The organism is Novosphingobium gossypii (assembly GCF_050433305.1).
Classification (GTDB): domain Bacteria; phylum Pseudomonadota; class Alphaproteobacteria; order Sphingomonadales; family Sphingomonadaceae; genus Novosphingobium; species Novosphingobium gossypii.
The window spans coordinates 1-115,343 of sequence record NZ_JBNPXM010000002.1; the positions used below are offsets into that span (position 1 = coordinate 1).

General features: G+C 64.2%; 99 protein-coding genes, 1 tRNA gene and 1 pseudogene (1 of these 101 running past the window's edge). 52 read left to right on the forward strand and 49 right to left on the reverse strand.

The annotated features are described in order from the left end of the window. Positions 1–102: 102 nt before the first annotated feature. The 3 genes and pseudogenes from GGR40_RS05635 to GGR40_RS05645 all read left to right on the forward strand — a co-directional run bounded on the left by GGR40_RS05635 (position 103) and on the right by GGR40_RS05645 (position 2,115). A tRNA-Met gene (locus GGR40_RS05635) sits at positions 103–179 on the forward strand. A 523-nt stretch (positions 180–702) separates the two neighbouring features. Next, positions 703–1,625 (forward strand): annotated as a pseudogene (locus GGR40_RS05640) (IS630 family transposase); the annotation flags it as partial. 346 nt (positions 1,626–1,971) lie between these two features. Continuing rightward, entirely contained in the window at positions 1,972–2,115 is a 144-nt protein-coding gene (locus GGR40_RS05645; RefSeq protein WP_429275598.1) for an IS66 family transposase, read from the forward strand. Positions 2,116–2,388: 273 nt separating this feature from the next. On the opposite strand, the gene GGR40_RS05650 is transcribed toward GGR40_RS05645, so the two are convergent. From GGR40_RS05650 to GGR40_RS05660, 3 genes are all read right to left on the reverse strand, one after another. Then, positions 2,389–3,321 (reverse strand): quinone oxidoreductase family protein, encoded by a 933-nt coding sequence (locus GGR40_RS05650; RefSeq protein WP_429275232.1) that lies wholly within the window; start codon positions 3,319–3,321, stop codon positions 2,389–2,391. Between the two features lie 100 nt (positions 3,322–3,421). Continuing rightward, positions 3,422–3,940 carry a TetR/AcrR family transcriptional regulator gene (locus GGR40_RS05655; RefSeq protein ID WP_429275233.1) on the reverse strand — a complete coding sequence of 173 codons (519 nt, stop codon included), beginning with the start codon at positions 3,938–3,940 and terminating at the stop codon, positions 3,422–3,424. Between the two features lie 115 nt (positions 3,941–4,055). After that, a complete protein-coding gene (locus tag GGR40_RS05660; RefSeq protein ID WP_429275234.1) occupies positions 4,056–4,964 on the reverse strand; it encodes a LysR family transcriptional regulator in 909 nt (302 codons plus the stop codon). A gap of 92 nt (positions 4,965–5,056) precedes the next feature. Here GGR40_RS05660 and GGR40_RS05665 point away from each other — a divergent pair, with 92 nt between their 5' ends. Beyond that, the gene (locus GGR40_RS05665) at positions 5,057–6,481 is read left to right on the forward strand and encodes an aldehyde dehydrogenase family protein (protein ID WP_429275235.1); all 1,425 of its coding nucleotides are present in this window, start codon (positions 5,057–5,059) and stop codon (positions 6,479–6,481) included. 85 nt (positions 6,482–6,566) lie between these two features. Here the strand turns inward: GGR40_RS05665 and GGR40_RS05670 are convergent, their stop codons facing one another. Beyond that, positions 6,567–9,395 (reverse strand): ATP-binding protein, encoded by a 2,829-nt coding sequence (locus GGR40_RS05670; protein WP_429275236.1) that lies wholly within the window; start codon positions 9,393–9,395, stop codon positions 6,567–6,569. A gap of 93 nt (positions 9,396–9,488) precedes the next feature. Further along, positions 9,489–10,580 carry a redoxin family protein gene (locus tag GGR40_RS05675; protein ID WP_429275237.1) on the reverse strand — a complete coding sequence of 364 codons (1,092 nt, stop codon included), beginning with the start codon at positions 10,578–10,580 and terminating at the stop codon, positions 9,489–9,491. Positions 10,581–10,807: 227 nt separating this feature from the next. Between GGR40_RS05675 and GGR40_RS05680 the strand changes: the two genes are divergently transcribed. From GGR40_RS05680 to GGR40_RS05690, 3 genes are read left to right on the forward strand one after another with little or no spacing between them, the layout of a single operon-like run. After that, complete coding sequence (locus GGR40_RS05680; RefSeq protein ID WP_429275238.1) at positions 10,808–12,079, forward strand: epoxide hydrolase family protein; 1,272 nt, start codon at positions 10,808–10,810, stop codon at positions 12,077–12,079. Positions 12,080–12,105: 26 nt separating this feature from the next. Further along, the gene (locus GGR40_RS05685; RefSeq protein WP_429275239.1) at positions 12,106–12,519 is read left to right on the forward strand and encodes an organic hydroperoxide resistance protein; all 414 of its coding nucleotides are present in this window, start codon (positions 12,106–12,108) and stop codon (positions 12,517–12,519) included. Positions 12,520–12,540: 21 nt separating this feature from the next. Further along, complete coding sequence (locus GGR40_RS05690) at positions 12,541–13,332, forward strand: alpha/beta fold hydrolase (protein WP_429275240.1); 792 nt, start codon at positions 12,541–12,543, stop codon at positions 13,330–13,332. 107 nt (positions 13,333–13,439) lie between these two features. Here the strand turns inward: GGR40_RS05690 and GGR40_RS05695 are convergent, their stop codons facing one another. The 3 genes from GGR40_RS05695 to GGR40_RS05705 all read right to left on the reverse strand — a co-directional run bounded on the left by GGR40_RS05695 (position 13,440) and on the right by GGR40_RS05705 (position 16,790). Then, complete coding sequence (locus tag GGR40_RS05695) at positions 13,440–13,964, reverse strand: cytochrome P460 family protein (RefSeq protein ID WP_429275241.1); 525 nt, start codon at positions 13,962–13,964, stop codon at positions 13,440–13,442. Continuing rightward, positions 13,961–14,998, reverse strand: coding sequence for an alpha/beta fold hydrolase (locus tag GGR40_RS05700; RefSeq protein ID WP_429275242.1), 1,038 nt, complete (start codon positions 14,996–14,998; stop codon positions 13,961–13,963). The genes GGR40_RS05695 and GGR40_RS05700 overlap by 4 nt, the downstream gene beginning before the upstream one ends. A 211-nt stretch (positions 14,999–15,209) precedes the next feature. Beyond that, positions 15,210–16,790, reverse strand: a complete 1,581-nt coding sequence (locus tag GGR40_RS05705; RefSeq protein WP_429275243.1) for an ABC-F family ATP-binding cassette domain-containing protein — start codon at positions 16,788–16,790, stop codon at positions 15,210–15,212. 143 nt (positions 16,791–16,933) lie between these two features. Here GGR40_RS05705 and GGR40_RS05710 point away from each other — a divergent pair, with 143 nt between their 5' ends. The 3 genes from GGR40_RS05710 to GGR40_RS05720 all read left to right on the forward strand — a co-directional run bounded on the left by GGR40_RS05710 (position 16,934) and on the right by GGR40_RS05720 (position 21,140). After that, complete coding sequence (locus GGR40_RS05710) at positions 16,934–17,479, forward strand: TetR/AcrR family transcriptional regulator (RefSeq protein ID WP_429275244.1); 546 nt, start codon at positions 16,934–16,936, stop codon at positions 17,477–17,479. 329 nt (positions 17,480–17,808) lie between these two features. After that, positions 17,809–19,935, forward strand: a complete 2,127-nt coding sequence (locus tag GGR40_RS05715) for a TonB-dependent siderophore receptor (protein ID WP_429275245.1) — start codon at positions 17,809–17,811, stop codon at positions 19,933–19,935. Positions 19,936–19,937: 2 nt separating this feature from the next. Beyond that, positions 19,938–21,140 (forward strand): PepSY-associated TM helix domain-containing protein, encoded by a 1,203-nt coding sequence (locus GGR40_RS05720; RefSeq protein WP_429275246.1) that lies wholly within the window; start codon positions 19,938–19,940, stop codon positions 21,138–21,140. Positions 21,141–21,245: 105 nt separating this feature from the next. Here GGR40_RS05720 and GGR40_RS05725 read toward each other — a convergent pair whose 3' ends face one another. The 9 genes from GGR40_RS05725 to GGR40_RS05765 all read right to left on the reverse strand — a co-directional run bounded on the left by GGR40_RS05725 (position 21,246) and on the right by GGR40_RS05765 (position 31,965). Further along, positions 21,246–21,947 (reverse strand): FadR/GntR family transcriptional regulator, encoded by a 702-nt coding sequence (locus tag GGR40_RS05725; RefSeq protein ID WP_429275247.1) that lies wholly within the window; start codon positions 21,945–21,947, stop codon positions 21,246–21,248. Continuing rightward, positions 21,944–22,723, reverse strand: a complete 780-nt coding sequence (locus GGR40_RS05730) for a helix-turn-helix domain-containing protein (protein ID WP_429275248.1) — start codon at positions 22,721–22,723, stop codon at positions 21,944–21,946. Before GGR40_RS05730 ends, GGR40_RS05725 begins: the two co-directional genes overlap by 4 nt. 68 nt (positions 22,724–22,791) lie before the next feature. After that, complete coding sequence (locus tag GGR40_RS05735; protein ID WP_429275249.1) at positions 22,792–24,102, reverse strand: MFS transporter; 1,311 nt, start codon at positions 24,100–24,102, stop codon at positions 22,792–22,794. Then, positions 24,102–25,049, reverse strand: a complete 948-nt coding sequence (locus GGR40_RS05740; RefSeq protein ID WP_429275250.1) for an alpha/beta hydrolase — start codon at positions 25,047–25,049, stop codon at positions 24,102–24,104. The genes GGR40_RS05735 and GGR40_RS05740 overlap by 1 nt, the downstream gene beginning before the upstream one ends. 3 nt (positions 25,050–25,052) lie before the next feature. Beyond that, complete coding sequence (locus GGR40_RS05745) at positions 25,053–26,462, reverse strand: FAD-binding oxidoreductase (protein WP_429275251.1); 1,410 nt, start codon at positions 26,460–26,462, stop codon at positions 25,053–25,055. 8 nt (positions 26,463–26,470) lie between these two features. Continuing rightward, complete coding sequence (locus GGR40_RS05750; RefSeq protein ID WP_429275252.1) at positions 26,471–28,615, reverse strand: TonB-dependent receptor; 2,145 nt, start codon at positions 28,613–28,615, stop codon at positions 26,471–26,473. 160 nt (positions 28,616–28,775) lie between these two features. Then, entirely contained in the window at positions 28,776–29,537 is a 762-nt protein-coding gene (locus tag GGR40_RS05755) for an SDR family NAD(P)-dependent oxidoreductase (protein ID WP_429275253.1), read from the reverse strand. A 12-nt stretch (positions 29,538–29,549) separates the two neighbouring features. Further along, positions 29,550–31,031: a carboxylesterase/lipase family protein gene (locus GGR40_RS05760; RefSeq protein ID WP_429275254.1), complete on the reverse strand. Its 1,482-nt coding sequence runs from the start codon at positions 31,029–31,031 to the stop codon at positions 29,550–29,552. Positions 31,032–31,395: 364 nt separating this feature from the next. Beyond that, the gene (locus tag GGR40_RS05765) at positions 31,396–31,965 is read right to left on the reverse strand and encodes a helix-turn-helix domain-containing protein (protein WP_429275255.1); all 570 of its coding nucleotides are present in this window, start codon (positions 31,963–31,965) and stop codon (positions 31,396–31,398) included. Between the two features lie 2 nt (positions 31,966–31,967). On the opposite strand from GGR40_RS05765, the gene GGR40_RS05770 reads away from it, so the two are divergent. Further along, positions 31,968–32,882: a DMT family transporter gene (locus GGR40_RS05770; RefSeq protein ID WP_429275256.1), complete on the forward strand. Its 915-nt coding sequence runs from the start codon at positions 31,968–31,970 to the stop codon at positions 32,880–32,882. A gap of 201 nt (positions 32,883–33,083) precedes the next feature. On the opposite strand, the gene GGR40_RS05775 is transcribed toward GGR40_RS05770, so the two are convergent. The 4 genes from GGR40_RS05775 to GGR40_RS05790 form a co-directional block, all read right to left on the reverse strand. Next, positions 33,084–34,340, reverse strand: a complete 1,257-nt coding sequence (locus GGR40_RS05775; RefSeq protein ID WP_429275257.1) for an SEL1-like repeat protein — start codon at positions 34,338–34,340, stop codon at positions 33,084–33,086. Further along, on the reverse strand, positions 34,330–35,331 hold the full coding sequence (locus GGR40_RS05780) for a tetratricopeptide repeat protein (protein WP_429275258.1): 1,002 nt from the start codon (positions 35,329–35,331) through the stop codon (positions 34,330–34,332). Before GGR40_RS05780 ends, GGR40_RS05775 begins: the two co-directional genes overlap by 11 nt. Continuing rightward, positions 35,316–36,236, reverse strand: coding sequence for a hypothetical protein (locus GGR40_RS05785; protein WP_429275259.1), 921 nt, complete (start codon positions 36,234–36,236; stop codon positions 35,316–35,318). The genes GGR40_RS05780 and GGR40_RS05785 overlap by 16 nt, the downstream gene beginning before the upstream one ends. A gap of 340 nt (positions 36,237–36,576) precedes the next feature. Then, a complete protein-coding gene (locus GGR40_RS05790; protein WP_429275260.1) occupies positions 36,577–36,750 on the reverse strand; it encodes a glycosyltransferase family protein in 174 nt (57 codons plus the stop codon). Between the two features lie 237 nt (positions 36,751–36,987). Here GGR40_RS05790 and GGR40_RS05795 point away from each other — a divergent pair, with 237 nt between their 5' ends. Then, positions 36,988–38,187 carry an MFS transporter gene (locus GGR40_RS05795; RefSeq protein ID WP_429275261.1) on the forward strand — a complete coding sequence of 400 codons (1,200 nt, stop codon included), beginning with the start codon at positions 36,988–36,990 and terminating at the stop codon, positions 38,185–38,187. A 139-nt stretch (positions 38,188–38,326) separates the two neighbouring features. Here the strand turns inward: GGR40_RS05795 and GGR40_RS05800 are convergent, their stop codons facing one another. Together GGR40_RS05800 and GGR40_RS05805 are read right to left on the reverse strand one after the other, a co-directional pair. Beyond that, positions 38,327–39,634, reverse strand: a complete 1,308-nt coding sequence (locus GGR40_RS05800) for an acetyl-CoA hydrolase/transferase family protein (protein WP_429275262.1) — start codon at positions 39,632–39,634, stop codon at positions 38,327–38,329. 280 nt (positions 39,635–39,914) lie between these two features. Then, positions 39,915–40,808, reverse strand: coding sequence for a DUF1838 family protein (locus tag GGR40_RS05805; protein ID WP_429275263.1), 894 nt, complete (start codon positions 40,806–40,808; stop codon positions 39,915–39,917). Between the two features lie 201 nt (positions 40,809–41,009). On the opposite strand from GGR40_RS05805, the gene GGR40_RS05810 reads away from it, so the two are divergent. Further along, the gene (locus GGR40_RS05810) at positions 41,010–42,623 is read left to right on the forward strand and encodes an MFS transporter (protein ID WP_429275264.1); all 1,614 of its coding nucleotides are present in this window, start codon (positions 41,010–41,012) and stop codon (positions 42,621–42,623) included. A gap of 33 nt (positions 42,624–42,656) precedes the next feature. On the opposite strand, the gene GGR40_RS05815 is transcribed toward GGR40_RS05810, so the two are convergent. Together GGR40_RS05815 and GGR40_RS05820 are read right to left on the reverse strand one after the other, a co-directional pair. Further along, on the reverse strand, positions 42,657–43,613 hold the full coding sequence (locus GGR40_RS05815; protein WP_429275265.1) for a LysR family transcriptional regulator: 957 nt from the start codon (positions 43,611–43,613) through the stop codon (positions 42,657–42,659). A 95-nt stretch (positions 43,614–43,708) separates the two neighbouring features. Further along, complete coding sequence (locus tag GGR40_RS05820) at positions 43,709–44,722, reverse strand: alpha/beta fold hydrolase (protein WP_429275266.1); 1,014 nt, start codon at positions 44,720–44,722, stop codon at positions 43,709–43,711. Positions 44,723–44,895: 173 nt separating this feature from the next. On the opposite strand from GGR40_RS05820, the gene GGR40_RS05825 reads away from it, so the two are divergent. Next, positions 44,896–45,909: a nitrilase-related carbon-nitrogen hydrolase gene (locus GGR40_RS05825; RefSeq protein WP_429275267.1), complete on the forward strand. Its 1,014-nt coding sequence runs from the start codon at positions 44,896–44,898 to the stop codon at positions 45,907–45,909. Between the two features lie 9 nt (positions 45,910–45,918). On the opposite strand, the gene GGR40_RS05830 is transcribed toward GGR40_RS05825, so the two are convergent. Continuing rightward, complete coding sequence (locus GGR40_RS05830; RefSeq protein ID WP_429275268.1) at positions 45,919–46,845, reverse strand: alpha/beta fold hydrolase; 927 nt, start codon at positions 46,843–46,845, stop codon at positions 45,919–45,921. Positions 46,846–47,126: 281 nt separating this feature from the next. Between GGR40_RS05830 and GGR40_RS05835 the strand changes: the two genes are divergently transcribed. The 3 genes from GGR40_RS05835 to GGR40_RS05845 all read left to right on the forward strand — a co-directional run bounded on the left by GGR40_RS05835 (position 47,127) and on the right by GGR40_RS05845 (position 51,797). Further along, the gene (locus GGR40_RS05835) at positions 47,127–48,206 is read left to right on the forward strand and encodes an LLM class flavin-dependent oxidoreductase (protein ID WP_429275269.1); all 1,080 of its coding nucleotides are present in this window, start codon (positions 47,127–47,129) and stop codon (positions 48,204–48,206) included. Continuing rightward, positions 48,206–49,267 (forward strand): LLM class flavin-dependent oxidoreductase, encoded by a 1,062-nt coding sequence (locus GGR40_RS05840; protein ID WP_429275270.1) that lies wholly within the window; start codon positions 48,206–48,208, stop codon positions 49,265–49,267. The genes GGR40_RS05835 and GGR40_RS05840 overlap by 1 nt, the downstream gene beginning before the upstream one ends. A gap of 298 nt (positions 49,268–49,565) precedes the next feature. Next, complete coding sequence (locus GGR40_RS05845) at positions 49,566–51,797, forward strand: TonB-dependent receptor (protein ID WP_429275271.1); 2,232 nt, start codon at positions 49,566–49,568, stop codon at positions 51,795–51,797. A gap of 76 nt (positions 51,798–51,873) precedes the next feature. Here GGR40_RS05845 and GGR40_RS05850 read toward each other — a convergent pair whose 3' ends face one another. From GGR40_RS05850 to GGR40_RS05860, 3 genes are read right to left on the reverse strand one after another with little or no spacing between them, the layout of a single operon-like run. Next, positions 51,874–52,803: a polysaccharide deacetylase family protein gene (locus tag GGR40_RS05850; protein WP_429275272.1), complete on the reverse strand. Its 930-nt coding sequence runs from the start codon at positions 52,801–52,803 to the stop codon at positions 51,874–51,876. Beyond that, on the reverse strand, positions 52,800–53,684 hold the full coding sequence (locus GGR40_RS05855) for a polysaccharide deacetylase family protein (RefSeq protein WP_429275273.1): 885 nt from the start codon (positions 53,682–53,684) through the stop codon (positions 52,800–52,802). Before GGR40_RS05855 ends, GGR40_RS05850 begins: the two co-directional genes overlap by 4 nt. Further along, positions 53,684–54,367, reverse strand: a complete 684-nt coding sequence (locus GGR40_RS05860; protein WP_429275274.1) for an isochorismatase family protein — start codon at positions 54,365–54,367, stop codon at positions 53,684–53,686. The genes GGR40_RS05855 and GGR40_RS05860 overlap by 1 nt, the downstream gene beginning before the upstream one ends. A gap of 164 nt (positions 54,368–54,531) precedes the next feature. On the opposite strand from GGR40_RS05860, the gene GGR40_RS05865 reads away from it, so the two are divergent. From GGR40_RS05865 to GGR40_RS05895, 7 genes are all read left to right on the forward strand, one after another. After that, positions 54,532–55,779 carry a CaiB/BaiF CoA transferase family protein gene (locus GGR40_RS05865; RefSeq protein WP_429275275.1) on the forward strand — a complete coding sequence of 416 codons (1,248 nt, stop codon included), beginning with the start codon at positions 54,532–54,534 and terminating at the stop codon, positions 55,777–55,779. Further along, a complete protein-coding gene (locus GGR40_RS05870) occupies positions 55,776–57,188 on the forward strand; it encodes a 3-isopropylmalate dehydratase large subunit (protein WP_429275276.1) in 1,413 nt (470 codons plus the stop codon). The genes GGR40_RS05865 and GGR40_RS05870 overlap by 4 nt, the downstream gene beginning before the upstream one ends. Continuing rightward, the gene (gene leuD / locus GGR40_RS05875) at positions 57,185–57,799 is read left to right on the forward strand and encodes a 3-isopropylmalate dehydratase small subunit (RefSeq protein WP_429275277.1); all 615 of its coding nucleotides are present in this window, start codon (positions 57,185–57,187) and stop codon (positions 57,797–57,799) included. The genes GGR40_RS05870 and leuD overlap by 4 nt, the downstream gene beginning before the upstream one ends. 91 nt (positions 57,800–57,890) lie before the next feature. Beyond that, positions 57,891–58,787 (forward strand): VOC family protein, encoded by an 897-nt coding sequence (locus GGR40_RS05880; RefSeq protein ID WP_429275278.1) that lies wholly within the window; start codon positions 57,891–57,893, stop codon positions 58,785–58,787. 23 nt (positions 58,788–58,810) lie between these two features. Continuing rightward, complete coding sequence (locus GGR40_RS05885; RefSeq protein ID WP_429275279.1) at positions 58,811–59,650, forward strand: alpha/beta fold hydrolase; 840 nt, start codon at positions 58,811–58,813, stop codon at positions 59,648–59,650. A gap of 16 nt (positions 59,651–59,666) precedes the next feature. Next, a complete protein-coding gene (locus GGR40_RS05890) occupies positions 59,667–60,326 on the forward strand; it encodes a hypothetical protein (protein ID WP_429275280.1) in 660 nt (219 codons plus the stop codon). A gap of 25 nt (positions 60,327–60,351) precedes the next feature. Next, on the forward strand, positions 60,352–61,080 hold the full coding sequence (locus GGR40_RS05895) for a DUF3108 domain-containing protein (RefSeq protein ID WP_429275281.1): 729 nt from the start codon (positions 60,352–60,354) through the stop codon (positions 61,078–61,080). Between the two features lie 33 nt (positions 61,081–61,113). Here GGR40_RS05895 and GGR40_RS05900 read toward each other — a convergent pair whose 3' ends face one another. From GGR40_RS05900 to GGR40_RS05915, 4 genes are read right to left on the reverse strand one after another with little or no spacing between them, the layout of a single operon-like run. Continuing rightward, positions 61,114–61,935, reverse strand: coding sequence for a cupin domain-containing protein (locus tag GGR40_RS05900; protein WP_429275282.1), 822 nt, complete (start codon positions 61,933–61,935; stop codon positions 61,114–61,116). A gap of 1 nt (position 61,936) precedes the next feature. Then, the gene (locus GGR40_RS05905) at positions 61,937–63,523 is read right to left on the reverse strand and encodes an FAD-binding oxidoreductase (RefSeq protein WP_429275283.1); all 1,587 of its coding nucleotides are present in this window, start codon (positions 63,521–63,523) and stop codon (positions 61,937–61,939) included. A gap of 1 nt (position 63,524) precedes the next feature. Beyond that, positions 63,525–64,853, reverse strand: coding sequence for an MFS transporter (locus GGR40_RS05910; RefSeq protein ID WP_429275284.1), 1,329 nt, complete (start codon positions 64,851–64,853; stop codon positions 63,525–63,527). After that, positions 64,850–66,526, reverse strand: a complete 1,677-nt coding sequence (locus tag GGR40_RS05915) for an alpha/beta fold hydrolase (protein ID WP_429275285.1) — start codon at positions 66,524–66,526, stop codon at positions 64,850–64,852. The genes GGR40_RS05910 and GGR40_RS05915 overlap by 4 nt, the downstream gene beginning before the upstream one ends. 92 nt (positions 66,527–66,618) lie before the next feature. Between GGR40_RS05915 and GGR40_RS05920 the strand changes: the two genes are divergently transcribed. From GGR40_RS05920 to GGR40_RS05940, 5 genes are all read left to right on the forward strand, one after another. Continuing rightward, positions 66,619–67,869, forward strand: a complete 1,251-nt coding sequence (locus GGR40_RS05920; protein WP_429275599.1) for an MFS transporter — start codon at positions 66,619–66,621, stop codon at positions 67,867–67,869. A gap of 239 nt (positions 67,870–68,108) precedes the next feature. Continuing rightward, positions 68,109–70,313: a TonB-dependent receptor gene (locus GGR40_RS05925; protein ID WP_429275286.1), complete on the forward strand. Its 2,205-nt coding sequence runs from the start codon at positions 68,109–68,111 to the stop codon at positions 70,311–70,313. A gap of 167 nt (positions 70,314–70,480) precedes the next feature. Beyond that, complete coding sequence (locus tag GGR40_RS05930; protein WP_429275287.1) at positions 70,481–71,224, forward strand: GntR family transcriptional regulator; 744 nt, start codon at positions 70,481–70,483, stop codon at positions 71,222–71,224. Between the two features lie 75 nt (positions 71,225–71,299). Further along, on the forward strand, positions 71,300–72,316 hold the full coding sequence (locus GGR40_RS05935) for a zinc-dependent alcohol dehydrogenase family protein (protein WP_429275288.1): 1,017 nt from the start codon (positions 71,300–71,302) through the stop codon (positions 72,314–72,316). Between the two features lie 10 nt (positions 72,317–72,326). Continuing rightward, positions 72,327–73,691: an MmgE/PrpD family protein gene (locus GGR40_RS05940; RefSeq protein WP_429275289.1), complete on the forward strand. Its 1,365-nt coding sequence runs from the start codon at positions 72,327–72,329 to the stop codon at positions 73,689–73,691. A gap of 52 nt (positions 73,692–73,743) precedes the next feature. Here the strand turns inward: GGR40_RS05940 and GGR40_RS05945 are convergent, their stop codons facing one another. After that, positions 73,744–74,568 (reverse strand): SDR family NAD(P)-dependent oxidoreductase, encoded by an 825-nt coding sequence (locus tag GGR40_RS05945; RefSeq protein WP_429275290.1) that lies wholly within the window; start codon positions 74,566–74,568, stop codon positions 73,744–73,746. Next, positions 74,565–74,873 (reverse strand): REDY-like protein HapK, encoded by a 309-nt coding sequence (locus GGR40_RS05950; protein WP_429275291.1) that lies wholly within the window; start codon positions 74,871–74,873, stop codon positions 74,565–74,567. Before GGR40_RS05950 ends, GGR40_RS05945 begins: the two co-directional genes overlap by 4 nt. A gap of 78 nt (positions 74,874–74,951) precedes the next feature. On the opposite strand from GGR40_RS05950, the gene GGR40_RS05955 reads away from it, so the two are divergent. The 5 genes from GGR40_RS05955 (at position 74,952) to GGR40_RS05975 (ending at position 80,622) form a co-directional block, all read left to right on the forward strand. Then, positions 74,952–76,163, forward strand: a complete 1,212-nt coding sequence (locus tag GGR40_RS05955) for a class I SAM-dependent methyltransferase (RefSeq protein ID WP_429275292.1) — start codon at positions 74,952–74,954, stop codon at positions 76,161–76,163. Then, positions 76,163–76,522, forward strand: coding sequence for a hypothetical protein (locus GGR40_RS05960; protein ID WP_429275293.1), 360 nt, complete (start codon positions 76,163–76,165; stop codon positions 76,520–76,522). The genes GGR40_RS05955 and GGR40_RS05960 overlap by 1 nt, the downstream gene beginning before the upstream one ends. Next, positions 76,519–77,907, forward strand: coding sequence for an FAD-dependent oxidoreductase (locus GGR40_RS05965; RefSeq protein ID WP_429275294.1), 1,389 nt, complete (start codon positions 76,519–76,521; stop codon positions 77,905–77,907). Before GGR40_RS05960 ends, GGR40_RS05965 begins: the two co-directional genes overlap by 4 nt. Positions 77,908–77,989: 82 nt before the next feature. Beyond that, the gene (locus GGR40_RS05970; RefSeq protein ID WP_429275295.1) at positions 77,990–79,618 is read left to right on the forward strand and encodes an FAD-binding oxidoreductase; all 1,629 of its coding nucleotides are present in this window, start codon (positions 77,990–77,992) and stop codon (positions 79,616–79,618) included. Continuing rightward, positions 79,618–80,622 (forward strand): zinc-binding dehydrogenase, encoded by a 1,005-nt coding sequence (locus GGR40_RS05975; RefSeq protein ID WP_429275296.1) that lies wholly within the window; start codon positions 79,618–79,620, stop codon positions 80,620–80,622. Before GGR40_RS05970 ends, GGR40_RS05975 begins: the two co-directional genes overlap by 1 nt. A gap of 9 nt (positions 80,623–80,631) precedes the next feature. Here GGR40_RS05975 and GGR40_RS05980 read toward each other — a convergent pair whose 3' ends face one another. From GGR40_RS05980 to GGR40_RS06000, 5 genes are all read right to left on the reverse strand, one after another. After that, positions 80,632–81,876, reverse strand: coding sequence for an MFS transporter (locus tag GGR40_RS05980; protein ID WP_429275297.1), 1,245 nt, complete (start codon positions 81,874–81,876; stop codon positions 80,632–80,634). Positions 81,877–82,017: 141 nt separating this feature from the next. Continuing rightward, positions 82,018–82,398 carry a c-type cytochrome gene (locus tag GGR40_RS05985; protein WP_429275298.1) on the reverse strand — a complete coding sequence of 127 codons (381 nt, stop codon included), beginning with the start codon at positions 82,396–82,398 and terminating at the stop codon, positions 82,018–82,020. 145 nt (positions 82,399–82,543) lie between these two features. Next, on the reverse strand, positions 82,544–82,834 hold the full coding sequence (locus GGR40_RS05990; protein WP_429275299.1) for a DUF1330 domain-containing protein: 291 nt from the start codon (positions 82,832–82,834) through the stop codon (positions 82,544–82,546). Between the two features lie 26 nt (positions 82,835–82,860). Then, complete coding sequence (locus GGR40_RS05995) at positions 82,861–83,445, reverse strand: cupin domain-containing protein (protein ID WP_429275300.1); 585 nt, start codon at positions 83,443–83,445, stop codon at positions 82,861–82,863. 8 nt (positions 83,446–83,453) lie between these two features. Continuing rightward, entirely contained in the window at positions 83,454–84,629 is a 1,176-nt protein-coding gene (locus tag GGR40_RS06000; protein ID WP_429275301.1) for an LLM class flavin-dependent oxidoreductase, read from the reverse strand. Between the two features lie 190 nt (positions 84,630–84,819). Here GGR40_RS06000 and GGR40_RS06005 point away from each other — a divergent pair, with 190 nt between their 5' ends. From GGR40_RS06005 to GGR40_RS06035, 7 genes are all read left to right on the forward strand, one after another. Then, the gene (locus GGR40_RS06005) at positions 84,820–85,746 is read left to right on the forward strand and encodes a LysR family transcriptional regulator (protein WP_429275302.1); all 927 of its coding nucleotides are present in this window, start codon (positions 84,820–84,822) and stop codon (positions 85,744–85,746) included. Between the two features lie 137 nt (positions 85,747–85,883). After that, positions 85,884–86,951: a DUF3089 domain-containing protein gene (locus GGR40_RS06010; protein WP_429275303.1), complete on the forward strand. Its 1,068-nt coding sequence runs from the start codon at positions 85,884–85,886 to the stop codon at positions 86,949–86,951. A gap of 13 nt (positions 86,952–86,964) precedes the next feature. Further along, positions 86,965–87,822 (forward strand): phytanoyl-CoA dioxygenase family protein, encoded by an 858-nt coding sequence (locus GGR40_RS06015; protein ID WP_429275304.1) that lies wholly within the window; start codon positions 86,965–86,967, stop codon positions 87,820–87,822. Positions 87,823–87,838: 16 nt separating this feature from the next. Beyond that, positions 87,839–88,423: a hypothetical protein gene (locus GGR40_RS06020; protein ID WP_429275305.1), complete on the forward strand. Its 585-nt coding sequence runs from the start codon at positions 87,839–87,841 to the stop codon at positions 88,421–88,423. A gap of 40 nt (positions 88,424–88,463) precedes the next feature. Beyond that, positions 88,464–89,831 (forward strand): MFS transporter, encoded by a 1,368-nt coding sequence (locus tag GGR40_RS06025; RefSeq protein ID WP_429275306.1) that lies wholly within the window; start codon positions 88,464–88,466, stop codon positions 89,829–89,831. An 18-nt stretch (positions 89,832–89,849) separates the two neighbouring features. Continuing rightward, entirely contained in the window at positions 89,850–90,182 is a 333-nt protein-coding gene (locus tag GGR40_RS06030) for a hypothetical protein (protein ID WP_429275307.1), read from the forward strand. Next, complete coding sequence (locus GGR40_RS06035; RefSeq protein WP_429275308.1) at positions 90,179–91,327, forward strand: class I SAM-dependent methyltransferase; 1,149 nt, start codon at positions 90,179–90,181, stop codon at positions 91,325–91,327. Before GGR40_RS06030 ends, GGR40_RS06035 begins: the two co-directional genes overlap by 4 nt. On the opposite strand, the gene GGR40_RS06040 is transcribed toward GGR40_RS06035, so the two are convergent. After that, a complete protein-coding gene (locus tag GGR40_RS06040; protein ID WP_429275309.1) occupies positions 91,313–91,747 on the reverse strand; it encodes a cupin domain-containing protein in 435 nt (144 codons plus the stop codon). The two genes, GGR40_RS06035 and GGR40_RS06040, sit on opposite strands and share 15 nt — an antisense overlap. A 90-nt stretch (positions 91,748–91,837) precedes the next feature. On the opposite strand from GGR40_RS06040, the gene GGR40_RS06045 reads away from it, so the two are divergent. Further along, positions 91,838–92,776 carry a hydroxymethylglutaryl-CoA lyase gene (locus tag GGR40_RS06045; RefSeq protein ID WP_429275310.1) on the forward strand — a complete coding sequence of 313 codons (939 nt, stop codon included), beginning with the start codon at positions 91,838–91,840 and terminating at the stop codon, positions 92,774–92,776. 114 nt (positions 92,777–92,890) lie between these two features. After that, positions 92,891–94,318, forward strand: coding sequence for an MFS transporter (locus GGR40_RS06050; RefSeq protein WP_429275311.1), 1,428 nt, complete (start codon positions 92,891–92,893; stop codon positions 94,316–94,318). A gap of 78 nt (positions 94,319–94,396) precedes the next feature. On the opposite strand, the gene GGR40_RS06055 is transcribed toward GGR40_RS06050, so the two are convergent. Together GGR40_RS06055 and GGR40_RS06060 are read right to left on the reverse strand one after the other, a co-directional pair. Next, positions 94,397–95,158 carry an SDR family NAD(P)-dependent oxidoreductase gene (locus tag GGR40_RS06055; RefSeq protein WP_429275312.1) on the reverse strand — a complete coding sequence of 254 codons (762 nt, stop codon included), beginning with the start codon at positions 95,156–95,158 and terminating at the stop codon, positions 94,397–94,399. A 2-nt stretch (positions 95,159–95,160) separates the two neighbouring features. Next, entirely contained in the window at positions 95,161–95,979 is an 819-nt protein-coding gene (locus tag GGR40_RS06060; protein ID WP_429275313.1) for an alpha/beta fold hydrolase, read from the reverse strand. Positions 95,980–96,166: 187 nt separating this feature from the next. Here GGR40_RS06060 and GGR40_RS06065 point away from each other — a divergent pair, with 187 nt between their 5' ends. The 3 genes from GGR40_RS06065 to GGR40_RS06075 are packed head-to-tail and all read left to right on the forward strand — an operon-like array spanning position 96,167 to position 100,732. Further along, entirely contained in the window at positions 96,167–98,215 is a 2,049-nt protein-coding gene (locus GGR40_RS06065; RefSeq protein ID WP_429275314.1) for a hydantoinase/oxoprolinase family protein, read from the forward strand. A 13-nt stretch (positions 98,216–98,228) separates the two neighbouring features. After that, positions 98,229–100,115 carry a hydantoinase B/oxoprolinase family protein gene (locus tag GGR40_RS06070; protein WP_429275315.1) on the forward strand — a complete coding sequence of 629 codons (1,887 nt, stop codon included), beginning with the start codon at positions 98,229–98,231 and terminating at the stop codon, positions 100,113–100,115. Beyond that, positions 100,112–100,732, forward strand: a complete 621-nt coding sequence (locus GGR40_RS06075; protein WP_429275316.1) for an isochorismatase family protein — start codon at positions 100,112–100,114, stop codon at positions 100,730–100,732. The genes GGR40_RS06070 and GGR40_RS06075 overlap by 4 nt, the downstream gene beginning before the upstream one ends. A 505-nt stretch (positions 100,733–101,237) precedes the next feature. On the opposite strand, the gene GGR40_RS06080 is transcribed toward GGR40_RS06075, so the two are convergent. The 5 genes from GGR40_RS06080 to GGR40_RS06100 form a co-directional block, all read right to left on the reverse strand. After that, positions 101,238–103,763, reverse strand: coding sequence for a TonB-dependent receptor (locus GGR40_RS06080; RefSeq protein WP_429275317.1), 2,526 nt, complete (start codon positions 103,761–103,763; stop codon positions 101,238–101,240). Between the two features lie 297 nt (positions 103,764–104,060). Further along, positions 104,061–105,035 (reverse strand): alpha/beta fold hydrolase, encoded by a 975-nt coding sequence (locus GGR40_RS06085; RefSeq protein WP_429275318.1) that lies wholly within the window; start codon positions 105,033–105,035, stop codon positions 104,061–104,063. Beyond that, positions 105,032–106,261 carry an LLM class flavin-dependent oxidoreductase gene (locus GGR40_RS06090; RefSeq protein ID WP_429275319.1) on the reverse strand — a complete coding sequence of 410 codons (1,230 nt, stop codon included), beginning with the start codon at positions 106,259–106,261 and terminating at the stop codon, positions 105,032–105,034. Before GGR40_RS06090 ends, GGR40_RS06085 begins: the two co-directional genes overlap by 4 nt. Continuing rightward, positions 106,258–107,100, reverse strand: coding sequence for an LLM class flavin-dependent oxidoreductase (locus tag GGR40_RS06095; RefSeq protein ID WP_429275320.1), 843 nt, complete (start codon positions 107,098–107,100; stop codon positions 106,258–106,260). Before GGR40_RS06095 ends, GGR40_RS06090 begins: the two co-directional genes overlap by 4 nt. Next, positions 107,097–108,398, reverse strand: a complete 1,302-nt coding sequence (locus GGR40_RS06100; protein WP_429275321.1) for a M24 family metallopeptidase — start codon at positions 108,396–108,398, stop codon at positions 107,097–107,099. The genes GGR40_RS06095 and GGR40_RS06100 overlap by 4 nt, the downstream gene beginning before the upstream one ends. A gap of 120 nt (positions 108,399–108,518) precedes the next feature. Between GGR40_RS06100 and GGR40_RS06105 the strand changes: the two genes are divergently transcribed. From GGR40_RS06105 to GGR40_RS06125, 5 genes are read left to right on the forward strand one after another with little or no spacing between them, the layout of a single operon-like run. Next, positions 108,519–109,388: an alpha/beta fold hydrolase gene (locus GGR40_RS06105; RefSeq protein WP_429275322.1), complete on the forward strand. Its 870-nt coding sequence runs from the start codon at positions 108,519–108,521 to the stop codon at positions 109,386–109,388. Continuing rightward, positions 109,385–110,779, forward strand: a complete 1,395-nt coding sequence (locus GGR40_RS06110; protein ID WP_429275323.1) for an MFS transporter — start codon at positions 109,385–109,387, stop codon at positions 110,777–110,779. The genes GGR40_RS06105 and GGR40_RS06110 overlap by 4 nt, the downstream gene beginning before the upstream one ends. Further along, positions 110,776–111,591, forward strand: coding sequence for an alpha/beta fold hydrolase (locus GGR40_RS06115; protein WP_429275324.1), 816 nt, complete (start codon positions 110,776–110,778; stop codon positions 111,589–111,591). The genes GGR40_RS06110 and GGR40_RS06115 overlap by 4 nt, the downstream gene beginning before the upstream one ends. Further along, complete coding sequence (locus tag GGR40_RS06120) at positions 111,578–112,588, forward strand: phosphotransferase enzyme family protein (RefSeq protein ID WP_429275325.1); 1,011 nt, start codon at positions 111,578–111,580, stop codon at positions 112,586–112,588. Before GGR40_RS06115 ends, GGR40_RS06120 begins: the two co-directional genes overlap by 14 nt. A gap of 2 nt (positions 112,589–112,590) precedes the next feature. Beyond that, positions 112,591–113,985, forward strand: a complete 1,395-nt coding sequence (locus tag GGR40_RS06125) for an MFS transporter (RefSeq protein ID WP_429275326.1) — start codon at positions 112,591–112,593, stop codon at positions 113,983–113,985. 64 nt (positions 113,986–114,049) lie between these two features. On the opposite strand, the gene GGR40_RS06130 is transcribed toward GGR40_RS06125, so the two are convergent. After that, a complete protein-coding gene (locus GGR40_RS06130; RefSeq protein WP_429275327.1) occupies positions 114,050–114,877 on the reverse strand; it encodes an IclR family transcriptional regulator domain-containing protein in 828 nt (275 codons plus the stop codon). A gap of 347 nt (positions 114,878–115,224) precedes the next feature. Here GGR40_RS06130 and leuC point away from each other — a divergent pair, with 347 nt between their 5' ends. Beyond that, on the forward strand, positions 115,225–115,343 hold the 5' end (the start) of the coding sequence (leuC, locus tag GGR40_RS06135) for a 3-isopropylmalate dehydratase large subunit (protein ID WP_429275328.1). It continues 1,279 nt past the right edge of the window; 119 of the gene's 1,398 nt are visible here — the first part of the coding sequence; its start codon is at positions 115,225–115,227; the stop codon falls past the right edge of the window.

Sequence of the window (115,343 nt, forward strand, 5' to 3'; positions counted from 1 at the left end):
CGACGCAGTGCGTATCGCTGAAAAAACCCATCACAATGACAAAATACATAAAGGGCCCAATCGGGCCCTTTTTGCGTCTACAACCAAGACGCAAATCAGTGACGCGGGGTGGAGCAGCCCGGTAGCTCGTCAGGCTCATAACCTGAAGGTCGTAGGTTCAAATCCTACCCCCGCAACCAATGACCATGAAACTCGATAAACGCTCGCCAAAGACAGACCTGCCGCTCAAGGCATAGGTAGCCAGATCCCTAAGCGTCCGCCGCCAGGCGTGTTGCGCCATGAGGCTCGACGCTCATGAACCTTCACTAAGGAGTCTATTTCTAAACCCCAGAACGGGCCCAAGTGAAGAATCGGGTGGAGATCATCGCGTGCACCGAACGGCGCAGGAAGCTTTCGGATGTTGGGAAGGCAGTGCTCCTCGCGGAGCCGGATGCAGACGGCGTATCGGTTTGCCGAGTTGCTGACCGACATGAGATTGCCAGAGCTTGATCTATAATTGGCGATCGGCGAGCCGGAGGCAACAGCCATCGCAGTGAGGCGCTTGAGTTCATTTCTTACGAGGCAATCATAATGACGGAGCCTGCAGCTGCACCGGCGATGCCAGGGCCTCAGACCAACCCGCGCTGAAGCTGACTCACGTTTGGGATTCCCAAATCAATGAAAGTCTGAATCAATGTCTTCCTGGATCGAGAGGACAGGCAGATGGGTCACGCAATTGCGTTGCGGAGTGATTTCGACGGGGCTGCGCTTCGGCGTCTGGCGCGATTTTCGAAGAGCGCGCCGCAGGCCCGGCGTTTGTTGGCGCTGGCGCAGATATACGATGGCGGCAGCCGCAGCGATGCGGCGCGTATCGACGGCGTCACGCTGCAGATCGTTCGCGACTGGGTGATCCGGTTCAATACCGTCGGGCCGGACGGACTGCTGGACGGCAAGGCCCCCGGCAAGCGCTCGATTCTCAATGACGACCAGCGCCGAGCTCTTGTTGAGGTGGTCGAGCGCGGGCCGATACCGGCGATCCGTGGCGTCGTGCGGTGGCGGCTGATCGACCTGGTGCAATGGCTCCACGAGGAGTTCGCGGTGTCGCTCGACGAGACGACCGTGAGCCGCGAACTAAAGAAGCTCGGCTATGTGAAGCTGACGGCCCGGCCGCGCCATCACGCGCAGAACGAACTCGCCATGGAGGCGTTCAAAAAAGGGGCTTCGCTGCCGCAGTGGCAGAGGTCCGGACGAGCCTCCCGAAGGGCACGCCCATAGAGATTTGGATTCAGGACGAGGCCCGCGTCGGGCAGAAGAACATCACCCGGCGCTGGGCCAGGCGCGGCACCCGACCTTCAGCGCCCAAGGACCAGCAGCGCGCCTCGGCCTGGCTGTTCGGCTGCCCGGCTGAAGGCAAGGCCGCCGGCATCGTCATGCCCCGCTGCAACAGCGAGGCTATGAGCATGCATCTTGAGGAAATCGCCTTCCACGTCGCGCCGGGCGCGCATGCCGTCCTGCTGCTCGATCAGGCCGGGTGGCACGGATCGGCTGAACTGATCGTGCCGCCCAACATCACCTTGATGCCGCTGCCGCCCAGGTGCCCGGAGCTCAACCCGGTCGAGAACGTCTGGCAGTTCATGCGCGACAACTGATCGATGGCTATGTGCCTAAAAGATGCCCCGCCAAGGCGACCCTCACAAGCCTCGCAGTGCTCCGCTGCTCGACCATCTTCCTTGTGACGAAGTTATACACGCGACGCCGGACGCCGAAGGCTGCTCTGGTTGAGGGGGCACGATGAGCAAGCTCGACGAGGGCGTGACCGAAGTGCTGGAATGTGTCTTGTTTGCGTCCACGTCGCGCGTCATGTCCTCCCCAAGTTTTCTGCAATCTGCTGCGACGCGACCAGCCAGGCACCGCCTCCGCGCTTCCCGCGCCGCGTGATCGTACGGTCCCGGTTTGCTGGCCCACGTCATCGTTTCCAAGTTCGGCGATCACTTGCCTCTTGACCGCCAGTCGCAGACCTACGCCTCGCAAGGTGTTGAGGTCAGCCGTTCGACGATGGCGGGCTGGCTTGGTCAAGCAAGCTGGACGCTACAGCCGCCGTCGATCGGATCGCCGATCACGCCATGCCCAGCGTGAAGCTCCAAGTCAACGATACACCCGTTCCGGATCTTGCGCCGGGCACCGAGCGTCGCAATGCGCATCCGTCGTGCAAGCTCTCGACTATGTTGCGGGCGTAGTGCCCGACTAGCGAGGGACGCTGGGCGCCCGCTACGACAAGCTTGCTATCCGCTGTCGCCGACGATCTTCCTCAATGGCAAGCGTTTCGAGGGCGGCAATAACGCAACGCACAGACCGATTTCATCTTGTTGATAGCGTGAACGTCATCAAGGGAACTGATGCCCCCAAAGATCAGGGCATCAGCAGCAGCTTGCCGGTGGTTTTCCGGCTTTCCATGTCGCGGTGCGCGCGGGCGGCATCCGCCAGCGGATAGGTGCCGCCGATCCGGACCTTGAGATCGCCGCGCAGGACCCAATCGAACAGGCGTGCAGCGTGTTTCCAAAGCAACTCTGGGGTATGAATATGGTCGGAGAAGACCGCGTAGCCGAGCTTGATGCTTCGCGGCAGGCTCATGATGTCGAGTGTGTCGGGACCGCCAAGGACGGGGCCGTACCAGCAGAGCGTCCCGTTGCGGCGCAGTGAATCGATCGATCCCTGAAACGTGGTCGGTCCGGATCCATCGTAGACCACATGCACGCCTTCGCCACCGGTCCATTCCAGCACCTGCGAGGCAAAATCGCCTTTGGCGTCGACTATGACATGGTCCGCACCCGCTTCCAGCGCGATCGCCACTTTGTCCGCGCTCGAAACGCGGCCGATGACTTTCCCGCCGCGCATCTTGATGATCTGGGTCAGCAGCAGCCCGAGCCCCCCTGCCGCCGCATGGACGAGGGCGATTTCACCTGCTTGCACAGGGTGGAAATCGGTGGCGAAGTGGCTGGCCGTAAGCCCCTGCATCATGATCGCGGCTGCGGTTCTGTCCTCCACTCCGTCAGGGATAGTCACGAGTGCCGCTGCGGGTAGCGCGATCTTTTCTGCGTAGCTGCCCGGCGCGTAGACCCAGGCGACACGCTGACCGATTGGCAGGGAAACGCCCGGTCCCACCGCGACAACGCTTCCCGCGCCTTCCACGCCGAGTATCTTGGGGTTGGGCACCTCCGTCCAGGCCATGCCCTGGCGGACGCCGATATCCATGAAATTGACGCCCGCAGCGGCGATCCGAACGAGAACTTGGCCCGGACCGGGCGCTGGATCCGGTTCAGGAACATCTGCCAGTTCAAGCACATCCGCGCTTCCCGTTCCGGTCATTACAATCGCCTGCATGTCAGCTTCCTTTGTTGAACAATCATTCCAAAACTAAGCAAATAAAAAGGCGCGCCTGCGCTTATCGCAATGCGCGCAAGGCCAGATCGCCCAGCTTGCGCAAATCTTCGTCACTTGCGCCGGCGCGTGCGGCAATCCGCAAACCCGAGAAGCTCATGACGATGAAGGAGGCTATCGTATCTGGTGCCAGGTCCGGCGCCACGTCACCCTCGGCCTGCGCCCGCGCTATGGTATCGGTCAGGACAGCGCGCATGGCACGGTCTGCCGCGTCGCGGATTGCGACCAGTTCTGGCCGCCTGAGGCCGAACTCACAAATCGAGCCGACCCCCAGACAAGCATCGCGGGCGTTGGCGACGACCCTACTGACCATCGCCTCTATTCCGTCGAGAGCACGCGGCTTGCCTTGCAGCATGGCGATGTGCTTGCCTGTTTCGTCAGCGGCGTAACGCCGTAACGCCATCTGGTAGAGCTGCCATTTGTCGCCAAATGTGTTGTAGAGACTCTGCCGCCCGATACCCATGGCTTTAACCAGCATCTCGGCCGAGGTGCCTTCGAAGCCATGTTCACGGAATACCGTCATGGCCGCGATTAGCGCGCTGTCCTGATCGAATTCCCGTGGTCTTGCCATACCGTGCGAGATAGGAATTATGGAACGACCAGTCAAGTATCGTTTTGAGGTTGCCGAAATGTCGCTTTCAGCCACGTCTCGCTTCTTGGGCATGGCTACGGACGAGGTCGATGAAAGAGCGCAGTTTGGCGGGGACTTGGCGGCGCCCCGAATAGTAGAGGCACAAGGGTGGTTCCGCCGGCATCCAGTCTTCCAGAAACCGGATCAGGCGTCCTTCCTCGACGTACGGCGCTATGGTTTGCTCCGCCAGATAGGCCAGTCCCACGCCGTTCAGCGCAGCGTTGAGCATCAGGCCGCTGTCATCGAGGACGAGGCGACCGGGCACATCCAGTTCGGTCCGCTCGCCGTCTTGCGCGAATTCCCAGTGGTAGATGCGCCCGCTCCCCAGACGGTAGCGGATGCAGTCATGCGACAGCAGGTCCAGCGGGACGAGAGGCGGCGCCCGGCCCTGAAGATAGGCCGGCGCGCCTACCACGACCAGGCGGAGGTCCGGTATGATGGGGACGGCGATCATGTCCGGCGGAATGGCATCCAGTAGCCTGATGCCTGCATCGAAGCCCTTGCCGATGACATCGACCAGAGCGGCTTCGGTGACGATCTCCACCTGCATCCTGGGGAAACGCTTCAGATATTCCCGGATCAACGGCTCAATTACGAAATGCCCCGCACCGGCCGCCATGTTCAGCCGCAGCAGACCTGACGGTTCGCCGACGTGCTCCCCGGCATTGTCGATCGCGCTGTCGATCGCAGCTAGAGCAGGGAGGATTTCCTCCAGAAACTGTGCGCCCGCCGCAGTCAGTACGACGCTGCGGGTGGTGCGGTTGAACAGCCGCACGTTCATGCGCTCTTCCAACGCGGCGATCGCGTGGCTCAGGCCGGATGAGGAAATGTTCAACTGGCGCGCGGCGGCCCGGAAGCCGCCTGTGCGCGCGACAGCGGCAAAGGCTTCCAGTTCGACAAGACTGGCTTTTGGCATTGCGCAACATCTCTCATCAGCCTGTCCCCGATTGTGCTTCTAATTGGATCATGAAGCGTGCGCCATATCGTCGATGACGAATGGAGACGACAATGCGCAACATCGACACAATCTATATCGACGGCGACTTCGTGAGGCCGCACGGCACCCGATGCCTCGACCTTTTCAATCCGGCGACGGAAGCCAGGATAGGTACCGTTCGGCTGGGCGACGCCGAGGATCTACGCATCGCAGTGGCAGCGGCGAAGCAGGCGTTTCCGGCCATGGCCCTCACGTCGAAGGCAGAGCGGATCGCCATGCTTCACCGCCTGCGCGACGTCGTGAGGGCACGCACCGCCGATCTTGCTGCCGCGATGGCCGAGGAATACGGCGCGCCATCCTATTTTACCGGCTTCTCGGTGCAGAACACTGCCTCGATCTTCGAAGTGATGGCCGCTTCGGTCGAGAGCTATGCCTTCGAGCGGACGGCAGGCTCCAGCGCGGTGACGATGCTGCCGCTGGGCGTCGTTGGCGCGATCACGCCCTGGAACAGCAACTTCGGCTTCATTGCCACCAAGCTGGCGCATGCGATCGGGTCGGGTTCGACCATTGTCATCAAGCCCGCCGAGCAGAGCGCGATCCAGACGCAGGTGCTGCTGGAATGCCTGCACGAAGCGGGGCTGCCGAGGGGCGTGCTCAATGTCGTGAACGGCACCGGGCCTGAGGTCGGCGCAGCACTGACTGCGCATCCCGACGTGGCGCTGATCTCCTTTACCGGATCGACTCCGGCGGCCAGGATCATCCAGCGCAGCGCCCTCGATACGATGAAGCGGCTGGTGCTGGAACTGGGCGGCAAGGGGCCGACCATCATACTCGACGACGCCGATCTGGACGCCGCCATCCCCGTCGCATTGATGAGCGGTTTTGCCAACAGCGGACAAGCCTGCGTTGCGGGCTCGCGCATCCTCGTGCCCCGTTCCCGGAAGGTGGAGATCATCGCAAGGCTGAAACTGGAGGCGGATCGGCTGAAGGTCGGCGTGCCTGCCGATCCGGAAGTGCGGATCGGTCCGTTGGCCAGCGCCGCGCATTGGGAGCGCGTACAGTCCTACATACGGCTTGGCCAGGAAGAAGGCGCAACGCTCCTGACCGGCGGCGAGGCACGGCCCGAAGGGCTGGACAAAGGCTGGTTCGCCAGGCCGACGATCTTCACCGACGTGACGAACACCATGCGTATCGCACGCGAAGAAATCTTCGGCCCGGTCCTGAGCGTCATCGATTATGACGACGAAGACGACGCGGTGGCAATCGCCAATGATTCCGACTTCGGATTGCAGGCCTATGTCCTCTCCTCGGACGAGCACCGCGCAATGCGGGTCGCTAGGCAGCTGGTGGCCGGCCGCGTCGTCATCAACGGCGCGCCGCACGATCCTTACGCACCTTTCGGCGGCTTCAGGCAGTCAGGGCTTGGACGCGAGATCGGAGCCTACGGCCTCGACGCTTTTCTCGAACCGCGCGCGATCCTGACACCCGCGCCATGAATGCTGCCGCATATCTTTAAGGAAATGCGCGGTGGCTGGAGGTCAGCCGCGCAACCATCTTCGGGGGGCCCGGAGGCCGACGCCGTCAGTGCTCTGTTCCCGAACCTCCCGGACTGAACGGGCAGGCAAGCATCCCGGCGCGGTCGGCAGCCACGCGCATTTCCCAGGCGCGAGCGCCCTGCGACCGGGCCAGGCCCGTGGCCTCATCCAGCAGGGCAAGCGCTTCATCCACGGCGCCGTTCGCACTGGCGATCGCGGCCTTGACCCTCATCAGTTCGGCCATGGCAACATGTTCGCCGGTGTCGATGCATCGTTCTATCGAAGTGTCCACGACCCGGCGCGCATCGGCCAGCCTGCCCACCGCAGCCAACCCCCGCGCCAGAGCAAGCGAAAACCGCGTCGTGAGCAGCTCATAACGGGCCTCGTGCAATTGCCTTAAGCTGTCCTCCAGCACTTCCACCGCCTCGGCATGTCGGCCACATTCAAGCGCCAGTTCGCCCTCGAAGCCCTGTGCGACCACGATATACGGAGCCAGAGCATTGGTCCGTGCGCAATCCCGCAGGACCGGCAAAGTTTCGCGGGCTCGTGCGAATTCGCCCATCCACAAGTCGATCGACATCGAACAGATAAGTGCGATGCAATGCGTGACCGGATGATCGAGAGCAGCCGCCTCAGCCACCGTCCTTGCCGCCAGACGCTGTGCCGCCTCCGGCTCACCCGACAGGCAGAGCACGCGGGCCAGCGCAATACTCGCGCGGTTGCGATGGTCGAAACCGTGGATGATCGAGCGGCTGCCCTGCGAGGCGCCGCCATGCTCCAGCGCCCGTTCCAGGTCGCGGCGTGCGCTGATCTGGTCACCCGCCTGGTAGTGCGAGATGCCAGAAAGCGAGTAGGCGATCGCGAGCGCCTCCGGATCGGCGAGCGCCTGTGCAACGGCGATGGCCTGACGGGCACAGGCCATCGTCTGGGCATAGGCGCCGACGTGTTCATGGAAGATGTGCAATCGCGCCAGTATGCCGAGCGTGCTGCGATGATCTTCCATAAGGGTCGCCACATCGAGCGCACGGGTCAGCGCCTTGCCTACTTCAGAGCTGTTGCTGTGCGCGAACATCAGGGCAATGCCCAGCGAAGCCTGCAATTCCAGTTCGACCGCAGTGCCGCGCTGGTTCGGCGCCAGCGCGGCGATCGCGCGGGTCGCCCAGGTGCGACATTCGACAAGGTGCGAGAGGTTGAGGAACACAGGCATGCTTGCCGCAGCAAGCCGCACCGCGACGCCGATGTCGCCATCAGGTCCGAAGCTCCAGTCCAGCGCGCTGCGGATGTTACCCAGCTGCGGCCGCAGTGCGCGAACGTCCTGAAGTGCGGCGCTGTCCTGCGCGGCGAGGGCCTCCAGTTCCGACACGAAGAACATGGCATGGCGCCGGCCCGTTGCGCGATGATCGTCGGCACCGCGTGCCGCCAGCTTCTCGCGCGCGTAGGCACGGTTCATTTCCAGTAGCCGGTACGTGCCCGCCCCGCGAACGCGGCTGGCGGAGACGAGCGATTTGGCCGCAAGCTCGTCCAGCGCGATGGCTACCTCGTCGAAGCCTGTCGCGGCGTCTGACACCACGTCCAGCGCAGCATCGACCGAAAACGGGCCGACAAAGACCGACAGCCTGTCCAGCACGACCCGCTCCTGCGGCGAGAGCAGATCGTAGCTCCAGTCCAGCGCCGCGCGCAGGGTCTGCTGGCGCGGCTGCGCGGTGCGGCGACCCGACCATGCAAGGCTGAACCGCTCACCGATTTGGCGGGCGGTGGCGGCGATGCCGTGCGTGGCAGCACGCACCGCGGCCAGTTCGATCGGCAAGGCCATGCCATCCAAGCGCTGGCATATTTCCGCGATCAGACGGGCCTCGCTCCCGTCGATCTCCCAGGCGCTATCGGCGGCGCGGGCGCGTTCGCTGAACAGCTGGACGGCAGGGTAGGCCAGCAGCTGTTCACGCGTAAGTGTCTCCCCGTCCAACGGACAATCCAGTGCGTCCAGCCGATGTACGTGCTCACCGCGGATCCTCAGCGGCTCTCGCGACGTGGCGACGATGCGGACGCGCGGGGCCCTTTCGACGATCCGCTCGGCGATCCGCGCGGCCTGGTCGATCACATGCTCGCAATTGTCGAGCAGGAGCAGGAACGGATCGCTGCCGCAATGGCCGAGAATAGCGGCGACCGGATCACCGCTCTGCACCGAGATGCCCATGGCTCCCGCGATCATCGCCGGGACGAGCGCCGGGTTTTCCAGCATGCTGAAATCGACGAAGACCGCCCGCCCGCTGAATTGGGCGGTCAGTCGGTGCCCGATCTCGATCATGAGCGAGGTCTTGCCCACTCCCGCCGGGCCGACGACGGTGAACAGCGGAATTTCGCCCACGCGGGCGGTCAGCAGATCCAGATCCCGTTCGCGGCCGATCAGGTGCGGCAGCGGCGGAGGGATGTTGGTTGTCCTGCCGATCTGCGCCTCGGGCGGCGCTGGTATGGTGGGGGCATGATCCGGCAGCGGCGGTTCGAGTCCAAGCCGCTCCACCGGAGCCACGAAGGCATAACCCACTCCCACCTGCGTGGCGATGAATCGCGCGTCTCCACCGTCCAAACCTTCGCCCAGCAGCTTGCGCAGGCCCGCCATATGGAACCGCAGGCTGCCGTCCTCCACGACAACGTCAGGCCAGACGCGCTTCAGCAGTTCGCGCTTGGACAGGACGCGGCCCGGTTGCTCGATCAGGGCCATGAGAAGATCGAACGCGCGCCCGCCGATCTCCAGCGGCTGTGAGTCCCGCGTAAGGAGGCGCTTGGCGGGGTGAACGCAGAAACGCCCGAAGGCGATCCGTTCGCCCGGTTCCAGACTTTCGAAATCCGCCACTATGCCAATCTGCCCCAATGCCATGCACCATCCTGCCGCAAGGGGGCAGGATGGTGCTACTTATACGATGGTCGCCGGGCATGGGAGGGGCAATCGCGGATCGAGAAGCAGTCCGGATCACCCGAAGGTGAGCGAATAGGCCAGCACGCCCGGCCGGGTGAACTCCACGCGCACCGTGCGATCGTTGATCGGGCCGTGCTGGCGTACCAGCTGGTAGAGGCGGTCCTCGCGGATCACGCCCCACCCCTGGGCATCGGTGTCCGTGCCGTGATCGACGCCGGGCGCCTTGCCGTCGATCGTCACCCGGAAGCGGACCGGCTGTCCATCGGCAGGTGCGCCCAGAACCGCATGGGCATCGCGTGCGTGAAAGCGGAAACGCAGGGCGCCATCCGCCTTGTCCAGTCGGGCGAATTCACGCGTCACGGTCCAGCTTCCGGCAAGATCCCAATGGTTGAGGGAAAGCGGGGATACCGGCTTATAGATGTGCAGGTCATCGCGTACAGGCCCGCCGGGAGCGGCGAAGCCCTGCGCCTTGGCGTAGCCGATATAGGCCTCGGGCGAGCGCAATTGGGACCAGTTCGCCTGTGCTTCCACCCCGATCGAAGCGATCGGGGCAAGGGGAACGGCTGACACGTCATGGCCGGCTTCGGCAAGTAGCTTGCGGATCAGGCTTTCAGCCTCGGCATAATTGCCTTCGCCGACCCTGTAGGCCCGCACCCGCCCCTTGGCATCGATGAAGTAGAAACCAGGCCAGCCTTCGTTTCCGAAAGCCTGCCAGACGGCATAGTCGTTGTCCTGAAGGTTTGGATAGTCGACACCCAATTGCTGCGTGGCCGCGCGGACTTTGGCCCGGTCGCGTTCGAAGGCGAACTCCGGTGCATGGACGCCGACGATCTGGAGTCCCTTGTCCCCGTACCTGTCATTCCACACGCGCAGATAGGGCAGCGCTCGCAGGGAATTGATGCAGGAATACGTCCAGAAGTTTACGAGAACCACTTTGCCTCGCAGCGTCGGCGTGGTTCCCGTCAGCCAAGGGGTGGCGCTTTGGAGCACCTGCAGCGCGCGAGGCGGGGCATCGGCAGGCGCGGAGCCGACGGCATCCTTGTCGGCCAGTGTCGTGCCAAAGGCTTCGTGGCAGCATGCTGCGGTGGTGCCGACGGCTGCCAGCAGGGCGGCAGCGATGAAGCCTGTGGAGCGGTTCGTAGTCATGGCGGAAGCCCTTCCGGTTCTGCGTCTTTCGAGTGCACACGGTCTATGGCCCCCTGGGCGAAGCTTCACGCCAGATGCTGACGGGCGGTGTTAGTACCTGACAGCGGCAGCGCGCTATCCGCCATCAGTGAGGCGCTAACACCGCATTACGCAAGCTAACGGGCGTCCCACAGGGATCGCGCATATCCTGCCGCCATCGGATCGGATGATCGGCGGAGGATAGACTTATGTTTGCAGGAAATTCCACATCCCGGCGCAGCTTCATTGCTGCGACCGCCGTGGCGGGAGCGATGGCCGCCGTACCCGGCATCAGCCGCGCGGCAACCGCAGGAGGCAGCGTCCGCCCGTTCCGCGTCGCGGTTGCAGACGCCGACATCGTTGCGATGAAGCGCCGTATCGCAGAGACGCGCTGGGCCGATCCTCAGCTGGTGAGCGATGACGGGCAGGGCGTGCGCCGCCAGACGCTGCAACCGCTCATGGCCTACTGGGCTAGTGCATACGACTGGCGCAAGGTCGAGGCGCGGCTCAATGCCCTGCCGATGTTCATGACCGAGATCGACGGGCAGGACATCCACTTCATCCATGTCCGCTCGCGTCATGAGAATGCCCTGCCCATGATCCTGACCCACGGCTGGCCGGGGTCGATCCTGGAATTCCTCAACGCCATAGCTCCACTCACCGACCCCACCGCACATGGCGGCAGCGCGGACGATGCGTTTCACCTCGTCATTCCCTCCATACCCGGCTTCGGCTTTTCCGCGAAACCGACGGTGCCCGGCTGGGGATCGGATCGGATCGGGCGGGCATGGTCGTCGCTGATGCTGCGGCTGGGCTACGACAGGTATGTCAGCCAGGGTGGCGATTGCGGCTCGGTGATTTCGCAGCGCATGGCCTTGCAACACGTACCGGGGCTGGTGGGCATACATCTCAACATGCCTGCCGTGGTGCCCGCCGACATCGCCCGCACCCTTGCCGCAGGTGATCCCGCGCCCGTCGGCCTTTCTGCGAAGGAGCGCGGGGCCTTCGACCAGTTGGAAGCGTTCTACCGCGACAATGCCGCTTATGCGGCGATGATGAACACGCGCCCGCAGACCATCGGTTATTCGCTGGTGGACTCGCCCGTCGGCATGGCCGCATGGATGTACGAGAAAATCGCGCAGTGGACCTATAGCGACGGACAGCCCGAACGTGTGCTTGGCCGCGATGCGATCCTCGACGACATGTCGCTCTATTGGCTGACGGGGACGGGCGCTTCGGCGGCGCGGATCTACTGGGAAGACCACTCCAACAACTTCAACGCGCGTGGGGTGATCGACCTGCCGGTGGCGGTGAGCGTGTTCCCCGGCGAGATCTTCCGCGCCCCCAGGAGCTGGGCGGAGCGCTGCTATACCAACCTGTTCTATTTCAACGAAGCGAGCGACGGCGGCCATTTCGCCGCCTGGGAACAGCCTGCGCTGTTCGCCCGCGAAGTGCGCGCTGCCTTCCGTTCCCTGCGCTGACCCTATCATTTCCAAGGAGCAGACCAATGACCGACAGCAAGACCCTCTACACCGCTTACGTCCATGTCACCGGAGGGCGCGAAGGGGCCGCGCGCAGTTCCGATGGACGGCTCGACATCGCGTTGTCCACCCCTGGGACTTCGGGTGCGGGCACCAACCCCGAACAGCTGTTCGCAGCCGGCTGGTCGGCGTGCTTCGAAGGAGCAATGGCGATCGCAGCCAAGGGCAAGGGCATCGACCTTCCCGAAGCGGTGGCGATCGACGCGCGTGTGGAGCTGCGTCATGGCGCAGACGGCTATGCGCTGGCGGCGCGTCTCGACGTTCATGTTCCCGGTATAGCCCCTGAAATCGCCCGGCAGATCATCGAGGCCGCCCATCGCACCTGCCCTTATTCCAGGGCGGTAAAAGGCAATATCGAAACCGTCGTCGCCCTCGTCTGACGCGAACAAAGGATCACACCGATGAAGAAGACCCTCATTGCGGGCGGGCTGGTGCTCGCCGCCGGACTGATCGCGCCCCATGCACAGGCAAAGCCGGCCACGCTGGCGGAAAAGCCCACCATCGTTCTCGTGCACGGCGCCTTTGCGGATTCGTCGAGCTGGAACGGCGTGATCGCCGCGCTCCAGCATGATGGCTACACCGTCGTCGCGGCGCCAGACACCTTGCGTGGTGTGCGTTCCGATGCCGACATCGTGGCGGGCGTGGTGAAAGCCATTGCCGGGCCAGTCGTGCTGGTAGGCCATTCCTACGGCGGGTCGGTGATCAGCGAGGCCGCGGAAGCGGCGGCCAATGTCACTGCACTGGTCTACGTCGCCGCTTTCGCTCCCGACGCGGGGGAGACGGCGCTTGGCCTGACCGGCAAATTCCCTGGCAGCACGCTGGGGCCGACGCTGGCCCCACCGGTGCCGCTGGCGGGCGGCGGCAATGACCTGTACATCCGGCAGGCGCTCTTCCCCGCCCAATTCGCGGCGGACGTGCCCGCCGCACAGGCGCGCCTGATGGCGGCGGGACAGCGGCCCGTGAAGGATGCGGCGCTGTCCGAAGCCTCGACCGCTCCGGCGTGGAAGCATGTGCCTTCGTGGTTCGTCTATGGCGATGCCGACCGCAACATTCCCCCTGCCGCCATGCAGTTCATGGCGCAGCGGGCAGGCGCGCGGGAGACGCTGGTGGTGAAGGGCGCCTCGCACGTCGTCATGGTCTCGCACCCGGTTCAGGTGGCCGGGTTGATCGAGCGCGCTGCTGCAGCGCGGTAACGGTTGCGCGCCGGTCCAAGCCCCCCACTCCCCGATCGGTGCGCAATCGCCCACGGCCGGCCATCGCAATGCGATGGCCGGCCGTGGGTTCTTTTTCGCTCCGGCCTTTACCTCGAATACGCAGTGAAGACCTGATCGTCGCCGGGTTCGAGCCTGGCGTGGCAGGCGGCGCACGAGCGTGTAAGAGCTTCGTCCGGGTTGGGTCGGCCATTGTCGAACTGGCCGTATCCCCATCCGCCACTTGCTGCATACCGGCGCGCATCCTTGACGCTGACCTGTACGTTGGTCGGCTCACCCGCCACGAAGGATTGCGGCGCGGGAAAAACGGCATCGTTGCGCGGGGAGGATTCGTACCGCCATGCGAGCCTGACGATCACCGCGCCATCAGGGAACGGGCGGATGCCCTTGCGGTAGGCCCGCACGGCGATGTCGTTGCCGAGGATGGCGCGGATGTCGTTGTTCTTCCCCGCCTCATGCGCGACGCTGATCAGCTTCCAGTCGCGGTATCCGGCGGGAAGCTGCACACCGTAGACCGGCGCTGCATCGGCCTCATGCCGCACCGCACCGGCCACGGCGGAGCCCCCCAGCAACGCCAGGGAGGCTCCAAGGACGCAAGTTGGCAAGCGGATCATGCGCCCATCCTCCCCGCGTCTAGCACGGCCTTTGCGAAAGCGACCGGCGCTTCCTGCGGCAGGTTATGGCCGATGCCACCGGCAATCAGGCGGTGCTCGTAAGGCCCCGAAAACTTCGCGCGATATGCGGCGGGATCGGGATGCGGCGCGCCGTTTGCATCGCCCTCCATGGTGATGGCGGGGATCGTGACGGGCGGGCCCGCAGCGAGGCGGGCTTCGGCGGCATCATACTGGCGCTCGCCCTCGGCAAGACCCAGCCGCCAGCGGTAGTTATGGATCACGATGGCCACATGATCCGGGTTGGCGAACGATGCTGCCGATGCGTCGTAAGTCGCATCGTCGAAGCCCCAGCGTGGCGAGGCCTGCTCCCAGATCAGGCGATTGAATGCCTTGGTATTCGCCGCATAGCCTTCGCGACCACGCTCGGTAGCGAAATAGAACTGATACCACCACTGCAGTTCCGCCTTGGGAGGCAACGATCTCGCATTGGCGGCCTGGCTGCCGATCAGGTAACCGCTTACCGAAACCAGCGCCTTGCAGCGCTCGGGCCAGAGTACGGCCATGATATCCGCCGTGCGTGCGCCCCAGTCGAATCCGGCGACCACCGCCTGCCGGATGCCCAGCGCATCCATCAGTGCGATCCCGTCTGCTGCCAGAGCCGCTTGTTGCCCATTGCGCGGGGTTTCGGCAGAGCGGAAAGTCGTGGTGCCGAAACCGCGAAGGTGCGGCACGATCACGCGGTATCCCTGCGCCGCCAGCAACGGAGCGACTTCGGCGAAGGCACGAATGTCATAGGGCCAGCCATGGAACAGCAGCACCGCCGGGCCGGAAGACGGACCCGTCTCGACGTAACCGATATCGAGCGGTCCAGCGGCGATCTGCCGGATCGGCCCGAACGGCCGGACATTCGATGTGCTCGCCCCCGCTGCCCTTGCCGGGGTCAGGCCTGCCATCATGGCGGACGCAAGTGTGGCCGCACCGGCGATGAACTCGCGACGGCGCGGCTGGGGGATTGCGGGTGATTGATCGGGCATGACGGGTCTCCTTGCTATGGCACGCAGGATAGCCGCTCCCTGGCAGGGCCGCCCGTTAGTTGCTGTGATCCGGTATTAGGCGCGGCACAGGGTTTGCAAGCTGCTCGACGGCCGCCGCTACCGCCTCTTGGCGGTCGTGGAGATCGACGGGGGTGGCGCCGGGGATCGTATGAAGCCGCTTGGGGCTGCCCGTTAGCGTGTGCGAACGGGGTCACGATGCCAGCACGATCCGTCGTTCCACACCGATCGCGCCGAGGAATGCCTCGTCGTGGCTGACTACCAGCAAGGCTCCGTCGAAGGCAGCCAGCGCCGCCTCGATCGCCTGGATGGAGTCGAGGTCGAGATGGTTGGTCGGTTCGTCGAGGACGAGCATCTCTGGCGGCGTATCTCCACCGAGACGACAGGCAAGGGCCGCGCGCAGCACCTGTCCTCCGCTCAGGGTGCCGACCACTTGCAGCGCACTGTCGGCCCGGAACAGGAAGCCGGCCAGCATCGCCCGGCAGGCGTTCTCGCCCTTGCCGGGGTTGAGCCGCCGGAAGTTGTCGAGAATGGTCGCCTCGCGATCAAGCAGCGCAGCGTTCTGGTCCAGAAAGGCGACCGTACCGCCGAGCGCCATGGTGCCGCCCAGCAGGGGTAGATCGCCCGCGATGGTCCGTAGCAGAGTGCTCTTGCCGCAGCCGTTCTGCCCGGTCACTGCGATCCGTTCCGGGCCAGTGATCGTCAGGTCGATACCTCGTCGGATCGGACGGGCGGGATGATGGCCGATCGCCGCGCCGTGCATCTCCAGCAGGGTGCGGCCCGAAGGAACTTTCGTCGTCGGCAGCACGATCGACAGGGATTGCAGCACTTCGATCTTCGCCTGCGCCGCTGCCACGTCCCGCGCGGCGTCATCGCCCAGCCGGGCCTTCAGCCGCTGATCGCCGCCGCCGCTGCTCTCGGCGGCATTGCGCCGCGCCCCTGCGAGGATTTTCGGCATGTCCCCGCGTGCGGCCTTGCGTGCACCGGCGGCGTCCCGGCGCTGCTTGCGCTCGTCGGCGATCCGGCTTCGTCGCGCGATTTCCGCCTGCCGCTTTCGGGCGTCGAGCAGATCCTGTTCGGCGGCCTGCAGTTCCAGCGCCTTGGCCTCGCGATAGGCGCTCCAGTTTCCGCCATATTGCGCCGCTCCAAGCGTCGTCAGTTCAACGATGGCGTCCATCTGCTCCAGCAGTTCGCGGTCATGGCTTACCACGACCAGTCCGGCCGACCATCCATCGACGAGCCGCAGCACCGCCTCTCGCCCCGCCCGGTCCAGATTGTTGGTGGGTTCGTCCAGCAGCAGGAAGTCAGGTTCTGCAAAGATCGCGGCGGCCAGCGCTGCCCGCGTGCGCTGGCCGCCCGAAAGCCCGTCCAGCGGCGTCGCTGCCGAAGCCTCCAGTCCGACGCGGGCGAGTGCGGCGTCGATGCGTTCCTCGATCGTCCAGTCGGCCTGTTCAAGATCGTCCAGAGTCGCCTCTCCAGCGGCCGCGCGTGCCAGCACATCGAGGGCGGGTCGTGCGCCGAAAAGATCGGCTATCCTGTCCGATCGCGCCGGCTGGACGACCTGATGCATCAGGTAAACGGTCCCCACCGTCGCGCATGCACCCGATGATGGCGGCAGTTGACCGGCCATGATCCGCAGCAGCGTGCTTTTCCCCACGCCATTGCGTCCGACCAGCCCCGTGCGTCGAGGGCCGAAATTGAGGTCGATCTCACGAAAGACGGGAGTCCCCGCAGGAGTAACCCAACTGACGCGCGACAACGAAATGGAAGACAAGTGCGACTCGCTTTGCTATTAACAGCACTATATCGTGTCGTTTTGTCGATGCCGGGTCAACGACTGGAATGCGGAGAAAAGTCAGAGGGATGGGGCGACCGACGAAAGCACAAGCGGAGGCATGGTCGCAGGAACTGCTGGATATGGCGCGGACCCTGTTCTGCGAGAGGGGTTATGCGGGCGCTTCGTTCGACGAATTGGCGGTGCGCCTGCGCTGCTCCAAACATTCGATCTACCGCCGCTTCGCCGACAAGGAGGCGCTATTTTGCGCGGTGGTTGATCGCGACGTCGCCGGCTTCATTTCCAAGCTCGATGCATCGGGAATCCCCGGTTCATCTCCGCAAGAAGTGTTGCGGGCCATGGCGCGGGCCTATTTCGGCTTCGGAGCGTCGCGCGACCATGCCGCATTGTACGCGGCGATGAATTTGGAAGCGGCCACTTCGCCCCGGCTGCGCAGCCTGGCGCAGCAATGGGCCACCCACGCGCTCACGCCCTTGCGAAATGCGGTCGCAGCGGCCTTCCCCGTGGCTGATCCTGGCGAGGCGTGCGAAATTCTGATCGACCTTCTGGATGGCGCTGCGAACAGGCTTAGATTGGACGAAGACATTCCGGCAATGATTGAAGCGGCTTTCGCAGTCAGGTGGGATTTCTTCGCCCGTGTGCAGGCACAAAAGAGCGAACTTTGCTGAAGCCACTTCAATCGCTGATGAAGTTCTAGGTTAAACGGCGCTCATTCAGATTTTCATCCTACTGACGGCTAATCTCCCGATAGCGAAATGGCTGCTGGATGGCGACAAAGTCGGGGTTCTCGCCTTGCGTCACGAAGGTCTTCGACGACTTCAACCGGATGCCTCGACTGATGGCTGCCGAATCGCATCCTTCCCGGTCCGGTGCACCCACAAGCAAGAGCCATATTTATGATACCAGGTCGCAATAGCGCTTGCATTGATAGCCCTGCCATTTATGGCGCGGGCCGTATTGCGATTGATTCGCATTGTGGTAACGGGGAAGATACATCTTGCAAGCTTTCAAGGCAGCGTTGATCGCGTCCATTTCGTGCATCGCCATCCCGGCTTACGCACAGGAAGCAGGCCCGGACGAAGCATCGGCCGCTGACAGTGAAATCATCGTCACCGGCCGCGCCCAACGCCTTTACCGGGTGGAGCAGGCAACCGTTGGCAAGGTTGCCGAAGACCCGATGAACATTCCGCAGGCAGTGCAGGTCATCAACGCCGAACTTTTCGCCGATCAGGGTGCGCGCGATGCTACCGACATCTATCGCAATATCTCCGGCGTCAGCTTCTTCAGCTATGCAGGCGTCACGTTCCGCGGGTTTCGGCAGGACCAGTCCTTTTACGATGGGCAGCGCGGCAATCCGTTCATCGGCTTCTCGGTGCCGCAGTTGTTCAACATCGAACGGGTCGAAGTGCTCAAGGGGCCGGCGGGTCTGTTCTTCGGCCCCGGTTCTCCGGGTGGCATCATCAACTACGTCTCGAAGACGCCGTCCGACAAGGCCGGTCTGCGTGCGGTAATTACCGGCGGCACTTACGATCGCATAGGCCTTTCGGCGGAAGCCACCGGCCCGCTCGATAGCTCCGGCGTGATTACCTACCGACTGGGTGGCTTTTATGAATCGATGGACCCCTATCGCCGCAATACCCAGAACAAGTCGCGGATCGGCGACGCCGGGATCGCCATCAAGACCAACGAAGGCGGCAAGCTGACGCTTCAGGCGACGATTTACGACAGCGAACTGCAGGCGAACCGTCTGCGTGGCGTGCTGGTCGACGATGATGGCAATTTCCTGACCAGCATCCGCTGGAATGCAAACGAGAAGACCGACTTCCTGAATTTGCGTTCGCAGGCCTATCAGGCGCGCTATGCGACGACGATCGGGGATCGCGTCACTTTCGACGCGGGCGCGCGCTATTTCAAGGCCACGGAGAAGCAGCAGTACCACGAGCCGCGGGGCCTCGATCCCGCCAATCCCGACCTGGTCCGCCGGGAGTTTCGCGACCAGATCCGTCCTGTCCACGGCCTGTCGTTCATGGCCAATCTCACGGCGCGGGTGGACGTGCTGGGCATGGAGCACAAGTTCCAGACTGGCGCGGACTGGTACGATGAAAAGAGCGTGCTGCATTCGCGAATCCTGCGCGCGGGCGTGACGTCGCTCAGCCTCAGCAATCCTGTCTACGGCAGCGGGGCGGGCGATGCGGCGCGAGCGGCGCTGCTGCCCTTCACCACCACTGACACGCGGACCAAGCGCAAGGGTGCCTATCTTCAGGATCAGATCAGCGTCACTGACGCGCTGCTGCTGGTCGCGGGCGTGCGCTATGACAAGTTCGACGACGGCGTGACTACCAGCAGCGGCGGCACCGTGTCCGGGCGGTCCGCATATTCCGACAGCGACGTGACATTGCGGGGCGGCGCGATCTTCAAACCGCGTGCCGACGTTTCGCTTTACGCCAGCTGGTCCCAGAGCTTCGAGCCGCAGGCTGCCGCCGACCAGAACAGGGATGCTGGCGGCCCATTCGCGCCGGTCACCGGCAACCAGATCGAAGGCGGCGTGAAGACGCAGCTGCTCGACGGTCGTATTCAGGCGAATGCCGCGGTCTATCGCATCGTGCGCAAGAACATCCTGCAGGTCGATCCCAGTCTGGACCCCGTCAATGGCGTGGACCAGCTCGCGCCCATCGGCGAAGTGACGAGCAAGGGCTTCGAGTTCGACCTGACCACCGACATTACGCCCGACTGGGTGCTGATGGTAAACTACGGCTACAACGACACGAAGATCACCGGCACTGCCGCGGGGCAGGCGATCACCAACGCCGTGGGTGATCGCTTCGCCAATGCGCCCAAGCACAAAGTAGGTTTCTGGACCCGCTATCAGGTTCCCGAGATCGACACCGCCTTCGCCTTTGGTGGCGAGCACGTCTCGCGCCGTATCAGCCTTTCGGGCCAGACGGTGAAACCCTACACGATCTTCGATGCCTCGATTACCAAGGGCCTCGGCTTCGCCGAATTGCTGCTGCGCGTGGATAACATCTTCGACAAGGTCTACGCGGCGTCCGGTTTCTCCGCGCAGAGCGGCCACTTTCCAGGCGAACCACGCACGTTCCTGGCGGAACTGCGCTTCAGGTTCTGACCATGGCGAAGGCGCGGGGCAAGAAGGCGGGCGGCGAGAAAGGCCGTTCGCTCTGGTGGCGGGTTCATAGCTGGGTCGGGCTGAAGCTGGCGATCTTCATGACCTTTGTGCTGGCGACCGGTACGCTTGCCGTCTTCGCCCATGAGATCGACTGGCTGGTGACACCCGCAATGCGGGCCTCGCCGCAAGACGGCCCTCGTGCCAGTTGGGGGGCGTTGGCCGCGGCTGTGGCAAAAGCCGAGCCAAATGGTCGATTGCAGACGCTCTATGCGCCGATAGACCCCTGGTTCGCCGCTGAAGCCTGGGTGGACATGGGGAAGGGCGCCCCCCGCCGGGTCTATGTCGACCCTTGGAGCGCGCAAGTGACCGGCACGCATGGCTGGGCGAACGTGCATCGCTTCCTGCGACAGGCGCATCGCCACCTGATGCTGCCGACCAAGATCGGCATTCCGCTGGTGAGTTCGCTGGCGCTGCTGCTGCTGGCCTCGTTGGTGACCGGCATCGTAACCTACAAGAAGTGGTGGAGGGGCTTCTTCCGCCTGCCTCGCGGCAGCGATGCACGCCGGCTGAGCGGCGACCTTCATCGGCTTGGCGGGCTGTGGAGCCTCTGGTTCGTTGCCCTCATCGCGCTTACAGGCTTGTGGTACCTGGTCGAGACGCTTGGCGGCAATGCGGTGGTGCCGAAGCTGACCAAGGTAGAAACGATGGTTCCCGCGCCGACCGGCGCAGCGCTTGACCGTCTGGTTGCAGAGGCGCGGCGTATGCGTCCGCAACTCGACATTCGCGAGATACGCTTCACCGAAGAGAATGGCGTGGTCCTGCTGGGGCAGGACAGCGCCTGGCTGGTTCGCGACCGTGCGAATGGTCTGGCTATCGACCCAGCAGACGGCAAGGTGCTCACTGCGCTCGACGGGGTCGATCTCGACGTGCATCAGCGAATTTCGGAAATGGCCGATCCGCTTCACTTCGGCACCTTTGGCGGTTTCGCCACCAAGGTCATCTGGTTTCTGTTCGGCATGGTGCTGACGGGAATGTCGGTGACCGGCGTGATCATCTATGCGAAGCGGCTTGAGAAAGCCGAGCGACACCAGCGTGCGGCAGGCCGTATCGCCTGGGCCGGGATGGGGGCCTGGGCCTATGTCTGCACGGCCCTGGTCATACTGGCGCTGGTGCTGACGCCCGGCGCGATTGGTGGGGCTAGCTGAAGAACGAACTTCAAGCGGAGCGTCTTAAGGGGGGCGGGAAGCGCTGTATCTGTTGTACGAGCTGCAGGATTGAAGGACAAACTCTCAAGCCGCTTTTCATACAAGTTACTTGGATAGATTATCACCTATAGACGCATCGAAATGCGCTTCCATCGCGGCGGCGGCCTCGGCAGGCCGCTTTGCCGCGATGGCCTCGGCGATGCGGCCATGCAAGGAGAGGATCGCCGTCTTCTCGGTCTGAGCGTGGCGGGTTTCCCACGCGCGCGGAACGGCAATCTCCATCTGTGGCGCGAAGGAACGCACGATCTGAGCGAACAGCAGGTTGTCGGTCGAGGCGGCGAGGATCTGATGGAACTGTGTATCGTGCGCAGTCATCAGCGCCATGTCGGCCTGATCGCGAACCATCGCATCGGCAAGCGCCACGATCTGCCGGGCCTGTTCGTCGCTGCGGCGCTCGGCTGCGAGAGCGGCTATGCGCACTTCGAGCGTGCGGCGCACGTCCCAGACTTCGGCCACGCTGATCTGCGAAGTGGTGACGGCGTGGTCCAGCGAGGCGCCCATCACCGAGCCGTCGATAGCGCCGACCCGCGCTCGACGGCCATTGCCGACATCGAGCAGTCGCAGCGCCGCCAACGCGCCAAAGGCCTCCCGCATAACGGCGCGGCTGACGCCCAGCGCGGTCGCGAAATGGCCTTCGCCTGGCAGGCTGTCACCCACTTTAAGGTCATGATCGCGGATGTGATTGCGGACCGCCTGAACCGCGTGATCCACCAGCGAGCCGCCACTTTCGATGAGCCGTGTGCTCATGCGGCAAGGCTCCGGGCGCGCAGTCGGGTAGGCACTTCGCCAAAGTGCCGCACGAAGGCGCGGGTGAAGCTGGCGTTGTTGAGATAGCCGCAGCGATAACCGATCGAGGATACCGGCAGGTCGGTAGCCAGCAGCATCTGCCGCGCTTCGCCAAGGCGGTGGCCGGAAATCGCGTCGGCCACGGTGCAATCGAACATCTCCCGAAAACCCCGCGTCAGTTTGCCACGATTGAGACCCGCTGCGCGGGCGATCATGTCCAGCGTCAGTTTTTCGGCCCAGCGTTCGTCGATCACCCGCCGGGCCGCAAGCAGGCGCTGCGTGTCTTCGGGAGAGAGGGCGCCATCCGCGCTCATCGGCACCAGCACGTCGGCGCCTTGCGCGCGCAGCAGGTGGCACAGCAGTTCGATGCTCTTGGCCAGTCGATAAGGCGTGGCAGCCGCTTCCGGCAGGTCGCAGTCGCGGATCGCCAGCGCGATCGTACGCAGTGTGGCGGGTACGTGGAACAGCGCACCCTCGGCAAAGCGCAGGGGACCACCGGCGATCCGCTCGCACGCATCGCGCGAGACCAGCAGGATCAGGCGGGCTTCGACTTCGTTGTCGAGCAGGCTGAGGTTGGGCTTGCAATGGTAGCGCAGGCTGGCGTGTCTGTCCTTGATACCAAACGTCATCACAAACCCGACTGCGCGCGGTGGCAAGGCGATCCGGCCCACCTTGCCGTTGCCCACGAGCGTGAGCATCTCGGGTGAAACCTCAATCGCGGCCATCTGGTTCTGCATGCGGGCAGCCTCTCGTTTTGTTCTTTGAGAGAGAACGTAACCTATCTGATAGCCTAGAGCAACAGCTATCAGATAGGTTCGTGCGTCGCTGATGGCGGGGCCTGTCGCTTCGACTGTCCGAAGGCGACAGCCGAGATGACGCTGACGCTCACGCCGACGATGGCCAGGCCCCGGCCGAGATGCGCCTCGCCACCGAGCAGACCGCTGACTGCGGTGACCAGCGAAGGGGCGACCCCGAAGCCGACGAGGCCAGCAAGCGCGATGAATGCGCCAATGCACAGGCCGCGCAGTTCATTGGGGATGAGCACCGTCAGTGCCACCGAGGTGATGAGCCCGGTGATCGTCCCGCACAGCATTAGCACCCCTATGGCCATCGCGAAGACGGGGACGGTAGGTGCGATGGGAAACAGCGCGGCGGGTACGCCCATCGTCGCCGCAACGACCGCGCCGGTCAGGAGGCCGCCGCGCCGCGCGGCCTTATGGCCCAGATCGGCCGCGATACCGCCCAGGATCGAGCCTGCCATGCCGGTCGCGAAAATGAGCGCGCCCATCCACCCGGCAAAGTCCTGCGGGGCAAGGCCGTAGCTGCGCGACAGAACGGGCGAGGCCCAGATCGCAGCGGCGGCATCGGCCATCACCACACCGACCTGCCCCACGAACAGGGGTATCAGGAACGCGCGGCGCGCCCACAGTTCACCCGCGACAATGCGCAAGGGCGCATGCGTTCCGGCTGCCACCTCCTGCCGTGCGGGTTCGCGCAGGGTGAGTAGCGGCAGGGTAAGCGCCAGGCTAATTGCGGCCAGCAGGACATGCGTGCCGCGCCAGGGGGCAAGACCGGAAAGGCCGGGCAGCGAGGCTTGAAGCAGCAGGCCGAGCAGCCAGCCTGCCATCGCGAAGGCACCGGCCTGGCCCAGACATTTGCCCAGAGTGACGACCAACATTGCCCGGCCGCGCTGGGCGGGGCTGCACCAGTCTGCGGTCAACGAGAGCGCGGCGGTGAGCGCACCCGTGGTGCCGATACCTGCCAGCATTCGCGCACCGAACAGCACGGGAATGCTCTGCGCGAAGGCGGTCAGCAGCGTTCCGGCAGTCCAGATCAGGCTCAGCGCGATGAGCAGGCGCACCCGGTTGCGGCGATCGACGAGGATGCCGATCGGGATCGAGAACAGCACCAGCGGCACCGCTGCCGACACCCCTTGCACGATGCCCAGCGTGGTATCACTGAGGCCCATTTCCGCCTTGGCGCTTTCCTGCACCATGCTGAAAGAGCCCATCATCGTGAAGCCCGCCGCCATCGCGATGGCCAGGATCAGCAGAGGGACGAGGCGGCTGGCGAAAGTCGCGGTGGCCGGAATGGCTGGGTAGGGCGCCGTTGCCATCAGTCCCTCGCCTTCATCGCACGGCCAAGCGCGGCGCGGCTGTCACGCAGGGCCGTGGCGGAAACCTGCGCGCTGGCGAAGATGTCGAAACCGTGGAACGCTCCGGGATAGACGTGCAGTTCGGTGGGCACGCCGGCGCGGATCAGGCGGCGGGCATAGTCCATGTCTTCCTCGACGAAGAGGTCGAGCGCGCCGGTCGAGAGGAAGCTGGGCGGCAGGCGCGCCAGATCTGCGGCGCGGGCCGGGGCGGCATAATGCGACACGCCCTCCACGCCCGGCTCGTGGCCTAGCAGCGCCGACCAGCCGAAGTGGTTGTTCGCGGCGGGCCAGATATATTGCCCGGCAAAGGGATGGGGATCGGCAGCGGTACAGGTCCGGTCGTCCAACATGGGGTAGATGAGGTGCTGGAACGCCAGCCCGTACTCTCCCCGGTCACGCGCCAGCAGCGCCAGCGCGGCGGCAAGGCCGCCACCCGCGCTTTCGCCCATCACGCCGATGCGGGCGGGATCGATGCCAAGTTCGTCCGCATGGGTGAAGACCCAGCCCAGCCCCGCATAGCAATCCTCGATCGCCGCGGGGAACGGCGCTTCGGGCGAGAGGCGATAGTCCACCGAGACGAGCACGCATTCCAGATCGGCGACCAGCGGGCGATGCAGGAACTCCAAGTCGGACGCCTGGCCGGCAACATGCCCGCCGCCGTGGATATGGTATATACACGGCAGCGGGTTCGCCTCCGTAGTGGGGCGATAGATGTGCAGGGCGATTTCGGGAGCGCCATCCGAGCCGGGGACGCCGCGGCGTTCGAGGGTAACGCCGCGATCCTCGGTCGGAGGTGCGGGGAACGCCCGCGCGCGGACATCGGCGAGATTGTCAGTCGAAAGGTGCACCACCGGGAACTGATCCAGCAGCGGCCGCAGGTCGGGATCGACGAGATGCAGGCTGTCCATCGGTCAGCCCTCCCTCACGAAGATCTTGCCTGGATTGAAGAGGTCATGCGGGTCGATCGCCTGCTTGATAAGGCGCATCATGCGTACCGCGTCACCCAGTTCCTCGACGAGCCAATCCTGCTTCCCAAGGCCGATGCCGTGTTCGCCGGTGCAGGTGCCGTCCATGGCCAGCGCCCGGCGCACAAGGCGTTCGTTGATCGCCTCCACTTCGACCATTTCCTCAGGTACGGTGGGGTCGACGGAGAACACCACATGGAAGTTGCCGTCGCCGACATGGCCCAGGATCGTGCCGGGGACGCTGGAGGTTTCCAGATCCTGCTTGGTTTCGATGATGCACTGCGCGAGGCGGCTGATCGGCACGCATACGTCCGTCGCCCAGCCGACCGCGCCGGGGCGCATGTTGACCGCGGCGTAGTAGGCCTCGTGCCGGGCCTTCCACAGTTTCGAGCGTTCTTCGGGCAGGTTCGACCAGCGGAACTGGCCACCGCCGTTCATTCCGGCGATCTCCTCCACCGTTCGAACCTGCTCCTCCACGTAAGTATGCGACCCGTGGAACTCGAAGAACAGCGTTGTCAGCTCGGGATAGTCGAGCCTTGACCAGCGGTTGACGGCGCGCATCTGCGTGTCGTCGAGAATTTCCACCCGCGCCAGAGGCACGCCGATCTGGATCGCCTGAACTACCGTATCGACTGCTCCTTCAAGCGTCTCGAAGCTGCAGACTGCGGACGAGATCGCTTCCGGGATGCCGTGGAGGCGCAGGGTCACCTCGGTAATGATGCCCAGCGTTCCCTCGCTGCCGATCATCAGGCGGGTGAGATCGTATCCGGCCGCTGACTTGCGGGCGCGGCGGCTGGTGCGGATGTCCTTGCCGTCGGGCGTCACCACCCGCAACGACAGGATCGCCTCGCGCATGGTGCCGTAGCGCACCGCGTTGGTGCCCGAAGCGCGGGTGGCCGCCATGCCGCCGAGGGTGGCGTTGGCACCCGGATCGATCGGGAAGAACAGGCCCATGTCGCGCAAGTGCTCGTTGAGCTGTTCGCGCCGCACCCCGGCCTGAACCGTGCAGTCGAAGTCCTCGGCATGGACTTCGAGGATCGCGTCCATCCGGCTGAGGTCCACCGTCACCCCACCGCGCACGGGGATGGTATTGCCCTCGATCGAGGTGCCCGCGCCGAAGGGGATCACCGGAACCTGTGCCGCGCTGCACAGCTTGACCAGCGCCACCACTTCCTCGGTCGAGAGGGGGAAGACCACCGCATCGGGCAGGCTTGGCCTGAAGTGCGCCTCGCTGCTGCCGTGCTGCAGGCGGATGGCCTCGCCCATCTGCAGACGGTCGCCGAACAGGCTGCGCAGCGCCGTCAGGAAACCTTCGGGCAGGGGCTTGCGCGGCTGCGGGGTGTAGTGTGCTGACATGGTGTCCCTCAGAAACGGAAGCTGGCGCGTACGCCGTACCGACGCAGGTCGCCGATGATGCCCAGATCGGATGCCGGTAGCCCGGCAAGCGCCAGCGTCGTCTTCTCGATATAGCTGTCGAAATACTTCCTGTTGAACAGGTTGTTGCCGAACACCGCGAGTTCGACATTACCCATGCGATAGGTGATCGAACCGTTGGCAAGGACGTAGCTCTTGAGGATCGTCGGCGTCGTCTGGTTGAGGCTGGCGGCCGAACGGCTGCCCTTACCGTTGACGCTGGCACTGAAGGTCAGGCTGTTTTCGCCGACCGGCACCACGTAGTCGCTCGACAGGTTGAACATCCAGTCGGGCTGGAAGGTCAGCCGGTTGGTCGCCAGGGTGCGGCCAGTGACGGCGGTGTAAGGCGAACTGTCGGTCAGGCGCGCATGCATGTAAGTGGCGCCGCCCGAAAGGGTCCATTCCGGCACCGGCTTGAAAGTCGCCTCCACTTCGGCGCCGTAGCTTTCCACGTCGCCCGAGTTGAGATCGACTGTGACCAGGCCGCCGGTCGAAGCCGGGGCGATCGAGTTGAGGCCGATGTAATTCCTGTAATCGGAATAGAACACATCGCCCGAGAGGGTGAAGGTGCGATCGGCCGAGGCATACTTGGCGCCCACTTCGTAAGTCCACGCGGAATCGCCCTTGTAGACACGCACCGGCGCCGTCACCGCATTGAAACCGCCGCCACGATAACCGCGCGCGACCGAGGCGTATGTCATGAACTCCTTGTTCCAGTGGCGGGTTATCGAAAGGCGGGGTTCGACCTGGTTGGACTTCAGGCCGACGCTGGTGGGCGTGCCTGCGTTGACGCGGCCGGTCGCGGAGCGGTCCTCGTGATCGTAGCGCAGACCGAGCGCGACTTCCCAATCCGGGTTCGGCTTCCAGAAAGCGGTGCCGAAGGCGGCGTAGGTATCCGCCTTGGTGGAGTTCTGTGCGCGGTTGTTGAGGCTGAGGCCGATCAGCGGAATGGCGATGTTGGTGAGCTGGTCCGACCGGGTCGTCTCGCGGCTGTAGAACAGGCCGAACAGCGTTGAGAACTGGTCGCTCAATTCGGTGTCGAAGCGCAGTTCCACAGTCTTTGTGCGCAAGGCGTCGGTGCCGCCCTGGCGCACTGCGGGGATCGGCAGCGCGGGGTTGCTTGGACCGAAATCGCCGTCGGTGTCCGGCGCGCTGCTGTTGCGCAGGTCGTAGGCGGCGAGCAGCGAAACCTTGGTGTTCAGCGCCTCGATCGGCGTTTCGATGCGCGCGTTGACGCCGCGGTATCTGTACGTGGTGGTGCCAAGGCTGTCGAACTGGTTGTCGCGCGAATAATCGGTCGGGCCGGTGACGCGGGCATAGGGCACGTTGGCGCCCTTCACCCAGTCGTAGTAGCCGTTGACCACGATGGTCAAGTCGTCGGTGGGTGTGGCGCGGATGGTGGTGCTGACCGAGTCGGTGTTCAGCCTGTTGGCCTTGCCCCCGATGTTGGTGTTGTTGATGAAGCCGTCCTGCTGGCGGTGCGAGGCCCCCACGCGGATCGCCAGCTTGTCGGTGACGATCGGAGCCGAGACCGACCCGGAAACCAGCCAGGCGTTGTCCGGCCCGGCATAGCTTGCCTGACCGCGCGCCTCGAAGTCGTTGCCGGGCTGGCGGGTGATGACGCTGATCGCGCCGCCCAGGGTGTTCTTGCCATAAAGCGTGCCTTGCGGCCCGCGCAGCACTTCGATGCGCTCCACGTCTAGCAGAGGGTTGTTGAGGTAGGCGGTGTTGGGGCGATAAATCCCGTCCACAAACAGGCCGACGCCCGGCTGCACCGACTGTACCAGTGTAACGCCGACGCCACGGATCGACACGAAGGCACGGCCCGCACCGTCGCTGCTGATGTTGAGGCCCGGTGTCAGAACGGCCGCCTCCCGCACCGAATTGATGTTGCGCCTGGCGAGTGCATCGCCGCTGACGGCAGTGACGGCGACGGGAACGTCCAGCAGGGTTTCCGTACGCTTGCGGGCGGTGACGACGATTTCAGGAGCGGCATCAGTGGCGGCGGGCGCGCTATTTTGCGCCATTGCCGGGCTGGAGGCGGTAGACGCGGCCAGGAACGAAACACCGGCGAGCAGGCAGATTCGTGATTTCATAGTTCTCTCCCGACGCCGCTCTCTCGGGTACGTGCCTGAGGAGTCGGCGCTACAGCCTATATGACAGGTCTAACCTATCTGAAAGGTTAAGCGAGGGCGTTCGAATGTGCCGTTCGGGGCATTGAATTGACTTTTCGGATCGCCACACTGCACCTGCGGACTACCAGCAGGTGTAGCCGCCATCGGCCAGCACGATGCTGCCGGTCATCAGGCTTGCGGCATCAGATGCAAGGAAGGCCACCACCGACGCCACTTCCTCCGGCTCGCCAAGGCGCGCCATCGGGGTGGAATCGATCCAGCGGCGGTACATTGCGCCTTCCTTGTCGGCGAATTCATTCAGCGGGGTACGGATATAAGTCGGCGCGACGGCATTTACCCGCACGCCCCGGTCGGCCCACTCGGCAGCAAGACTGCGCGTCAATTGGTGAACGGCCGCCTTGGAGGCGTTGTAGTAGCTTTGCCCCTGCGGGCGATTGACGATGAAGCCGCTCATCGACCCGACGTTGACGATGCTGCCACGCCCCGCTGACAGCATGTGCCGGCCGAAGGCGCGCGCGCACCAGAAGGTGCCGTTGAGGTTGACGTCGATGACGTTCAGCCAGTGCTCGTCGGCAACAGTCTCGGCGGTGGTTTCGCTGCGGGCGATGCCGGCGTTGTTGACGAGGATGTCGATCGCACCAAGCCGGTCTGCCACTTCGGTCACACGGGTGGAGTTGGTAACGTCCATCACCACACCCTCGCAGCCGTGCCCCTTGGCTTCCATTACCGCGCGCGCACTGGCGATCGCAGGTTCGGAAAGATCGGCAATGACGACCTGCGCTCCCATTTCGGACAGCGCCTCCACGCAGGCAAGGCCGATACCGCTGGCGCCGCCGGTGACGAGTGCGCGGCGACCATCCAGCTTCAGTCGTTCAAGGTACATGGGCGTGCTCCGTCAGGGAAGGAAGGGGGCGATAGGGAAGGGAGCCTCCTCGATCGCCTCCCCGCGCGCCAACTGGTAGACGTGGCGCTGCGCGCGGGTGAACTCGGGCCAGGGCAGGGTGCCGTCGCGGGCGAAATCCACCCAGATGCGATGAACGCGATCGGCCAGTTCCTGTGGCGGCGCTTCGCCGCAGAGCCCTTCGGAGCCAGTCGCGGCGGCCAGTGTGTCGAACACGAAAGGCAGTTCCATCGCATGCGCCGCTCCGAGTCCACCGAACAGCGGCGAGCACCACTCGAATTCGTACATATGCGTGCGGCCGCGATGCTCCTCGGCGAAGCGGCGGGCGGGCCAGCGGAACACGAGGTCGTGCGCGGCATCGGTGAAGGCCTGCCCCGGCTTCACCCCTTTGCGGCCCATACCGTAAGCCTTGAGCAGCTTGCGCGCACTCGGATGGACGCGGTGGAACACGTAGGTTGCCAGCAGCCGCCCGATCTTCTCACGGACGCCGGTGGGAATGAAGTAGAGGTTCATCTCCTGCGCATTGGTGCCGATCAGCAGATCGATCTCCGCCCCCGCACCCGTATGCAGCGCGTCGAGCGGCTTCAGCGGCAGCACATCGTCGCCATGCACAGGTATGAAGCGGCTTATGCCGAACACCGGTTCGTGCCCCTCGGCATCGCGCAAATCGAGCCGGGGGCTGGGCAGGCTGACCGTCTCGATCGCATCAAGCAGCCGCTCGCCCGGCTCCACACTGCGGAAACCGGCTTCGTCGGGCGTGATCTTCAGCAGCTTCGCCAGTTTGCGCACCAGCCGCTGGGCGACGCTAATGTCGCGGGTCATGCGCCCATGTCCGCTCTGCACGATTGCGCGGCGGAACAACCCCCTGGCGAGCGGCGAGGTGACGAGGTCGGCGATCGCCATGGCTCCGGCGGATTCACCGAAGACGGTAACGTTGGCCGGGTCGCCGCCAAACGCGACAGCATTCTCACGCACCCATTCGAGCGCGGCGATCATGTCGCGCAGGCCCAGGTTGGTAGGGACACCAGGAATCGGCAGGAAGCCGTCGATACCCATGCGATAATTGATGGCGATGCATACTACGCCGTCCCGCGCAAAGGCGCTGCCGTCCTGCACCGGGGCATCCTTGCTGCCGACCACGAAGCCGCCGCCGTGAATGAACACCATTACCGGCAGGCCGGGCCGCAAGTCGGCCGGCGCCCAGACGTTGAGCGTCAGGTAATCGTCGCCCGGCTGCCAGCCCGTCCCGATGAGAGCGCTGACGTCCAGCCCCGGCATCGACTTTACCCGCTGCGGAGCATTGGCGCCCGGCTCAAGTGCGTTGCGCACATCACGCCAGGGCTCCACTTTGCGAGGGGGCGCGAAACGCAGCGGGCCCACTGGCGGGGTGGCATAAGGCACCCCCAGAAACGCGGCGACGCCATCAACTGTCCGTCCCCGCAGTTTGCCCGTGGCGATTCCGACTTCCAATTCCAAAGTGCTTCTCCGCGGAAGGCTCGATTTCTTCGGCGGGATCGAGAGTACACTCCCTCGTCCCTCATGCAGCTGTTTTCGGCTATGCCGATCGGACCATTTCATTGGCCGCAATGAGGATGAGGTTGCCAATGGTCTGGGCGCTATGTCGATCGTGCGAGGCGCCGAACAGATTGTGACTAATGACCTACGAGTGCGGGCGTTCATTCTTGGACATGCTGGTTGCGAAAGCGGACCTACAGCATCTGGGAACGCGAAATCGGCTGCTGAAGGATCACAAAGGCTCGGTTCGTCTGAGAACGAACGCCGGATCGTGGCACATCGCCGCGTTTCCCAATGCTACTGACAAGCTCCCCCGTCTTCGTGCTCAACAAACGACGACGCGAGTGAACTTGGCGGTTTCGTCGCCTATGTTCGTATAGGAAAACGCCTGTGCGCTGCTGTAGATTGCAAAGTCATGCGCGTCGATCGTGACTGCCCCATCGGCCTTGTCGATCCGCAGCCTTCCTGCAGATACGAAGATCATTTCGTGCCAGCCCGCCGGATCCGGTTCCGCGAAATATCGACCGCCCACCCCCAGCGACCAGGACCAGAGCTGAGCCGATGCAGCGGCAGGAACGCTGCCGAGGAGTACAGCCTTGCTGGCATCGTCACCTCCCCTCCAGGTCAGCGCTTCGATACGCTCGGGATTGGCCTGTGGATCGGCAACCATCGCCACGAAATCGACACCGAGGGCCCAAGCCAGCTTATCGAGGCTGGACAGGCTGACATTGGTGTCGCCTCCCTCCAGGTTCACGATCATCCGGCGGCTTACGCCTGACGCCGCTGCGAGGGCCGCCTGGCTGAGCCCTGCCAGATGGCGCAGTCGTTTGAGATTGTCGGAGACGTGCGAAAGTACATCGGTTCGAGTGGATTGACTGCGCACTATATTGCTCATAGATGCGCATTATGTTGCACAACAACGCCATGGGCAAAGCCTTTTTCAGCCGCCATGAAGCTGCACTGATCGGAATTACCCTAATCTGGGGTTTTACGTTCCTGATCGTGCACCTCGCTGTCGGACATTCCGGGCCGTTGTTTTTCGTCGGCCTTCGCTTTGTCGCGGCAGGCTTGCTTACGATGGTCGTGTTTCGCCGGGCAATCGTGGGCCTCACGAAGAAAGAACTGGTGGCCGGATCGGCAATCGGGGTGACCATCTTCCTGGGTTACGGTTTGCAGACTTATGGCCTGCAGTCGATCAGCAGCAGCACATCGGCTTTTCTGACAGCGCTCTATGTGCCGATGGTACCGCTCGTCCAGTGGCTGGTCATGCGTCGACCGCCGCGTGCGCTGACGTGGGCCGGTATCGCTCTCGCCTTCATAGGTCTGGTTTTGCTTGCCGGCCCGGATGCATGGCAGGTCGGCCTCGGGCATGGGGAGGTTGCCACGCTGCTCAGCGCCGCAGCCATCGCTGCCGAGATCATCCTGATCGGCCGGTTTGCCTCGGAAGTGGAAAGTTCCAGGATCACCGTCGTGCAACTTATCGTGGGCGGCCTGCTATCATTCGCCATGATGCCCATCGCTGGCGAGAGCATTCCGGACTTCTCCTGGGTTTGGCTGCTTGCTGGACTTGGCTTGGGCGTTGCAAGTGCTCTGATCCAGTTGACGATGAACTGGGCACAGAAATCCGTGTCACCTACCCGCGCCACGATCATCTATGCCAGCGAACCTGTCTGGGCCGGCATCATCGGGCGGATCGCGGGCGACAGGCTCCCGCCCCTGGCGATCCTCGGCGCCGTTTTCATCGTCGCTGGTGTGGTCGTCAGCGAACTCAAGCCGCGCCGAAGGCACCATGGCGAGCTGTCAGCGGAGTAAGTAGGGACGACGGTATTATCCGACTGTGGTCCGCTCGCAATGATTTGCGGTTATAGCGGACAGACCGCTGGCGGGCTTGTTTCGGCGGGTTCCATGTCGACCCTATTGCTCAGACGCATTGCCGCTGGAGCGACACCGCTTTGGCGGGCGCAGCCGTTCGATCCTTTTTCTCCAGCTTGCTCGGAGCGGTGGCAAAGGCGCTCAGTTCAGGTTGTTCAGCGCAGCCAGGAACATCGACTTCAGCTTGCCACGCGTGGCCATGGCCGTATCGTAGTCGGCCCCGGATTGCGCCATGGCCTCGCAGGAGGCGAAGGTTTTGCGGGTGCGGACCAACGCATCGCAGGATTTGATCCACGATGCGTGTTGCGCCGCTCCCTTTCTGTAAAGAGCCTTGGCCTCGTCGCATACCGTTTGTGCATTGTCGGTGCAGGCCTGTGCAAGCGCGACGTAGGCCACAAGGTCGGCCTTTGCATAGCGGCTTGGTGCCGTGCTGCGCACCGCGGCGACAGTCTGCGCGAAGAAGTGGCAGCCTTCGGGGTCGATCATGTCCACGTTGTTGTGCAGGAAGCAGGCGAGCGCCAGCCGTGACCATGCCTTGTCGAGATCACGGGTCATTCCGGTCGCGGTCAGGTGCATCCAGCCAAGGTACTTGCAGGCGTAAGGCCCGCGACCCGGATCATCGCCGTCGCATACCTGCGTGAATCGGGCCTGCGCCCGGGCATAATCCCGCAATTGACGGTTCTGGAGGTAGAGTTTGCCTGCCTCGTAGCAGCCAAGGTCGTTGAAACCCGCCGTGCACGACATGTCGTAGTGTTCGAGTGCGTGGCGCAGATCCCCGCCGCGTGCGGACGCGACGCCGCGGCTCCAGCACGTATCGACGTTGAAATCGATCTTGCACGGGGCCGACTGGGCTGCCGGCGCGGGATACTGGATCTGGTAGTTCGGGAACGACTGGCCATCGGAAGACCGCTCCCGACCGATGTCCCGCATACGCGCAAGCAAGCGATCATGGACGCGCCTGATGCTGTCTGGCCGACACGTCAGGTTGGTGAGTGTCTTGCCCCTTCTGCTTACGGTGAGCAATCCAAACGGGTGCAGGGCGGTCGGATCGGGCGCGGCCCCGTTCCTGAAACCGGCGGTGATGCGATAGGCGGTATCGCCGTTGTTGAAGGTCACGATTTCGTCGATCGTGTCGCCTACATCACTGTTCCGCCGGTAATCCAGTTCCGCAAGCGAACTTGTGAGCGTCAGTTCCGGCCGTTGCAGTGAAGCGCCGTAGCGGTAGATCGCACGTGCGCCCGCGATCGACACCGACACCGGGCGATCCTGTCCCTGAATGCCGCAGGTCATCACGTTCTCCTCCGCCGTGGCTGCGGCGGTATTCGCTCGTGCCGTGGGCAAGCCGGGCCACGCCACGGCAAGAACCAGAGACAGGTGTCGTACCAGTCTATTCGACATCGGTGTCGCCATTGCCTTGTGCTTCCTCCTTTACGACGGGTGCAGACAAGGCAGGGGTGGGCTGCGAAAGGGCAAGGGCTTTCTTCGCTTCGCCTGCGGAAGGGGTTTCAGGGTCCAGCGCCAGCGCCCGTTCCAGCAATGCAATCGCCCGTGCATCGTCGCGATCGCGTCCATTTCCGGTCTGATAGGCCCTGCCCAGCGTGAAGCAGCTTTCGGCCGCGCCCAATGTGCACGCATCGTCGTGCAGATGGAGGGCGCGCTGACGGTCCTTCGTTGTTCCTCGACCATCGTCCACCATACTGCCAAGATTGCCGCAGGCGCTGGCGTCGCGGGCTTCGCACGATCCTTCGAACAGTGCGACTGCGCGAACGTAATCCCGTTTCACGCCCAGTCCGTCGCGGTAGAGTACGCCCAGGTTGTAACAGCCATGCTGGTCATCGGCATCGCACGCCTGCCGGAACAGTTGCGCCGCCTTTCCTTGATTTCGCCTGACACCCCTGCCCAGCGAATAGGAGGAGCCGAGATTGGCACAGGCCGCCGTCGCGCCCAGGGTGCAGCCCTCCTGGAAAAGCTTCGCGGCGCGCTTATCGTCGGGTGGAACACCGTCCCCCCGGATATAAGCAAGGCCCAGGTTGGAGCATCCGGTCGCTTCGCCGCCGTGGCAGCTATATGCATAGTATGCACTGGCGATCTCGGCAGAACGCTCGACACCCTGGCCCTTGCCATAGAGAAAGCCGACCATCGTACAGCTTGGCATCTCACCCAACTGACAGGCTTGCCCGAGGATGGAAGCGCCTTTTGCCTCGTCCTTTTCGACGCCATCGCCATCGAGCAGCCGGTTGCCCAGCCGCGCGCAGGCGCCTGCATCATCGTCGTCGCACTGCTGCGTCATTTCAACGACGGGGTCGATGGTCTTCACCTCTTGTCCCATCGCCGGAATCGTCAGAACGGCCAGCGATAACGCGCCGGCGCGGATCATTGCGCGGTACATGCCGGATCCCTGCAGACAAAGGGTGCTTCGGCATCTTCCCGCGGAACGCGACTGGCGCGAAAGCGCAGATCCTGCGGCGTTGCTGTCACCACGTCGATCTGAACGTCCAAAATCTGGATCGTCTTCTGGTCCACAGGGAACCGCATCGTCTGGCCGCTGCTGGCATGGACAAGATCATCGATGCTGTAACCACGCAGTTCTAAGGCAAGCTGTCCTTCCTCGATCCCGCGATAGGAGATGTCATAGATCGTACCGCTCTCGTCCGTATCGTAGCTTGCTGCGTCCGGCACCTGCGTGCCCTTCGAATAGTCGCGCGGAGGAACCAGCGCATGGCCGACAACCGCCGTCTGCAGGGTGCCAAAGGTTTCGGGGGAGGGTGCCGTGGAGCGGATGACGGGCACCGCCGGGTCCGCACGCATCCGCTCGTGAAGGGCGGCGGGGCTTTCAGAAGCCTGGGTATCGGCGATCAGCGCCTCGGCGAAAGCGACCTGGTCGATGGCCAGCGGAAAGCCCCCGGCTGATGCGCGATCGGTGGCGCAGACGAACTGCAACTGGGCTTCGCCGACCGATCCCGCTGCAACCGGTTCGGAACCGGCATAGCTGAGTGCTGCATCGTCCAGACGCTCATCGTCGGCTCCATAGCGCTGAACAAGATCCCAGGTTTCCGTGCGCTTTTCGCAGTCCGCGATCATATATGCGCTGAGCGAAGCGGCAGGGTTGCCTGTTTCCCGCAAGACCTGGTTGGCATGAAAGCGAACCGTTTCGCCATCACGTGTTATCGATCCCACATCGACGAACAGCACCTTGTCCGCACCCTGCGCGACGTACCACCACTGCGACGGGCGCGCCTCCGCGATCGACGGCGAAAGTAGTGCCAGTGCGCAGTAAAGAACTCTAGGCTTCATCAAATCTCCCAGGATCAGAAGACAGCGGCACAGTTTAAGCGGCAAAGCCCGTGTCTTACAAGCACGTCCGCATGGCGTTTGGGTATGCGGCGAACGTCGCAGAAAGGATTAGGAGATAGATGTTCACGGCGGAAAATTCCGCGTCACATGTTGATCATGTTGGTCAATATATCGCTACCCGAAACCTGACTTCTGACGTTGACGCTATTCAAAGAAAGCTCGGCGGACTTTCACCGAAGTAGCGCATCATATGGCAGGCGCGGCACTGATCGCGACGGGATTGCTCTTATATGCGATTGCCTCGCAAGCGCAAACGCCGAGCGCATGGGCACCCCAGCGATCAGATCAGCGCAAGGCCGTCAAGCAGAGCCCTCAAACCAGATTTCACCCGGTATTCATCTTCGGGCAGCGGCCTGTCAAAGCGAGCATCCATGCTGCTCTTGCCCTTCAATGCTTCAAAGAGCCGACGAACCGGCGGGCTGACCGACACAACAATGTAAGTGGCCGTGGCCAATCACCACCTCGCCGCCGGCGAGTGCGTCTGCTATCAGGGGCACAGGTTGGTCCTGGTATCATGTGCCTGAAATTGCGCTATGAGCTTCTTAACGGACCGCATCGGGCAGCGCGATCTTGAGAGCTGAGCCCTCAATCGCTTGCCGCGGCTGGCATCTCGAACAGGTCCATATCCGCCCTGCGAATTTTCTCCATTCAGGCGACTGCTCGAAAGTCATGGCGGTGTCAGCATGCCAAGATGACTGAAGGTGCAACTACGCTTTTTTCCGCGCGTTCCGAATTTGCTGCTGGATGGAAGACGGTGCTGGCCGCAGCGCTGGCGATCGGCGTGGGTATGATGGGTGTCGGCTTCTATTCGCTAGGCCTGTTCGTCGCCCCGCTGCAAGCTGAGTTTGGCTGGAGCCGCGCGCAGGTTTCCGGCGCGGCCACTTTTCAGCAACTGGGCATCTTCCTGTCCGCTCCGCTAGTGGGGCGTTTGGCGGATCGCATCGGCAACCGCGCCATAGCGATTGTTAGCTACATCGCTACTCCGTTGGCTTTTCTCGCACTTTCGCAGTGCGGCCCCTCGCTGATCGCATGGTACGCCCTGTGGTTGCTGGTGTCGCTCGCTGGCTGCGGCACGACACCAGCGATATGGGCGCGGGTCGTTTCATTGCGATTCGATCAGCACCGCGGCCTGGCTTTGGGGCTTATGCTAATGGGTACCGGTACGGCAGCGATGTTTGTCCCGGCATTGCTTGGCCCGCTCATCGTCGCGCACGGCTGGCGTACAGGCCTGCAAGCGCTGGCGATGATTGTGGCAGCGATCGGCATTCCGGTCAGCTTGCTGGCCGGTCGTGGAGAACCACGCCCCCCGTTTAAAACGCAACCGGGCGATCGCGGTCGGATAGAGATCAACCCTGCAACCGCCCGAATCGCGCTGATCGGATTCTTGCTGGGTGCGATCGTGGCAGCGCTGATTGTCCATCTCGTGCCGATGCTGATCGACCGTGGTGTTGCCCCCGTCGAGGCGGCCCGAATGGCAGCATTGGTCGGCATGGCAGTGCTGGTTGCGCGGCTGGTGGTCGGCTGGCTGTTCGATCGATTCCACGCCCCGCACGTCGCCTGCCTGTTCCTGACTTCCCCTGCAATTGCCTGCGCGATCCTGTGGCTGCACGGCCCCGCAATTCCAGCCGCGCTGATGCTGGGCCTTGCCGCAGGTGCTGAGGTCGACATGCTGGCCTATTTTACCAGTCGCTATGCCTTACTGGAGAATTACGGCGCTACGTACGGATTGGTGCTAGGTCTCTTCAGCCTGGGCGCGGCATTCGGGCCGCCGCTGTTCGGCGGATTGATCGATGCCACCGGTGACGCTGATCCGGGCCTGCTGATCTGTGGCATCGGATTAGTCGCCATCCTGGGACTGATCGCCTCATTGGGCAGGTATGCGGAGAACTGAACCATGACAGATTTCCGTTGATTCCGCACAACGTTTTCCCACGTTACTGTCTCACCCTGCTGATGCTCAGAAAGGTTTGTCACCCCTGTTCTTTGTTGTGGGACCGCCCGCACGGGGAGTGGCGAAGGAGGCATAACGGCTACCATTTCAAAGTAGCGGCAAGCTCGTCGCGGAACTTTGGGTGTGCAATGCCGATAAGTGCCTGTGCCCGCTCCATCAAGGACTTGCCTCGAAGGTTTACCCATCCAAACTCGGTGACGATGATATGTACATCATTGCGCGGCGTGGTCACCGCACCGCTCAAGCGAGGTACGATCCGAGACACCGTTCCTCGTGCCGCCGTCGAATGGCAAGCGATGATCGATTTCCCGCCAACAGAGGCGGCCGCCCCGCGAACGAAATCAAGCTGACCACCCGATGCGCTGTACTGACGACCGCCAACGACTTCCGAATTGCAGGCGCCCTGAAGGTCGACTTGCAGGGTTGCGTTGACCGATATCGCTTTCGGGTTTTGCGCGATGATCGACGGGTCGTTGACCCATTCGACAGGGTGGCCCTCCAAAGCTGGATTTCCATTCAGGAACTCGTAGAAGTCACGATCGCCCATCGCAAAGGTGAAGGTCGATTTGCCGGGGATGACCACTTTGCGGTTATTGGTAACGGCACCGCGTCGCATCAGTTCGGCAAGACCTGGCGTCATGAGCTCGGTGTGGATACCCAGATCGCGGTGTCCACCCAGCGCCGCACAGACAGCTTCCGGCACTGCCCCGATCCCCATCTGCAGACAAGCGCCATCCTCGATCAGTCCGGCAATAGTCTGTCCAATTTTGTCATCCTCCGGTCGGCGCGCAATGGAGGGTATTTCGGTCAGCGGGGCATCGTGTTCCACGATTGCGGTCACCGCCGAGAGGGGAATCGTGCTGTTGCCAAAAGTTCGAGGCATGTGCCTGTTCACTTCGACGATGACTCTTTCGCAAAGTCGTGCCGCAGAATGGGCATAATCGATGTTGGTGCCGAGACTGAACTCGCCGTTCTCATCCATAGGGGCGACCTGCGTGACCAGCGTGTCCACGCCGACTTCATCGCACAGGAGTCGAGGCGCCTGGCTGAAGGCGGTAGGTATGAAGTCGAGCAAGCCGGAGCCTTCAGCCGCCGCGAGGTCGTCAAGCGCCCGCTCGACCCCACTGTGGAACAGGCTCATCGGACGTAGCCGCGTGTTAAGGTCGCGGCGAAGGACGCTTTGTCCCGCGACGGAGGTGGACAGAAGGTAATATATGCTGGCGTCGCGAATCTGGCCGTCGTGCGCTCGCCCGGCCAATGCTGCCAACAGAGCGGGTGGCTGCGCCACGCCCAGCGCCATGCAGATGCGTGCACCGTCAGGTATGGTCGCCACGGCGTTTCGGGCTGTGGTCAGCTTTGCTAGATAATCAGACCGGACGTCTGTCATAGGCATCCCTCCTTATGCTTGGCACAATCGGTTTTCTTCCTCGCGCCAGACTGGCCTGCCACATGAAAGATAGCAAACAGACAGCGGCTGGTGCGGATCGTCTGCGGTCATTGCAGGCGCATCGGCCGTCAGGAGAGCATTCGCCGGCATAACCCGGCTCATGCTTGCGTGGATGCTGAACCCTTTTGTGCGGTCTGCCTTGGCCTGAGTACGATTCCGGCGAAACAGCACGGTGCTTTGAGGCCGGTTGGGGCAGGCCATTTTGCAGCCTGCCCCCGGTTCACCAGGTCGATGCTTCGATCTTGATCCTGCCGTCCAGGACGCCGATCGGATCACTGGCTATCTGAGGATAGTGAACCTTGAGCAATGCATGCCAATCAGCAGGAAGTTCGGCGAAGCTGCCGACTTTTCCGCCATTCGCGAACAAGTTGAGCGTACCAGGGCGGTCGTCCATTTTGAGCCACGCCGGCCAACTGCGAACGTCGTTCGATTGAACACGGGTGTTGACCGTTGTGGTCCTGCGATCGAGAACGAGGTCGCGCGCGCCCGAAATCGTGCTCACTTCATTGAGCAACGACACTGAACCGTCCGGCGCGATGACGCGTGCGTGCGAGCGGTCTCGAATGGCCATCTCAGTGTGACCGATCGAAAAATAGCTTACAGGGCGGTGTTCCAGCTCGAATTTTGGCTGGCCTGGCTTGTCGGGTATAGTGAAGTGGCTGTCCGCTGACGCTGTTGCGTGCGTAGGGACGGGGCCGCGCCCGCCCACGGCTACGGTCTCCCCGGTGACAGGATTGCGAAATGTCTTCATGCGCTCGCCAGTCTCTGCATCGACACGAAAGCTGATCTCAAGGTCGATGATGTCAAAGCCGCCATCTGCATTTTGCGTTATGCGCTGGATGGACCCAAGATTGAGCGCGTACATGGGAATCAAATCGCCGCCCGTTGCAGCCATATAAGGCCCTTTGAGCCAGGAGAAGATCAGCCCGTCGTCTGTTCTGTAGCGCAGCTTGCGGTAGATCAGCCGCGCGTCTGCCGGGTTTGCTGGATCGAGTTGCCGGTTCGCTGCGCGCACTGATGTGGCAGCAAATGCGCTGGAGGTCGCGGCGACAGCCAACCCGAATTTCAACGCGTCGCGTCGCGCGGGTCTGATATTATCAAGTATTTTGGTCATGACATCCCCTCATTATAGAGTAGCGAGTGTCAACCAAGATGATCGTGCCGCCAGAGGTTCAGATTATTTGACCGCCATGCGAGTAATATTTGCTGCCCTCCAAATGACTGGGAGGATGCGAACTCCAGCCGATGGTGCCGAGCGTCGCGCTCAAGCGGGCCATGAGTGACACTGAATTGCCGGAGCCGATCCAGGTTCGGTGTGGAACCGGAACTCAGCTGGGGCTGCGAGTGGACGCTGCGGTGTCAGTGGCGGGCGCTGGCATCAGCGCGATCTCGGGCGAGCCCACTCCATCCACCTCGCGGACATATCATCAAAGAGCATTTGGCGATCGCAACATCCTTCCGTGTTCTGATCGCCAGTGCAAGGACGGAGATCGGCGTGGCATCAGCATCAGTTTCAAATCCGCGACCTGCAAGGTCACGATCGGGAAGCTGGTCGATAAGGATCGGGTCGCTGCTGATACCCCTTGCTCACGCTGCGGGGCAGAATGTAGTCACGGTGCTGGGCTTACGGTTCATGACGGACAGCCTTGCAGTTTCCGCAGGGACTGCCGGTTTGATCTTCGCACTGGTGAAGATCTATGACGGATTCCTGGACCCCACCGTCGGCGCCTGGAGCGACCGCTTCCATTCCCGCTGGGGGCGCAGGTTGCCGTTCCTGTTTGCAGGCGGTCTGGCGATGCCCCTCGGCGTGGTGATGTTGTTCGGAGCGCCTGATCTGGGTTCGGTACTTCTGACGGAAATCTTTGTCACACTCGCGCTGATTATCCACGCCTCGGGCTACACGTTGATGACAATTCCGGGCTTCGCGATGGTGGTCGAAAGTTCGACCGACCCCGACGAACGTGCCCGGCTGATGGCATGGCGCACTTATGGCAATGCGATCGGCGCCCTGCTTGGATCGACGCTGCCGACTTGGCTGTTGGGGATGATAGGTCCGGGGCGGCAAAGTCACGTCATGCTTGCGGTGCTCGTTGCCGCAATAGTGTTTATTGCCACCACGCTGGCAGTGCTGCTGCTGAGGGACGCCCCACGGACCGCACCCCGTCCGGACGTGGCCGCACAACGCGGACGTTTGACGTTGTGGCGCCAGTTTATCGTGATCTGGGCGAACAAGCCTTTTCAGATACTGGCCATCGCCCATGTTTTCCTGCTGTTTGGCACGGTGATCGGATCGGCCACCCTGGCATACTTCACGCGTGTCGTTCTCAAGGTGGGAGACGCGGTGTTGGGCACATACTTCATGCTTTCCACCATCGCGATGGTCATCGCCATGCCCGCATGGGTCTTCGCCGCACGGCATCTGGGCCGCAAGGCCTGCTACATGATCGCTCTGGGCATCTACGGGGTCAATCACATGACCTGGCTGCTTGCGGGATCGGGAGAAAGCATCGTGGCGATCGGGGCGAGGGCGTTGGTCGGCGGGTTCGCCGGAGGGGGCATGATCCTGTGCGCCTATGCGCTGCTGTCCGATGCCGTGCGCTATGATTTCGTGCGCAGTGGCGAGCGTCGCGAAGGTGCCTTTGCGGGCATCACCACTCTGCTGGACAAGCTTTCTTCGGCGGCAGCGCTTGCTGCGCTCGGAGCGTTCCTCTCGGCAATGGGTTATGTTTCGTCAGCCGGTGGCGTGTCCAGCGGGCAGGACACACGCGTCGAATGGGCCATCATGATGTGTGAGTCCATCATACCGGCCCTGTCTATGGTGGGTGCTGTCGTCACGATGTGCTTCTATCGCCTCGACACGGATGCCCTGGTCGCTGCGGAAACGCCTGCTCTGGATCCCGTCGTCGATCCGACCGGAGAACCCTCGTGATTATACAAGCCTAGGGTCTTACCCTTTTGCCGTTCAATGAGCTTGCAGGACACTGTCCCCGGTGATCGTCGCCACGCCAGTGGCCGCAACCGGCTTGCTGTCTTCGTCATGGCCAACGAGATGCCGGCGCAATTTCTCGGCAAAGCATTCTGCAGAGTGCTTGATTTCCACTTCGGCCCGGAACAGCAGGCCAGCCCGCAGGTCGCGTGGCGCGCGTTCGACGTTCAGGCTGACGGCGCCTGTTCCTGCCATGATCGCGTCAGGCAGGATCGCGAGCATTCCCTCCTGCAGCACGAGCGACTTCATGAGTGCGATGCTATCGGTCCTCACTCCAGTAGCTGGCATGCCAGAGTTGCCGCCTGCGAAATAGGAGCGCAGCGCCTCAACGGAATGTTTCTGATCGAGAACGGCCCATGCCCAGCGTGAAAGTTCTGAAGCCGTAAGCCCACTACGATGAACCAGCGGATGACCCGGTGCGGCATAGATCGCACAGGGCGTGCTGCGGATCCGCTCGTAACTGAGCTTTTCGGTCATGGTCGTTGCTGGCACCGTAGTGAAAACAAGGTCCACCTTACGATCCAGCAGAGAAGGAACCACTTGATCGACATGCCCCTCGATGACGCGCAGGGAAACCTCCGGGTGTTCGCGGGAAAATTCCGCCACGATGGAGCGCATGCCGATTTGTGCCTGGAATGGGCAAAGCGCGACCACCAGTTCTTCGCCGAGACCGCGCTTGGCAAGCGCGATTCGTTGCTGCGCGCGCTCCTGTTCGTTGACCATCAGCCGTGCGTGTTCCAGCAACGCGCTGCCAGCCGGGGTCAGTTCCACCCCGCTGGAACGTCGATCGAACAGCCTTGCGTCGATTTCGTCTTCAAGGGTCTTGATGCTGCGGGTGAGGGCCGGCTGGGTAAGGCAAACCCGCTCTGCAGCACGGGAAAAATTGCCGAGTTCGGCGACCGCGATGAAGTGTCGCAACTGACGAAGATCCACGCTCGCACCTCATCTGATCCAGGGAAAGGAAGCAGGGTTTGCGCGATGCGGCCCGCCGTCCAGCCTGGTCAGAGCACTGTCCGCAGCGCGAAGAATTATCCGCCCTTTGCAGGCGGCAGCGAGTCAATCCATCTGCGAAGATCCTGGCCGGTCTTCTCGGGCAATTCAATCATGGGATAGTGGCCGACATCTGGATAATGGATGATCGTCATCGGCGCGTTGGCGAACATGATGCGCGCATCATCGGCCCGGTCTTTGGGGATCACGATGTCGCGGTCGCCCCACTGCAGCAACACAGGCACTTTGACGGCCGCAGCTGCATCGCCTGCTCCCGATTTCCATACCGATTTGGTATTGGCGAGGTAATAGGTCTTCACCCGGGCGAAACCACCGGGAATGTTGTTGGTCATGTAATACCACCGCACGGTCTCCGGCTTGAGCCGTTCTGGTCGCCCGTAAAGTTCTGCCAGTGAATGCCGGTAGAACACCTCGGGCATGTAGTTCGGCACCAGGTTGTCGTGGACCCACGACATCGACGACACCAGTGCTGACGTTTCGGTGGGCGGCGGGGCTTTCAGGGGCAGGGTGGATACGGCGAGCGCCCGCACCTGTTCCGGGTGGCGAGCGGTGTACATCGTGGCGATGGTCGCACCGCTGGAGCTGGCGACGATCACGAAGTTGCGCAGTTTCTTCTGCGCCACGAAGCGCTCGATCAAATCGACGACCGTGGGCATGCCCTGCGAAGCGCGCGGGTCCACCGAAAGCCCGTAAGGTGGCCAGTCGAACCGGACCACGCGATAGGACCCCTTCAACTGATCGGCCCAGCCGTCCCAGATTCGCAGGTTGGACATCGAGCTGTGCAGCATCAGGATTACCGGCCCTTGTCCTTCGTCGCGGACGTGCAGTTTGACAGGGCCGACCATTTCGAACTTCGAAGGACCGGTCGCCTGCTCGGCCACGACCTGCTCATAGCTGGGGTTCCACCAGCCCAGTCGCATCGTGCCCAGAACGCCTGTGGCAACAACAGCCGTGATGCCGATGATGCCGCCGACGATGCGCAGGCCGCGACGTCCGGGCCTGCTCGCCGGCACATGATCCTGAGTGCTCATCGTATCCTCCCCATGTCCGAAACGTCGATGATGCCGCTGCGGGACTGCCGGCTCCAATCAGTAGATTGCAATGCGCCATGAAAGGGCTGCATAATGCCAGTGCCCGCGGCCCAGACTGACCGACACGCGGGCAAACCCGGCGGGGGAACGGTGCTGGCACAGCCTGTCTGCATATGCCTGTGCCGATGGAACACGAAACGCCCGAGCCTTACGTGATCGCTGCTGTCGCTCTGACGCCGCGCTGCGTTTTCGTCGATGGCGCGGTCGATCGCGCAGCGCTGGACCATAACGTCGGCGGGTGCATTGCCGAAACACGGCGCGTCGTAGACGCGCACGGCGCGCGGCTGATCGTGTTTCCGCAGTTCGGTCTGAGCGGACATGCCATGGTTCCTGCCGAGGCCTGGCACGAAGCCGCTCTGGACATGCAGGGGCCCGAGATCGAGCGGATTGCAGAGGTAGCCCGCAGCCTCGGGGTGTTCATCGCCGTGCAGGTGCCCGAGCGGCATTCGGCCTTCCCAGGGCGCTACTTCCTGTCCTGCGTGATAGTGGGGCCGCAGGATGGCGTGGTGCTGGTCCATCGCAAGGGCTATTCGCTGTCGTTGCGGACCAGCCCTGTCGATGTTCACGACAAGTTCGTCGATGTCTTTGGCGCGGGCGCGTTCCACCCCGTGGCAGATACCGCTATAGGCCGACTGGGTGCCACGATTGGGGCCGAGTTGCACTGGCCTGAAGCTGGCCGCTCGCTGGCGTTGCAGGGTGTCGAAGTGATCGTCAATCCGATCGCCGCCGTCCCGCACCTTGATTATATGCACCGCGCAGGGGCGCAGCATGTGCGGGCCGTGCGGGCGTTCGAGAACATGACATATATGATCACGGCGAATATCGGGGCGCCCAAGGCGCCGCCTTCCGTCATCCATGACTTCAAGGGTGCGCCGATCGGCGGGGCCTTCGCAGGCGATCCCGCTGTCACGCTGGCCACCGTCGATCTTGGAGCGCTGCGGCACTGGCGCGATCAGCCGTCGGCCAATCTGCTGGCGCAGATACAGGCCCGGACCGACGTGCAGCCCCACCCGGAACTGCACTGGCCGGTCAACCGTTGGCCGGACCATGCACCGACGCGGTTCGAGGATCTGGTGGAAGCGGAGGCCGCCGTCTGGCACGGCCTGCGCAGCCGCTGGGGACGATAAGCCCCGGTATCAGCGTGTCAGCAGGCGGACGGGCAGCGCGTCGGTGAGCCTTGCGTCCAGGCGGACGAGGGCGGGGCGCACCGCGTTCCCCGAGGCAAACGCGTTGAGAAACAGGCCGGCCACGGCGTTTGCCCGCTCCAGGGCGTCGAGCTGCATGGGGCCCGGTTGACTGGCATCGCAGATCGCGCCGCCGAAGTAATGATTCACGCCCTCAAGGACAAGCGCGTAGCGATGCCCGCCCGGCTTTGCCGCCTCAAACGGCGCAAGGTGGCCCTTCCATATGTCGGCCTTGTCGGCAGCAGTTCCCGGCGGCACATCGAGCGTGCCGGTCTGGATCAGTGCCGGTACCGCCAGCGCGCCATACCCTTCCCGCGTCATCATCACCGGGATCGGTGCCGGTGGGGAAAAGGCGACCACGCTGGTGGCAAGGCGCGGGACGAGAGGCCCTTGCAACCCCTCCGGTCGAACACCGGCTGCCCCGCCCAGCACTGTAGCCACCAGGCCTCCATAACTGTGGCCCATCGCGACGAACGGCGTCGCGCCGATATGATCGACAAGGGCGCGCATGTCCTCGATGCGGCAGCGCCAGCTGGCAAGACCCTTGAAGTCGGCTGTGCGGGGATGCTCTGTCGAATCCACATGCAAGGGGGCAAGCACGCGATATCCCGCATCAAGAACAGGTTGCAGGATGCGGTCGTAATGCCAGGGCGCAGACAGGGCGCCGTGAGAGAACACTATCGTCCCGCGCGCGGTCCCGGCCCGTTGCCATTCGCTGACCACGATGTCGCGCCCTTCAGGGGATGTAAGGGTAAAGCTGCGCCGTTGCGGCATGGCAGGCGCGGCAAGAGGGCCGCGTGTGCCCATGCATGCGCCAGTGGCACCGATCAGGGCGCCGGCAAGGATCGAGCGGCGCGATAGCAAGGGAAGTGTAGACATCGGTCAGGCGATCCCGGGACATTGAACGTGCAGGCAAGACCGGTGCTTGGCGGTTCGCAATGGTTGCGCGATGCAGTGTCCATCAGGCGGAAAAGAAAGGGGGACGTCAAGGCTCCAGGGCCATACGGCCGCCGCATTGCGCTATGCGTTCTTTGCCGGGAACGCCCCGTGATCCGTGTTTCTGGCCACTGTGCGACCATTGCCGCGGGCACGGTGCTGCGATGCCGTCGGCGCTTCGTAGGCTCGGCTCAAATTCAGGGAGACCTGCAAGGGGAGCGTCCATGCCGATCGAAATCAACGGCCTCATCAATCACAACATGTCGTCCGAACTGGCGCCGGTTCCGGTGTCGCACTACGATATCGATGCCATCGTGCGCCTGGCCAAAGTGCAGGAGGCGGCGGGCTACGACCGCGTGCTTATCGCCAATGCCGCAACGATGCCGGACAACTTCACGACTGCAGCTTATGTCGGCGCTGTTACGGAGCGGCTTGGCGTGATGCTGGCGCATCGGCCCGGCTTCATCGCGCCGACCATGGCGGCAAGGATGCTCGCCACGCTGGATCGCCTGCTGGGCGGGCGGTTGGGCGTCCACATCATAACCGGCGCCAGCGACATCGAGATGCAGTGCGACGGCGATTTCCACACCAAGGAAGAACGCTACGACCGCAGCCTGGAATACATCGACATCCTGCGCCGGATCTGGTCCGGCACCGCCCCGGTGGATCACGATGGCAAGTGGTACCGCTTCAACGGCGGGTTCGCCGAGATCAAGCCTGTGAACGGGGCCATCCCAGTGTTCTTCGGCGGCATGTCGCCGATGGCGATCGCCACGGGTGCTGCCTGCGCCGACGTTTTCGCGACGCTGAGCGACACCGTGGCGGGCATGGCGGAGGTGGTGGGCAAAGTCCGCGCTGCCGCAGCTCCGCTGGGACGCAATCCTGATTTCCTCGTCTCGCTGCGCCTTGTCGTGGGTGAGAGCGAGGACAAGGCATGGGCACAGGCTGCCGATCTCAAGACCCGCATCGCAGCGCTGGAAGGCAAGGCGGAGAAGAACACGGTTGCCGCCAGCGCGACGGGGTTCGCCCGCACGGCGGAACTGGCAAGCCGGGGCGAGCGGCTCGAAAAGTGCTTCTGGAACGGCATCAACGAAATCCGGGGGGCGCACAGCAACAGCGGCACACTGGTCGGTGATCCGGACCAGCTCGTGGATGCGATCATGGACTACTGGGACGTGGGCGTGCACAGGTTCATCCTGCGCGGCTATGATCCGATCGGCGATGCGCAGATCATCGGACGGGACATCATCCCCGCACTGCGCCGCAAGGTAGCCGAGCGCGAAGCAAGCGCGGAGGTGCGGTGATGACCTTCGAAGTCGTGGGCCTCCACTTCTTCGCTGACTCTTCGGAAGCGCACCCGCTTCGCGGCGTGCTGGATCCGCAGTTCATCCGTGAATATGCGGTCGCGCATGAGGCGGCCGGGTTCGATCGCGTGCTTGTGGGCCAGACGGCAACCTGGCCCGACCCGCTGACAACCGCTGCGCATATAGCGGCCGTCACGAAGACCCTGAAGTTCATGGTGGCGCATCGCCCCGGCTTCATCGCTCCGACGATGGCGGCGCGCATGTTCGCCACGCTCGATCAGGCCAGCGGCGGCCGTGCAGGTGTGCACATCATCACCGGCGCCAGTGACGTGGAGACGCAGGCGGACGGGGATTTCCTGACCAAGGACCAGCGTTACCATCGCAGCCGCGAATACGTCGACATTCTGCGGCGCATGTGGTCCAGCGATGCTCCGTTCGACCATGCGGGTGAATGGTATCGCTTCAACGGTGCCTTCTCGCTCGTGAAGCCGGTGCAGCAACAGATCCCGATATTCTGGGCCGGCAGTTCCGACGCGGCAGTGGAGATGGGTGCGCAGGTCTGCGACGTCTACGCCATCGGCCCTGCGACCCTGGCCGACACGCAGGCCGCGATCGCCCGTTTCAAAACCGAGGCCGCGCGGCACGGGCGCAATCCCGACGTTTCAATGTCGATGCGCATCGTCGTTGCCGACACCGAGGAGGCCGCGTGGAGGAAGGCGGAGCGACTACTGGATACGGTGATGAGCCATCTTGCCGCAGGCGCGCAGATCGGGCGGGACAAGGGTGAGGACGATCCCGGCACCCTTGCCCTGCGGCGTCAGGCGGCGATGGGCGACAGGCTGGACGAACGCCTGTGGACGGGCATGACCCGGGCGACGCGGGGGCGTCTTCATGCAACTGCGCTTGTGGGGACGCCGGATCAAATCGCAGGTGCGCTTGCGCGGTATCACGCAGTAGGCGTGGACCGGTTCCTGCTCAACGGCTTCTATACGATCGAGGATGTCCGTCTGTTCGGAGAAGGGCTGATCCCCGTTATGCGACAGCGTCTCGCGCCGCATTGATAAGGGGCGGCCCTGCTTGAAGCTATACGTCAAGCCCAAGTTTTATTTATACCTGCCATATTTTCAATAATACTCGACAGGCGAACAATTGACCAGCCGATGTTGTGGGCCTGCTCCTGTAATCTAACATGAAGTTCGCATTTGAGTTAAAAACACAACTGTAGACACAGGGAAGTCGGTTATGATGAGGACTGTTGCATCTTCCGCTATTGCTCTGACCATTGCGCTCTCGTTGAGTGGCGCGCCGTCGTTCGCGCAAGTATCCAGCGATACGGGTGACTCTTCGAACGCGATCATCGTGACCGCCAAAAGCCGCCGGGAAACGCTGCAGGAGGTCCCTCTGGCAATCACGGCGCTGACCAGCGACGATCTGGCCAGCGCCCAGATCCGGGACGTACGCGATCTCCAGAAGGTGACGCCGAACCTCAGCCTTTTTGGCGGAGCGGGTCGTAACGATCCTTCCGCCTACTCGCTTCGCGGCCTTGCGCCCAATACCTCGGACGAACGATACCAAGGCATTTCCGTATTCATCGACGGCGTGGCGCTATCGGGGCAGCTGGCTTCCCTTGATCTGGAGAACCTGCAGCGAGTGGAGGTGATCAAGGGGCCGCAGAGCGCCAACTTCGGGCGCGCGACGTATAGCGGCGCCATCAACTATGTCACGGTGGACCCGTCAGGAGACAGCGTGAGCGGCTTTGTCAAGGCGCGCGGCAGCCTGATGAACTCCGCGCCCGATGCGAACTACTATGTCGGAGGCACGATCACCGCGCCGCTGGTTCAGGACAAGCTCTGGGCTTCGGTGGCCGGCTCGGCTTTCCAGAATGGCGCCATCGCGCGCTCGGTCGACGGCGGCGCGCCGATGGGGCGGGAGCGGACGCAGGCGGTGTCCGGGACGCTCTACTTCAAGCCGGACAGCACCTTCTCGATCAAGTTGCGCGGCATGTACCAGCACGACAGGGATTCGATTGCGGCTCAGGTCGTGGAGCACCCCCGTGAATGGCTACAGGCGGGTATTGCGGTCACGCCCTTTGCGCGCGGAAACGGGGCGTTCTTCCCGAACTACCTGCCCGATCCCGACATCGACAACATCGGTACCAGCGGCGCGCGCGGTTACGAACGTGACCGGTGGTTCGCCAGTGCGGTGATCAGCAAGTATTTTGGCGATTACGAACTGAGCTACCGTGGCGGCTATGTGAACGAATCGCGCACGGCAGACGCACCCAATGCGCCGCGCGGAGTAGGGCCGGGGCAGGACAAGGTCTTCGGCGATGCTCTGGCCAACAACGAGGTCACTTTGCGGGCGGCGTCGCTCGGCACGTTTCCTTCCTATGAGAAATTCACCAATACCAGCCATCAGTTGATGCTGCTGTCGCCCGGCGACAAGCCGCTACGGTGGCGGCTGGGCGTCTACTATTTCTGGGAGCGCGACGACACGGGCTTCAATTCGTTCGCGACTGCTGCGAACCCTTCGGGCCGTACTCGTGACGACCGTCTTGAAAATCGTGCGGTCTTCGGCGGACTGGACTGGGACTTCACCCAGCAGCTGACGCTGAGTCTGGAAGGGCGTTATGCGCGGGAGAGGATTTTCGCGCCGGCCTGCCCGGAATGCGCGTTCTATCCGACAACGACGGACTATTCGCAGGTATCCAAGGACTTCACGCCGCGCGTCACGCTCAGCTACAAGGCCACGCCAAACAACATGGTCTATGCGCTCTTTTCCAAGGGCGTAAAGAGCGCGCGTGCGGGCTACGTGACCGTGGGCGGCGTGGTTCAGCCGATCTATGCGGACCCGGAGAAGCTGTTCAACTACGAAATCGGCAGCAAGAACAGCTTCTTTGGTGGAGCGCTGACCCTGAACCTCGCCGGCTTCTACGACGAGGTGAAGGACCAGCAGCTGGTCAGCACCATCAACCGCACTATCGACGGGCAGACCGTCACCGTCTCTGCGGTGGGCAATGTCGGTTCGTCCCGCATCGTCGGCTTCGAGGCGGAGAGCAACTGGCGGGTCACGCCGCAACTGACCCTGCGTGGCTCGGTCGGCTATGCCAAGCAGGAGTTCACCAACGCCAATCCGATCCTGATCAGTTCTGGGTCCACGGCCGGCTTCCCGGTCACTCCCAACGGTTCAGTCGTGCTCGATGGCCTGACCCAGGCCAATGTGCCCTACTGGAACGGGTTCGTTGGCGGTGAATACAAGCTGCCCGAAGTCGGCGGATTCCAGCCGGCGCTGCGGGTGGATGGTTCTTATCGCGGCAGCTACTACGCCACCTTGTCGAACACCGTGAAGGTGCGTTCCGCCTGGACCCTGGATGCGCGGCTCAACCTCACCAGCGACATGATCGACCTGGCGCTGTTCGGGCGCAACATCCTGAACAACCAGCGGGCCGTCGGTTCGGGCCTGGCCGGAGCCACCGCGAACTGCATGTTCATCGAGCGGAACACGGCAACTTACGGCACCAACCAGCAGTGCCTCTACGCATCGGCGCCGCGCCCGCCCGAGTTCGGTATGGAAGCGACGATGCGGTTCTGACGGGGGGAGCGGGGTGAGTGAAGCGCGGATGCTTCACTCACCCCGTGATCCGGACCTGATGCGCGATACAGGGCTTTCAGCCCTGCGCGCCATTCCAAACGTCCAGGATGTCGCTGCCGGTGGCGAACCATGTGTGCGCCCGGCCGGCAAGCGCCAGGAGCAGCGCTTCGAGCGATCCGATGCGATAAGGCAGCGCCATGATGTAGGGCGTCAGTTGCAACGGCAGCATGCGCCCGCCACCTTCGCGTCCGGCTTCCGCAGTCAGCCAGTCCGCCGCGTCGATCATCTGCTGCGCGTAGCTGTCTGCCGAATGCTGCTGCACGGAGATGATCTGCCGATCGGACAATTCGTGGTTGAGCGGGATGTTCACCAATTCGCCGGCCTTGGTCGTCATGGCGTAGGGCAGTTCGTCGTTCGCCCAGTCGCAGCAGTATTCCACGCCCGCTTCGGCCAGCAGGCGTGGAGTAGCGAAGCTCTGCGACCGCGCGATCGAATGCCAGCCTCTTGGACGCTTCCCCGTGGCCTTTTCCAGCGTATCGAGAGACTTCGTAATCAGCGCGCGCTCCTCGTCCTCGGGCAGCCCCGATGCGATCGTGCCGTTCATGTCGGTCGAATGCGCGATGATCTCATGCCCGGCGGAAACAACATCGGCGACGAGCGAGGGATAGCGTTCCGCGATGGCCGAGTTGGTGGCGAAGGATGCCTTCACCCCGGCTTTGGCGAATGCATCGAGCAGCCGATAGACACCAACGCGCGTTCCATATTCGCGCGAGGTGTAGTGGCGATAATCCGGGTACGCCGTCTGCATGTGGCCCGGTGCGCGGAAAGGCTTGTCGCTGGGCGTGATCGGGAACCATTCGAGGCTGACGACCGGCCACACGGCCAATGCCTTGCCCTCCGGCCAAGCCACCGGCGGACGCTCACGCAAAGGGGACCAGGCGTAGAGTTCGTGGTCGTAGCCTTCACGGCGGTTGGGATATTCAAGGTAGGCGGGATCGAGGCTCATGCGGCGTCTCCCATGGTCTTGATCCAGTGATCGGCGATGTCGCCGGAGCGGGTGATCCAGGCACGATCGTCGGCTGCGATGTGACGCAGCACCTCCTCGAACGGGCCGATGCGGTGCGGCTGGCCGATCAGGTACGAATGAAGCGGAATGCACATGACGGTGCCCGACGGTTCAGCGGCGAGGCGTTCGTACTGGCGAATGAGCGTATCGGCATATTCGCGCGGGCTCATGTTGTAGACGAAGAACCCGTAGTGGTCGTTCACCTCAAGGCTGTAGGGCATGGAGATCAGCCGCCCGCTGGCGGTGTTCACCGGCATGGGCTGATCGTCATGGTACAGGTCGCAGGTGTAGCTCAGGCCATACTCCGCGATCAGGTCCAGCGTGCGCGGGGTGTGCGTCAGCGCGGGGGCCAGCCAGCCCTTGATCGTCTGCCCGGTGGCATCGCGCACCGTGCGGATCGAATCCTCGATGATCGCGCGCTCCTGCGCCTCGTCCATGCCGTAGGAGTAGCGGGTGTTGTAGATGCCATGGCTGAAGAACTCCCAGCCCCTTGCGTTCGCATCCTCCACCACGCGCGGATGATGCTGGCACAGCGCCACGGACAGCGAAACGGAGCCGGGGAAGCCATGCTTGCTCATGACGTCAGCCATGCGCCAGTGACCGACGCGATTGGCGTGGTCGCGGTGGGAGTAACCGACGACGTCCGGGTGGGGCTTTGCCCATGATTTGCGGTGCGGGTTGGCCGGAGGGTCGAGTTCGTAGAACTCCAGATTGGGCGATACCCAGACCGCCACCTTCTTGCCGCCGGGCCAGGCATAGGGCTGGCGGCCGCGATAGGGGACGTAATCGTAGAGCCCCGGATCGGCTGAACTTTCGCGCATCAGCGGGCCTCCAGCCAGTCGATGACCGTCTGCACCGGCTCTACGTCAGCGTACTTCAGCTGCAGATCGGTGAGGTTGGCGAAGTGATAGCTTTCGTGCTTGTCTGCGCAGGTCTCGATCGGGACGATGGTACGGTAACCCCGGCTCAGTGAATCGACCGCAGTCGCGCGAATGCAGCCCGACGTGGAGCCGCCGGTGATGACCAGCGTATCGACCTTGTGCCACACCAGCAGGCTCTGCAACGGCGTCTCGAAGAAGGCCGATGGCATGCGCTTGGTGTAGATCGTGTCCTCGGGCGCAATCTCGCAACGATCGTCGAAGGCATGGCGGCGGCTTTCGTACTTGATGTTCTGCAGCGAATCCGGCGTGTTCGTGCGCGTGCCCCACACGCCCGCGTCGCTGGCATCATCGGCATAGGCAACGTGGGTCCAGATCACCGGCATGCCCTTTGCGCGGGCAAGGGCCGAGATCGTATTGGTATGTTCGATCTGGCGCGGATCGGTTTCGTAGGCGGTCTTGAACTCGTCGATGCGCGTATAGGCGTTCTGGAAGTCGACGTTCACGATCGCCAGCTTTTGGCCGAACCCGAACTTGGTCCGGGCGGGGTTGGCCATCACCTGTTCGAACAGTTCGCGTGCGGTCCTGTCCTCGCGGATCATGCGGGTGCCGACGATCTCACTCATTCCACTTGCTCCATCGATCCGGGTCATAGCCTCAATCGCAACAGGTGCGCCGCAGACCGGCATCGCTCCAGACGCGCGGAGCGTTTTCTCCGCGATGCGAACACAGCCCGACAGCTGCCCGCGACCATCTTGCGATTGTTGATTTGTACTGTAGATATACCAAAATGACAGTCAAGGCGGAACCGAAGATGGACGAACGGGGCGGCGACCTCCCTCTTGCGAACATTCGCGTGGTCGAATTTTCACACATGGTCATGGGGCCGTCGACCGGTCTGGTGCTTGCCGACCTGGGCGCGGAAGTGATCAAGGTGGAACCGATCGGCGGCGACCGCACGCGCAAGCTGCTGGGATCGGGCGCGGGGTATTTCCCCATGTACAACCGCAACAAGCAGAGCATCGCCATCGACCTCAAGTCGCCCGAAGGCATCGCCGCCGCGCGCCGGCTCGTCGAGCAGGCCGACGTGCTGATCGAGAACTTTCGTCCCGGCGCGCTGGCGAAGCTGGGGCTCGGACCGGACGATTTCGCGACCAGCAATCCGGGCCTCATCTATTACAGCGCCAAGGGCTTCCTCACCGGTCCTTACGAGAACCGTGGCGCGCTGGATGAAGTGGCGCAGATGATGGGCGGCCTTGCCTACATGACCGGTCCCAGCGGTCGCCCCCTGCGCGCTGGCGCTTCGGTGATCGACGTGACCGGCGGCATGTTCGGCGTGATCGGCATCCTTGCCGCGCTGGAGCAGCGCCATCGCACCGGCAAGGGCGCCGTGGTGCGCTCCTCGCTCTACGAGACGACGGCCTTCCTGGTCGGGCAGCATATCGCCCAGCTTGCCGTCACCGGCAACGCCGCGCGTCCGATGCCGGAACGGATTTCCGCCTGGGCCATCTACGACGTGTTCGAGACCGCACGACCGGAAGAGCAGGTGTTCATCGGCGTAGTTAGCGACGGTCAGTGGCAGGCGTTCACGAAGACCTTCGGATTGACCGACCTTGCCGCCGATGAGGCGCTTGCCGAAAACAACGCACGGGTTCTGGCGCGCGATACCCTGCTGCCGCGAGTGCGCGAGCTGGCAAAGGGCTTTACCCGAGAGGAACTGCTGGCGAAGCTGGAGGAAAGCGGCGTTGCCTTCGCCCCGATCGCCCGGCCGCAGGATCTGCTGGAAGACGTGCACCTCAATGCCAACGGTGCCCTTGTGGACCTGACGCTTACGGACGGCCGCTCCGTGCGCCTGCCTGCGCTGCCGGTGGAGATCGACGGCACCTTGCCCGGCGTGCGTCACGATCTGCGCGCACCGGGCGAGGACAGCGAGGGTATTCTGGCCGGCTGGGGCTTCGGCGCCGGAGAGATCGACGCGTTGCTGGCATCGGGGGCGATCGAAGGCTGCCGTATTCCGGCGGACAGTTCTGCGCCATGAACGACGGCCCTGACGGCGCGCCGCGCACGCTTGCCGAGAAGATCTGGAGCGCACACCGCATCCTGACGCTGGACAGTGGCGCGGAAGTGATCGCCATCGACCGCCTGCTGCTGCATGAGCGGACCGGCGGCGTGGCCCTGAAATCGCTGGAAGAGGCGGGCCGTTCGGTCATGCATCCCTCCCGCGTGTTCGCCACGATGGATCATATCGTCGATACGTTTCCGGGCCGTACCGACAAGACGCTGATGCCTACGGGCACCGATTTCATCGTATCGACGCGGGAAAGCGCCAGGCGGCACGGCATAACCCTGTTCGATATCGATGACCCGCGGCAAGGCATCGTCCATGTCGTTTCGCCCGAACAGGGGATCATTCTCCCCGGCGCCATCCTCGTCTGTCCCGACAGCCATACGTGTACTCAGGGGGCGTTCGGCGCTCTGGCGTGGGGTATCGGCTCGTCCGAAGCCGAGCATGTTCTGGCCACGATGACGCTGCGGCTCAACCGCCCACCCGACATGCGCATCACCGTCGACGGCGAACTGGGCGATGGCGTGACTGCCAAGGATCTGGCGCTTCACCTGATCGCGGCATTGGGGTCTAACGGCGCCAAGGGGCATATCGTCGAATTTGCGGGCGAAGCCGTTCGCGCACTCGACATGGAAGCGCGCATGACCCTGTGCAACATGGCGACCGAGCTTGCCTGCGCGGGCGCGGTGATCGCACCGGATGCCAAGACCTTCGACTGGCTGGAGGGCAGGCCCTACGCACCCAAGGACGAAATGCGCGAGCAGGCGATGGTCGCATGGGCTTCGCTTTTCAGCGATGACGGGGCCGTATTCGCCACCGAGCACCGCTTCGATGCGGCGCAGGTGCGGCCGATGGTGACCTGGGGCAACAGCCCGCAACATGCGCTGCCGCTTGGCGTCGCGATTCCCGCCGACCGCTCGGCCAGCCCGGAACAGCAGCGCGCGATCGATTACATGGCGGTAACGCCGGGGCGGTCTGTCGCCGGGCTGCCGATCGATGCCGCGTTTATCGGCTCCTGCACCAACAGCCGCATTTCCGATCTGCGCCGCGCTGCCGCGATCCTGAAGGGACGCAAGGTAGCTGCGGGCGTCAAGGCGATCTGCGTGCCCGGTTCGACCCAGGTCAAGGCTGCTGCCGAGGCCGAAGGGCTGCACGAAGTCTTCCTCGAAGCCGGATTCGAATGGCGCGAGGCAGGGTGCTCGATGTGCTTCTTCGCGGGGGGTGAAAGCTTTGCGCCCGAAGCACGGGTGATCAGTTCCACCAATCGCAATTTCGAAAGCCGCCAGGGGCCGAACACGCGCACCCACCTGGCGTCTCCGGAGACGGTCGCCGCATCGGCCATCGCCGGGCACATCGCATTGGCATCGGAGATCGCGGCATGATCCCGCTCACCAGCCTGGAATCGAAGGCAGTGCCGCTGCTGCGCGACAATATCGACACCGACGCGATCATTCCTTCGCGAGAGATGCGTTCGGTATCCAAGGACGGACTGGCGGACGGACTGTTCGCCGGCTGGCGCTACACCGCCATCGGCGGGCGTGAGATCAATCCGGACTTCGTGTTGAACCGACCGGAAAGCAAGGGTGCGCGGATACTGCTGGGTGGTGCCAACTTCGGCTGCGGATCGAGCCGCGAACATGCCGTCTGGGCACTGGCGGAGTACGGCTTCCGGGTGGTTATCGCGCCGTCGTTCAGCCCGATCTTCCAGGGCAACTGCATCCGCAACGGGATCGCGCCTATCGTGCTGCCCCGCGAAGCCGTGGAGCAGATCGCCGCCGGGTTTGCCGACGGCACTAAGGCGCAAGTGGACTTGCTGGCAAGCGAAGTCCGGATGGGTCCGGCGGTGTTTCCCTTTACGATGGAAGATGAGGCACGCACCATGCTGATCGAAGGTGCGGACGCCATCGAACTCACGCTGCGTCATCGGTCGGAGATCGATGCGTTCTTTGTACGCGACGCGGCAGATCGTCCGTGGATTTATCTGTCCGACTGACGGCCACCGCGCAATTAGCGCTTGATAATTGATATATGTTTATATCAATATGCTCCAAAGGCCTGCTGCGGCCATACCGGATCGAGGGTTCATGACACTGCTGCGCTGCGCCACCCACACCGTCCGCAATGTCGTCGAGGCTGCGGAGCGCTACGCCCGCTGGCTCGATTATACGGTGGTGGAAGAAGGTGCGGTCAGCGACGATCTCGCCGCATCGTGGCAGGCGCCGGCGAGCGCTGGCAAACCCTATGTCCTGATGCGCCCCGCTTCTGGTTCGGACGTGCTGCTCCGCTTCGTCGAAGGCGATCCGGTGCCCGATTACGCCCCGATCCGCACTTACGGGTGGGCCGCGATCGAGATTTGCGTTAGCGATGTCGAGGCGGTGAACCGGCGCATGATCGAGGCGCCCGATTTCGAGGTGATCGGCCCGCCCAAGCCGCTGGACGGCTTTCCCACGGTCAAGCCGATGCAGGTGCGAGGGCCGGACCTGGAGACGGTCTACCTCACCGAAATCCGCGTCAACGGCGCGGAGCACGGTCTGCCGACCCCGCGCTCGCTGGTGGACAGGCCGTTCATCCTTGTTCTCGCCTGTTCGGATCTTGAGAAGTCCATCGCTTGGGTTCGTGACGTGCTGGGCTTTGACATGATCGATCCGGTTTCGATCCACTATTCGATGATCTCGCTCGCCTTCGATCTGCCGGCAGGGGAAAAGGTGGCGCTGGTCACCGCGAAGTACGAGGGCGAGACGTTCCTCGAACTCGACCAGTACCCACAGGCCGCGACGCCGCGTCCACAGGTGCCCGGGGCGCTGCCGCCCGGCGTCTCGATCTGTACCATCAACGTGCCCGACTTTTCGCGGCTTGAGGGCCATTGGGCAGTGCCGCCTCAGGTCCGCGAAGGACCGCTCTACAACGGCGCAAAGGTGGGCCTGCTGCGCATGCCTGACGGTGCGCTGCTGGAAGTGATCGAGGGCGGCCGCGTTCTCTGACGCATCAAAGGGGAGGGAATGTCATGACGATCGTGAAGCGCGGGTTCGCCGATCTGGCGCAGGGGCAGATGCACTATCGTCACGCCGGGGCGGACGAAGACCTGCCGCTGGTCATGCTGCACGCCTCGCCCGGCAGTTCGCGCCAGCTGCTGCGCCTGATCGAGGACGTGGCGGTCACGCGCCGCGTTGTCGCGCCAGATACGCCCGGCAACGGAGACAGCCCAGCCATCGCCCGTGACGAAACCACCGTAGTCCTGCTGGCCCAAGCTATGCTCGATTTCCTCGATGCGATGGAGCTGGAGCGGGTGGACCTCTACGGTTCGCATACCGGGGCCTGCATCGCTGCGGAACTGGCGATCCTGGCGCCGGAGCGGGTGCGCGGCGTGGTGCTCGATGGCGTCAGCACCTTCACGCCTGAGGATCTGGCGGACATTCTGGGCAACTACGCCTTCCCGTTCGAGCCGGACATCAACGGCGCCTATCTGGTCAACCTGTTCCAGTTCTGCCGCGATCAGTACATGTTCTTCCCATGGTATCGCCGCACGCGCGCCGGGCGCCGCGACAATGGCATGGGGACGCCCGCCGACCTCCACGCCTGGGCGACCGAACTGATGAAGGCGCACGACACCTACCATTTCAACTATCGCGCGGCCTTCCGCTGGAACGGCTACGATCGCCTGCCTCTGCTGCAGGGCCCCGCTTTGCTGCTGGCTGGAGAAAACGACCCACTGGTGGAGCAGACGCGCGTCCTTTCCACCGTCGTGCCGTCCGGCCGCTACGTGGAACTGCCGCGCTTCGACGATCCTTCCTTTGGTCCCGCTCGCCTTGAGGCGATGCGAGCCTTTTTCGCCTCGGCGACATAAGAAAGAGAACATCACCGTGCTTGGCGCTTCGCTCCTCGTCCTGCTCCACATCCTGATCCCGGTCTACTGGCTGGGCGGCGATCTTGGTGCATTCTACGGCTCCACCTTCATGGTCGATCCCAAGCGCTCCGTGCCCGAGCGCATGATGGCGCTGAAGATCCTGAACAATATAGACATGGCGCCGCGCACTGCCCTGATCATGGCGTTCCCCACCGGCTTTACGCTGGTCTGGCAGCGCGGCTGGGTGGAAATCGCCGATGCCTGGGTGATCGCCGCATGGGTGGCGGGCCTCGCCTGGCTGGCACTCGCGTGGATCGTGCACCTCAGGCATGGCCCCGCAGGCGCGACCTACAAGAAGGTCGACCTGGCCATCCGCTACGTCGTGGTCTTCGCACTCTGGGCCACTGCCATGCTGGGGCTGTCGGGCCAGATCGAACTGCCCCTGTTCATCGCGCTCAAGTGCCTGATCCTGGGGACCTGCGTAGCGCTCGGCTTGCTGGTGCGCGTGCAACTGGTGCCGCTGTTCGGTGCCATCGTCCAGATGCGCGACCATGGCCCCACTGCCGAAAGCGACCGTGTCATCGCGCAAGTCAACGGACGCGCACGCATCAGCGTGCTCACCATCTGGGCGCTGGTGCTGGCCGCCAGCTTCCTGGGCATCGCCACCCCCGTCTAACCGCCCGTTTGAGGAGAGAGAACCCATGCAGCAGCACCGGACCATCCGCGGCAAGATCCTTTACACATCGCGCAAGCCCGGGCGAGAAGGCCAGGAGCGCGGGCGTGAAGACTTCGTCTTCACCATGCATACGGACGGCAAGCGCACCATGCGCGCCAAGTGCGAGATCGACGAACCTGCGCCCACGGTGCTGCGCGACATCACGTACTCGCTGGACGAAAACGACATGCCGATGGACTGCTTCGTGCGTCTGACCATCGGCGACCGGTTCATGGGATCGGGCCTGTTCTTCATCCGCGATGGTCATGTCGAATGTGAAAGCTATGGCCCAGCCATCGGGCGCCTGTCGCAGAAGGTGAAGATCGAGGGCGAATTCGACGGCTTCGGCACGCATCCGATCGCGGGTGACGCCTACATCACCAAGAAGATGGACCGTTCGCGCGGCCCGCATACCCGCTCGTTCCGAACCTTCCTGCCTTCGCCCGACCACCGCGGCGCGACCCCGCCGATGATCTCGGAAGTGAACATCCACCTCGCCTATGTCGGCGAAGAAACCGTGACGGTGAAGGCGGGCACCTTCGATTGCTTCCACTACAAGTTCACCGATCCCGATGGCGGCATGGCGACCGTGGATGGCGGACATCCCGACTACGACGTGTGGGTGACGGCGGACGACGATGCCATCTTCGTTCAGGGCGGCGTCGGCGGCTACATGCAGACCTGGTACGAACTGGTCGAATACGAGCGCAGCTGACGCAGCGGCGCCCCGCCTCGGTGGGGCGCTATTTCAGTATCCGGGCATGTCGTCCATCGGGCGCAGCCACTCAGGCGGCGTACCGTCGGGCACGATCGGCGCATAAGGCGCGCCGATCGGCAGCGGTTGCAGGTCCTGCGACCACTGGTTTATCACGCGGTTGGAGCCCGGCGAACGCATGATCTGCATGAAGCCGGTTTCCGAAACATGCGGCCCGTGCACAATGCCGGGTGGGCGGAAGAAGTACGAACCCTGCCGCATTCGGCCCTCAGGCGCCCACATCTCTCCCTGAAGCATGAACGCTTCCTCGCAATGGTGGTGCGTCTCCGTCGGCAGGTGCATCTGATCCGGAACGCCGTGCGGCAGGCCCGTCAGCAGGAACGTGCGTCCGCTGTCGTTCGGACCCAGGCGCAGGATTTTGCGGGCAAGCCGCAGATGGCCGAGCCGGGCATCGTAGGTCGAAGTATTCCACGGCATCCGCGCCGTATCGAGGGCGATGGCGCCGCAGCTCTGCACATGCGTGTCGCGGTCGTCGCGGGCGTGCCTGAACAGCAGTAGGGTCGCCCCACTGGTGCAGGTCATCGCGCCGCCGCGCCAGCCTTGCGGTATGAAGCCGTAGGCGTGGCGCGTGCAGACCAGGGCATCCACCATCACGACGCCATCCAGCACGAAAAATTCCAGCCCCGGTTCGTCCTGCCCGCGCGGTCCCGAGGAGAACCCGGCAGGCAGGCGCAGAATCATCGTTGCATCGGTGCTGCCCGGGTCGTGGCTGATGACCTTGACCTGGCTGCCATCCGCACGCTCGGCCCATGCGATGTTCTGGGTCTGCACGAACTCGATGTGCGGGCGCGCCATGTCACCCCAGTTCCAGCGCGCCGGGGTTCATCCGGCCGTCGGGGTCCAGTGTGCGCTTTATCCCTTCCAGCAGGGCGCGCGATTCCGGGCGCAGGACAGAGGCATAAGGATAGGTGCGCCCGATCTGGTTCGAAGCCGCGCCATGACGGGCGAAGACGGCGACGATTTCCTGTCGTAGCTGCATGACAAGTGCGCGGGCGGCCTCATTCGCTGGGGGGCGCGGCAGGTCGCGTTCTGCCTTGGCGCTAATGGTTGCTTCATGCATCGGCAGCCAGTTGTCATGCCAGTTGAACACCGGCTCGTAGCTGAAGGCATGATTGCCCATGATCGTGATCAGGCGGGATACGACAATGCCGTTTGCGGTCAGCGCTTCCGCATGATCGGCAAGCAACGCTTCCAGTTCGTCGACAAGCGCCTTTGCCCCACTGTGCGGGACTTTCCCGTTGAGCGCCACCCAGCGATCGCCGGTCGGACCAAGCACCGCGTCCAGCGGCGAAAACATTTCCGCGCGCCCCGCTTTGGGTATCGAGTTGGGTAGCTCGCTACCGCCGAAACGGGACGCTATCGCGCGGGCGGCGGCAAGGTCGTCGTCCAGACCTGCGCGGCTGCGCCCCGCCAGTACAAGGTGGAGCGAAAAACACCCCGCCTCGATGAAGTCCCGCCCCGCCATGGCGAGTTGCGCGCCGGCTTTCAGGCCACGCAGCAGGCCCTTCTCCTGCGCGATGACTTTGCCCAGGGTCTTTACGTCGCTCATAAGGCTGGCAGGGGTAGAAAGGGCGGCGCGGGTTTTGTCCGGGTCCATGACATAGGCGTCCTCCGCCAGTTCGGCGCGCCCGATCTCGCAAATGGCGGCGATGGCGGCATCGCGGTCCGGGAAGCCGAAGGACAGGAAATCGGTGTGCGCGGGCTTGCGGATCAGGCGAAGGCTGGCCTTGCATTTGATCCCCAGCGCGCCTGCGTCATGGATGAACAGGCCGGTGGTATCGGGACCGAAGCTGCGCAGGAAAGGCTTGGGAGCATTGGCGACGGCCCTCTGGCCGGTGTGGAGCACCGATCCGTTGGCCGTCACGATCTCGAGCCCCAGCACGATATCCGCAGATGTGCCGTAACGCGCGGTGCCGAGGAACAGCGCACCATTGGACAGGCCGCCGCCCACCGTGGCGCCGCGCCCGGAGAACGTGCCAAAGAAAGGCAGGCGCAGGCCTTTCGCCTGCAATGCTTCATATAGCTGCTGCCACGTCACCCCCGGCTCGACCGTGACCACCATGTCGTCTTCGTCGATGGAAAGTATGCGGTTCATGCGCCGCAGATCGACGGCGACCCAGTCCGAACCGGAACCGGTATAGCCGCCAACATAGGTAAGACCGCCCCCGCGCGGCATCAGCGCGAGGCCCGATGCCGCAATGCGCTTGATGGCAGCGACGAGCTGTTCCTGTGTTCGCGGGCGGATAACCAGACGGCAGCGGGAACCGTGCGCCAGAAGGTCTGACGAATGGAGCGTCAGCGATTCTTCATCGGTCAGCAGACCGTCCGCCCCCAGGATCGTGGTGAGGCCTTCCAGCAGGCTGTCGTCATGTGTGGTCGCCATGTCAGGCCCTTTCGTTCGCGATGACGGCGGCGCGGAAGGTCGTGCGCCCGGCGGCAAGGGTCGCCGCGGCGGCAAGACCGCAGCCGAAGAAGACCACCCCCAGCGACCAGGCGATGCCTCCCGGCCCGGTGAAGACGGTATCCGACAGGAACCCGACCAGAAAATTGCCCGCAGTCAGCGCGATCAGGCCGGAGCAGATGGTGTGGATCGCCATCACCTGTCCACGCAATCTGTTGGGCGTGATCGCCGAAATGCCGGAATAGACGCCAGAGATATTCCAGTTCAGGAACAGCGCGTTGAGCGCATAGAAAACCAGCGCCAGCCATCCGGACGGGACGAGGCAGGCAGCGGTTCCGAACAGCACCATGGACGCCGCCGCACCCATGGCCGCCAGCACCGGGGCATCGCGGTGCCCCTTGCGCAGCAACCACGCGATGACCCACCCGCTGTTGATCGCAGCAAAGGCGCTGACCGGAAAGCCGACCGCGCCAAGGGCATAGCCGGTCTGTGCCGCGTCCCACCCATGCGCGCGGATGAACAGCGCCGGAAACCAGCCGACTATGGCATAGACACAGACAAGGTTGAGCACGGTGCCGATGAGGAAGCAGCCATAAGCGCGGGGGCGTTCGGCAAAAAGCTGCAGGATGGGGCGCAGGCTGATGCTGGTGACCTGGGTATCCAGTCCCTTGCGCGCGGGCTCCCGAATGCTCAGGACGATGATCAGCGCCAGCACGATCCCCGGCAGGCCGCATAGCACGAACACGATCTGCCATGGCATGCTCGTCCCGAACAGCGCAGGGATGCCGACGATCAGGGCATCCGCCCAACGGATGAACAGGCCGCTCAATGCCATTGCCGCCGCCGTGCCGATGGAACTGCCCAGCACGAAGACACCGTAAGCACGCGGCCGCACTTCAGGCGCGAAGTAGTCGGCGATCAGTGACGTCGCGACCGGCACAAGCGCGGCTTCGCCTACGCCCACCATCATGCGCGCGGCGAACAGTTCGCCGAAGCTGGACGCGAACGAGCAGCAGATCGTGGCAAGGCTCCAAACCGTCAGCCCGCCCACCAGCACAGGCACGCGGCGCGACCGATCGCACAGCATCCCCAGAGGCAGTCCCAGAAGGCTGTAGACCATCGAGAAGGCCATGCCCTGCAGCAGCCCGAACTCGGTGTCGGTCAGGTGCAGGCTGCGCTCCAGCGGCTCTATCAGCAGCGCGATGGAAACGCGGTCGAGGATCGCCAGCGCATAGGCCAGCGTCAGCAGGGCGATGACATACCAGGCATATCCGCGCGCAGGCCAGACATGCGGCCCGGCGGGGCTGCTCACGCAACGTCCTCGGTCTGGCGGGCAGCAAGGAAGCCGGACAGGATGGGCGCGGCATCGGCGATGCGATCGGGGCGGATCGCGCAGGTTGCCCGGCTCAGGCTCCGTGCCAGCTGCGGAGCTCCGGCGTGGAACGGATCGTCTTCGCGGGTGAAGACCAGCACGGGATGGTCAGGCGTGCTCGGCGTGGCCGCCTGGGACGCATGAAGGGCGTCGCCGTAGCGAACCGGCTGCTTGATCGTACCGACGAGCGCGCGGTGCAGGGTGGCTCCGTCGATGGAGGCCTCGGTCTGGCGCTGCGCCGACCCTTCGCGCGAATACCAGGGCCATTGAACCTGCGCATCGCGCACCATGTGCCATGCGCGATGAAGGTGTCCGCCACCCATGTCGAAGCCGATCGGTGGGCAAAGGGCATCCCGGTCGGCGACAACTTGCGGCACACCGTCAAGGGCAACGGTGCGCACAGACTCGGGGTGAGATCCGGCAAGGGACAGCGCGAGATGGGCGACGGGGCCGATCGCAAGGATGTCCACTGGCCCGCCGATCTGCGCGATCACGTCCTGTAGCGCGGCAACGTATCCTGCCGGGGAAGGATCCTCCAGAGCGTCGGATTCGCCAAAGCCCGGCAGTTCCAGGACGACCGTGTCGCGGATTGCCTCCAGAGCGGCCTGCCAGAGCCTGCCTTCGACAGGGGCAGGGGCTTCGAGGATGAGAAGAGGCGTTTCCCCCACCGGGCCGCGCCGATCGTAATGGATCTGGCCCTCGGCGTGGTCGAAATAACCGGTCGTTCCCGACATTTCGCAGGGTGCCATATAGGCCGAAGTGTCCGATGCTTCGCCTAGGCGCTGCAGCAACCACTCGCGCCAGCGGTGACGGTCGGCCTCAAGCCGCTCTACCTTGAGAGCGGGATTCTCGTCCAATGGGATGCGGTCGAGGAAGCCGTAAAGCACGTCATCCTGCCGGGCGGCTATCAGCGTCGGCACGGTGACGCCGCGCAACGCCCGGCCGCAGTCGTAACGCATGGCGGCGCCATAAGCGTCCGCATAGTGCGGTCCCGCGCTGAACAGGTCGATCGTGTAGTCCTCGATCCATTCAGCCGGGGGCATCTCACGGGCCACACGATGCGCAGCAGCCGGGGAGAACCATGGAAACCAGCGCAGCATGTCGCGAGTACGCGTCCATTCGGCAGCGATGTAGGCGCCATTCGCGTCGATGACGAAAGGGCGCATATAGGCGTCGACGAACGGTGCGGGGGCAAGTGTGGGCGGATAGGACAGACCGTCGAGGATCAGCGCCGGCGGCTGCCCAGAAGAGAAAGCGTATTCCAAAGCGATCTTTGCGCTCGTGTGGGTGGCATAGATCGGCGCATGGCTGAGCTTGAGAGCATCAAGTGCATCGCCAAGCGCGGCTGCGAAATCGGTTATTTCCGGCGTATCGATGCCCAACGGATCGGAATTGCCGTAACCCGGTGTGTCGAGCGCGACGACGTGGAAGTGCGGCGCAAGGAACCGCATGAGGTCGATATGCAGACGCGACGATCGAGGCGAATCGTGCAGCAGGACCACTGGGCGGCCTTCGCCTGCCTCACGCAAGTGGATGCGCTTCCCCCCGACATTGACGAAGCGCCGCTTGATCCGGACCGACGCGGGAATGGTGGCAGGTGGTCGAGACGCCATGGGGTTCACGCCCTTATTTTGATATAGACTTATACCTATTGGTGAGTGATAAAAATCCGCTTGTCCAGCCCGGAGATCGAACCAAGGTGAAGATGCACCAACGCGCTTTCTCGAAAGACTTGCCGAAACACGACCATCCGCGCGGCTGGACCGTGGTCATCGCTGCGATGGTCGGCGTGGCTCTGGGGATGAGCCCGATCCCGTTCTATACCATCGGAATGCTGGGGCCACAGTTGTCGGCGGAGTTCGGATGGAGCTTCGCTGCGTTGATGGCCAGCATCACCGTGCAGTCAGGCGTAGTGATGATCGCAAGTCCGTTGTCCGGCATCGCCATCGACCGATTTGGCGCGCGAAAGGTAGCTCTGCTATCCTTGCCGCTGTTCGGGCTGTCTTATATGAGCCTGGCGCTCAACAACGGGTCGTTGATGATCTTCTACGCCCAATGGATCGTAATGTCGATCCTTGGTATCGGTACGCTCTCCGCTACCTGGACCCGCGTGGTGACGCAGTGGTTCGACAAGAGGCGGGGCATGGCGCTGGGCGTGGCGAGTTGCGGCACCGGGATTACGGGCTTCCTCATCAAACCGCTATGCGCCAGCCTGATTCAGGCATATGGCTGGCGGACCGCTGTGATGGTGATCGGCTGCCTGCCGATCGTGATTGGTGTGCCGGTCGTGGCGGCGCTGTTTCGAGAGATCAGGTGCGGGCCGCGGAAGGCTGAGGACGTACCCGGCGCGGATTTGGCCCAATCTGGCGTGACCTTGGCTGAAGCCATGCGCGATCGGCGGCTATGGACCATGGCAGGCGCTTTTCTGTCCATCGCCTTTGCGTTGACTGCCCCCACGCCGAACCTGGAGAACATCCTCAGGACACGGGCCTTCACTCTGGCACAGATCGGTGAAATCACCGCGGCTTTCGGCTTGTCGGTCATCTGCGGCCGGCTGTTGGGCGGATGGTTGCTGGATAGAGTGTGGGCGCCGCTGATCGCGGCCTTCATCCTTGTGTTCCCGGCCATCGGCTGCTGGCTGCTCACCACCGGATCGATCAACGCGCTGACGGCGACGCTGGCGACTGTTTCGCTGGGATTCGGTGCAGGTTTCGAGTTCGATCTGCTGGCCTATCTCATCAGCCGGTACTTCGGGCAGAAACATTACGGGTCGATCTACGGCTGCTTCTATGCGGTGATCGCGTTTGCGGGGGGATTGGGGCCGGTGGTTTTCGGCTACGCCTTTGACCGGGTCGGTGATTACACGCTGGCTCTGCGCTGTGGATCGGTATGTCTTGTCACCGGGGCGGCCCTGCTCCTGATGATGGGGGCTTACCCGAAGGACCATCGAAAGTAGCGCCTTCCCATGCACTTGATCGAAGTGCAGCCGGCGCAATGTGCACATTTATCGCCGGATTGTAAAAAGCCGGGTTGACACGACGTTCAATGTATTATGTCTTTAATGCATAACAAATAGGAACGGGTGAAGGCGGCAGGATCCGTCTCGACTCAAGCTTCAGGCCAGGAAAATGAGGAGTCGTCATGCATAGTTCGACGAGGGGTATTCGTGCGCGCGTGCTTTGCGCAGCCGGGTTGATGACGATCGGCATCGCCACCGGCGCGCAGGCTCAGGAAACTCCGCAGGCCGACACGGCCTCGACACGCGGGAACCTGGGAGGCGACATCATCGTCACCGCCCAACGCCGCCCCGAACGTTTGCAGGACGTCCCCGTTGCGGTCACCGCATTCAACGAAGAGACGATCCGTAACCTCAATCTCAACGATGCGATAAAGACTGCGCAACTGGTCCCCGGCATGATTGCCACGCATAACGCGGGTCTGGGAACGGCAAACGCCTATTACCTGCGTGGCCTTGGAAACAGCCAGTCCGTGGCCACGTTCGATCCTCCGGTCGGTACCTATGTCGACAACGTCTATGTGGCCCGTCAGAACGCCAACAACTATCAGTTCTTCGACGTCGATCGGGTGGAAGTGCTGCGCGGACCGCAAGGTACGCTGTTCGGTCGCAATACAACCGGCGGTGCGGTTTCCGTCATCATGAAGAAGCCGTCCGACAAGATGGGCGCCAAGTTCGAGGGTACTTACGGCTCCTTCGATCGATCCACCGCCAAGGCAACGGTGGACATGCCGGTCAGTGAGCAGATCCTCACCAAATGGTCGGCTTACTATGTCTATGACGAAGGCTACCTTCGGAACGTGACGACGGGCGATCGCCTGAACGGGGAACGTAACTACGGCTTCCGAGGCGATATACGACTTCTGCCCAGCGACGATCTGACGATCGATCTGTCGGGTGAATATACCCGCAATACGGGGACATACCTTGGCGTCTATGCGGCCCCCATTCGGTCAAGCCGCTACAAGACCACGACTACTCCCGACTTCTACAACACGCGGAATGCCCTGCGGAAGGGCAACTGCAACGGTGATCCCGTGAACATCCTGCTCACCACCACCACGGGCAACTGTGCGTTGACGGATAGCTATGCGACGACCGCAGACGTCAACTGGCAGACTGATGCAGGCAACCTTGAGCTGATCGCGGGGTACCGCAAGCAGGATCAGGGCTATATCAATAACTATAATGGCACCACCACCAACGTATATGCCGCCTACATCCTGGCGGACAAGGTTAAGAACAATCAGGTTTCAGCCGAACTGAAATGGACGGGTGAGGCTTTCGATGATCGGCTGAAATACGTTGCCGGCGTGTTTTACCTGCGCGAAGTCAATCGTCTTCAGTCTGCCGACTTCCAGGGTGCTGCAACCGCCACATCGTTCAACCTGCTGCAGGATCGCCATTTCCGGCAGGAAGTTGAGACCGTCGCCGGCTATCTCCAGGGCGATTATGAAATCGTACCGGATCTGACGCTGACCGTCGGAGCGCGATATACGTATGAAAAGAAGCGGATAGAGTATTTCGACTCCGAGCGGTTCCCCGGCTTCGGGTTCAACAGCGCCGATGTGCGGGCCGCCGGAATTCCGCTGAAGCTGACGCAGAACCGGGTAACTCCCCGGGTCGCGATCAACTACAAGCTGTCCCCGGCCGTCATGCTCTATGCATCGGCGACCAACGGGTTCAAGTCTGGCGGTTGGAACGGCAACGCCGCGGTATCGACCCGCGTTCTGGCATTCGAACCCGAAGTCACCTGGTCCTACGAAGGTGGTATCAAGTCCGAGCTGTTCGACCGCAAGGTGCGCATCAATCTGAATGGCTACTATGCCCGGACCAAGAATCTGCAGATCACGTCCGGGATCGTGCCGCCGGGGGAGACGGTCATCGTCAGCCTGGCGCGCAATGCTGGCACACTCGTCGATTATGGCCTTGAATTCGAAACCGTCTTCGCGCCGGTGCGCAATTTCGAATTCTTCGCCAACGGGTCGCTTGCACGGGGCAAGTACTCGTCGGTCGTGATCCTGCCGAACGTGTCCCAGGCGCTGCAGATTTCTACCGATACCCGGCCCGTCCGGACGCCGACCTTCCAGTTCACTGGCGGCGCGACATACACTATCCCCGTCGATGCGCTTGACGGCGACATCAAGCTGATCGGGGCTTACCGCCACAACTCGTCCTACTATGTGGCGGTGCTCAACAATGCGGCGGCGCCACGCGAAGACTTCGTCGATCTCAAGGTCGCCTACGAGCAGGCAGATGGCGGCTTTGGCGCGTCGTTCGGGGTCACCAACCTGACCAAGCAGGAAACGATCACGGCCAACTTCCTGTCGTTGTTCCCAGGCGATCCACGCCGCTTCACCGGCAGCATCTGGTTCAAGTTCTGAGCCCACTGGCAGGTGCAAGGGAAGGGGGGCTGCGCGCCCCTCTTTTCTTGCCCGCCTTTTTGACACCCGAAATTTGCCGTCGCATGGGCGATTGACATATCAGTCAGAGATGTAACGCCAAGGCCGCGCATGATCGCGTGGTGCCGTCTTTGTTCGGGAGTGTCAGGGTGGTCGATCGCGAGGGTGCAGTACCTCTCTACTACCAGATCTATCTGCAGTTGCGCGATGAGATCCTGAGCGGCCAGCGTCCGTTAGGCAGTGCCATGCCGACCGAGCACGAACTGGCAGACCTGTTCCGGGTTTCGCGCATCACGGCGCGGCGCGTGCTCAACGAACTGGCCGAGCAGCGCTACGTCGAACGCAAGCGCAGGCTCGGCACGCGTGTGATCTTCAAGTCCCCGGCCAAGCCGATCGAGGCCGACATCGATCAGGCGATGGACTCTTTGATGGCGCTGGGCACCGGTACCACGGTGAACGTGATCGAGGTCAATCGCGAACAGCCCAATCCCACTGTCGCCGCAGCATTGCAGGTCAATACCGGTGACGAGGTGATCCGGGCGGTGCGTATCCGTTATCTGGACGGCACGCCGATCGGCTATGTGGTCAGTTACGTGCCGGGGGATCTTGCGGGCCTCATCACGTCGGGCAATCTTGCCAAGGGACCGATTCTGCAGCTTCTGGCGGATGCCGGATACAAGGCGGTCCATGCCGAGCAGACGATCGGCGCGCTTCAGGCAGATCCTCAACTGGCGCAGGCGCTGGAGGTGGCGCCGCTTGCGGCGTTGCTGCGCATCAGCCGGACGAGCTACGATGAGAACGAGCGGCCGTTCCTGCTTACCTTTGCGCATTACCGTTCGGACAAGTTCACCATTCGGCTCGACCTGCATGGAACCCGCTACGCGGTCAATTGACGGCAAGGGTGCTTGACCGATCTATTGTTATAGGTACGATACAAAAAGCTCGCTATCATTAGCTTTGGGGGTATCGTGAAGGCCTATACGATCGGTTCGCAGCAGGGCATTGCATCGCTGACTGCAGTGACGAAGGACGTCCCGCAGCCTGGGCCCGGCCAGGTTCTGGTCAAAGTGCAGGCAGCCGCGCTCAATCATCGCGATATTCTCATCGTGTCCAGCAAGTACGGCGCTCCCCGGCCGGAGAGCCGCGTCCCCGTATCCGACGGCGTCGGCGAGATCGCGGTGCTGGGTGAAGGCGTTTCGGGTTTCGAAGCGGGCGAGCGCGTGATCGCGCCGCACTTCGTGGCCTGGACTGACGGTCCTTTTTCGCCGGCCTATTTTGGTCATGATATCGGAGTGACGCATGACGGCTGGCTGGCCGAATACGTGCTGATCCCCGCCCATGCGCTGGTCAAGGTGCCTGACAGCCTGACGAACCGGCAGGTTGCGGCGCTTTCCGGCGCGGCGCTGACGGCGTGGAACGCCATCGTCGAAGTCGGCAAGGTGAAGGCTGGCGACAGCGTGCTGGCGCTTGGCACCGGCGGCGTCTCCATCATGGCGCTGCAGATCGCGCGGATGTGCGGAGCGCGCGTGGCGATTACGTCCTCCAGCGACGAGAAGCTGGAGCAGGCCAGGGCGCTGGGTGCTGACGTCACCGTGAACTATCGCAACGACCCGGAGTGGGAGAAGACGGTTTTCGCCGCATTGGGCAACGGCGCGGATATCGTGATCGAGACCGGCGGCCTTGCGACCCTGCGTCAGTCGATCGCCGCAGCGGCGCCGCTTGGGCGCATCGCCATCATCGGTGCGCTGGCTGGCACGGTGAGCGATCCGCTGCCCAACTTCGGCACTATCATCGGCAAGAATCTGGCGATCCACGGAATCGCCGCGGGTGGCCGGGCGATGTTGCAGCGCCTTGTCAATGCGATTGCCGCCAATGGCATGGAGCCGGTGGTCAACAAGGTGTTCGGCTTCGACGAGGCGCGCGATGCTTATGCCTATGTCCATTCCGGCGATCACTTCGGCAAGGTCATGATCCAGATCGCCTGAGCGGCCGCCAATGACCTGCGATCCTGCAGCCCGTCTTGTCGATCATGCGCTGTCCGTCGAATGGGCAGCGCTGCCCCGCTCTGCGCAAGCGGCGGCAAGGGCTTTCCTGTTCGACAGCCTGGCGGTGGGCGTTGCGGGGCACGGCGCGATCCATGCAGCCGAGGTACGGGCGATGGCGCAGGTCTGGACCGGCAAGGCGGCGGGCGAAGGGCTGGTGCTGGGCGAACAAGGGCTTCGCCTGCCCGCGCCCTATGCCGCCTACGCCAATGCCTACCAGATTCACTCGCAGGAATATGACTGCGTTCACGAGGCCGCCGTGGCGCATCCGATGGCAACGGTCTGTGCGGCTCTACTTGCGGAGGCCGGACGCGCGCCCGCAGCGGGTGCGGACTTCCTGGCGGCGGTCGTCGCAGGGATCGACGTGGTGGCGACGCTTGGCGTTTCGGTGAAGGGGCCGCTGAAGTTCTTTCGCCCGGCCACGGCAGGCATCTTTGGCTGCGTGGCGGCACTTTCACGGCTGCGCCGGGTAGAGCCGGAGGTGGGACGCCGTGCCTTCGGCCATGCACTCGCCTTGGCAAGCGGAACCATGCAATCGCACATAGAGGGCAAGCCGACGCTGGCCTTGCAGGTTGCGGCGGCTGCGCGTTCTGCCGTGGAAGCCTTCGACCTGGCGCGGGCGGGCATACCATCGCCCGATGGTGCGATAGGCGGTCCCTTCGGCTATATGGCGCTGTTCGAGAACGATCCGGCGCTGGAACCCGAACTCGAACGTCTCGGGACGGTATGGCGTGTCGAGGAAGTGAGTTGGAAGCCGTTCCCGACGGGGCGGGCGGCCCAGGGTGCCATCGTGGCGTTGAAGACGCTGATGGCAGACCATGGCGTGACTGCTGACACTCTGGAGTCGCTCGAATACCACGCGCCGCCCCTGATCCATCGGCTTGTCGGGCGACGACCGCAGGCGGACATGACAGTGCCTTACGCGCGCCTGTGCTTTGCGTGGCTGGGCGCTGTGGTCCTGCGGGACGGGGACGTGGGGTTGGACGTTTTCACGCCTGATCAGCTTGCCGCCCCCACGCTGCTGTCCGTTGCCGAGAAGATCACGGTCGTCCCCGACGACAATCCCGATCTGGCCGCTTTCGTACCGGCCTACGCCGAAGCCCGGCTGAAGGATGGCCGCGTCCTGCGTGTCGATGTGGCGCGGCAGTTCGGCGCGCCCGAATGGCCGTTGACGCTGGACGAGCAGATGGAAAAGGCCCGCCGGTGCTTTGCGTTCGGTGGTCTGGACGACGCGCTGGCGCCTGATCTGCATGCGCTGGTGGCAAAGCTCGATGAGGCGGGCGATGTCGTGGCGGTTCTGACGCCGCTTCTGGGCTGATGTGGCGTTCGACAGGCTCGTGCCGAGCCTGTCGAAGCTTCACCCGAACCGGTCAGTGCGGTTCTTCCCCGCCCGAGACGTTCATGCTTTCCCCGGTGATGTAGACGGCTTCGTCCGAGCACAGGAACGCCACTGCCGACGCCGTGTCTTCAGGCATGCCGGGGCGCCCCATCGGGATGCGCGCGGCCATGTTGGCAAGATACTGCTCCACCGAAATGCCCTGCACGGCCGCAAAATGCTCGTTCTGCCACTTGCCGAGGCCAGTGGTCACATGGTTCGGGCAGACGTTGTTCACGGTGATGCCGTGTGGCCCCAGTTCGATCGACGCGGAGCGTACCAGCCCGACAAGGCCGTGTTTCGACGCGGTATAGGCCTGCGCGTGCATGAAGCCTGACTTCGCCGCCTGGCTGGCGATGTTGACCACGCGCCCGCCGCGGCCATGCGCGATCATGATCTCGGCAGCGGCCTGCAGGCCGTACCACGCACCGGTCAGGTTGACGTCGATCACCGCGCGCCATTCGTCATCGGCGACTTCCATCATCGGCTTCATGATGTAGCCGATCCCGGCATTGTTCACCCAGATATCGAGCGAGCCATGCGTATCGACGGCATGACGGGCGAGGGCGCGGACCTGATCGGGATTGCGCACGTCGCACGGGAAGGTTGATGCGGAGGGCAGCGATGCGGCGATCGCGTCCATTTCGGCGCTGGATCCGGTCATCGACCCCGGCGTGGCGGCATCGGCAGGCGTGCCGATGTCCGATATCACCACAGTCGCACCTTCGGCGGCGAGGCGGCGGGCGATGCCTTCGCCCAGCCCCCCCGCCCGGCCCGACCCGGTGACGACCGCGACTTTGCCTGCGAACCGTCCGCTCATGCGCCCAGCTTCTCGGTCATGATGAAGATCGGGTCGGCCCAGTCCTGAAACTCCGCGGCCACTTTGCCCATCGCTTCGGTGGAGGTCTCCTCGCCGAACAGCGCCATGTCGGCGACGTCGATGATCTCCACGTACTGGTAGGGAGCCGTGCCGCCGCCTAGCAGACCCGTGGTGCGCAGCACTTCGAAGTTCGAAACGGAGTTCAGGCCGTTCACGGTCGGCAGGTCGGTATTCTCCGCCCAGCGTTCATAATCCGTAACGCTCTTTCCGGGCTTGAGGTTCAGCAGCACGATGATGCGAGCCATGGGTCATCTACTCCTTGAGGTGTGTTGGCCTACCTGCTAATTGATATATAGACATGACATATAACGCGAGGGTTGTACATGCCTGGAAATGATCCGGCCGCCGACTATGACGGCCCGCCCGACTACCGCGTGATCGGCCGCCATGCCCTGTTTCCACAGACGAGCCATGACGAAGTCGAGCGGATCAACTTCCTTGCCCAGATGAATCGCCATCTGGCGGCCAATGTCGTGCCGGGGGTGAAGCAGGCCTTTGAAAAACGGGTGGGCCCGTCCTTCGAGGCTGCGGAAGGGCGGCCCATCGGCAACCGCCACGAAGCGCGAAAGGCACTGCTTCAGGACCCTGCGTTCCAGACATGGTCGGCGTTGCGGCGCATGACGATGGAGCAGCGACAGCAGGCCGGGCGCTGGACGGCGCTGCGCCAGGCCGAACAGCTGGCCGACAAGGCGCGGGAGATGACGCAGGGCGACGACCGCCTGAAGCTGGACCCCGCATTGACGCAGCCGCGGTACGTTTCGGCGGTCGATCATCACTGCATGCCGGGCAGCTATCACACCGAATACTTCCCCGGAGACGTCACCAACGGTGCGAATTACGATCACGCCGGGTTCGTCACGACCAGCGGCCTGCTCGGCAAGTATTCCGATGGGGGCGGCCATGCGGTCGTGCGCTGGGTCAAGCGCAACCTTCCCGATTTCCAGCCCCGGCAGATTCTTGAGATCGGCGGCACGGTTGGGCATTCCAGCCTGCCGCTGGCGCAGGCATTTCCCGAGGCGGAGATGACGATCGTCGATCTGGGCGCGCCGGTGCTGCGCTATGGTCTGGCGCGCGCCAAGTCTCTGGGCGTCGACAACGTGCGCTTCGTGCAGGCGAGCGGCGAGGACTTGTCGATCTTCCCCGATGCCAGCTTCGACTGGATCCAGACCACGATGTTCCTGCACGAACTGTCCACCAGTTCGATGCGCGCGATCATGGCCGAAACGCGCCGGCTGCTGCGGCCCGGTGGCATCGTATTGCATGTGGAGCAGCCACAGTACGCACCGGGGATGCCGCTGTTCGAGCAGGCCATGCGCGATTGGGATGCCTACTACAACAACGAGCCGTTCTGGAGCCGGATGCACGAAATGGATCTCGACGCCGAGATGATCGCTGCCGGGTTCGAGCGGGACCGGCTGATCCGCGGCGGCGTGACGGCGGTGGTAGACCGCGAACTGTTCCCCGATGCCGCGGACGACGACAAGGAAGACTATGGCCGCAAGGCGGCCTGGCATGTGATCGGAGCAACCGTCTGATGTCCATAGCCGATGCCCTGCGCGGCGCGGGCGCCAAGCCCGCGGGTAAGCGCCCCTATTTTCTCGAACCGCAGGTGGAGCGCGTCCTCGCCATCACGATGGCGATGGCGCAGGAACTGGCAGTCGCCCGTCAGCGCGCTGATACGCTGGAGCGGCTGCTTCTGGAAAAAGGCGTGCTGGCCGAAGGGGAGATCGACGCATTCGTCCCGGACCGCACGGCTGCGACCGAACGCGCCTTGTGGAATCAGGAGTACATCGCCCGCATCCTGCGCATCGTGCAGCAGGAGAACGAGGCGGTGGGGCGTCCGGACGACATCGCCTCTGAAGATGTGGCGGTAGAGGTCGGCGCGGAATCGTGAGCGGGGGGCAGTTTGAGTTCACCGTCGATGTGCTGGTCATGGGCGGCGGCGCCTGTGGGGTAACGGCTGCACTTGCCGCCGCCGACGCCGGTGCGGAGGTGCTGCTCGTCGAGGCGGACGCCCGCCCCATGGGTACCACCGGCATGTCGATGGGCGTGTTCTGCGCCGCGGGGACGCAGGCGCAGGCAGCAGCGGGCGAACAGGATGACGGCGCCACGTTCTTCGCCGATATCATGGCCAAGACGCGTGGACAGACCGACCCGGAGATCGCGCACGCGCTTGCCTATGGATCGGGTCCGACGCTGGACTGGCTGGTGGAGCGCCACGGGGTGCCGCTGGAACTGGATACGGGGTTCCGGTCGGCTTACGGCAACACGCGGATGCGCGTGCATGGTTGGCCGGGGCATGCCGGGCAGGACTTGCTGGATCTGCTCCACCGCAAGGCCGCCGATGCGGGCGTCATGCTGCTCAACCCGGCGCGGGTGGTCGATCTGATTGCCGACGGTTCGGGCCGGGTTCTGGGTGTCGAGATCGCACGGCCCGGCGGAGAGCGCGAGCGGGTGGGATGCAAGGCGCTGGTGATCGCCAGCGGCGGCTTTGCGGGCAATCATGCGATGCTTCGCGCGCATATCCCCGAAATGGCACAGGCGCGTAACAACGGTCACGAAGGCAGCCAGGGCGACGGCATACGGCTGGGGGCGGGCATCGGGGCCGCACTTGCCGATCTGGGCGCATTCCAAGGGTATGCGATGCTTACCGAGCCGCAGGGGATCAGCGTGCCGCCGGGGTTCGTCATCGACGGCGCAGTGCTGGTCAATATCGAAGGCCGCCGGTTCGTCGATGAAAAGGATGACATCGCCGGGATGGTCCATCCCGTGATGGCGCAGCCGGGCGATCATGTCTGGGTCGTATTCGACGAAGAGATCGAACGGCGCAACGCCTACCAGCCCGATACCCGGACGCTGACGCAACTTAACGCAGCCCGTCGCGGCGAAGATGCGCAGGCGCTGGCGAGCCGGATCGGAGTCAATCCCGACGCCCTGACAGCGTCGCTGGCAGAAGCATGGCAGGCGCATGCAGACGGGCGGCCCGATGCGGTGGGAAGAACGTGGGAGGGCGATCCGCCTCCGTCGGGCGCGCTTGGCGCGTTCAAGGTCGTTGGAGCGATCTATCATACCCAGGGCGGGTTGCAGATCGATCGGCACGCGCGGGTTCTGCGTGAGGATGGTTCTGCCTTGCCCAACGTCTTTGCGGGCGGCGGCGCGGCACGCAGCGTTTCCGGGCCGTCGTCGTGGGGCTACCTCCCCGCGATGGGCCTCTGCACGGCGGTAACTTTGGGCCGCCTGGCCGGAGAGGGTGCAGCAGGAGTGGCGGCAGAGAGGTGATCGCTCTGCGGAGGCTGTCCCGGCGCCGCCTTGCGTGATCAACCCAGCCTGACAGCAGTAAATCACGATTAATCACTGGAGCATGACGATGGAACCGCTGAACGCGACGCTTCCCCAACCGACCGCGGCCACGCCCGCCCTCCTCGAAAGCCTTGCAGCGATCGTGGGCGCCGGGAACGTCACTGCGGACGATGCCAAACGCAAGCTGCACAGCGAGGACATCTGGGCGCGTTCGCAAGAAGTCGTCGCGCTCATCGTTTCGCCCGCCACGACGGAGGAACTGGCTGCGGTGGTCAAGGCCATCGGTGAAGCAGGGTGCTCGATCGCGCCGCGCGGGGCGGGCATGAGCTATACCTCCGCCTATGTCCCTGCCAATGGACACACCGTTTCCATCGACATGCTGCGGATGAACCGCATCGTGTCCGTCAACCGCGCCGACATGACGGTGACCGTGCAGGCGGGCGTCAACTGGACCCAGCTGAACGAGGCACTGGCAAGGGAAGGCCTGCGCACTCCGTTCTGGGGCCCGATGTCGGGGCTTACCTCGACCATCGGCGGCGGCCTGTCGCAGCTCAACGCCATGTTCGGGGCAAGTCAATACGGCACCAGCAGCGAAAGCGTGGTGGCGCTGACCGTGGTCACCGGCACCGGCGAAGTGATCCGCACCGGGGCGCGCGGGCAGGGCGGCGAGCATCCGTTCTACCGCCACTTCGGCCCCGATCTTGCGGGAATCTTCTGCGGCGATTGCGGCACGCTGGGGATCAAGGCCGAAGTCACCTTCCGTCTCATCGCCGCTCCTGCACACGAGGACTACGCCTCGTTCTCCTTCCCCAGCGGTGAAAAGCTGCTGGAGGCGATGGGCGAGATGTCGCGCGCGGGCATCGCCTGCGAGATGTGCGCCTTCGACCCCGGCCTGACCGAGGTGCGCATGAAGCGCATGTCGCTGATGTCCGACGTAAAGACGCTCGGAGCCGTGATCGGCAAGGAGAAGTCGCTGGGCAAGGGGCTGCTGTCGGCGGCCAAGGTGGCGCTGGGCGGTCGCAACTTCATCCCCAAAGGCGATTATCCGCTCCACGTCATCGCAGAAGGGCGCAGCAAGGATGCAGTGGCATTCGATCTGGCGGAAGCGCGCCGGATCGCGCGCGCGTTCGGCGGAACGGAAATCGAGAACTCGATCGCGAAGATCATCCGCGCCAACCCGTTCCCGCCGCTCAACTCGATGCTCGGCCCGACGGGGGAGGCGTGGATTCCGGTCCATGGTGTCTGCCCGCTCTCCACGGCACCGCAGATATTCACCGAAATCCAGCAGTTCTACGCCGACAATGCTGCATTGTTCACCGAACACGAGATCCACACCGGCTTCCTGTTTACCGGCATGGCCAGCAACGCCCTGATAATCGAGCCGGTGTTCTTCTGGCCGACCGGCTGGCGCCCGATCCATGAACAGTCGATGGAAGCCACCCACGTCGCGCGCCTGACGCAGCGCCCTGAAAACCCGGCGGCGACCGAGGCGGTGAAGTTCCTGCGCAAGGGCGTCGTTGCGATCTGCGCGCGCTACGGGACCGGTCATTTCCAGATTGGGCGGACGTATCCTTATCGGGAGAGCCGGGATCCTGCGTTCACGGCGCTGCTCGACACGCTCAAGGCGCACCTCGATCCCCAGGGCCTTTTTAACCCCGGCGTGCTCGGCTTCCCTGAAGGGCAGGCGTGATGGCCAGCTATCAGGCGGTTCAACTGGCCCGGTTCGGAGAAGGCTTTCGCGACGCGGCCCGCATCGTCGACATCGACCTGCGCGATCCGGCGCCCGGCGAAGTGCGTGTTCGCAACCAGTACGCAGGCGTCAACGGCATCTTCGATACGCAGATCGCGCGAAATGCGGTGGACTATGTGAAGATCGGCCTGCCTACGCTGACTGGCGTGGAAGCGCTGGGCATCGTGGAGGCCGTGGGGCAGGGGGTGACCGACCTTGCCCCCGGCGATGCGGTGGTGACCACGCGCTTTCCCGGCGGCTATCGTCAGTACAACATCGCTCCGCGCGATCATTTCGTGCAGGTGGCCGACGCCACGCCAGATTGGCTGGCGCTGGCATCAACCGGCGTTTCTGCATGGATGGCGCTGTTCCATATCGGGGCCGCGCAGCCCGGAGAAGTCGTGGCGATCTCGGCGGCGGCGGGGGGGCTGGGCCATCTGATCGTTCAGCTTGCAGCGCTGAAGGGGTGCGAGGTCGTGGCCGTCTGCGGCGGCCCGATGAAGTCCGATTTCGTGCGCAGTCTGGGCGCGGCAAGGGTGATCGACTACCGGTCGGAATCCGTGCCGGAAGTCCTGGCGCGTGAATATCCCAACCGCCTCGATGTTGCGATCGACACCGTCAGCGGCGAAATCTTCGATGCCTTCCTCGATAACGTCGCACCGCACGGGCGGGTCGTGGTGGGCGGGGCTGCCTCAGACCTTGAGGGACGCCCCGAGATCGTCACCGCGCCCCGCATTGCCCACAAGCTGTATTACAAGGGCGCTTCCGTGCGTGGGTTCATGAACGGGCTGCTGGCACCGTTCTGGCCCCCCGCGCGTGACGAGGTGTTCGGGCTGTACCGCGAAGGCAAGCTGAAGGTCCGCTTCGACGAGGAACACTTCGTCGGGCTTCCCGGCGTTTTCGATGCCGTGGAGCGCCTTCTCTCCGGACGCTCGATGGGCAAGGTCATCGTCGATCTGCGCTGAAGCAGACCGTCACGGATGCTGCTGCTCGAACCTGCGATAGGGGCCGAGCAGCAGCAACGCCGCAGCGCAGACCAGTAGCGCCACGGCAGAACAGCTGAGCGACAGCGCGTAAGTTCCATGGACGTCGAAGTCGTAGCCGAAGACGGGCGCTGCGAACCCTGCGCCGATGGCGAACGGGATGTAAAGCCAGCCATAGATCGTGCCATAGTGCTTCATCCCGAAATAGCGTGCGACGATGAAGGCGATGAAATCGTACTCGATGCCCAGCGCAAACCCGATGAGGAAGATGGAGAGCGCTGCCGCCTGCGGGTCAATGGGGCCGCCGAACAGCGTCCAGTAGGACAGGCCGGGCAGGGATAGCAGAATGGCCCCGATCGCGGGTGCCCAGAACCGGTCCAGCAGCCATCCTCCGACCAGCCGCCCGATGATTGCCGATAGGCCGATCAGCGGCGTCAGGGAGGCGATCGTGCCCGACGACAGGTCGCCGCTGCGCAGGATGCCTTCCATGTTGGGCACGGCGCCGCCCAGCGCGAAGGAAATGGGGACCAGCGCCACTGCCAGCAGCCAGAAACGCCAGTCGCGCACGGCCTGGGCCATGGTCATGCCGCCGGTCGGGAGATCGGCTGCGGGGGCGTCTCCGGGCTGTGGAGCGGGATTGCGGAACCACATGAAGGCGATCGGCAGGGCCAGTACCAGCGGCAGCAGCCCCAGTCCGATGAACGCCCCTCGCCAGCCCCACTGCGCGATGAGCCAGCCGACATAGGGCTTTGCGGCAATGCCGAAGAGGCCGGAGCCCATCATCGCCAGTCCCAGCGCCAGCCCCTTGTTGCGCTGGAAATGATCGTTGACCAGCCGGGTCCAGGTAATGGGCAGCGTCCCCGCACCTCCCAGCGCGATGAAAGCCCAGGTCAGGTAGAAATGGAGGATGGACCCGGACGACGACGCCAGCGACAGAACCCCGCAGCCGAACAGCACCAGAGAGCACAGCGCGACGCGCCTGGCGCCGAAACGCCCGGTCAGCATCCCGGTCAACGGTGCGGAGAGGACGACGGCTAGCGTGGTGATGGACAGCACGCCCATGACCTGCGCAATCGACCAGCCGAAATCGGCGGCCAGTTGCGGCGCCAGCATGCCCAGCGTGTAGACCGGCAGCGGCGACAGCCCCAGCCCGACGCCCAGCGTGGCGGCGGCTACGATCCGCCAGCCTTGTGCGAACTCGCCGCGAATTTCACTGGTGCGGGTGGAGCCATGCATCTGTCGAACGTCCCGTCCATTGTCGGAAAGATGCGATGATGTGGCAGGCCGCCGCCAGAAGGCAGGGGCTTTGGCGCCTTCTATCCGCCTTGCGGCGAAGCCGGGCCTCGATACCTGCGGTGGTGATCGAGGCTCTGCGGACTACCTGGTCGCGGCTTTGAGATAGGCTATCAGTGCAGCGCGTTCCTCGGGCTTGGTCATGCCAGGGAAAGCCATCGTCGTGCCGGGAACCAGCTTGCTGGGCCGCGTCAGCCACGCGTCCAATGCCTTGTCGTCCCACTTGACGTTGCTCTTGGTAAGCGCCGGAGAAAAGCGAAATCCGGGCTTGGAGGCGGCCTTCTTGCCGTAAAAGCCGTGAAGGTTCGGGCCTACCTTGTGGGGCTGCCCTGCTGCGGTCGAATGGCAGGCCTGGCAACGCACATAAAGGCGCTTGCCGTCAGGCGCCGCTGCCAGGGCGCTGCCGGGGAGGATCGTGGCGGCGACGAACAGGCCGATGGCGGCTGTCGAAGGGAGTGCGGCCATGCCGCGACGCGCTTTCATCTCTCGTATACCTCGTAAAGAACGCCATGCATGTACCTTCTGCGAGCGATCTCCGGGATGCAGCCAGACGTGGTTTATCCGCCTGCCGACGAAGGAAGCCTCGGCGGCAGGCGAACCGGGGCTGCGGTCAGGGGGCCACGATCAGACGTGTCTGCACCGTTCCAGCACCCTGGCGCAGAGCGGCACCCGCCTTGTATTCGGGGCTTTTCGCATAGGCGAGCGCGGCTTCCTCGGTCTCGAAGCGAGAGACGACGACGCGCTCGTCCGGGTTGACGTCGCCTTCCAGGACTTCGCTCACTTTGCCGCGCACGAGATACTCGCCGCCGTGCTTCTCGCTGAGGCCGGCGATGGCCTTTACGTATTCGCCGAATTTCTCGGCATCGGTGATGACTACGGTTGCCACGATGTATGCTGCCATGTCGGCTCCTTTCGGTTGTGGTGGGATTACTTGTGTTCTGCGGGCGCATTCCCGGCGGATGGCGATCCCTGAAGGCGTGCGCTGACGCACTGCTCTGCGGGCATTCCGTCCGGGCAGGAGCCGATCTTGGGCGCAAAGCTGTTTTCTTTGGGCAGCCGGACGGTGAGGATGCGGACAGGCTCCGTGCCGATGATGCGCGAGGTATGACCGCGCCCGGTGACATCGTTGGCCAGCACGATGTCGCCCTTGGACAGGATGTGCTTCGACCCGTCGCCAAGCCCCACCTCGAGCTGGCCTGCCAGCACGATCAGGAAGCGTGGAGTCGATACGCCGTGATAGTCGATGAAGTCGCCTGGTAGCGTGTCTCCAATCTCCACGTCGGTGGCGTAGAGGCGGCTCTGCACGCTTTTTCCGGGCACGCCCCCGGTGCGGGGCAGCGCCTTCATCTTGAGGTGCGATTCCCCGTCCGCGCCGCCGTACATCTCGAGGACGCGGAAGGCGTTGGCCCCCGGGGACAGCGGCGAGACCGGCGGCGGCGCAGCAGTCGGACGATCCTCTGCGTGAGCGGGCAGTGCCGCCGAAAGCGCGAAAAGGAGAAGAAGGCGCTTCATGGCGGACCTCATGCCGGTTGTGTCGTGGAAGCGAGGCCAACCGGCCGGCCGGTACGGGCATCGTGCTCTGCGGCGAGGCGGCGCAGGGTGGGGATCAGTGCGCGGCCATGCAGGCCGATGTCGCCCAGCAGGTCGAAGCCACGCAGCAGAAAGCCGCTGATGCCCATCGCGTAGTAGTCCATCATCGCGTCGGCGACCTGTTCCGCCGTTCCCACCAGCGCTGGCGGGAGCATCGGCGTGGAGAAGCTGACCGAGGCCTTGGTTATGCCGGTCCACAACCGCTTGTCGAGCAGATCCCTGCCCCCCGCGATCGCTTCCAGTTCGGTGCGGCCCGATCCTCCGCGCGTGGTGGCCAGTTTGGGGTCGAGGCGCATGCCGGTGCTGGCGGCCGGACCCGCGTCAGCCATCCCGCGCTGCTGTTCCAGGGCCGTCTCGCGCAGGGCATCGACGACGTCGGCTGCGGCTTTCCACGCGGCTTCCTCCGTATCGCCCAGGATTACGCGCACCGATGTCTGGATGCGGACGGGGCGGCCGCTGCGCCGCCATGCTTCATGGATCTGCGCGACTGTATCGGTCATCTGGTCGATCGGCTTCAGCCCGCCGATCGCATAGACGTCCGCCACCTGTGCGCCCTTTTCCAGCGCCAGCGGCGAAGATCCGCCCCAATAGATAGGGATCGTGCCGTTTACCGGCCTGAGTTCGGAAAGCGCGCTGTTGAAGCGGTAATACTCGCCGTCATGATCCACAGGCTGCGTTGCGCTCCATATCCGACGCATAACGGATACGTACTCGGCGCTGCGGTGGTAGCGTTCGTCCTTGGTATGGAAATCGCCGTCGCACTGCAGTTCGGCATCGTTGGCGCCGGTGATGACGTGGACGCCGGCCCGCCCGCCACAGAGATTGTCGAGCGTGGCGAACATGCGCGCGGCCATCGTCGGGGCGATGAAGCCGGGACGGTGCGCGATCATGAACGCCAGTCGGCGCGTGACCGCAGCGGCGTGGGTGGCGATGGCGAAAGGGTCGGGCGCGAAGGAGTTCTGAAGGATGAGGACGCGGTCGAAGTCGTTCTCGTCGAAAGCGCGCGCCATCTGCTCGATCATCTCGACGTCGAAGGCCGGCCCGCCGCCGGAGCTGATCTCCGAGGCGTTGCGGTGGAGTAGCACTCCAAGGATTTCGAGAGGCATCTGGACGGCTCCGTAGACGGCGGCGGGGCCGCAGCGCCCATTTCGGCAATGGAGAGCGTGGCCGCGACGACAGGTGGGGTGAAGCCGATGCGTGGCATTCCTTCGCGTGGCGGATAATTGAAGTTATCTATTACTCTTGTTCATAGGTTTGATCTCTCCTTGGCGCCGAGACGCCACAAAGGATCCTGCCATGAACATCGCCAAGCTCGAACGGATGATCGCGGTCTATGAATCCGGCAGCTTCCGCAAGGCGGCGAAGCTGTTCGGGATGTCGCAGCCGGCGCTGACGTGGAGCATCCGCCAGCTCGAGGAAAGCCTGAACCTGTCGCTGTTCGTGCGTGGTCCGCGCGGTATCAGGCCCACGGATGCGTGCGAACGGCTGATCGTGCGCGCCCGCCTTATCGTTAGCGAACAGCAGCGGCTGCTGGCCGAAGTCGAGCGCAGCAGCCGCGCGCAGGCCATCGAACTGGGTGTTCACCCGGTGATGATCAATGCGCGGTTTTCCCGGTCCATCGCGCGGTTCCGGGAGGCCATGCCCGATGTCGCCCTGCGCATCGTCGAGGGATACAGCTCGGAACTGCACGAAAGGCTGCGGCAGGGCGAGATCGACCTTGCCTACTGCGCCAATGCCACGAGCGGCCAGGACGACGAGGAGTTCGATTTCATGCCGCTGGTTCAGCAGTTCTACTCGGTCTTCGCCTGTCCCGAACACCGGATCTTTGCGGTGGCGGAGCCGGGCGTCCCGCGCGAACCGCATGACTGGGCGCAAGTCGCCGTGCCCAATCTGACGTCCGACCAGGGCGGGGCGCAGGATCTCATGATGCTGCTCGAAGGTGTCGGCATGACGCCGGCCCGGGCGGCGGTGCGTTCGGGGTCGATGGGCCTGATCCGGTCGCTGGTGGTGGATGCCGGGATGCTGGGCATGTTGCCGGACGACTTCGTCTTCGCCGAACTGGCTGCCGGCACCTTGCAACGGGTGCCTGGCACGCAGGTGGAGGCGCCGCCGATAGGGCTGCTGAGCGTCATCGGCAGTTATCGCAGCGCCTCGGTGCGGGCGTTCCATGCGCTGCTCAAGCAGGACGCCCGGGGCGATCGCACTTTCGCCATCGCCTTATAAGGAAAGTCTATCGCCTGCCGAGATTTGCACGCTGTTCAGCCCGGTTCCGTTCGATCACGTTGAAGGCGTCGCGACGGAGCGGGCAAAGCCATGCGATCCCGGCTTCACATCCCTGCAGACATAAAGGCCGACCGGACATGAAGCCTCTGTTGCGAATGCTGTTTGCCTGTTCCTCCGTGCTAGTGGTGTTGTCGCCCGCGCACGCGGAACCGCCCGCACCCGATTACGCACGCGTATCCAACTGGGCCGCCAGAGGGAGAGACGAGGGCGCCGCAGCGACGGTCGCCCCCGGAGCGTCCGCGCGGCAGAACCTGCCCGTGGACGTGTTCTACATTCATCCGACGACCGACCGGAGCCTTGATCGTACCAACCAGCCGGTGGCGGACAAGGCCATCGATGCGTGGACCGACGCAAGTGTGATCGCGCGGCAGGCGGGGGCATTCAACGGCTGTTGCCGCGTATTCGCACCACGATATCGGCAGGCGACCGCCGGCGCCCAGCGCAAGGGTGCCGCCGTGCGCGATGCGGCATTTGCGCTGGCCTACTCGGACGTGAAGCGCGCCTTCGCCTACTATCTTGCGCACTATGGCAAAGGCCGTCCGTTCATTCTTGTCGGCCACAGTCAGGGCGCGGCCCATCTGGAGCGCCTGCTGGATGAGGAAATCGACGGCAAGCCGATCGCGGTACGGCTGGTGGCGGCCTATGACGTGGGTATCACTTTTCCTGCGGCGAAGTACGACCGCGCCTGGTCCACCCTGAAGCCGTGTGCCAAGCCGGACAGCACCGGCTGCGTCGTCCATTGGGCTTCGGTGCTGCCGGGGGCCGATCTGGCAAAAAGCGCTTCCTTTGCCGAGCAGTACAACCGCACCGTCCTGCCGCAGGGGACAGATCCCGCGGTGCTGTGCATCAACCCGCTGACCTTCGATCGCGCCCGACCTGTCGCGGGACGCGAGGCGGCGCAGGGTGCGGTGCCGGGTACGCCCGATGAAAGCCCGATCCGGGCAATCGTCCCGCATGCCGTTTCCGTGCGGTGCGACCACGGTTTGCTGGTGGTCGATCCCGATCCGGCGCTGGGCCTCAAGCCGCTGGCCGGGGACAGCATGCACTACCACGATATCGGCCTGTTCTACGAAGACGTGCGCCGAAACGCCATCCTGCGCGCCCGCACATGGCTGGCCGCTCACCCCAATCTTTCCAGACATTGAGAAGAGGAAGAAGATGAACAGGGAACCTCTCAATCCGATCACGCAGCAGCACATCGACGATTATGCGCGCGACGGCGTCGTCTGCCTGCGCCAGATGTTCGATGCGGAATGGATCGCGGTCCTTCAGGAAGCCGCGCGGGCGGTGGAAAGCGATCCCGAGGCCTTCGGGCAGACCGGCCCGTCGCATGGCGCGATGATCTCCGTCGCGCATCTGTGGCGCAATTCCGGCCCTTTCCGCGACTTCGTGTTCAATTCTCCCGCCGGCGAGATCGTCGGGCGGGTGATCGGCGCGGACAATGTGCAGATGTTCCATGACCATCTGTTCCGCAAGCCGCCCCGGTCGCCGTCGATCATGCAGTGGCACGCCGACCACCTGTGGCCGTTCACCGGCTCGATGATCCCCAACCTGTGGGTGGCGCTTTCTCCGGTGAACCGCGAGAACGGTCAGATCGAGTTCGTCGCCGGCTATCACACGTTCTGCATGGAGACGGGATCGCGCTTCGGCCCGGCGGGCGACGGCACGTTCCGCTTCCCCGATTTCCAGGCGGAGCGCGACAATCCCGAATTCCCGTTCCGCTTCGTCACCTGGGATCTTGAGCCGGGCGATGCGGTGCTGTTCCACGTCGACATTCCGCACTATTCCAAGGGCAACGATTCCGAGACGCTGGCGCGGACTGGCCTTGCCATGCGGATGATCGGTGACGATGCCTACTGGTGCCCGCGCGAAGGGCTGACCCCGGTGCCCGGCGTCGACGTCCTTGCCCAGCCCGAAGGCGTCCATCCCGCCCCCAGCGAGGAATTGCCGCTGATCTGGCATCGCCCTGACAGCGAACCGCGCGCCTTTGTGCCCGTGCGCGATCAGGCCGCCTGACGAAAGGATCCGCGACATGACCATGCACAGCAAACGCGATTTCCTTGCCGGCGGCGGCATGCTGATGGCGATGATGGGCTTGTCCCACCATGCAGAAGCACGGCAGATGCCGCCGCCGGTGAAGCCGCTGCCGGGGCAGGGCTTTCCCATGGAGTTCAAGGGCACCGGCGATCCGATGCCGTGGATAAAGCGGGTGTTTCACCTCTACTCCGGCGCGGATGGCCTGACGCGGGCCGAGCAGCTCGATGTCATCGAGCCCAAGGGGCAGGAGATCGCCACCCTGCTGCGGCGGACGGCAGAGCGGGTGACGCTTGGCGGGACGCAGCCCAACGCGGGATTCGGTTTCCACGTCGCCAACCAGCCGACGCTGCTGATCCCGCTGTTCGGCGCCATGATCATTGGCCTGCATGACGGGACCGAGCACGTTCTGCGGCACGGCGACCTTGCCTACGCGGAAGACTGCACCGGCAAGGGCCACATCTCGAAGGCCGGGCCGGAAGGTTCGTTCATGGTGGCGGTGCAGCTTCCCAAGGCCGGCTGCCCGAAAGTCGGCAGCTCGGACATGGCCAGTGTATGGTCGGACCCGCAGCCCGCCGACTGACCCCCAACAGGATACGGCCTCAGGCAGGGAGAAGCCGCAGATGAAGAAAAGCGCATATATCGGATGGGCGATCGGCTCGTTCACCTCGGCGGCACTGGTGAGCGCGGTGGGCCTGCTTCACTTGCGCTTCATGACGGATTCTCTGGGCCTGGCGATTGCACTGGCCGGGACGCTGACGGTGGCGGCCAAGATCTACGATGCGATGACCGATCCGCTGATGGGCTATATCGGAGACCGCACGCGGACGCGTTTCGGGCAGTTCCGCCCCTATCTGCTGGTGGGTGGGCTGCTGGCGGGACTCGCCATGATCCTGCTGTTCAATGTCCCCGGCGGCATCGGCGGAGAGTCTCTGTGGCTCTACGTCGGTTTCACGCTGCTGCTCTATTCCACCGCCTACACCATGTTCCGTATCCCCTATCTGGCGCTGGGCCGGGCGATCACGGACGATTTCCACGCCCGGTCGCGGCTGATGACGTTCAGCGTCTACGGTTCCTCGCTGGGCAGCTTTGCGGCAACGTCGGCGGCCCCCTTCCTGCTGGCGCGGCTGGGGAGCGACCGTGCCGGGCACGGACATGTCGCGCTGGTGCTGGGCGCGGCCATTGCGCTTGGCGGGATTGCATCGTTCCTGCTGCTGAAGGAGCGGCACCCGGTCGAAGCGGAGAGCAGGCCGACTGGTTCATTCGCTGCCACCTGGGCTGCCCTCAGGGCCAATCGGCCGTTCCTGTGCCTGATGGGCTTCAAAATGGTGCTGTTCACGGGCCTTGCGGTCCACATCACGGCGATCCCCTACTACACCCGCCACGTCCTGCATGTGACCGATACGGCGCTGGGCACGATCTTTGCGGTGCAGACGGCGATGATGGTGCTGTCGCAGATGCTGTGGGTCCGCATGGCAAGCCGCTTCGGGCGCCGCAACGCACTGGTGGGTGCCGGTTCGCTTTGCGCTATCGCCTATACGGTATGGGCGCTGATCCCGGCAGGCTCGCCGTTCCCGCTCATCTACGTCGCCTGCGCCTTGTCCGGCACGGCGAGCGGCGGCGTGTTTCTGGGCCTCTACACCGTCCTGACTGACACCATGGACTATTCCCGCCGCGTTCAGGGAGAGAACCGCGCCGGGATGCTGGCAGGCGTCTTCGTGATGGTGGAAAAGGGAACGTCGGCCATGGGCATCTTCGCGTTCAGCACGATCATGAGCTGGACCGGCTTCGTGTCCGCCACCGGAGCAGGCGCGGCCGAGCAGCCCGCCGCAGTGAAGACGGGTATCATGGTCACTGTCGCGCTGGTGCCTGCGCTGGGTGCAGTGATCGCCAGCATCATCATGCTGCGTTATCGCCTGCCGGAGACAGCCGAGGATACTGTTGCACCGTTGCCGCAGACGTTGCAGCCAGTGGGGGCACAGTCCAACTGATCCGAAGAGCTGCCATTCATGACCCGCCAGACGCTACCCCGCACGCCCAACCGGCTTGACGCGATCGACGGCAGTCGGGCAATGGACGAGCAGCTTCTGGCGATGATCGTCGGCCTGACTTCGGAACTGACCGTGCTGCGCGCGCGCCTGGACGCATGCGAGCGGCTGCTTGGCGCGTCAGGTGCGTTGCCGCCCGGAGCCGTCGATGGCTTCGAGCCCGATGCGCAGGCCGCCGCCGAACGCGAGGGCCTGCGCAGGAAGACGCTGGAAAAGGTGTTCCGTCCCCTTCGCGAGGCCGCGCAGGCGGAACTCGCCGCCATGAACGGCGCCCTAGAGGAGACAACCGCGTGAGCGAAGAGATGACCGAAGCCCGTGCACGGCTGGACCACCCGCTGATCGCTGTCCCCAGTCATGACGAACTGGCCGAGCAGCTTTTCGTGCGCGATCTCAAGCTCTACGTCATGGGTCAGATCGAGCCGGTGCAGGCGCGCATCGCTGCGGCGGAGCAGAAGGCAGCGGCAGGCGCGAACGATGGAGCGGCAGCCCTGCGCGAGCGGATGGCGCGGCACGAAAGCTTCGCCACCTGGCTTTCGCTCAAGCGCGAATCGCAGCGCCAGCTCTGGTCCAGCGTCGCCGACAGCGTGGAGCGGCAGGCGGATGCGCTGGAAGCGCTGGCCGCCGTCGAAGCGCCGCTGGGGTCGGTGCGTACCGATGCCGATTTCGCTGTCCCTGACTACATTCGCCGGGGCGACATACACCTGATGCCGGGCGGCAACGCCCATGACGACGGCTCCATCCTGCAAGGCGCCGTGATGGATCGCGGCGGTGCGGTCTACATGCTGGGGCGCAACGGCGGTATGCTCAACGACTTGCGCGGGCAGACGGCGATGGCGCATGTGCTGACGCGCTTTCCCGACCTGGAGCCGCGCCGCATCCTGGACATGGGCTGCGGCATCGGCACCAGCACGGTACCCGCCGCGACCTGCTTCCCGGACGCGGAAGTCCACGGCATCGACGTCGGCGCATCGATGCTGCGCTATGCCCACGCCCGTGCCGAGCACTTGGGTGCGAGCGTACACTTTTCCCAGCAGAATGCGGAGCGGACCGACTTTGCCGATGGCAGCTTCGACCTGGTGTTCAGCTGCGTAATGTTCCACGAGACGTCGCAGGCCGCGACGATGGCGATCATCGCTGAAAGCCGACGCCTGCTGCGCCCCGGCGGCGTGGCGGTGCATCTTGAGGTGCCGCTGCTGCACGACAACTCCGACGCCTGGGTGGAACTGTCAGGCGAACTGGAAGCGCAGTACAACAACGAACCCAACTGGCGCGGCGCGCTGAGCGCCGATTACCGCGCCCTGTTCGAGGGGGCAGGGTTCTCCGCCGTCGAGACCGGCTATCAGGCAACCAGCCCGGCAGCGCGCAGCGGCCCGTTGCGCTACGGTCCGGAAAGCGAAGGCGTGTTCCGGTCGTGGTTCGTGGTTTCAGGCGTGGCGTGACCCGTTTCCGGTTGCGGCGCTAACCAAATCCCGCATCTGGCCCTCGGTCCCGTCGCCAAAGCCGATCCCCATGGTCAGGCAGGGTGTGTTTCCGACCGGCCAGGATCGGTGCCCCTGTCCGGTCGTGTCGAGCATCACCAGCACGTCACCGGGGCGCAGGCCGTGGCGTGATCCATCGCTGGCTTCGATCTCCCATTCGCCTTCCAGCGTGATCGAAAGGCCGGCCATGCCGCTGGTGTGCCAGTCCGTCGCATGCAGCGGATCGCCTCCGGCAATGCCCCACATCGTGGCAGCAGCGACGCCTGCCCAATGCGTGGAGCCGTCGTCGCCGACCACCTTGCGGGTGAGCGGCAGATCCAGATCGATGAGGCGCGAGCCGCCGTTTTCCGTGGCGTAGATGCATACGGCGCTTTTGGACATCCCGCGTTCCTTCCCCAATCGCCAATGGACAGACGGTTCACAAATGATATATAGCTATAACAATATAAACAAGCAGAGAGCAAAAGCATCGTGTCGGTTCTGATCAGCGAAGTTGGCCCCCGCGATGGCCTGCAGAACGTCAAGGCAGTCATGCCTACCGAAGCCAAAAAGGCCTGGATAAGGGCCGAGGCGGCCGCCGGCGTGCGTGAGATCGAAGTGGGCAGCTTCGTTCCCGCCAAGCTCCTGCCTCAGCTTGCCGACACCGCGGAGATCGTCGCTTTTGCGCGCACCATCCCCGATCTGACGGTGGCGGTGCTGGTGCCCAACGCGCGCGGCGCCGCCGATGCCATCGCTGCGGGCGCGCACAAGCTGACCCTGCCGCTGTCGGTATCGGAAACCCATTCGCTCAAGAACCTGCGCCGCACGCACGATCAGGTCATCGAGGAAGCCGCCCGCATCACCGCGATGATCCGCGAATTGCCCGAAGGCGACCGGCCCCATTTCGAGGGCAGCCTGTCCACGGTCTTCGGTTGCACGCTGGAGGGCACGCTGCCGGATGCGCAGATTGCGCGGCTGGCAGAACGGCTGATGGCGGCGGGCTGCGACGAAGTGGGCCTGTCCGACACCACCGGCTATGCCGATCCCGCAGCCGTTCGCCATCTGGTGAAGCTGGTGCGCGGGGTGGTGGGCGATGCAGCGCTGACCGGCATCCACCTGCACAATACCCGTGGGCTGGGGCTGGCAAACGTGCTCGCGGCGCTGGAATGCGGGCTGGACACTATCGATTCCTCGCTCGGCGGGCTTGGCGGCTGTCCTTTCGCGCCCGGAGCCAGCGGGAACATCGTGACCGAGGATCTGGCCTTCATGCTGGAGGCTATGGGCATCGATACCGGCATCGATCTGGACCGCCTGTTCGCAGTGCGCCGGATCGTGGCCGACGCGCTTCCGGGAGAGCCGCTTTATGGCTTCGTCACCGATGCGGGCCTGCCCCTGGGGTTCCGTCCTGCGGCCCTGCGCGAAGCGGCCTGATGGTTTTCCCCGCCACGCGAACAGGCTAATCTGTATCTTCCATAAGCGACGCCCCGTGCGCTAGCGTGCTGCCCTTGTCCTCCTCTCTCCTTCAAGGACGCTGGCACCATAGCCATGACACATGACCTAAAACGCGTTCCTACCCGCACGGCTGCCGCCTATGGTGCGGGACAGCTTGGTGCCCAGATTTTCCGCGATACGCCCGCGGTCCTGCTGCCGATCTTCATGACCACGATCCTGGGTATTCCCCCATGGCTGTCGGGCGTCGTCATCCTGATCCCCAAGCTGTGGGTGATCGTGTGCGATCCGCTGGTCGGCGTCTTTTCCGATCGCAAGAAGGAAACATGGGGCCGCACCCGATTCCTGACCATCGGCGCGATCCTGACCAGCGTGGGCTTCGCCAGCCTGTTCGCCTTCGTCGACTATCCGGGGCCTTATGCTGCGGCGGGCGCGATCTGTCTGCTGTTCCTTGTCGCATCGACGGCGTTCAGCCTGTACTCGGTGCCATATCTTGCCGTTGCATCCGAACTTTCGGACGACACGCATGAACGCACGCGCATCCTGACCTTCCGCATGGTGGCGACGATCGGCGGGGTGGTGATTGGCGTGGGCGTGGCGCAGCCGCTCGTCTTCGCGCTGGGTGGCGGGGCGACGGGTTGGCATGTGATGGGCTATTCCTTTGCCGTCGTCTGCCTCATCTCCATGCTGATCCCCGCGATCTTCCTGCGCGGCGTACCGCTGCTCAAGAGCGCGCAGGGACCGACCGGGATGCTGGGCCAGCTCGGTTCGGTCACGTCGAACAAGCCGTTCATGATCCTGCTGGCAACGACGTTCATCCAGGGCATCGGCATGGCGTCCAGCTATACCGCGATCGGTTTCTTCTACGTCTATGCGCTCAACATGGTGCAGATCATCCCGACCTTCGTGATCGTGATGGCGTTCGGCAGCCTGATCGGCCAGCCGATCTTCCTTCACCTGTCGCGCCGGTTCGGCAAAGAGCGCTGCTATGTGGTGGGCTCGGCGCTGTGGATGCTGGTGACGACGACGTGGTTCTTCGTCGAGCCACAAAGCCCGGTGGTCGTCACGCTGCCGCTGATCGGCGACCTGACGCGTGAAGGGCTGCTGGTGCTCGCGCGCGGGCTGTTCATCGGCGTGGTCAACACCGGGTTCCTGCTGCTGTCGTTCTCGATGCTGACCGACACGGTGGATCTGCACCGCCGCCGCCACGGCTCTGCGAACGAGGGTGTCTTTTCCGGCATCTTCAGCGCGGCGGAAAAGCTGGCGTTCGCCCTTGGCCCGCTGGTGGCGGGCATCATCATGAGCAGCTTCGGCTTCGTCTCCTCCACCCACGGCGTGGTGGAGCAGAGCGAGCACGCGGTGCTTGGCGTGATCATGCTCTATTCGGTGGTGCCGGTGGTCACGCAGCTTCTCAGCCTGCTGGTGTTCTCTCGCTATCGGCTGAACCCGGAAGAGATTTCCACCGGTTCGGTGAACTGGCAGGATGCTGCCCGGTTGGAGCCTTCGCCGGGGCTGGAGCGCTGACCCTCTGATGGCAGTAAAAAGGCCCGCCTCGCTGATCTGGCGCGGCGGGCCTTTTCATGTGCATGACCTGCTGAGGCGTCAGGCGCCGGGGATGTTCCCGCCGTCGACCGGGATGAACACGCCGGATACCGCCTTGTTGGCCGGGTCCGCCAGGAACAGCACGGCAGCGGCAATGTCTTCGGGCGTGGCGAGGCGACCCAGCGGGCTGTAGGCCTCCATCTTGGCTAAGAAGTCGCCGTCGCTTTCTCCGTCAAGCTTGTTGCCCATCAGCATGTCGGTGGGCACTGCGCCCGGCAGAACGGCATTGACGCGCACACCGTACTTTCCTGCTGCGCGGGCAGCGGTGCGGGTGGTCATCAGCACCGCCGCCTTGGACCCGCAATAAGCCGCGCCGTCAGGGTTGGCGGTGATCGAAAGGCCCGATCCCATGTTGACGATGGAGCCGCCGGTACCGCGTGCCTTCATGCGAAGAATGGCATGTTTGCAGCCCAGGAACACGCCGTCGGAATTGATCGCGAAGTGCTGGCGCCACAAGTCCAGCGGCATGTCCTCGAACGGGATGTTGGGGCGGTAGATCCCGGCGTTGTTCACCAGCACGTCGATGCCGTTCAGTTCGCTGTCGACGAAGTCCAGCAGCGCTGCCCACGATTCCTCGCTGGTGACGTCCAGCCTGCGCTCGATCACTCCCCCGACGCTGGCGGCTTGATCCGATGCCGAAAGGTCGGCGCTGACCACGGTGGCGCCGCGTGCGCAGAAGGCGGCAACCATGGCCGTGCCCAATCCCCCCGCGCCGCCGGTGACGACGACGGTGCGCCCCCTGAAGGTATCCTGCGTCGTCATGCTCACTTCCATCCGGCATCGCGCAGAAACTGCGCTACCTCATCGGCCCAGGCTTCGGGCTGCTGATCGACGATGTCGACGCCGCCGCCTTCCAGCGCCGCAAAGGCGAAGTGCGGGAACAGCGCGTGGGCGCGCTTTGCATGATCGAAGATCATGTCGCCACTGTTGGTCAGAACCAGCACCGGCTGCCGGACCAGAGCAAGGCGCGGTTCCTGATCGTACATGAAGGCGGCGTTGTGGCCGTGCCAGAAAGCGCCGCGCCCCATCAGGGCCTGCACCACATAGTCGCTGATGCGGGCATGGGGGACGGTGCCCTCTGCCATCCTGTCGCGAATGTCGAAAAGCTCCGCCATATGGCCTGCATGTTCGCGCGCAGCGAAGCCCAGTTCCCACTGGTGCATGTTGTCGAGAAAATCCTGCCGGTCCTGCGCACTCACCAGCAGCGGCCCGTTGACGATCAGCGCGGCGATGCGGTCGGGGAAGGCCAGGGCACCCTCGGTGGCGGCCAGCGCGCCAGTGTGATGGCCCAGCAGCGCTGCCTGCCCGATGCCCAGCGCATCCAGCACGGCGGGGATCACCTGCGCATAGTCGGTCACGGTCGGGACGCCGGGCGCCGGATCGGACAGGCCGAAGCCGGGCATGTCGATGCCGATCGCGCAATAGCCGTGGGCGGCCAGGGGGGCATAGACATTGTCGAACTGGCCCGAAGTCATAGGCGCCTGATGGAACATCAGCAGCGCGGGGCCGTCGCCCTGCACCTGAAAGTGGACCTGACCGAAAGGGCCGTCCGCGTAATGACGGCGGGGCCACGGGTGCTGCATCGGGTATCTCCTGTCGCGGCCCGCGCGGGCCTTGCACGTCTTCGGTATCCCACCCGGTGCCATGGTCAAGCGGGCAGGGGTGGTCGGCGCGCACGCCTCTCCACCTGCCGGTCATTCGGGGCCACCGCACTGTCCTTGGCCGTCATGCAATGCTTGCTTGTACCCAATTCAAGCGGAGATTGGGTTCATGACTTATCGCCTGGGGGTGGACGTCGGTGGGACGTTTACCGACCTTTTGCTGCTCGACCAGAAGAACGGATCGTTCTGGCGGCACAAGACGCCTTCGACCCCGCATGACAGCTCGGAAGGCATCCTGAACGGCCTTGGCGCGATCTGCGAGAAAGCCAGCATCACGCCTGCCGATATCGAATACTTCCTGCATGGCACGACCGTTGCGACCAACGCGGTGCTGGAGGGCAAGGGATCGCGCGTGGGCCTCGTCGTCACCGAAGGGTACGGGCAGGTCATGCAGATCGCGCGTTCGTTCGTTCCCGGCGGTCTGGCCGGCTGGATCGTGTGGCCCAAGCCCGAACCGCTTGCCGCGCTGGAGGACACGGTGGAGATTGCCGGTCGCATCGATGCGCAAGGGCGCGAAATCCGCCCGATCGATGAAGCCGGCATCCGTGCCGCGCTGGAAAAGCTGAAGGGCCAGGGCGTCGAAGCACTGACCGTCAGCCTGATGAACGGCTACCTCAACGGCGCGCACGAAAAGCGCGTGGCCGAACTGGCGGCAGAGATCATGCCGGACGTGCCGATCTCGCTCAGCCATCTGGTCCTGCCGGAAATGCAGGAATACGAACGCACGCTGACCACCGTGGCCAACGCGGCGGTGCGCCCGGTGGTGGGCAAGTATGTCCGCAACCTGCGGGACAACCTGCGCGGCGGCGGCATGGCCGGTTCGCTTTCGCTGCTGCGCTCAGACGGCGGCCTCATGTCCTCCGAAAAGTCCGAGGAACAGCCTGTCGCGCTGCTCATGTCGGGCCCGGCGGGCGGCGTCACCGGGGCGCTGTGGGTCGGCAAGAATGCCGGCATCCGCAACATCCTGACGCTGGACGTCGGTGGCACCTCCACCGACGTCGCGCTGATCGAGAATCTTGAGGCGCGCCGCGTGCGCACCACCGAAGTCGGCCACCTGTCGGTCCGCGCATCGGCGCTGGACGTGAAGACGGTGGGCGCGGGCGGCGGCTCGATCGCCTATGTGCCCGAACTGACCGGCGCCCTTCGCGTCGGCCCGCAGTCGGCGGGCGCAGTGCCAGGGCCGGTGGCCTACGGCAAGGGCGGCACCCTGCCGACCGTGACCGACGCCAACGTGGTGCTGGGCTACCTGCCCGAAAACCTGCTGGGCGGCACGTTCAAGCTGGACCGCGAAGGCGCCAAGAAGTCCGTCCAGACCATCGCCGACAAGCTGGGCATCGGCCTGATGGAAGCGGCGCGCGGCATCATCGACATCGTCAACGAGAACATGTTCGGCGCGCTGCGCATGATCTCGGTGCAGCAGGGCTACGATCCGCGTCACTTCGCGGTGATGGGCTTTGGCGGCGCCGGTCCGCTCCACGTCAATGCCGTGGCGAAGCTGATGGGTTCGTGGCCTGCTGTCTCGCCCGTCTCGCCGGGCGTGCTCTGCGCACTGGGCGATGCCACCACGCGGATGCGCACGGAAACGGCGCGCTCGTTCTCCAAGCGGTTCTCGGAAACGCAGGAATCCGAAGTCATTTCCCTGCTTGAGGAAATGGCCGCGCAGACCACGAAGGAACTGACCGCGGAAGGCATCGCCGATGCCGACGTCACCGTGCAGTTCGAACTGGACGTGCGCTACGAAGGTCAGGCTTTCGAAGTGCCGCTTTCGATCAGCCCGGAAACGCTCAAGACGGACGGTCTTGCCGGCGTCAAGGCCCGCTTCGACGCGGAGCACGAGCGCCTGTTCACGTTCAACATGGATACCGAGCACGAGCTGGTGAACCTGCGCGCCGTGGCGCTCGGGCCGCTGCTCGAACTGGAGGCGCTGCGCCTGCCTGAAGGGAACGGCGATCCGATCGAGGCCAAGGTGCGCGACCACGAACTGTGGTACAACGGCGCCATGGCCCCCGCCGCGATCTACGACCGCGCGAAGCTGCGCGCCGGAGACGTCATCAAGGGTCCGGCGATCGTTACCGAGATGGACTCTACCACGCTCATCGAAGGCGACTGTGTCGGCACTGTCGATGCCGTCGGCAACATCCTGATCAACCTGGCCTGAGGGGAGCAGACCCATGCCCGCACGTATCATCCAGGCTAACGAAACGCCGTTCAACAAGGTCGATATCGACCCCGTCACCCTCGAAGTCATCGAGAACGCACTGCGCAACGCGCGTGTCGAGATGGACGCCACGCTGGTGCGTACCGCCATGTCGCCCGGCATCCGCGAACAGGGCGACGCCTTCCCGCTGATCGCGGACCATCAGGGGCGCATGATCGTGGGCCAGTTCGGCTCCTACATCGGCCCGTTCCTTGATGGGTTCGACGGCACCGTCGAAGATGGCGACATGATCTTCCTGTCCGACCCCTACTCGGTCGGCGGCGCGATCAGCCACTGCAACGACTGGCTGGTGCTGCTGCCGGTGTTCAAAGACGGGCGCCTGATCGCCTATACCTCGATGTTCGGCCACCAGAGCGACATCGGCGGCATGGTCCCCGGCTCGATGCCGATCCATGCCACCGAGATCTTCCAGGAAGGCGTGCGTATCCCGCCCGTCAAGATCTGGAAGAAGGGCGAATACAACGAGGACCTCATCAAGCTGGTCATGCACCAGTCGCGCACGCCGGACTGGTGCAAGGCAGACCTCAACGCGCTGATCGCATCGTGCCGCGTGGCTGCGCATCGCGTGGTCGAAATGGCCGAGCGGTTCGGTGACGACGTATTCGTGTCGGCCACCGACCTGCTGCTGGATCGCAACTACCGCGCCATGCAGCAACTGATCGCCAGCTCGATCGGCGAGGAGAAGGTCAGCTTCGAGGACTACATCTGCGACGATGGCATGGGCTTTGGCCCGTACAAGATCAAGTGCACGATGTGGCGCGAGAATGGCCGTGTCGTCCTCGACTTCGACGGCACCGATCCGCAGAGCCAGGCGTCGATCAACATGTTCCTGAACGAGAACATGATGCGCATGTTCTTCGGCATCTACATGATCATGGTCTTCGATCCGCAGATCCTGTTCAACGACGGGTACTATCCGCTGATCGACGTGCGCATTCCGGAAGGTTCGCTGCTGAAGCCGAAGTTTCCGGCCGCGCTTTCGGGCCGCACCCACGTTCTGGGTCGCCTGTTCGACATTCTGGGCGGGCTTCTGGGCCAGAAGACTCCGGAGTTCCTGAACGCTGCCGGTTTCTCGTCCTCGCCGCACCTGTTCTATGCGGGCACCGACAAGGCGGGGAAGTGGTTCCAGCTGTTCCAGATCGGCTTCGGCGGCATTCCGGGCCGTCCGCTGGGCGACGGGCCGGACGGGCACTCGCTGTTCCCCGGCTTCACCAACGTGCCGAACGAGTTCCTTGAGCGCTACTTCCCGCTCGTCATCGAAAAGTACGAGACGGTTCCGGACTCGGGCGGTGCGGGCCTGCATCGCGGCGGCAACGGCATCAACATGGTCTACCGCTTCCTTGAGCCGGGCGTCATTGCCATCCACGACGACCGCTGGTTCGTGCCGCCCTGGGGCGTCAACGGCGGCCATCCGGGCAAGCGCGCGCGCAAGCTGCTGGTGAAGGCGGACGGCACCGAAGTCGTCGTCGGCAACAAGCTGGAGGACTATCCGGTCGAGGCAGGGGACGTGCTGCACTTCATCACCTGGGGCGGCGGTGGCTGGGGCGACCCGCTGGACCGTGATCCCGCGCTGGTGCTGAAGGAAATCGGCCAGGGCCTCGTCACCGTGGAAGGCGCGAGGGACTACGGCGTCGTCATCACCGGTGGCGCAGTGGACGAAGCTGCCACCACGGCACTGCGCGAAAAGCTGCGCAACGATCGCGGCGAGATCGGCGTCTTCGACTTCGGTCCCGACATCGAGACGCTGCGCAGGAACTGCCTTGCCGAAACCGGTCTTCCCGCTCCCACCGCGCCGCGCTGGAACCGCGAAGAGGTGGAACTGGCAGAGGCGGCGGAATGAGCGACCTCCTCGACGATTACAACCGTGGCGGCTTCGGCGGGGCCTTGCAGCCCGGCAGGAAGCCGGCGCTGCTCCTCGTCGATGTGGTCGTGGCATACCTGACGCCGGGGCAGCCGCTCTATTCGCCCCGCTTCGAGACGGCGCTCGCTTCGTGCGAGCGCCTGACTGCGGCGGCGCGGGCGGCGGGCGTGCCGGTGATCTTCACTAACGTCGTCTACCGCGCGGGCGGGATCGACGGCGGATTGTTCTATCGCAAGGTGCCGGCGCTGGAAGCGTTTCTGGAAGGATCGCCGCTGGGCGCCTTCCCGGACACGCTGCAGCCGCGTTCTGACGAAGTCGTGGTGACCAAGCAGTATGCCTCGTCGTTCTTCGGCACCTCGCTAGCGGCGACGCTCACCAGCATGGGAGTGGACAGCCTGTTCATCACCGGCTTCTCGACCTCGGGCTGCGTAAGGGCGTCTGCCCTGGATGCCTTGCAAAACGGCTTCGTGCCGCTGGTCGTCGCCGATGCATGCGGCGACAGGGACGAGCGACCGCACGAGGCGAATCTGTTCGATCTGTCCAAGAAGTACGCCGAAGTGCTCAGCGAGGCCGAGGCTATCGCGTTGATGGGTTGAGGGGGACCATCCTAGGGGATGGGGAGGGCACGCGAGCGATCGCGTGCCCTTTTTCATGTCTGCCGGCGGATTGCCGGGCCTCTGGCATGCGAGGTCATCCGCAGGCGAATGCGGACAATGACGCCGGAATGAAACGTCGCGGACGGGTTGCGGCCGACGCTGTGGGGCCGCCGGCGTCAGGCGACATGCCGTGTCTTGCCTTCGTTGCGAATGTCCGAAGAGGGGCAGACCTCAGGAAAACTCTTCGACACGACCCTGCGGTCCGTGGGGACGAAGGTGCGGGCTCGCATCCTTCCCTTCGATCCTTTTGATCCACGCATCCGATGTGGCTGTTGTCCGGTTTCCACAACCGGGCGCCGACCGCGTGCGAAGGAAAGGAGCATCAGCTTCACGCCCTCGCCCCGCCGCTGACTGAAACGATTAACCCAAATGGTTCTAAATGTCAATCTCCCATGAAAAAGGCCGGGGTTTCCCCCGGCCTTTCCGTGCTGCCTGAAGCGCGCGATCAGAAGGTGATCTTGGCCTGAACCCCGGCGGTGCGCAGATCGCCAAGCCCCAGCATCAGCGCCGAGGTGCGTGCCGAGTAAGGGAAGCCCGGCGAAAGGACGAAGTTGTCCGAGACCGTGAGCGGCGTCTTGTTGTTGAAGACGTTGTTCACGAACGCTTCCAGCGAGAACTGGCCGTGAGTGATCCCGACACGCGCATTGAACAGGTGCAGGTCCGGGGTCCGTGCCAGGTTCGCTTCGTTCGACCACACGCCCGACTTGAAATTCCAGTCCCCGCGCAGGAACCAGCGACCGTCGTCCCAGCCCGCGATGTCGGTGCCCACCTGGACGCCGACGTTGGCCGAATACTTCGAGGTGTTCTTCATCTCCTTGCCGGAGAAGTCGTAGATGCCGGTCAGCGCGCTGACGGTGGAGCTGGCGAACGACTTGATGTTGGAGTCGTTGAAGGCAGCGGCGGCATCGATCGTCAGGAAGTCGGTCGGGCGCCAGGACACATCGCCCTCGATGCCGCGCAGGTTCACCGAACCCGCGTTCATCGATGCGGTCACGAAGCTGAAGCCGGTGGGCTGCGTGGCGTCGGGCGCGACGATGATGGTCGAGTTGATCTGCTTGCGCCACTGGGCATAGTAGGCCGCCAGGGTGTAGCGCACGGTCGATCCGATGCGGCCCTTCAGGCCGATCTCGTAGTTGGTGATCTTCTCCGGCTCGATCGCCAGTTCACCGCCAGCATCCAGCGCCGCCTGCTGCACCGATGCGGCCTGCGACAGGATGTTGGTGTTGAACTGCGCCGGGTTCACGCCCTTGGCCCACGATGCATAGACCATCATGTCCGGTGTGATCTGCCAGTTGACGATCGCACGCGGGGTGAAGTTCTTGTACGTCGCCCGCGCGATTTCGGAGCCGCCTGCGTAGAACCCGGCCGGGATGAATGCGCTGGACGCCACGTTGAGACCGGCCGGACGCGCGAACGCCTGGAGCTTGTCGATCTGGTAGCGGCCCTCGAAGCTGGCCGAGATCGTATCAGTGATGTCGTAAGTCAGACCGAAGAAGAAACCGGTCGTCCGGTTGCGGCTGAGGCCGCCCGGCACGAGGCTGGATGCAGTCAGCACGCCGGTGCCGCCGCCCAGGCCCTGCAGCTGGTCCGCGCTGAGATAGCTGACGCCGGCCACGCCGCGGAACCGTCCGTTGGTGTAGGATGCGCGCCCTTCGAGCGAGAAGTCGTCGATCTTGCGTTCGATCAGGTAGGGGTAGTTGAAGAACCCTTCGCCATAGCACCCGGTTGTGACCGCGCCGCCGCAGGTCGGGCCGGTGAGCGCGCGGCCATCGTAGCTGTCGAGATCGATCAGCGTGGTCCAGACCTCGCGGTTGTAGCCGCCCAGCGCCGAGAAGGTGAGCTTGTCGGTCACGTCCCAGTCCAGCGTGGCATGTGCGTGCTTGGTGCGACGCAGCAGGCCGTAGCCCTGCACGCCTTCGCTGGGATCGACGATGCGGTTGGTGCCGATCGCCAGGAACTGCTTGATGTAGTCGCTGTTGACGTTGTTGGCGGTGACGGGGTTGATCGCGGCCGGAATGGTCCCGCAGAAATAGGCGTTCTGCACTGGAAGGCCGGCAGGCTGCCCGGTCACCGGGTTGAGCACGCCGCGCGTGTCGCCGGTAAGCGTACAGTTGGACTGGTTCTGCACGACGACCTGGCCGCTCGGCGTCCGGACGTCATAGGCGTAGAGGCGGGTCTGCGCAGAGGCGCCGTCCTTGTCCTCGCTCAGCATGCCGAACAGCTTGATGGTAACGTCCGGAGACGGCGTGATCGCCAGCAGCAGCGATGCGTTCTTGGTCGACTGGTCGCCCAGCGTGGTGCCGTTGTTGTTCTTCCACGAACCGTTGCGCGAGAACTGCTCGCCGTTGATGCGGAAGGACAGCAGATCCTCCACGATCGGGCCTTCGATCGAGCCGCGCAGGCGCCAGTTCTCACGCGTGCCGATCATGCCCAGCACTTCGCCGCCCCAGTCGTTGCCGGGCGCCTTGGTGACGACGTTGATCGCACCGGCGAACGTGTTGCGGCCGAAGTACGCGCTCTGCGGGCCCTTGATGATCTCGACGCGTTCCGGGTTGCTGATCGCGCTGAGCTGCGAGGGAGAGGACACCGCCACGCCGTCGATGAACATCGAGGTCGTGGTGGCCAGCGTCGTCGACGGCGTCATGCCGCGCATCACGACCTGCTGGAACGAGCGGTCGGCGTGGCCGGACGAACTGTTGTTGACGTTGATGCCGGGGGTCGATGCAGCCATGTCGGTGACCGAGACCACGCCCTTGGCGTCCAGCGTCTCGGACGTGATCGCCGTGACGGTGACAGGCACCTTCAGGATGTCTTCCCCGGTCTTGCGCGCGGTGACGATGATCTCGCCGCCTGCGGCGGGCGCTGCCGCATCGGCGGTCTGTGCCATTGCAGGCGTGGCGGCAGCCAGACCCGCGACAAGCGCGATGCTCGACAGGGTGGAGGCGAGATGCTTATGCGTTTTGCCGGTCATGTTCGTCCCTCAATTATTGTAGCGCCTTTCTGGCGGCAATTGTTGGTATGTTCCCTGCTTTTCCGCGAACTATACTTTGGATTATCTAAGATGGATGCGAGATGATGTTCTTTTTTACCGCTGAAGCTCGACTGACATCAGAGCAGGTGCGATCGTAATAAGAAGCGTGATAGAATTTCTCGCCGCAATGATTTGCGAATCAAGAACGTTTTATCGCAGTAAGATTTGACTTATATCAATGACAATTGAAGTGACTTGTCCCGAATGTTCGCCTGTCGGATGCAGCGCCCGCTTCGATCAGCCGGATGTGACTTTTCCAAGCCATGCATCGAGATCGCGCGCGAACTTGGCGGGCTTCTCCCACATTGGGAAGTGGCCGAGGTCCGGGTACTCGATCAGCGTGACGGGGGCATTCGTGAAGCGGGCGACCGACGCCTGCGCGCCTTGCGAAATCACGTCGTCGTAACTGCACCATTGCAGCAGCACGGGAACGTGGACGCTTTCCGCAACGGCACCGACATCGGATGTCCTGAACGCCTTGACGTTCGCCTGGATGTACTGCGCCTGCCGGTCCAGCGCGCCGGGCAGGTTGTTCATTTCGGTGATCTGGTCGACCATGCGCTCGGTCGGCTCGAAGCCGGGAGGCGTGGTGTCCTCCAGCATGACGCGCCAGAACCAGTGGGGCCGCCACCCCGGCAGCACCGACTTGAACACCGGCAGGCTCCAGCTCAGCCGCCAGTCCACCTTGCGGGTCTGGCTGGGACGCTCCAGCGGCAGCATGGAGAACGCCATCGCACGGGCATGGCCGGGATAGGCGCGGTTGTATTCCAGCGCGACGTTCGAGCCGTTGGACGTGGCGACGACGGCGAACCTGTCATGGCCAAGCTGCTTCATCAGCCCGTCCATCAACTGCGCCGCGCGCGGGGTGGAATAGACGCCTGAGGGATCGGGTCCGGTCAGCCCGTAAGGCGACCAGTCGAAGCGCACGATGCGATACTTGTCCTTCAGGATCGCGGCGACATCGTCCCATTCATGCAGGTTCACGATCGACCCGTGGAGCAGGACGACGACCGGAGCGCCGACCGGGCCTTCCTCGCGCACGTGCATGCGAACGCCGTCCACCGTGACGAAGCGCGATGGGCCGTCCGCCCAGCGCTTTTCCAGCGTTGCGCGGTCGGTCGCACCGGCTCCTGCCCGCAACGCCAGCACGGTGCCGCCGCCCAGCAGCGCCAGCGCGCCCAGCGTGGCGAGCGCGATACGTCCCGCCTTCATGCGGCCACCGCCTCGCGCGCGGACAGGCCCAGCGTTTCGCGCAAGGTGGCGCCGGGATAGTCGGTGCGCAGGCGACCGCGCGCCTGAAGGATCGGGACGACCCGTTCCACGAAGTCTTCAAGCCCGCCCGGCATCAGGCTGGGCTGCAGGGTGAAGCCGTCGCACGCCCCGGCATCGCGCCATTCGATCATCATGTCGGCCATCTGCTCGGGTGTGCCGATGAAGACGTTGTGGCCGCGCGGATGGCGCATGAAGTTGGCGGCGAAGGCGCCCAGCGGGGTTCCCTTTTCCGCCCCCGGCGTGATCGCGCGGGCAACGTCTGCGGGCGGCAGCAGGGTTGCCGCCAGGATCGCATCGACCGGGATCTGGCCCAGCGGGTCGAAGCCGGTCAGGTCGCAGCAAAGCGATTCCGACAGGTATTCGATCGCCAGCGCATCGTCGGCAAGGTCGAGGATCGCAGTATGTTCGGCGCGGGCTTCTTCTTCGGTGCTACCCAGTACGCAGGAAAGCCCCGGCATTATCCGCACCCCGTCGGGATTGCGACCGACGCCCGCCACGCGGGCGCGCAGGTCGTTGCGAAAGTCGATACCCGCATTGATCGAGGCAGCGGGGCAGAAGATCGCCTCTGCCGTGCGGGCGGCGAAGTCGCGGCCGTCGGGAGACTGGCCCGCCTGCACCAGAACCGGACGACCCTGCGGCAGGGCGGGGCCTTCACGGTCCATCTGTGCCCAAAGTTCGCAGGCCCGCGCGACCACTTCCACCGCGTTGCGATAGCGTGCGTCCTTGGGCGGCAGTTCCCTTTCGCCGAAGTTGGGCGCGGTGTCCGGGTGGGCGGTGGTGACGATGTTCCAGCCGGAGCGGCCGCCGGTGATGCGCTCCATCGTGCCGAAGCGTTCCGCCAGCATTTCCGGGCTGTTGTACGTGGTGGACACCGTGGCGACCAGACCGATGTGCTGCGTCACGGCGGCCATCGCGGTCAGCAGTGTCACCGGGTCCAGCGTCGGCATCGCCAGCCGTTCGGGCGTGCGGCCACCGGCGCCGCGCGATTGCAGCTGGTCGCCGAATACGATGGCATCGAAGCGGCCCTGCTCGGCCAGTCGGGCGACGCGGGCGTAGTAGTCCATCGAGAACACGCCTTCGGGACGTGCCCGCTCATGCTTCCAGCCGGTCGGGAAAAAGCCGATGCCCTGAAGGAAGGCCCAAAGGTGAATCTGGTTTTGCATCATGCGATCTCCGGGATCACGGCGCCGCCGGGCTGGTTGGAGGCGGTGGAGGGAAGGGGCAGGCCAAGGCGGGCGCGCAGGTCACCTGCGGGCCGGGGCGTCAGCAGCGCGGCAAGCTTCGCACCGATCTGCGGCAGCAGGGTCAGCGCATCGTCCAGCGTGAAGTGCGCGCCGTCGATCTCACCGGCATCGAAGCGCCGAGACAGTTCGGCAACGTCGGCATCGGCGTTCACCTTGAGCAGGCGCCTGGTGGCCTGCGGTGCCGGCTCGCCTTCGACGAAAAGCGCGATGTCAGCGTCGTGCACGGCGATGGGATCGTCCCCGTCTACCACCAGCAGCGGATGGCCCAGCGGCGGGCGCAGCGCGTTGACCGGCCCGGCCACCTTGAAGAACGGCCCTTCATGGTTCGATGCCCTGACCTTCAATGCATCGAGATAGCGCCCGCCCGCCTTGTCGAGGATCAGCGTGTCGCTGCCCCAGCCGTCCCACAGGGCGCGGGCGGCGGCCACCATGTCCTCGGCCATTCCCACGGGCGCGCCCTCTGGCACGACCGACCAGCCGATGCGCCCGGCGGCCAGGAAATCGACCGCCGACAGGGCGCGCGCGACGTGGAAAGGATGGGCGTTCGACGCAGGCACGGTGGCGACGATGCCCAGTGTCTTCGTCACCGGCGCTGCCCAGGCGACTATCACCTGTGCATCGAACGGACGCGCGCCCGAACGGCCCAGCATGAGCAGGTCGAAACCGGCGCCCTCGGCAGCCTGCAGCACGGCGCGGGCATGGTCGGGTACGGCAAGCGTCGCATCGGCCACGGAGGCGGAAAGGATGAAAGGTCTGGTCATACGATGATCACCGCTTCGTGAAGGGGATGGATGGGTTCGCAGCCGGTCTCGGTGATGCGAACGAGGTCTTCGCAATGGGCCGATCCGCCGATGCCGGTATCGAGCGTGGGGCAGTCGACCGAGAGGATCATGCCCGGCTCGATCACGATGTCGGGCTTGCGCCAGAAGCCGCCGTGGACTTCGCCCGGTTCATCCGTGTGGGCGAGGCCCACGCTATGCGGACCAAAGCCGATGGCGGCTTCGTACCCGGCGGCGCGGATGGCGTTTTCGCCGATGGCGGCGATCTCGGAATAGCGCAGGCCGGGGCGCAGCTTTTCGCGCACGGCCTGCCAGCCGAATGCGGCGGCTTCGGCCGCGCGGCGGGCGGCGCGGGTGGGTTCGCCCACGAAGACGGTGCGCGCGAAATCGCCGTGATAGCCCAGAAACTGGCTGACGCCGTCAAGCATCAGGGTCTGCCCGTCGACCACTTTCGTGCGCGAGAGGTCGGACGATACGCGATCGACGTTGAGGAACAGCGCGGTATTGCCGCGCGCCGCGCACTCCATGCGGTAAAGCGCCTGCAGTTCCACATGCGTGGCTCCTGCGCGGATCGCATGGCCCACGGCGTTGAGCGCGTCGACGTTGGAGCGGGCCGCGCGCGCCATCAGGGCATGTTCCAGCGGCGACTTCACCAGCCGGATTTCGCGCAGGATATTGTCCGCCTGCACCATCGTGCCGGGATGATCGTGCCGCTGCGCCACCTGCGCGATGACGGCGTGGTCGAAGCCGATGCGGCCCTGCCACAGCCCAAGTCCGCCCATCGCCGCAACGATGGCCGCACCTGCATCGCCATGCGCGATCATCGCGCCTGCGGTCTGTGCGGAGATGGCGGCGCGGTGTGCTTCGGCAGGGGTAAGGCGGGTCGGATCGCGCTCGGGCAGGACCGGGCCGTTCGGCACCGGCGATGGTGCCTCGTCTCCTTCGTCCCCGAGGTGCGTGTAAAGCCAGAGCGCGACGTCGCGGCGATCGCGTCCGTCCGCCCAACTGTAGTGGTGCAGGAACCGGCTCGTCACCAGTCCCGGCTGCTCGGGCCGTTCCCGTGCCAGCAGCGCGAAGGTGCCCGGCGGCTGCCCGGGCCGGGTGCGCCCGATCTGCGGCCAATGGCCCAGCGCGTGGAAGACGTTAAGCGGATCGCCCAGCACCAGCCCCGCCAGGTCATGCCGTTCCATGACGGCCACCGCGCGGGCGAGATTCATCGGCCCTTCGCGCTCCAGCGCCGCCAGCAGGGCATCGTCATCGGGAAGGAAGCTCGTGTCCATGGACATGGATATGAACACGACAGAGCGCGTCTCCTGCCCGCAGCTGAAGAACTATTCGCCTGCCGATAATATTTCTCTTCAACCGCTGGTGCGTCCGGGGACTGCGATAGCCTGCGTGGCATGAACCCGAACGACCCGTCTTCGCCTGCGCAGATCGAGCGCGCCTTCGTGCGTCTTGAAGAAGGCCAGCTTCACCTGCGGCGGCTGCCCGCTGCGGAGCCGGGCCATGTTCCCGTGCTGCTGCTTCACGCCTCGCCCGCATCGTCGTGGTTCCAGCAGGATCTGATGCTGGCCCTGCGTGCGGCGGGCTGCCGGGGAGAGATCGTCGCGCCCGACACGCTGGGCAATGGCGATTCGCCGCCGCCGTCCCCGGATGAGCCGGACATCGCGTACTTCGCCGGGTCGATGGACCGGCTCTGCGATGCGCTGGGCTTCGGTGAAGTGGACGCTTATGGTACGCACACCGGCGCGCGTATCGCCTGCGAACTGGCGGCGGGGCACGAAGGGCGCGTGCGGCGTCTGGTGCTGGACGGGATCACCGAATACGACGACGATCTGCGCGATGCGGTGATCGCCAACTACGCCCCCGTCGTGGAGCCGGACGAATATGGCCGCCATCTGATCTGGGCGTTCAACTTCTGCCGCGACCAGGCGCTGTTCTTCCCCCACTTCATGAAGGATGCCGGCCACCGGCTGGCCGTGCCGATGCCGCCGGCCCACATCCTCCACCGAATCACGCTGGACGTGCTCAAGACGCTGGACACATACCCCAAGCCCTACATCGCTGCATTCCGGTACCGCGCATTCGAGCGGATGGCGCACATCGCCGCGCCGACGCTGCTGCTGAAGCCGGAAACCGAACTGGCGCTGCTCAATGCATCGGTGGCGACGGCGATGGGCCTGCTGGCAGACGGGCATGAAGCGTCGACCGGCGGCTCTGCGCAAGCGAAGGCGGCGGCGATCGCGCCGTTCCTGGGAGCGTCCGCATGAAGATGGACACCGCAACCGGCGCGCAGGCGCGGCTGAGCATCGGCACCTGCGTGGGCTTTGGCATCGGCACCGTGGGCGTGTCGATCATGCTCAATGCGGTGACGACGTATTTTCCCGCGCTGATGTCCACCGTTCTGGGTCAGTCGCCAGAGATCGCGGGCTATCTGCTGATGATCTCCAAGCTGGCCGACGCGGTTATCGACGTGGTGATCGGTACCCTGTCCGACCGGGCGCGCACGCGCTGGGGACGCCGCAAGCCGTTTCTGGCGGCGGGGGCGCTGCTATCCGCCATATCGTTCCTGATGCTGTTTGCGCCGCCCGTGATGGGGCAGGGCGCCCTGCTGGTGTGGATGATCGCGGCGCTGGTGATCTATTCGACCGCGTACTCGCTGTTCAACGTTCCCTACATGGCGCTGCCTGCGGAGCTGACCGACGGGTTTCACGAACGCACCCGGCTGATTTCCTTCCGCACGGTGTTCGTCTCGATAGGCCAGCTGCTGGCGATGGCGGGCACGGCCTGGCTGATCCAGAGCGGCGGCGCAGGCCGCGCGGGCTTTGCGACGATGGGCCTCGTGATGGCGCTCATCATCGGCGGGGCGATGACCGCAACGGCGCTGGCCGTTCCGGTGCAGCATGGCGTCGCCCCGGCAACGGGATCGCACCTGCCTGGCCTTGCCCAGATCCGCGCCATCGCCCGCAACCGGCCTTTCATGATGCTGCTGGGCGCGAAGGTGTTCCAGTTCCTCTCGTTCGCCTCGGTCGCCTCCACGATGCTGCTCTACATGCTCAACGTGGTGGGCGTAGGGTACAGCGGGCAGATCGTGATGGCGGTGACGCAGAACGTCGTCACCGCATTCGCCATGCCGCTGTGGGTGTGGAGCGGCAGGACCATCGGCAAGCGCCGCACCTATCTGGCCGGGGTCGTCATCTTCTGCCTCACCACGCTGAGCTGGCTGTTCGCGGATACGTCCATCACCACCACCGGCATCGTGCTGCGCGCGATCACCGGCGGGCTGGGTTCGGGCGCCATCATCCTGATGTCGATCTCGATGCTGGGCGATACGCAGGCGTACGACCGCGCGCTTACTGGAGAAGCGCGCGAAGGGCTGCTGTCCAGCGCCATCGCTGTGGTCGAGAAGGTCAGCTTCGCGCTGGGCGTGGCGGTGCTGGGCGTGTTTCTTCATGCGCTGGGCTACGTGCCGACCACTGGCGGCGCGATCGTGAAGCAGCCGGAAAGCGCCATGCTGGCGCTCAAGCTGGGCTTTGCGGTGATCCCCTCGATCATGTTCGCGATCAACGGCCTGTTCCTGTGGGCCTACGACCTGGACGAGGACAAGTTCGCCGCCGCGCGCCTGCGCAGCGAAGAGGGGCTGGGGAACACCGCGCTATGATCCGCCGCGCCTACACCACCTGCCGCCACGGCCAGATGCACTACCGTACCGCCGGCACTGCGGGAGCGCGCACGCCCATTGTGCTGCTGCATCAGAACCCCTCGTCCTCGTTCGAGTACGAGCCGCTGATCGGCGCCCTTGCCGCCGACCGGCTGGTCGTGGCGCTCGATACGCCCGGATACGGCATGTCCGACGCGCCGCCTGCGCCACCGGGCATGGCGGGATACGCGGCAGCGTTCTCGGACGCTCTCGATGCCCTGGCCGTTGAGGGTATGCTGACCGGTCCCGTGGACCTCTACGGCTTCCACACCGGCACGCTGCTGGCCTGCGAACTGGCCATCGCACGGCCCGACCGCGTGCGGGCGCTGGGCCTGACGGGCATTCCGATGTTCGATGGGGACTCCCGCGCCAAACGCCTTGCGGATGCCGAGAACTATCCCCCGCTGGATGAGGAGGGCACTGTGCTGCGCGACCTGACGGCAGGCCTGTGGGCTTATGTCGTGGGCAAGCGCAATCCCGGCGTGCCGCTGGACAAGGCCGCGCTCAACTTTGCCGACAAGGCGCGCGTGATGGACCGCTTCACCTGGGCCTACAAGGGCGTGTGGACATGGGACTTCGCGCGCCTCGAACAGGTCCGACAGCCTGCAGTGCTGCTGCAGCCGGCGGAGGATCTTCACGCCGTTTCACGGGCGGCGGCCGCGCGCCTGCCGTCCTGCCGGGTGGTCGAGATGCCCGATCTCGACCGCGACATCTTCGATATTGCACCAAAGAGAATTGCTCATGAACTGCGAGACTTCCTTGACCGCCTCTGACCTTCCGCTTGCCGAAGTATCGCATTCGGTCCTGCATCCGGACTTCATCGTTCGCGAAGTGGCGCGCCGCTATTCGCTGAAGGGCGAACTGACGTGCTTCCTGCTTTATCGCGGAATGAACGACGTCTATCTGGTTCAGGACGCGGAGGCGAAGTACGCGCTGCGCGTGTGGCGCAAGACCTACCGCGATGTCGATGACGTGGCGTATGAACTGGATTTCCTGGATTACCTGCGCCGCGCCGGGTTCCCGGCATCGGTCGGCGTGCCGCAGAACGACGGCGCGCTCTACTTCAAGGTGATCTCGCCAGAGGGCGAACGCGCGATTGCTCTCTACGACTGGGCGCCGGGTGTGAAGTTCGGCGATCGCCTGTCCGAAGAGACCGCCTTCCGCATCGGTGCGGCGATGGCGCAGATGCACCTGCATGGCTACGAATGGGCCAATGCGCAGGCCGGCGGCAAGCACCGGTTCTCGACCGAGACGGCCAAGGACTACAACATCTGCATGCCGGCGCTGATCGACTTCGTCTACGATCGCCCGGACGATCTGCGCGATTACCCGATCATTGCCGCCAACCTCGACAGGCGCATCGACGAGATGGCGGCGTCGGGCAAGGTGCCGCTGGGCGTGTGCCACCGCGATTTCCACCCCAGCAACGTCCACGTCGACGAAGACGGAAGGATCACGCTGCTGGACTTCGACGCGGCGGGCGAGGACTTCCTGATGCAGGACGTCCAGAACTTCGTGTGGGGCAACCTGTTCTACGGCTTCGATCCCAGGATCGGCGAGGCTTTCGAGGCGGGCTACGAATCTGTGCGGCCCTTCACGCCAGAAGAGAAGGATGCCATCGAAGTGTTCCTGATGGCAAAGTGCCTGCGCCTTGTCGCCGGGATGGCGCATAGCTCCACGGCGGTCGGGCGCGGCACGCTGCGGTTCCGCAACCTCGACTGGCTGGGCGACTACATCAAGACGCGCGCCCGCGCTGCCGGGCTGCTCTGACGATGGCCGGTCCGATCGCTCTGGATATGACCGAAGGCGGCGCGACCTTTGCCGAGGACGCCGCACGGCCGGGCACCAAAGGCGCCTGGACGATGGTGATCATGCTGTTCCTTGCAGGCATCCTGTCGATCATCGACAGGGCCGCGTTGAACATCCTGGTCGATCCGGTGCGGGCCACGCTGGGCATCGGCGACGAGCAGATCGGGCTGCTGCAGGGGCTGGCCTTCGGGCTGTTCTACGCCTTCATGGGCATCCCGATGGGCCTTGCCGCAGATCGCATATCCCGACGCAACCTGATCGTCGCGGGCATCACCTTGTGGAGCCTCGCGACGATCGGCAGCGGTCTTGCGCAGTCGTTCGGTTCGCTGTTCGTGGCGCGCCTGATGGTGGGTCTGGGAGAGGCGGCTCTGGGCCCGGCGGCGATCTCGCTGATCGCTGACCTGTTCGCGCCCTCGCGGCGGGGAAGGCCGATTTCGGTCTACATGATGGGGCAGGGGCTGGCGAGCGGCATTGCGATTTCGCTGACCAGCCTGATCCTTGCCGCAGCGGGCGCCGGGGTGTTCACGGGCTTTCCGGTGCTGGGCACGCTGGTGCCGTGGCGCAGCGTCTTCGTCATCTTCGGCGCGTGCGGCCTGGTCATTGCGCTGGCCATGCTGCTGCTGACGCGCGAGCCGCCCCGGCAGGGTGCGGCGGTGGGCGGCCCCGCGCGGGTGCCGGGCGCGGCGGAGGCGGCATATCTGAGGCGCAACCGGGGCGTGCTGCTGCCGCTCTACTTCGGCTTCGCCACCTGTTTCACGGTGGCTTACGGCGGCGCATCGTGGGCGCCCTCGATGCTGCTGCGCAGCTATGGGGCGACGCCTGGCTATCTGGGGGCTTGGCTGGGGCCGCTGTCGATGGCCTTTTCCGCGATCGGGCCGCTGGTCGGCGGCACTCTGCTGGATCGCTCGATGCGCTCGGGCGATACGCTGGCGCGCTTCCGGATACTGGCCGTCGCGCCGCTGTTCGCGCTGCCGTTCACGCTTTCTGTACTGGCGCACGAACTACACTTCGCGACGGTGCTGGTGGCGTCGGCCAACGCGGTTTTCTCGGTCGTGGGCACGGTGATGTTCGCCACCCTGCAATCGGTGGTGCCGCCGCGCATGCGGGGTAGTTCGATCGCGCTGACGCTGGTGCTGAACACGATCCTGGGCGCAAGCCTTGGCCCGCTCATGGTCGCGAGCGTTACCGAGCGGGTGTTCGGCGATCCCGCCAGTGTGGGCTGGTCCATCGCACTGGTCTGCGTGCCGTTTCTGCTGGTGGGGACCGGGCTCTACGCCCTTGCCTTGCGCGCCATCCGCAAGGCCCATGCCCGCGGCGACAGCGAGTGCGCGCGGCTGCTGGCGGGCGAGGCATTCTAGAAAGCGCAAAAAAACGCCCGGCCTATCGGGGCCGGGCGTTTTTCATATCGGCTGGTGACAGTCCTCAGTTGAGAACGGGCATGTCCATGTCCATGTCCATGTCCAGATCGAGGAGGTCGCTGCGGTTCATTTCCTCGCTGATCGCTGCGGCTGTCACCTTGAGGTCGGCCAGATGGCGCTCCACCGCTTCGCCCTGCTTCATGGCGGCGGCGAAGTAGATCATCGTCAGCGCCGCTTCGAACTGCCCGTCGCGGAAGATGGGCACGGCCACCGACGATGTCTTGCCCGGCGTCAGGTTATGCTGGCCCCAGCCGATCGCGGCATAGCCTTCGTCGCGGATCTTGTTGAGCGTGTTGACCGAAACATAGGCGGTCTGTTCCTGCTCTCCGGGCGAACCGACCAGCGACACCCAGTCCATCATCCGGTCAAGCTGTTCGGGCGTCATGTGCGCCAGGCAGACGCGGCCCGATGCGCAGTCCATCAGCGGCAGGCGGAAGCCCGGATAATACCGCTCGAACGTCAGCGAGGTATCGGCATGGGTGGAATCGCGCACGACCATGTGCGTGCCGACACGCACCGTCAGCGACACGGGCCATCCGATCTTCTGCGTCAGCGCGCGCATGTGGCGGCGGCTGTGCTCGACAAGAAAGCTGTCCGCCTGAAAGCCCTGCGACAGCGACTGCACCAGTGCCGTCGGCCGATAGAACTTGCGTGCCGGTTCCTGTTCGATGAGCCCTTCATGCATCAGCGTCTGCACGATCCGGCAGGCGGTAGGGTAAGGGATGCGCCCGCGTTTCGAGATCTGCATCATCGACAGCGAACCCATCTGATTGATTTCCTGAAGTATCGAAATAGCGCGACAGACAGCGCGGATCGGTACACCTCGTTCCATAGCTTCAACCCCAGTCTTGTGTTTTTGACCGGACCCTCATCCGGTGCTTGTGAAGCTATCGTTACGGTTTCACTTACCACCTGGCGAATGCTTTTTTCCCCGCAGGGTGAGCACAATTTCCGCACACCGGTCAAAAACCGGCAGACTTGCACGGTTTCGGCGCGATTTGACTGAGATGAAATGTTATTGAAATAGGACAAATGAAAGCTGGGTGGTTTGCTAAAAGGCCGCATCGGGCGAGTTGGGGGCAGCGAATCGCCGGTTCGACCAAGCCCGATTATCCGTAGAACGGACAGGCCGTGCCGATCGCTCGACGCTGCCGCATCCGGGTTCCAAGGCATGAAGCGATGAACAGCCACACCACTCCGCGCACGCTCTACGATCGCCTCTGGGACGCGCACACCGTCGTGCGTGGGGATACCGGAAAGGATCTGATCTACATCGACCGGCATCTGCTGCACGAAGT

Coding starts and splice junctions, on each gene's coding strand:
- GGR40_RS05655 (WP_429275233.1), bottom strand. CDS start 3,940: ATGACGGTATTCCGTGAACATGGCTTCGAAGGCACCTCGGCCGAGATG.
- GGR40_RS05660 (WP_429275234.1), bottom strand. CDS start 4,964: ATGCCAAAAGCCAGTCTTGTCGAACTGGAAGCCTTTGCCGCTGTCGCG.
- GGR40_RS05665 (WP_429275235.1), top strand. CDS start 5,057: ATGCGCAACATCGACACAATCTATATCGACGGCGACTTCGTGAGGCCG.
- GGR40_RS05670 (WP_429275236.1), bottom strand. CDS start 9,395: ATGGCATTGGGGCAGATTGGCATAGTGGCGGATTTCGAAAGTCTGGAA.
- GGR40_RS05675 (WP_429275237.1), bottom strand. CDS start 10,580: ATGACTACGAACCGCTCCACAGGCTTCATCGCTGCCGCCCTGCTGGCA.
- GGR40_RS05680 (WP_429275238.1), top strand. CDS start 10,808: ATGTTTGCAGGAAATTCCACATCCCGGCGCAGCTTCATTGCTGCGACC.
- GGR40_RS05685 (WP_429275239.1), top strand. CDS start 12,106: ATGACCGACAGCAAGACCCTCTACACCGCTTACGTCCATGTCACCGGA.
- GGR40_RS05690 (WP_429275240.1), top strand. CDS start 12,541: ATGAAGAAGACCCTCATTGCGGGCGGGCTGGTGCTCGCCGCCGGACTG.
- GGR40_RS05695 (WP_429275241.1), bottom strand. CDS start 13,964: ATGATCCGCTTGCCAACTTGCGTCCTTGGAGCCTCCCTGGCGTTGCTG.
- GGR40_RS05700 (WP_429275242.1), bottom strand. CDS start 14,998: ATGCCCGATCAATCACCCGCAATCCCCCAGCCGCGCCGTCGCGAGTTC.
- GGR40_RS05710 (WP_429275244.1), top strand. CDS start 16,934: ATGGCGCGGACCCTGTTCTGCGAGAGGGGTTATGCGGGCGCTTCGTTC.
- GGR40_RS05720 (WP_429275246.1), top strand. CDS start 19,938: ATGGCGAAGGCGCGGGGCAAGAAGGCGGGCGGCGAGAAAGGCCGTTCG.
- GGR40_RS05725 (WP_429275247.1), bottom strand. CDS start 21,947: ATGAGCACACGGCTCATCGAAAGTGGCGGCTCGCTGGTGGATCACGCG.
- GGR40_RS05730 (WP_429275248.1), bottom strand. CDS start 22,723: ATGCAGAACCAGATGGCCGCGATTGAGGTTTCACCCGAGATGCTCACG.
- GGR40_RS05735 (WP_429275249.1), bottom strand. CDS start 24,102: ATGGCAACGGCGCCCTACCCAGCCATTCCGGCCACCGCGACTTTCGCC.
- GGR40_RS05740 (WP_429275250.1), bottom strand. CDS start 25,049: ATGGACAGCCTGCATCTCGTCGATCCCGACCTGCGGCCGCTGCTGGAT.
- GGR40_RS05745 (WP_429275251.1), bottom strand. CDS start 26,462: ATGTCAGCACACTACACCCCGCAGCCGCGCAAGCCCCTGCCCGAAGGT.
- GGR40_RS05750 (WP_429275252.1), bottom strand. CDS start 28,615: ATGAAATCACGAATCTGCCTGCTCGCCGGTGTTTCGTTCCTGGCCGCG.
- GGR40_RS05755 (WP_429275253.1), bottom strand. CDS start 29,537: ATGTACCTTGAACGACTGAAGCTGGATGGTCGCCGCGCACTCGTCACC.
- GGR40_RS05765 (WP_429275255.1), bottom strand. CDS start 31,965: ATGAGCAATATAGTGCGCAGTCAATCCACTCGAACCGATGTACTTTCG.
- GGR40_RS05770 (WP_429275256.1), top strand. CDS start 31,968: ATGCGCATTATGTTGCACAACAACGCCATGGGCAAAGCCTTTTTCAGC.
- GGR40_RS05775 (WP_429275257.1), bottom strand. CDS start 34,340: ATGTCGAATAGACTGGTACGACACCTGTCTCTGGTTCTTGCCGTGGCG.
- GGR40_RS05780 (WP_429275258.1), bottom strand. CDS start 35,331: ATGTACCGCGCAATGATCCGCGCCGGCGCGTTATCGCTGGCCGTTCTG.
- GGR40_RS05785 (WP_429275259.1), bottom strand. CDS start 36,236: ATGAAGCCTAGAGTTCTTTACTGCGCACTGGCACTACTTTCGCCGTCG.
- GGR40_RS05795 (WP_429275261.1), top strand. CDS start 36,988: ATGACTGAAGGTGCAACTACGCTTTTTTCCGCGCGTTCCGAATTTGCT.
- GGR40_RS05800 (WP_429275262.1), bottom strand. CDS start 39,634: ATGACAGACGTCCGGTCTGATTATCTAGCAAAGCTGACCACAGCCCGA.
- GGR40_RS05805 (WP_429275263.1), bottom strand. CDS start 40,808: ATGACCAAAATACTTGATAATATCAGACCCGCGCGACGCGACGCGTTG.
- GGR40_RS05820 (WP_429275266.1), bottom strand. CDS start 44,722: ATGAGCACTCAGGATCATGTGCCGGCGAGCAGGCCCGGACGTCGCGGC.
- GGR40_RS05825 (WP_429275267.1), top strand. CDS start 44,896: ATGCCTGTGCCGATGGAACACGAAACGCCCGAGCCTTACGTGATCGCT.
- GGR40_RS05830 (WP_429275268.1), bottom strand. CDS start 46,845: ATGTCTACACTTCCCTTGCTATCGCGCCGCTCGATCCTTGCCGGCGCC.
- GGR40_RS05835 (WP_429275269.1), top strand. CDS start 47,127: ATGCCGATCGAAATCAACGGCCTCATCAATCACAACATGTCGTCCGAA.
- GGR40_RS05840 (WP_429275270.1), top strand. CDS start 48,206: ATGACCTTCGAAGTCGTGGGCCTCCACTTCTTCGCTGACTCTTCGGAA.
- GGR40_RS05850 (WP_429275272.1), bottom strand. CDS start 52,803: ATGAGCCTCGATCCCGCCTACCTTGAATATCCCAACCGCCGTGAAGGC.
- GGR40_RS05855 (WP_429275273.1), bottom strand. CDS start 53,684: ATGCGCGAAAGTTCAGCCGATCCGGGGCTCTACGATTACGTCCCCTAT.
- GGR40_RS05860 (WP_429275274.1), bottom strand. CDS start 54,367: ATGAGTGAGATCGTCGGCACCCGCATGATCCGCGAGGACAGGACCGCA.
- GGR40_RS05865 (WP_429275275.1), top strand. CDS start 54,532: ATGACAGTCAAGGCGGAACCGAAGATGGACGAACGGGGCGGCGACCTC.
- GGR40_RS05870 (WP_429275276.1), top strand. CDS start 55,776: ATGAACGACGGCCCTGACGGCGCGCCGCGCACGCTTGCCGAGAAGATC.
- leuD (WP_429275277.1), top strand. CDS start 57,185: ATGATCCCGCTCACCAGCCTGGAATCGAAGGCAGTGCCGCTGCTGCGC.
- GGR40_RS05880 (WP_429275278.1), top strand. CDS start 57,891: ATGACACTGCTGCGCTGCGCCACCCACACCGTCCGCAATGTCGTCGAG.
- GGR40_RS05885 (WP_429275279.1), top strand. CDS start 58,811: ATGACGATCGTGAAGCGCGGGTTCGCCGATCTGGCGCAGGGGCAGATG.
- GGR40_RS05895 (WP_429275281.1), top strand. CDS start 60,352: ATGCAGCAGCACCGGACCATCCGCGGCAAGATCCTTTACACATCGCGC.
- GGR40_RS05900 (WP_429275282.1), bottom strand. CDS start 61,935: ATGGCGCGCCCGCACATCGAGTTCGTGCAGACCCAGAACATCGCATGG.
- GGR40_RS05905 (WP_429275283.1), bottom strand. CDS start 63,523: ATGGCGACCACACATGACGACAGCCTGCTGGAAGGCCTCACCACGATC.
- GGR40_RS05915 (WP_429275285.1), bottom strand. CDS start 66,526: ATGGCGTCTCGACCACCTGCCACCATTCCCGCGTCGGTCCGGATCAAG.
- GGR40_RS05920 (WP_429275599.1), top strand. CDS start 66,619: ATGCACCAACGCGCTTTCTCGAAAGACTTGCCGAAACACGACCATCCG.
- GGR40_RS05925 (WP_429275286.1), top strand. CDS start 68,109: ATGACGATCGGCATCGCCACCGGCGCGCAGGCTCAGGAAACTCCGCAG.
- GGR40_RS05940 (WP_429275289.1), top strand. CDS start 72,327: ATGACCTGCGATCCTGCAGCCCGTCTTGTCGATCATGCGCTGTCCGTC.
- GGR40_RS05945 (WP_429275290.1), bottom strand. CDS start 74,568: ATGAGCGGACGGTTCGCAGGCAAAGTCGCGGTCGTCACCGGGTCGGGC.
- GGR40_RS05950 (WP_429275291.1), bottom strand. CDS start 74,873: ATGGCTCGCATCATCGTGCTGCTGAACCTCAAGCCCGGAAAGAGCGTT.
- GGR40_RS05955 (WP_429275292.1), top strand. CDS start 74,952: ATGCCTGGAAATGATCCGGCCGCCGACTATGACGGCCCGCCCGACTAC.
- GGR40_RS05960 (WP_429275293.1), top strand. CDS start 76,163: ATGTCCATAGCCGATGCCCTGCGCGGCGCGGGCGCCAAGCCCGCGGGT.
- GGR40_RS05970 (WP_429275295.1), top strand. CDS start 77,990: ATGACGATGGAACCGCTGAACGCGACGCTTCCCCAACCGACCGCGGCC.
- GGR40_RS05975 (WP_429275296.1), top strand. CDS start 79,618: ATGGCCAGCTATCAGGCGGTTCAACTGGCCCGGTTCGGAGAAGGCTTT.
- GGR40_RS05980 (WP_429275297.1), bottom strand. CDS start 81,876: ATGCATGGCTCCACCCGCACCAGTGAAATTCGCGGCGAGTTCGCACAA.
- GGR40_RS05985 (WP_429275298.1), bottom strand. CDS start 82,398: ATGGCCGCACTCCCTTCGACAGCCGCCATCGGCCTGTTCGTCGCCGCC.
- GGR40_RS05990 (WP_429275299.1), bottom strand. CDS start 82,834: ATGGCAGCATACATCGTGGCAACCGTAGTCATCACCGATGCCGAGAAA.
- GGR40_RS05995 (WP_429275300.1), bottom strand. CDS start 83,445: ATGAAGCGCCTTCTTCTCCTTTTCGCGCTTTCGGCGGCACTGCCCGCT.
- GGR40_RS06000 (WP_429275301.1), bottom strand. CDS start 84,629: ATGCCTCTCGAAATCCTTGGAGTGCTACTCCACCGCAACGCCTCGGAG.
- GGR40_RS06005 (WP_429275302.1), top strand. CDS start 84,820: ATGAACATCGCCAAGCTCGAACGGATGATCGCGGTCTATGAATCCGGC.
- GGR40_RS06010 (WP_429275303.1), top strand. CDS start 85,884: ATGAAGCCTCTGTTGCGAATGCTGTTTGCCTGTTCCTCCGTGCTAGTG.
- GGR40_RS06015 (WP_429275304.1), top strand. CDS start 86,965: ATGAACAGGGAACCTCTCAATCCGATCACGCAGCAGCACATCGACGAT.
- GGR40_RS06020 (WP_429275305.1), top strand. CDS start 87,839: ATGACCATGCACAGCAAACGCGATTTCCTTGCCGGCGGCGGCATGCTG.
- GGR40_RS06025 (WP_429275306.1), top strand. CDS start 88,464: ATGAAGAAAAGCGCATATATCGGATGGGCGATCGGCTCGTTCACCTCG.
- GGR40_RS06030 (WP_429275307.1), top strand. CDS start 89,850: ATGACCCGCCAGACGCTACCCCGCACGCCCAACCGGCTTGACGCGATC.
- GGR40_RS06040 (WP_429275309.1), bottom strand. CDS start 91,747: ATGTCCAAAAGCGCCGTATGCATCTACGCCACGGAAAACGGCGGCTCG.
- GGR40_RS06050 (WP_429275311.1), top strand. CDS start 92,891: ATGACACATGACCTAAAACGCGTTCCTACCCGCACGGCTGCCGCCTAT.
- GGR40_RS06055 (WP_429275312.1), bottom strand. CDS start 95,158: ATGACGACGCAGGATACCTTCAGGGGGCGCACCGTCGTCGTCACCGGC.
- GGR40_RS06060 (WP_429275313.1), bottom strand. CDS start 95,979: ATGCAGCACCCGTGGCCCCGCCGTCATTACGCGGACGGCCCTTTCGGT.
- GGR40_RS06065 (WP_429275314.1), top strand. CDS start 96,167: ATGACTTATCGCCTGGGGGTGGACGTCGGTGGGACGTTTACCGACCTT.
- GGR40_RS06070 (WP_429275315.1), top strand. CDS start 98,229: ATGCCCGCACGTATCATCCAGGCTAACGAAACGCCGTTCAACAAGGTC.
- GGR40_RS06075 (WP_429275316.1), top strand. CDS start 100,112: ATGAGCGACCTCCTCGACGATTACAACCGTGGCGGCTTCGGCGGGGCC.
- GGR40_RS06080 (WP_429275317.1), bottom strand. CDS start 103,763: ATGACCGGCAAAACGCATAAGCATCTCGCCTCCACCCTGTCGAGCATC.
- GGR40_RS06085 (WP_429275318.1), bottom strand. CDS start 105,035: ATGAAGGCGGGACGTATCGCGCTCGCCACGCTGGGCGCGCTGGCGCTG.
- GGR40_RS06090 (WP_429275319.1), bottom strand. CDS start 106,261: ATGATGCAAAACCAGATTCACCTTTGGGCCTTCCTTCAGGGCATCGGC.
- GGR40_RS06095 (WP_429275320.1), bottom strand. CDS start 107,100: ATGACCAGACCTTTCATCCTTTCCGCCTCCGTGGCCGATGCGACGCTT.
- GGR40_RS06100 (WP_429275321.1), bottom strand. CDS start 108,398: ATGGACACGAGCTTCCTTCCCGATGACGATGCCCTGCTGGCGGCGCTG.
- GGR40_RS06105 (WP_429275322.1), top strand. CDS start 108,519: ATGAACCCGAACGACCCGTCTTCGCCTGCGCAGATCGAGCGCGCCTTC.
- GGR40_RS06110 (WP_429275323.1), top strand. CDS start 109,385: ATGAAGATGGACACCGCAACCGGCGCGCAGGCGCGGCTGAGCATCGGC.
- GGR40_RS06115 (WP_429275324.1), top strand. CDS start 110,776: ATGATCCGCCGCGCCTACACCACCTGCCGCCACGGCCAGATGCACTAC.
- GGR40_RS06125 (WP_429275326.1), top strand. CDS start 112,591: ATGGCCGGTCCGATCGCTCTGGATATGACCGAAGGCGGCGCGACCTTT.
- GGR40_RS06130 (WP_429275327.1), bottom strand. CDS start 114,877: ATGGAACGAGGTGTACCGATCCGCGCTGTCTGTCGCGCTATTTCGATA.